We start from the raw sequence: 115,343 nt of genomic DNA on the forward strand, positions 1-115,343 counted from the left end.
CTAAGCCACGGCCATGGCTGTGGAATGCCTCTATTGAAGTAAACAACAATCCTTGTGGGAGCGAGCTTGCTCGCGAAGGCGTTCTGTCAGCCAACATTAGGGTTGAATGACACACCGCATTCGCGAGCAAGCTCGCTCCCACAGGGGTTCTTTGTGGTAACCCGGATTTAAGGATTCACCATGATTCCCAACCAAGACCAACAGCAGATCCGTGACATGGCCCGGCAGTTTGCCGAGGAGCGTCTCAAGCCGTTCGCCGCCGAGTGGGATCGCGAGCACCGGTTCCCCAGAGAAGCCATCTCTGAGATGGCTGAACTCGGCTTCTTCGGCATGCTCGTGCCGGAGCAGTGGGGTGGCTGCGACACCGGCTATCTGGCCTATGCTATGGCCCTGGAAGAAATCGCCGCCGGCGATGGCGCCTGCTCGACGATCATGAGCGTGCACAACTCGGTCGGTTGCGTGCCGATTCTCAAGTTCGGCAACGACGATCAGCGCGAGCGGTTCCTAAAGCCGCTGGCCAGCGGCGCGATGCTCGGCGCCTTTGCCCTGACCGAGCCGCAGGCCGGTTCCGATGCCAGCAGCCTGAAAACCCGCGCACGTCTGGACGGCGACCACTACGTGCTCAACGGCTGCAAACAGTTCATCACTTCCGGACAGAATGCCGGGGTGGTGATTGTGTTTGCCGTGACCGATCCGAGCGCCGGCAAGCGCGGCATCAGCGCGTTTATCGTGCCGACCGACTCGCCGGGCTATAAGGTCGCAAGGGTCGAAGACAAACTCGGCCAGCACGCGTCAGACACCTGCCAGATTCTCTTTGAGGACGTCAAAGTCCCGGTAGCCAATCGGCTGGGCGAGGAGGGCGAGGGCTATAAAATCGCCCTGGCGAACCTTGAGGGCGGCCGCGTCGGTATTGCTTCCCAGGCCGTCGGCATGGCGCGCGCCGCGTTCGAAGCGGCGCGCGATTACGCCCGCGAGCGCGACACCTTCGGCAAGCCGATCATCGAACATCAGGCCGTTGCGTTCCGCCTCGCCGACATGGCCACGCAAATCGCCGTGGCCCGGCAGATGGTGCATTACGCTGCGGCCCTGCGCGACAGCGGTCAGCCAGCGCTGGTGGAGGCGTCGATGGCCAAACTGTTTGCTTCGGAAATGGCCGAAAAGGTCTGCTCCATGGCCTTGCAAACCCTCGGCGGTTACGGTTACCTCAACGACTTCCCGCTGGAACGCATTTACCGCGATGTGCGTGTCTGCCAGATCTACGAAGGCACCAGCGACATTCAACGCATGGTCATTTCGCGCAATCTCTGACAAGGAATTTTATTCATGACTTACGAAACGATCCTCCTGGACATCCGCGACCGCGTTGGCCTGATTACCCTCAACCGGCCCCAGGCGCTGAATGCCTTGAACGCGCAACTGGTCAGCGAAGTGAACCACGCCCTCGACGCGCTGGAAGCCGACGCGAACATTGGCTGCATCGTCCTCACGGGTTCTAAAAAAGCTTTCGCTGCCGGCGCTGACATCAAGGAAATGGCCGAGCTGACCTATCCGCAGATCTACATGGACGATCTGTTCAGCGACAGCGATCGCGTCGCCAACCGACGCAAGCCGATCATCGCCGCGGTCAACGGCTTTGCCCTTGGCGGGGGGTGTGAACTGGCGCTGATGTGCGACTTCATTCTGGCCGGCGACAACGCCAGATTCGGCCAACCGGAAATCAACCTGGGCGTCCTTCCGGGCATGGGCGGCACCCAGCGCCTGACCCGCGCCGTGGGCAAGGCCAAAGCCATGGATATGTGCCTGAGCGGGCGCATGATCGATGCCGTGGAAGCCGAGCGTTGCGGCATCGTCGCGCGCATCGTGCCGAGCGATGAATTGCTGGAAGAAGCGCTGAAGGTTGCGGCGGTGATTGCCAGCAAGTCACTGCCGATTGCGATGATGATCAAGGAAAGCGTCAACCGCGCTTTTGAAGTGAACCTGACTGAAGGCGTACGCTTTGAGCGCCGGGTGTTCCATGCGGCGTTTGCCACCCAGGACCAGAAGGAAGGGATGGCCGCGTTTGTCGGTAAGCGCGATCCGGTGTTCCACGGCAAGTGATGCAGCGTCCGGGCTGACGCCTTCGCGAGCAGGCTCGCACCCACAGGGATTTTGCAGTGGGTCGTAATAACTACGGCACACACCGGAACCTGTAGGCGTGAGCCTGCTCGCGATAGCGGTTTGTCAGTCAATATATCTGCTGACCGACCCGCTGCCTTCGGGAGCAAGCACCCTCCCACATTGAATCTGCGCTGCACAGACATTCCTTGTGGGAGCGAGCCTGCTCGCGAAGCTTTTAGAGCTGATAGTTTTTCAGATCCCGCGCAATCACCATCCGCTGTATCTCGCTCGACCCCTCATAAATCTGAGTAATCCGCGCATCACGGTAGTACTTCTCGACTGGGTAATCTTCGAGATAGCCGTAGCCGCCATGAATCTGGATCGCCGAGGAGCACACTTTCTCGGCCATTTCCGAAGCAAACAGCTTGGCCTGCGACGCCTCGGACAGGCAGGGTTTGCCCGCCGTGCGCAACCGCGCCGCATGCAGAATCATCAACCGGGCTGCGTTGATTTGCATGTGCATATCCGCCAGCAGGTTGGCGATGCTCTGGTGCTCGATGATCGGTTTGTCGAACTGCACCCGGTCTTTCGAATACGCCAGCGCCGCTTCGAACGCCGCCCGGGCGATGCCCAGTGCTTGTGCGGCGATACCGATGCGACCGCCTTCAAGGTTGGACAGGGCAATCGCCAGTCCCTTGCCGCGCTCGCCCAGCAGATTTGCTTCAGCAATGGCGCAGTTATTGAGCGTCACCGCGCAGGTATCGGACGCGCGGATACCCATTTTGTGCTCAGTGCGGTCGACGATGAATCCCGGTGTGTCGGTCGGCACCAGAAACGCCGAGAGGCCTTTCTTGCCCAGGTCCGGATCGGTCACGGCGAACACGATCGCGAGTTTCGCCCGCTTGCCGTTGCTGACAAATTGCTTGGCGCCGTTGATCACCCATTGGCCGTCACGCAATTCAGCGCGTGTGCGCAGGTTGTGCGCTTCGGAACCCGCTTGCGGTTCGGTCAGACAGAAGCAACCGATGGTTTCACCGCTGGCCAGCGATGCCAGCCAGGTCTGTTTCTGTGCTTCGCTGCCGTAGTTGAGCACCGGACCGCAGCCGACCGAGTTATGGATGCTCATGAACGCGCCCGTCGCGCCATCGCCGGCAGAAATCTCTTCCACGGCCAGTGCGTAAGCGACGTAATCCACGTAAGTGCCGCCCCATTCTTCAGGCACCACCATGCCGAGCAGGCCCAGCTCGCCCATTTTCGCAACCAGGGCGTCGTCGATCCAGCCGGCCTTTTCCCAGGCTTGCGCGTGGGGGGCGATTTCGCCGCGGGCAAAGTCCCGGGCCATGTCGCGGATCATCACTTGTTCTTCAGTCAGTTCGAGATCGTGCATGGCTCAGTTCCCGCTTTCATCAAAACCGTGGAAGAAACTCGCAACCTTCGCCGCGTCCAGCCCTGCGAGGGTTGGCGGGTTCCAGCGAGGTGACTTGTCCTTGTCGATCAGCAGCGCGCGAACGCCTTCAATCAAGTCGCCACGGGCGAACCACTGGCGATCCAGATGCAGTTCAAGGGCGAAGCAGTGTTCCAGGCTCAAGTGGCGACCGCGACGGAGCATTTCCAGAGTCACCGCCATGGCCAGCGGCGAGCGGGTTTCGAGCAGATCGGCCGTGGCGGTGGCCCATTCATGGCTGTCGGCGACGGTCACGGCACGCAGTTGCTCGACCATGCTTGGCACGTCGGGCAAGGCGAAAAAGTGGTCGATGACCGGGCGCAGCGTTTGCAGCGGCGCATCAGGCAGGGTCTGCACGGCGTGTTTTGCCAGCAGGTTCTGCAGGGCCTTGAGCGGCGTGTCCTGCCATTCCATCTGGTCGAGTTTCTCGTCGAGCAGCGACAGTTTGCTGCTGTCCAGGTACCAGTCGGCCAGCCCGCAGTACAACGCATCGGCTGCACGAATCTGCACGCCGCTGACACCCAGGTAGATCCCCAGTTCGCCGGGAATGCGCGAGAGAAAATAGCTGCCGCCGACATCCGGGAAATAGCCGATGGCAACTTCCGGCATTGCCAGACGACTTTTCTCGGTGACCACCCGCAGGTCGGCGCCTTGCACCAGGCCCATGCCGCCGCCGAGGACGAAACCGTCCATCAAGGCCAGCACCGGTTTGCGGTAGTGATGAAGGGTCAGGTCGAGGGCGTATTCCTCGACGAAGAAATCTTCGTGCAGGGTGTCGCCGCTTTTGTAACTGTCGTACAGCGATCGAATATCGCCACCGGCACAGAACGCTTTCTCGCCGGCACCGCGCAGGACCACCGCGTTGACATCGGCGTCCGTCGCCCAGGCGTCGAGCTGGCGTTGCAGCTGGCGCACCATGTCGAGGGTGATGGCGTTGAGGCCGGCGGGGCGATTGAGGGTCAGGTACCCGATGTGGTTGCGCACCTCGGCCAGCACTTCGTTTTGCGTGGCATCCATGGACGGGGTCCGCGGGGATGAAGCCTGAGCTGTCATCAGTAACTCCCTGCTTTTATTGTCTTTATTCGAGAAGCTCGCGCGCGAGCGTTAACGGATCCTAACAGTGCAAATTTGCCTTGTACAACGTGGATATGTGCAGGGGGAGTCTGCGTTTTTGCCCTACCGCAAAATGATCAGCGGGTGAAGACTTCGCCGATGCTGCGGCGCTTGGCGTGCAGTTCGGTGGCGTGGATCAGCCGTTCGAGGTCTTCGGGGGTGACGTCGATGAAGGCTTCCATGTCTGCCAGTGCGCGCTTGAGGTCTTCGGCGGTAATGGCCTGGCTGTCGACCGGAACCACCGGCGGGGCCGGATCGGCCGGGCGTTTCGGGTAGCGAATGCGCGTCAGGTTGTTGTAGGCCAGGGCGCTGGCAAGCATGCACGCCGCGCCGAGCATCACCGGTTCCATTGCTTTCCAGTCCAGAGCGATGGTCGCCGGGTCGGCCAGCACCAGAGTCAGCGCGAGGGCGCCGGCCGGTGGGTGCAGGCAACGCAGCCAGCACATCAGGATGAGCGCCATGCCCGCCGCCAGACAGGCGCTGCCGAGGGTGCGCCCGAGTACGTGAGCGACCAGCAACGCAACGACGCCGGCACACAGATAGCCACCGAGAATCGACCAAGGCTGGGCGAGGGCGCCGGAGGAGACGGCGAACAGCAGCACGGCCGACGCGCCCAATGGGCCGATCAGGTGATAAGCGACTTCATGACCGAACACCTGGGCACACAGCCACACGCTGAACAGCGTGCCCAGCGCCATGCCAATAGCGGCGCGGCTCCATTCGGAGGGGCGAGTGTTGATGGCGGCGGGCAACCAGCGAGCAAGCATGTAGAACCAATCCTTAACAAAATCCGGGCAAAAAAAAGGACTTGTCCGGCAAATCCGGAAAGCCCTCGAAGCGTTCCAACATTGGGGGAGGAACGCGCACAGTGTGCCGTTCCGTGACGATGCTGACAAATTCATATAAATGCAGCTTTAGTGCATTATTTTTGAGTTATGGCGATGCGTCGACCGCTCATGAAACACAAGTAGCCGCCTACTGCGGCCAATGCGCTCAAAGCGTAAAACATGCTCGGCGCCGGCGTGTGCATCAGTAGAAAGCCGCATATGACCGGGCTGGCCGCACCGCCCAGTGCCGCCAGGTTCTGCGCGCCGTAGTAGCTGCCGCGCAAGTGCTCCGGGGCCAACGTGTCCACAAATAGAAAGTCTGCGGGATAGATGATCATCTCGCCCAGGGTAAAGATGAACATCGCCACGCACCAACCGACGAGACTGTCGGCCAGACTGAAGCCGATCAGCCCGGCGATGAACAGGGCGGTGCCGCCGGCAATCCAGTGGCGCAGGCGTTCGCGGGTCAGTAAACGGCCGACCTGATATTGCAGCAGGATTACGGTGATCGCGTTGCAGGCGAGCAGGGCGGCCATGGTGTCGAGCGTCTGTTGCTGGGTGTGGGTGACCAACAGGTATTGCGACAAATACAAGGTGAAGCGCCCGTGCACCAAGGTGCTGAGCAGGCAACCGAGGGTGAACAGGACCATCGTGCGGTCGCTTTTCAGGATGACCAGCGTGTTCACAAAGCTCGGAGGTGGGTTGATCGATGATTCCGGCTTGGCGTCCCTGCCGACGCCGAGCAACAGAAAAATGCTGCCAATGGCAATTGCCCCTGCGACCAGAAACGGCGCCGCAGGCTCTACAGCGGCAATCACCACGCCGATCATCGGACCGACCGCATAGCCGATATTGGTCAAGGTGTAATTGAGGGAAAACGCCTTGACCCGTTGGCCCACCGGCAGGTTTTCACTGAGGATGGCCTTGGAGCAGATCAGGAACAGGGCAGACGCCGTTTCGCTGATGATCAGCACCAGGGTGGTCAGATACAGGTTCTGCGCGAAGGTCAGCAGGATCAGGCCGATCCCGCTTGAGAGCATGGTCAGGATCAGCAGGCGGCGCTTGTCCAGGCGGTCGATGATGTAACCGCCGTAAAGCGAAAGTAACGTGGCGCTGAATACCGCGATCCCCAGCAACAGCCCGACATCCTGGGGGTTAAGCCCGAGAGTGTTGCTGAGGAACAAGGTCAACAACGGGCTGATCAGGGCGCGGCTGATGACGACGCTCAACGAACTGATCATCAAGCGGCGGATGAGGCGCGAGTAGGTGGCCACGGAGGTCAATGTCCTTATTTCAAAGCCGGGCGGGCGAACGCTATCCTCTCTGTGCAGGCTCTGCCGGTCAAGCTGAGAGACAGCTGTGGGAGGGGCTTTCTCCCACAGGTCTGATGAACACCGGGGCTATTTACAGCCCACCACAAAACCAATGTGAGAGAGGCCTTGCTTCCACAGGCTTGGTGTGGGCTTTGTTCACGCGACGTCCGAGGCGTGCGTCCACTGTTGCAACGAAATCGGCAATTTGCGCGATTCACCGCGGCCCATCGGGAAGTATTGGAAGCCGTTGCGCGCCAGGCGGTCGGCGTCGTACAGGTTGCGCCCGTCGAAGATCACCGGGCTGTTGAGGCGTTGCTTGATCAGGTCGAAATCCGGCGCCTTGAACTGCTGCCATTCGGTGCAGATGATCAGCGCATCGGCGCCGGGCAGGACCGATTCCGGGGTGCCCATCAACAGCAGTTTTGATTGGTCTGGATACAGCTTCTGGGTCTCCTGCATGGCCTCCGGGTCAAACGCGCGCACGCTGGCGCCGGCGGCCCACAACGCTTCCAGCAGCACCCGGCTCGGCGCATCGCGCATGTCATCGGTATTGGGTTTGAACGCCAAGCCCCACAGGGCGAAAGTCTTGCCGCGCAGTTCGCCTTTGTAGAAGGCATTGATGCGTTCGAACAGCTTGTGCTTCTGGCGCTGGTTGATCGCTTCGACCGCTTGCAGCAAATCGCTGGAGCACTGCGCCTGTTCAGCGCTGTGGATCAGCGCGCGCATGTCTTTGGGGAAACATGAGCCGCCGTATCCGCAGCCGGGATAGATGAAGTGATAACCGATGCGCGTGTCAGCACCGATGCCCTGGCGCACCGATTCAATGTCAGCGCCCAGGTGTTCGGCCAGTTCGGCGATCTGGTTGATAAAGCTGATCTTGGTCGCGAGCATGCAATTGGCCGCGTACTTGGTCAGCTCGGCGCTGCGCAGGTCCATGAACAGGATGCGATCGTGGTTGCGGTTGAACGGCGCGTACAGATCACGCATCACATCGCGTACCGCATCGCCTTCGCAGCCAATAACGATGCGGTCCGGACGGCGGCAGTCGGCAACCGCCGAACCTTCCTTGAGAAACTCCGGATTGGACACCACATCGAAATGCAGCAGACGGCCAACCTTGATCAGCGCTTTTTCAATGTGCGTGCGCAGGGCATCGCCGGTGCCGACCGGCACCGTGGATTTTTCCACGACGATCAAGGGCTGCTGGCGATGACGGGCAATCGCGTCACCAACCGCCAGCACATGGCGCAGGTCCGCCGAGCCGTCTTCGCGCGAGGGCGTGCCGACCGCGATGAACGCCACCCGGCCATGCTGCACCGCGAGTTGTTCATCAGTGGTGAATTGCAGCCGCTTTGAATCCAGCCCCTCGCGCACCAGACTCGCCAGCCCCGGTTCGAAGATGCTCACGTGGCCCTGACGCAACAGGTCGACTTTATTCTGGTCGATGTCCATACACACGACATCATGACCAACCTCTGCCAGCACTGCCGCTTGCACCAGACCGACATAACCACTGCCAAACACTGTGATTTTCATCGAACACTCCTGAGCGCTGTTCCTTGCGTCAGGATAAGAAGGTCATGTTTCAGTTCGCCTACCGTGTTGTCGGTAGTAACACTGTGCAGTCAGCGAGGAAGCAGACCGTTCGGGGAATGCCCGATTGACTTTTGCCCCCACGAACGGCAGGTTGTCGGCCTTTTGCGGCAACCCCTGTTATTGAGTCATGCCGTTTTTTGTCAAAGATGCCCGTACAGAGCGGTCGGCTACTTATCTTTCCGTCTCCAAAGCCGCCGTAATGATGTTCTGCGTGCAGTGTTTTTGTTGAATCGTTTTCTATTTCAAGGCCGTTTCGTTTGATTGACTTGTCGAGTACTGAATTCACCCCGTCCAACTCCAATCCGCTGACGCTGTATCTGGCACGCCTGGCGCCGTCCAGCCAACTGACCATGCGTTATATCCTGCAGGACGCTGCCGATCGTCTGGGTTTCGAAGACATTGATATCGAGGAAATCCCCTGGCACGGGTTGCAGCCTGAGGATGTCGTCGCCCTGGTCGCCGCGTTGCGCGCCGACGGTTACGCGCCCAATACTTCATCGCTGTATGTGAACGCCGTGCGCGGCGTGATGAACGAAGCCTGGCGCATGAGCCTGATCACTCAGGATCACCTGTTGAAGATCCGCTCGGTCAAAGGCATTGCCGGCACGCGGCTGGCGCAGGGGCGTAATCTCAAGCGCACCTTGATTCGTGAACTGATGGACGTCTGCGCGGCCGACCCGCGGCCGCAAGGGCTGCGCGATGCGGCGGTGATTGCGCTGCTGTACGGCACCGGCATGCGCAAGTCGGAATCAGTGGACCTGGACCTCAATCAGGTCGATTTCAGCGAACGCAGCCTGACCGTCACGGGCAAGGGCAACAAGCAACTGATCAAGTACGCGCCGGCGTGGGCGTTCGCCAAGCTCGATGCGTGGCTGGAGCTGCGGCGTTCGCAGCTCAAGGAAGGGGAGAGCGACGATGCGTTTCTGTTCAACCGTATTCGCCGTGGCAACCACATCACTCGTGAGCGCATCACCAAGCACGCGATCTACTACATCGCCCGCCAGCGTGGCACCCAGGTTGGGGTGAAGATCATGCCCCACGACTTTCGCCGGTCGTTCATTACCCGGGTCATCGAAGAGCACGACTTGTCGATTGCGCAAAAACTGGCACATCACAGCAATATCCAGACGACCGCCAACTACGATGTGCGCGATGACAACGAGCGGCGGCGGGCGGTGGATCGCTTTGACTTGTAGGTGGATTCAGGACGCGGTCGGGCAACTGAACGCCTCACTCGCCGCTGCCTGATTTATCGCGGCGGCGAGGCGTTTGACGTTGCTTTGCTGGGCACCGACCAGGTCCTCGATGCTTGTGCCGGACGGTGTTTGAATCAGGGTGCGACAGGTCAGCGTCGATGGGTTGGCCTCGGCACGCTGGCGCAGGCGCCACTTCACATCGATCAGCGCGTACTGGCCGGGAATCGAGTCGAACCGCTGCACGTCGATGCGCACCGACACCGGCTGCTGACGGACGCCGGCACTGAGCTGCTCGTTCAGCGCACCGCGCAACTCATCGGCGAGGGTGGCGGCCCACCAGTCTGTTTCCAGAATCGCCACGCCACTGTTGCCCTGGCGGATGACAATTTGCGCGCGATCGACCTGGGGCGGCACGGTGATGCCTTCAATGGCAATCTCCGCACCGCTTCTGCCGGCGCCGGGCTGGACCGGGGTCAGGGTGTGAAAGCTGATCGGGTCGCTGCGGCAGGCACCCAGCAACAGACACGCAGCGAGCACGGTGATCTTCAGCGGTACAGCCATGGTTCAGCTCCTGTGCTCAATTGCGCGGCGGCCCTTGCATATCCAGTGGCGCAGCGTTGTCGGGACGGCCGCGGATCAGCGATTCGGGATGCCGGCCCAGATAATCCGAGAGTTCGCGCAGCGAGCGCGACATGCGTCCGAGTTCGTCGAGGGTCTCGGTGAGTTTCTCGCGCTGCGGCGAATCTTCAGCCAGCGTCGAGCTGGCCGATTGCAGGGTCTTGCTGAGGTCGCCCAAGGTGGTTTGTACGCCCGGCAAGGTTCTGCCGTTAAACTGAGCCAGGCCTTTGCGCAGCTCGACCAGATTGCTGTCGAGGTTGTTGGCGATGCGGTCTATCGGCAGTTTGTTGACCTTGTCGACCATGGCTTCGAGTTTTTCCTGCATCTGTTCGAGGCTGCCCGGCACAGTAGGAATCACCACCGGGCGCAAGGTCGGGTCGAACGCGACTTTTTCCGCTTTCGGGAAGAAGTCCAGGGCGATATACAACTGCCCGGTCAGCAGGTTGCCACTGCGCGCCTGGGCACGCAGGCCGTTGTCGATGAACGTGCCCATCAGCCGTATGCCCGCGGCTTCGTCGTTGGGGTCATGCTTGAACGCCGTGAGCATTTTCGAGTACGCCTGGCCGAGGCGCTGCGGGTAGATGACGATGCCGACGTTTAGCGGGAAGCTGCGTTTTTTCGCGTCGAAATCCAGATTGATCGCCACCACGCGACCGATCTCCATGCCGAGGAACTCCACCGGTGCATCGACCTTGAGCCCGCGCAGGGCCTGGTCGAAACGCAGGCTCAGGTATTGCGCCTTGCCATTGGGTGGGGCGAGGGCAGTCTGTTGGTCGGCGAACAACTCGAAGTTTTTATCGTCGGGGGCAGCGCTGTCGTTAGGGTTGTAGTTGGGCGCGCGGAAGGCGATGCCGCCCACCAGCAGCGTCGAGAGCGACTCGGTTTTTACCGCAAAGCCGTTGGCGCCGACATTGATGTCGATGCCGCTGGCGTTCCAGAAACGGGTGTTTTCGGTGACAAAGGCATCGTTCGGAGCATGGATGAACACTTCGATATTTACGCCTTTGCCGTCAGGGTCCAGCGTATAGGTGACAACCTGGCCGACCGGGATCTTGCGGTAATACACCGGCGATCCGATGTCCAGCGAGCCGAGGTCAGGGGCATGCAACATGAAGCGCTTGCCGGGTTCGCCATAGGTGATCGGCGGTGGATTCTCCAGGCCCTTGAAGTATTTGGCGCGGTTGTTGGACTGGCCGATGTCGGCGCCGATGTAGTCGCCGGAGAGCAGCGTGTCGATGCCTGAAACCCCGCCAGCGCCGATCCGTGGGCGCACGACCCAGAATTGTGAATCTTCGCGGGTGAAGGTTTCGGCCTGCTTGGCCAGTTTGACCGTGGCGTTGACGTTTTTCTGGTCGTCGCTCAGTTCGACCTCGGTGACATGGCCGATCACCACGTTGCGGTATTTCACTTCAGTCTTGTTGGCCGTCAGACCGCTGCCGGTCTTGAAGGTCAGGACGATGGTCGGGCCTTCCTGCATGACGTTGTGCACGACCAGCGAGATGCCGACCAGCACCGCCACGATCGGCACGATCCACACCAGCGAAATGCCGAAACGGCGGGTTTTGATTGGCGCCTGGCCGGGTGCTCGCGGCTCGTCGGTGGCTGACGACTTCATCCATGTCCTCCTCGATTGATTGGGCACTGAGCGTCAGGAACGCCAAAGCACCTCATGAATATAGAAGTGCTTGGCGATAGAGCAAATGTGAATAGGTAACCTGCCAGGCGAATTTTGCGGCAGGTGTTGCCGAAGGCTTCGATGTGGGGACGCAGAGCGTCCCTGGCTGCATTCCCACGCAGAGCGTGGGAACGATCACAGGTCAGCCGAAGATTTCCCGCAGGCGATACCAGAACATGCCCAACGCCAACAGCGGCGAGCGCAAGGCCGGGCCGCCGGGGAAGGTCATGTGCGGCACAGCGCTGAACACGTCCAGACCCTGGCTATGACCGACGTGAATCGCCTCGCCAAGCAGTTTTGCGCACCAGTGGGTGACATTGAGGCCATGACCGGAATAGCCCTGGGCGTAGAACACGTTCGGGTGTTGTTTGAGGCGGCCGACCTGGGGAAAGCGGTTGGCGGTGATGCCGATTTTGCCGCCCCACTGGTAGTCGATACGCACGTCCGCCAGTTGCGGAAAGACTTTGAGCATTTTCGGACGCATATAAGCCGCAATGTCCGCCGGGTCGCGACCCGAGTAATGGCAGGCACCGCCGAACAACAAGCGCCGGTCTGCCGAGAGCCGGTAATAATCCAGGCCGACTTTCTGGTCACACAGGGCCAGGTTGTGCGGGATCAATTGCGCGGCGCGCGCTTCGGACAGCGGCTCGGTGGCGATGATGTAGCTGCCGGCCGGCAGGACTTTGCCGCTGAGCTGCGGTTCGAGTTCATCCAGGTGCGCATTGCAGCCGAGCACCAGACTGCCGGCGCGCACGCTGCCGCTGGCGCAACGAACCTGCACGGTCGCACCGTGAATGATTTCCAGCACCGGGCTCTGCTCGAAAATCCGCACGCCCAGTTGCGCGGCCACGCGGGCTTCGCCCTGGACCAGATCGAGCGGATGCAAATGACCTGACCCCATGTCCACCAGCCCGCCGGCATACACACTGGCATCAACCACTTGCTCGCGGATTCGCTCAGGGCCGACCAGCCGTGTTTCGTGGGCGTACCCGAGGTCGGCAAGGCTCGCTTGCTCGTCCTGGAACGCGGCAAATTGCGCCGCCGTGTTAGCCAACTCGCAAAAGCCCCAGCGCAAATCGCACTCAATGCCGTGGGCACTGACACGCTGGCGCACCAGTTCCACCGAATCGATGCCGGCGCGCTGTAAATAGCTCACGCCTTGTTGGCCGACGTATTTGCCGAAGCCGCCGACGTCATGGCCAATCCCGCGGATCAACTGACCGCCGTTGCGCCCACTGGCGCCCCAACCGATGCGCCGGGCTTCGATGAGGATCACCGAGAGCCCGCGCTGCGCCAGTTCGATGGCGGTGTTGACGCCGGTGAACCCGCCGCCGATGACGCAGACGTCCGCGCTCAGATCGCCCTCCAGCAGCGGGTAGGGTGTCGTCGCCCGGGCCGAAGCGGCGTAATAGGAACGGGCGTGTTGCTGGGTGTACTGATTCATTTGTTCGACTTCACTTTGCTCCAGGAACGGGTCATCAGACGCATGATGGCCTGGGGCGGGGTCGTGGAGATGTACAGTTTGTCGAGTACGGCCTGAGGCGGGTACACCTCTGGGTTGTTGACCAGTTCCGGATCCATGTATTGCTTGGCAGCGGGGTTCGGGTTGGCGTAACCGACCGAGGCGCTGACCTTGGCAATCACCTGCGGATCGAGCAGGTAATTAATGAAGGCGTGGGCTTCTTTGGCATTGCTGGCGTCGGCGGGAATTGCCAACAGGTCGAACCAAAGGTTGGCGCCTTCCTTGGGAATGGCATAGGCGATGTTCACACCGTTGTTGGCTTCTTTGGCGCGATTGGCGGCCTGAAACACGTCGCCGGAGTAACCGAAGGCCACGCAGATGTCGCCGTTGGCCAGGTCTGAGACGTATTTTGAGGAATGGAAATAGGTAATGTACGGGCGGATGCTCAGCAGCTTTGCCTCGGCCTTTTTGTAGTCTTCGGGACTTTCGCTGCGCGGGTCCATGCCCATGTAGTTGAGCACGGCCGGGAAGACTTCGTCGGCGGAGTCCATCATCGACACACCGCACTGGGAAAGCTTTTTCAGATTCTCGGGTTCGAACAGCACAGCCCAAGAGTCGATGCGATCAATGCCGAGCACTTGCTTGACCTTGTCGACGTTATAGCCGATGCCATTGGTGCCCCACAGGTACGGCACCGAGTGCTGATTTCCAGGATCATTTTTGTCTAGTAATTCAAGCAGTTTGGGGTCGAGGTTAATCCAGTTTGGTAGCTGCGCACGGTCCAGTTTCATGAACGCGCCGGCCTTCACCTGACGGGCGAGAAAATGGTTGGACGGCATGACCACGTCATAACCGGTGCGCCCGGCCAGGAGTTTGCCTTCGAGGGTTTCGTTGGAATCGAAGACGTCGTAGATCACTTTGATCCCGGTCTTGCTCTGGAAGTCGGCGAGGGTGGTTTCGCCGATGTAGTCGGTCCAGTTGTAGACGCTGACCGTGGGCTGGGCGTGGGCTGCGGCGCTGAACAGCACACTCAGCGCGACCGGGAGTACGGATTTCAACAGACGCATTTCAACACCTCTTCTTGTAATGATCGTTCCCTCGCTCTGCGTGGGAATGCCTCAACGGACGCTCCGCGTTCGGCTGTGGATGGGACGCGGAGCGTCCCGGGAGGCATTCCCACGCAGGAGCGTGGGAACGATCGATTTCTCAGGCGCCCCCTCCCACAAGGACGGTGCAGATTTGGATCAGACGCTGAGCAGCAGGAACTCGCGCTCCCAGGAGCTGATCACGCGTTTGAAGTTTTCGTGTTCGGCGCGTTTCACCGCGACATAACCGCGGACGAATTTGCTGCCCAGGTATTCGGCCACTGTCGGGCACTCTTCCATCTGCGTCAGCGCTTCTTCGATGGTGATCGGCAGGCGCAGATTGCGGCGCTCGTAAGCACGGCCCTCGACTGCCGCGCTCGGTTCGACCTTCTCGACCATGCCGAGGTAGCCGCAGAGCAGGCTCGCCGCGATTGCCAGGTACGGGTTGGCGTCGGCGCCGGGCAAGCGGTTTTCCACGCGCATCGACTCAGGCCCCGAGGTCGGCACGCGCAATCCCACGGTGCGGTTTTCCTTACCCCATTCAACGTTGACCGGTGCCGAGGTGTCCGGCAAAAAGCGGCGGAACGAGTTCACGTTGGGCGCAAACATCGGCAGGACTTTGGGAATGTATTTCTGCAGGCCGCCGATGTGCTGCCGGAACAGTTCGCTCATGCTGCCGTCGGTGTTGGCGAAGATCGGCTGGCCGGTGGCGATGTCGACGACGCTCTGGTGCAAGTGCATAGCGCTGCCCGGCTCGTCGCCGATGGGCTTGGCCATGAACGTTGCCGTCACGTTGTGCTTGAGTGCCGCTTCGCGCAGGGTGCGTTTGAACACGGTGATCTGGTCGGCCAGATCCAGCGCGTCGCCATGGCGAAAATTGATTTCCATCTGCGCCGGGCCGTCTTCATGGATCAGTGTGTCGAGGTCCAGGCCCTGCAATTCGCACCAGTCGTAGACGTCTTCGAACAGCGGATCGAATTCGTTGGCGGCATCGATGGAAAACGACTGCCGACCGCTTTCCGCGCGACCCGAACGTCCCAGCGGTGCCTTGAGCGGCAGGTCCGGGTCTTCGCAGCGCTGCGTCAGGTAGAACTCCATCTCCGGCGCAACGATCGGCTTCCAGCCTTTGTCGGTGTACAGCTGCAAGACTTTCTTCAGCACGTTGCGCGGCGACAGTTCGATCGGGTTGCCAAACTTGTCGAAGGTGTCGTGGATGACGATGGCGGTCGGTTCGATCGCCCACGGGATGACATACACGGCGTCGGAAACCGGCTTGCAGACCATGTCGATGTCGGCCGGGTCGAGCAAATCGTAGTAGATGTCGTCGTCGACAAAATCCCCGGTTACCGTTTGCAGCAGCACACTTTCCGGCAGGCGCATGCCGCGCTCATGCAGGAACTTGTTGGTCGGTGCAATCTTGCCGCGGGCGATGCCGGTCAGGTCGCTGACCACGCATTCGACTTCGGTAATCTTGTGATCTTTCAGCCACGTGAACAGCTGATCGAAAGGGGCATTCATAAGGACCTCGTTATTGGTTTCATAGACGCCGGGGAGGGCGGGTTTCATCTTCCGCCCCTTCCCCTGTGGCGCGTTGGCGTCTATCTTGGGCGCGGCTGGTGAATCCATCTATCCACTTTAAGCAGCACCAAAGCGCACCAAAAGAGTGCGCAAGGTCACTCCATGACGACGTGCAATCCGCTCCAGGTTCAAGCCTTCAATACCGCCGATGTCGCTGAACAAGTCCGCGCCACTCCGGGCTGGGTCCAGCATTACCAACAAATGTCGCCGGGGCATTTCGCCGGGCAGATCCGCTATCTGGATCTGCAGGGCGTCGAAGTTTACGAAGAGCAAATGAATACTCGGGTCGAGCAGAACTTCAGCGCGCCAACGGGTGCCCTGGCCTTTTGTTTCGATCGCAGCGACAACGCGCTGTACCTGCTCAACGAAGAGAGCCGCAACATCTGGATCACCCCGGAGAACTACCAGGAAATCGCCGTGGTGTTCGGCCCGGCCTTCGTCCGTGAGCACGCGCTGGATGTGGCGAAATTCGACGGGTTGTTCATGGCGCCGCTGACTTGCGGACAGAACGCCTTGTTCAGTCGCTGGTTAAGCTCGACTCTCACGAAGTTGTCGCAAACCATTGATATCGATAGAAAAGAGGTATTGACCGAGCAGTTGCTGGAAGATTGTCTTTTCATCCTCGACAACGCACAGGCGCGCCTCGATCGCAGCGGCCTGCAACGGCGTGGCGAAGAACGGATGATCATGAAACGCGTGGGGGAGTGGGCGGCGGATTCGCCGGAAGATGCGCTCAATCTGCTTGAACTGGCGCAGGTGGCGGGGGTGTCGCTACGGCAATTGCAACAGGCCTTCAAGGCCTACACGGGGATGACGCCAAGTCACTGGTTGCGCTTGCGTCGACTCAACAGCGCGCACCGCGAACTGCTTAGGCGCAAGCCTTCGGAAACCACCGTGGCCGAGGTGGCGATGCACTGGTCGTTCTGGCATCTGGGGCGGTTTTCCAGCAGCTATCGGGCGCTGTTCAAAGAGCTGCCGAGCGAGACGCTCAAGCGCAGTTGAGGCCGGGCGGCCTAGTCGGCCCTGACCAGTTTGAAGGAAATTGAAAGTGACCGTTTGATCGACCGTGCCATGGGCTTCTCTATCTGTTCATGAATCAGCCAGGAAACACTGACCATGAACGCCACAGTACCCCACAGCAGCACGTGCGGATCAACCGCCGGATAGGCGATGTTGAAGATCATGAAGCCGATCATTTGATGCAGCAGGTAAAGCGGGTACGTCAGCGCGCCCAATGCGGTCCAGTTCCAGCGCTGCAAGGCTGCCATTCGGTTCGTCGCGATCAACAGAAAAATCAGGAAAAACAGCACGACCATGGCGCAGATGATCAGCGGGTTGTAGTCGGTCGAGTATTTGCTTTCGATCGATGCCGCCCAAACCACTGCGGTGAAACTCGCCAGTGCCAAGGCCCCCACCAGCAGCAGAATGCGCAAAGGGGTGAAGCCTTTGGCCCATGCCAGATAAAACGTCGCACCGGCGATGAACCAGGCCGCGTAATCGGTAATCAGCAGCGAGCGCAGCTTCTCGAATCCGAGTACCTCGGCGATGGCGGAAATCAACAGCCAGACCACCATGCACGGCTCGATCCGGTCGATTTTCTTCAAGGCCAACAGCACGGAAATCATCAGGTAGAACTTGATTTCCACGAACAGCGACCAGTACACGCCATCGATCGGCTCGACATTCAACAACTCGCTCAGAAACGCCATGTTGACCACGTATTGATAAAAATCAGCGCTGAACCGTGGCTGCCCAACGGCGAGGGTGACCAGGAACGTAATCGTGCAGCACACCCAGAAGGCCGGGCAGAGACGAACCACCCGGGAAATGAAAAAGACCTTCAGGTTATTGCTGGAGGCGGTCATCAGAATCACGAACCCGCTGATCATGAAAAACAGTTCGACGCCCAGATAGCCATATTTGGCCGGCTCAGCCAGCAGCGGGTAGGGCATCGCCGACATATCGCCCTTGGCATAGCCGCGAAACGCGTAATGAAAAAATACCACGGCCATGGCCGCCAGAAAACGCAGTAAATCCAGTTCCTTGAGCCGTCGGTTGTTCATGTAAATGCGCTCCGGACTGATCAGCGCTGATCAAAAACTGACGACTCTGCCGAGTTAAGTCGACCCAAGGCGCAAGCTGAAACAGCAGTGGCGGCTCACGGCGTGCTCCCGGCCTGGGACAGCGATGAGCGGCGTTGCCACATCTTGATGTAGTCGACTTCGAACGTTGAGGGGAGGTCAGCGTCATCGACCACGCCAAACCATGACCACATGGCCTCGCTGTCGAAGACGATTTCCATAGGGAAGAAGAAGTGCTTGTTCCTTGACTCCCGGACCAGTACGCCATCGACATACCAGCGCAGGGTATCGGGCTGCCAATCGAAGCCGTACACATGGAAGTCATCCGCCAGCCGCCATGGACTGATCCAGATGCTGCCATCGGCGATGTGTTCGGTACTTTGCGGGGTAGCCCACAGGTGAGCATTCATGTGGTACGAACGGTCCAGCTTGCCGTCCCTGGTCTTGCCGGCGATTTCGAAAATATCGATTTCGGTGGCGTTGTCGACCATGCCCGTCCACGCCAGCCAGAAGGCGCTGGAGCCGGCGGAATTCATCGGTTTCGCCCGCGCTTCGTAATAGCCGAACAAGCCTTTCTCAAGGGTGCGGACCATCGCGGAGGTGTAGTCCTTGAAACCGAGTTTCACGTACTTTTCCGGCAAGGTTTCCTTGCGAAAGACAATGTTCAGGTTGCCATTGCCGACGCTGGCGTTTTTTTCGGTATACAGCGCCGGTTTGCGGCCGAGCGATTCGTTGCCGACGCCGTGGTTGACGTGCCAGCGCGTGCGGTCGAGGCTGCTGCCATTGAACTCATCGGACAGCTTGTCGTTGAGTACCCATTGACCGGTATTGGCCTGGTCGGACAGCGGCAGATTCGGGTTGTTTCGGGGCGGTATAGGGCCGAGCGGCCCGACCCGGGTCCAGGTATCCGCGACCGGGGGGATGGCGATCGTCCACCTGTCCGCCAGGTACTGAAAAGCCTGCTGGCGTTCGGCGAGGGAGGCGAACGCACGGTCGTACACCAGCACCTCGGCAATGTCGCCGCGAAAGTTATCGGCCGTGCCGACGGCGTTACGCCCAATGCCATACGGACCTATCGGCACATCGTAAAGCTCCAGCACGGAAACGCTCGGCGCGTAGGCGGCGGTGTCTCTAAGGCTGATGGCGAAATTCGGCAGAACGTTATCGTTGTCGGCGGTTTGCGGGCGTGAGCTGAACAAGCGTTGCCAGGGATCGACCTGGGCTTGTTCGGCTGTGCGCCGGGACACGACCAACACCGTCACCGGACCTTTGGCGCTGCGGATGGCTTTGCCGAGCAAACCCGACACGCCGTTGAAGCGCACGATTGCACGACCGTTCACCGCGTCTGGCAGCCACTGTGGCGCCGCGCCGGGATTGTCGACGCTCGCATCATGGCCGCTGGCGGATTTGTCCTTCCAGCGCAGGACACGGTTCTGTTCATCGAGCTGCAGGCTTTGCGCATCGGCCGCGTCCAGCCACAGCACCAGCCCGGCGCCAGGCACACCGGGTGGCGCTTGCGCAGCGTTGCCGGCCAGGGCAAAGCACAGCAGCCAGAGGACCAGCGCGGCTTTGAGTTTCATCTGACCGCACTCAATGCCGCAATCTTGAATGAAGACTGATACCCCTGCGGATTGCACGACTGCCACCGCCAGGCATCGATGATCATTTGGCGCAGATCGCGCTGCGCGGTCCAGCCCAATTCTCGTTTGGCCTTGCCCGGGTCTGCGAAACATTTGGCGATGTCACCCGGGCGGCGAGGTGCAAAGCGATAGGGAATGGCGATGCCGGTGATGTCTTCGAAGCTGTGAATGATCTGCAACACGCTATAGCCAACGCCGGTGCCGAGGTTCCAGACATCGATGCCACTGGTTTGCTGCAATTTCAGCAAGGCCTTGAGGTGGCCGATGGCGAGGTCCACGACATGGATGTAATCGCGCACGCAGGTGCCGTCGACCGTGGGGTAGTCGCTGCCGAACACCGTCAGTTCAGGAATCCGGCCAATGGCGACCTGGGTCAGGCAGGGCAACAGATTGTTGGGGCGGCCCGTGGGGTCTTCGCCGATCATGCCGCTCTCATGGGCACCGATCGGATTGAAGTAGCGCAACAGGGCGATGCTCCAGCGCGGATCGGAGTGGCACAGATCGCTGAGCAATTCTTCGATCATCAACTTGGTCCGGCCGTACGGGTTGACCGGTTTGCCGGTGCCGAAATCTTCGGCAATCGGCGTGCGTGTCGGCTCGCCGTAGACCGTGGCCGATGAGCTGAACACCAGCTTGAACACGTTGTTGCGGGCCATGGCCCGGCACAGGTCGAGCGTGCCGGCGACATTGTTGGTGTAGTAGTCCAACGGGTTGCTCACGCTTTCTGCTACCGATTTAAGGCTGGCGAAATGCACCACGGCCTCGACGTCATAACGGCTGAAGATGTCGTCGAGCAAGCGCGAATCACGGATGTCGCCCTTGATGAAATCGACCCGCGTCAGGGTCAATTGCTCAAGACGCTTGATGCACTCCCGACAGCTGTTGCACAGGTTATCGAGGACCAGCACGTGACGTCCGGCATTGATCAGCGCCAATGCAGTATGGGAGCCGATGTAACCGGCCCCGCCAGTAATCAACGTAGTTTTGCGCATGGATTGGCCTTCCTGTTTTTCGGGGACTGAATTCAGCGAGCGGTGAACACCGATTTGAATTCCTGCGGCCAGCGCGGGTGCAGGACGCTATACGCCACGGCATAGCTCAGCGCGCCAAGCAAAATACTGCCTGCCAAGTGCAGATAGCCTTGAACACCCAGCTGCGGTGACACGGACAAAACGGTCGCGACCATCACCAGCGAGGCCAGCACGCTGCGGTAATTGGAATCGAGGAACCGATGCCAGTCATAGCCGACGGCGGCGTTGAGCCCACGGATCTGCAACGGCGTGATCATCAGCATGCGCGCCAGCAGCGCAACGGCTGCGGCCATGCCGCCATAGACACTGCCGAAGACGTACACCAGCAGCAGCGCCAGCACTGTTGTGACCACTTCAGCCTTGATCGTCAGGTGGCTGCGGTTGACCGCTACCAGGGCCGTGGTCGCGTACATCGCCGTGTTGCCAATGGCCGCCGTGCACGCCAGCACTTGCAGCAGCGGGATGGCTTCGGCCCACTTGGCGCCGAAGATCAACAGAATCAGGTCGCTGGCGGTGAGGGCGATGCCGAGGAACAGCGGCGTCAGCAGAAAGCTGCTGACGACGGTCGAGTCGCCGATGATCCCGAGCAGGCGCACCGGCTCGCTGCTGCGCCGGGAAAACGCCGGCAGCGCATAGCTCAGCAGGCCGTTGTAGATCGCCGTACGCGGCAGATCGATGATGCGCATGGCCATGTTGAACATGCCGACCGCATTGGCCCCGGCCGTCATCCCCAGCACCACGTTGACGCCGCGCTGGAGGGTCTGTGAACTCAACGCGTTGATCGCCACCGGTGTGCCGGCCCTTAACAGCTCGCGCAAGAACGGACCGTCAATGTAGAAGGCGATGCGCCGCGGATCTGCGCGCATCAAGACGATGATCGAGACGAACTCCATGATCAGCGCCTGGGCAATCACCGCCCAGGCGCCCAATCCCCACAGCGCGACAGCGATGCCGGCGACACCGCCGACGACCTTGCCCAGTAAGGTGCGCGACGCGAGCATTTTGAAGTTGCCGCTACGGCGCATTTGCGCCACGTAGACACGCGCCATCATGGTGAACAGGATTTTCACCGAGGCCAGCGCCGTCATCCAGCGCAGCATCGGGTCAGTCGTGTAAAAAAACACCGCCACCGAGATCAGCACAATCGACAGCAGGCTGACCAATACCGCCGCCCAGAACGCCGTCGAAATGTGCTTGTCCTCCAGCCGTTGCAGACGGACCAGCGGATCTTCCAGTACCGATGAGTAAATCAGCCCGACCAGCTCGACGATGGCAATGATGATCGTGCCCACACCCAGTTCGGCCGGCGACAGCAGCCGCGCATACGCGACAAAAGTGATCATCGACAGCAGGATCAGGCCGAATTTCTCGGTGAAGATCCAGCCGAGGGTGACGAGACGGTGGTTGGCCATGGCGGATACCGATTCATTGAGCGATGGGTGACGCCGGTGCCTTGCGCCATGACTTGGCGAGGGCGTAGAGGTAGCGCAAGGTCGGTTTGCCGTGATCGAAGATCAGCGTTTGCCAGGAGTAGTCGAACATCCGCCGGTACACATCGAGCACCTCGACATGCTCGCCGCGCCGGGAAAAGGTGTTGAGAAAATCGGTGTGATTGCCCAGCACAAAATCGATGTGTTGCTGTTTGCTCAACTGCGCGCCATAGCGTTCGAGATACACCTCGATGAACTTGATCTTGTTCTGGTAGTGCTTTTTCGGTTGCGCGGTCATGTTGCCGTCATTGACCGTACGCTCGAGCAGTACCTGCGGCACGGTGTGGATCTCCCAATGCTCGGCGATGCGCGTCCACATGAACCGGTCTTCGCAGTAACGCAGGCCGGCATCGAAGCCGCCGAGTTGCAGCATGACGTCGCGTTTGACCAGTGCGGCAGATACGCCATTGAGGACGTTGGCGTGGACGAAATCGTAGAAATGCATGCCGCTCTTGCGCACGTTGTCCAGTTGCCGCTTGCCGTTGCTGTAGTTGACCTGCGCGTAACAGTCGATCAGCCCGACCGGGCGGCCCTGACGCTCGAGTTCGTCATACAGCGCCAGTTGCAGCTCGAGTTTTTGCGGGCGCCACTGGTCGTCGGCATCGAGCATCGCCACGAACGTTTCCTGGCTGTGGTGCAAACCGGTATTGCGCGCACTGGCCTGGCCGGCGTTGGCCTGCTGCAACAGGGTCAGACGAAACGGCGCGGCGAAGTCCCGGACCCGTTGTGGCCCGTCATCGGTGGAGCCATCGTCGATGACAATGACGTGATCGGGCAGCCGGGTTTGCTCGGCCAGCGACGTCAGCGTTTGCTCAATGCTGTCGGCGCCGTTGTACATGGGGATCAAAACGCACACGGTATGCGCTGAAAGCGGGGCTTGGTTTCGCACGGGTGCTTCTCCTTGTGTCACGCCTTGGCTGAATCAGGCGCAAATGCCTGACCAGCCGGACGCTGACGCTGGGTTGCAGGTGATGACGCGGGGTACATGACCAGCCGATGCCGGAACGACAGGGCGAGGGTGCAGAACACCAGAAACTCGGCGGAGCGGTAGTTGGGGATCACATAGGCGACATAGTTGGTGACGACGAACAGGCCGATGATCACCAGCGCGCTGGCGCGATACTGGGCCGTGTGGTTGGCGGTGACGGCGCGGTATTGCTTGAACAGCGCTTCGCCCAACAACAACACCAGCGCGCTCAATTGAATAACACCGCCGTTGAGCAGGGTTTCCATGTAGCCACTGTGGGCGTTGCCGATGTAGCCCCAGCGCGTGATGAAGGCATCGGCATCGGGACTGGCCCAGAAGGCGCCGAAGCCGTAGCCCTTGAGCCATTGTTGCTCGACGAACGGAGCGAGCAACTCCCAGATCAGCGTGCGGTCGGTCAGTGACGGATCACGACCGGCGATTTCCAGCAGCCAGGCCAGGTGGTTGTAAAGCAGCAGGCACACCAGCAGAAACAGCACCGTGCAACCGAAGAACAGCCACTGCGAGCGGTTGATGCGCAGACGGATCAACGTGAGGAAGTAGGCGTAGCTCACCGTCCCGGAAATGACCAGCGCCACGCCGGTTGCCGACTGCGCGAGCAGGATAGCGATCAGCGAACACAACGCGCAGAACAGCGCCCGGCGATTGCCCTGACGGATCATCGGTAACAGCAGCAGGATGGCGACCGCGTTGAGCCGTGCGCCGGCATTCTTTTCGGCAAAGATGCCCTTGAAGGCGCCGTCGCGGATGCCTCCGGACAGGAACGCGACCTCGGGCATGACCAGCGCGAGAATCAGCCCGATGAACGCAGCCACGCCGATCGCACAACCAAGCATGAAAACGATTTTTTCCAGCGGGTAGTTCCAGGCAATGAAGCCGGCAAAAAACACCACGCCGAGCAGTGCGATCACCCGTTTGAGCGTCAGCATCGGGTCGTGCGACCAGCCGATCGAGGCGATGACACAAAGCAGGAACAGCAGCAGAAAGAAGTTGCTGCGGTAGAAGGTTTTGCTCAGGAATACCTTGTGGCGGATAAAGAAAAACAACGGCACCAACAGCGTGATGAGCCCGCAGATTTGATTGGCGACACTGCCTTCGAGGTCTTTGTCGACATCGCCGAAGCTGAATCCGCCGCCCAGTCCGAGGACAAACGTGATCACCTGAATGTAAAACAGCACGCCGAACAGGGCGAAGCCGTCGCGTAATGTCGAATATCTGATCGCCAGTGTGCTCATGATGCAGCGCTCCCGAGCATCGCGGTGAGGTAAGTCTGCACCGCACGGGTATTGGCAAACCGGGCGGCCGCCTCAAGCCGGGTATGGCGCTTGAAATTGCGCGGTGTTCCGAGCTGCAGGACGATCGCCTGTGCCAGGGCGACCGGATCGTCGACATCGACCAGCGGCGCCACCAGGCCGTTGATGAGGATTTCCGCCGGGCCATGGGGGCAGCGGGTCGCCACCACCGGCGTGCCTGTGGCCAAGGCTTCCACTAGTGCATTGGGGCTGCCTTCGAAGCGCGACGACAAGACAAAACAATCGGCCGCAGCGACTTCGGCCAAAGGATCGGCGGTGTACCCCGGCAGGTCGACACGATCGGCCAGACCCAATGCCCGAGCCTGATCCAGCAATTGAGCCCTGAGCGCACCTTCACCGAAAATGATCAAGCGCACGCTGGTGGTCGGGAGCGCGGCGATTGCCGTGATCAGCGTATCGAAGCCTTTTTGCTGGGCCAGACGGCCCACGGCAACCACCACTGCGCCAGACTTTTCCAGCAGCCAGCGGTGACTGGGCCGCCCCGGCCGTTTTTTGTAGAAGTCATCGTCGAGCACCGGATTGTCAGCCGTGGTCACGTCCTGGCGACGCGCGATGGTGGTATCGACCAGATCCTGGGCAACGCCTTTCGAGACGCAGATCACCGGATTGGGAATCAGCCGATACAGCAGCGGGGCCGCCCAGTAGGCGAGCCTTACCGTCAAGGCTGGATTGACGTGCTTATCGTGGGAAAAGGCATTGCGCTCACTGACGTGCAGGCGCGCCAGCGTGCCCGACAGCGCGGCCGCGGCGATTGCCACGACGTTGACGTGAGTGAGAACCGCCAGTTGCGCATCGAAGCGATTGGTACGCAGAAACTGCGCCAGCGCCGGCACCGCGCGGGCGCTGCGGGGGCAGTGCAGCTCAACAGTCTTGACCCGCGGGTCGAGGTAGGCCGCATTAACGCCGCCACCGGTGAGCAGCAGCAAGGTCACCTCGTTACCGGCGTCGACCAACGCGCCGGCCAGGCGCGTCATCATCTTTTCCGCCCCGCCTGCGCTGAGGTCGTGCAGGATGATCAGGAATTTTTTCATTGATTCCATACCTGGTAATACGCTTGCGCCGCGTGCTGGCTGGTGTACGGGCGAAGGGCGTCGGTCAGGGTCGTTTCGTTGGTCACCACGTCATCCCGAGAGGTCAGGCTGCGCAGCATGCCCTCGGCCAGTGCCGGTACGTCGTTGACCTTGACCAGCAGGCCAAGTTGACCGTTATTCAACAGCTCTCTGGGGCCGGTTTCGCAGTCGCAGGCCAGCACCGGCGTACCCAGCGCCAGTGCTTCAATCAGCACGGTCGGCATGCCTTCATGGGTCGAACTCAAAATGAACAGGCGCGCGTGCCTGAGCAGTGGATAGGGGTTGCTCAGAAAACCGGTGAAGTGCACCCGTTGCGCGATGCCGAGGCGCTGCGCCTGTGCGATCAGTGTGTCGCGCATCGGCCCGTCGCCCGCAATAACCAGATTTGGCAGCGCACGGTGTTGCAATGCCAGGGCGTAGGCGTCGAGTAACAAATGAAAGCCTTTCTGCTGCGTCAGTCGCCCCAAGCCCAACCAGTAGGCATCGGGCAACCCGGCAACGAGAGGCTCCCGTGAGGCCTGGAACAGTTGTTCGGTGATGACGGCGTTGGGGCAATAGCTGATTCGCTGCCGTCCCCAGGGTAACAAGCCGACCAGCGACTGACGCAACGCCGTCGAGACCGTGACCACTTTGCCGCTGCCGCACAGATACAAGGCATAGAGCAGGCGCAAGCTCGAAGGGCCGGTTTTCTGCTCCTTGCAGTCGAGGGCGATGTGCCGGCTGTAGATGACTTTGCAGGCACTGCCCAGCGTCGCGAACCAGGTGCAGACGTTGGCCTGTTCCTTGGCGGAAACCAGGTGAGTGACGTGTTCGTCCCGAATGAGCCGGCGCAACAGCACGATCGAGCGCAGCAGGCCGACGACGCCGTTGCCACCGCCACTGTGGTGGCGTTGATCGCCTTCGGTGTCCGGGGTTTCGCCGTTCATGACGAAGAAGCTCACGCGCCGGCCATCCTTGAGAAATTGCTCGGACAACCGTTGCTGCACGCGCTCGACGCCGCCGCCCGATTTGAAATCCTTGAGAGTGAACAGAATGTGCATGATCACTCCCCGACACTGATGGCGACTTTGCGTCGCGCGAGCAGGGCCAGCAGGTGCAAGAAGTTGCTGGGGTAATCGATGAGGTAGCGTTTGATCGTGTGGGGCTCGCGATACATCCGGTAGAACGCGCGCAAATGCAGGCGATTGATCAGCGCCGGGTAGTATTGCCGCGACGCCAGTGCTTCCTGGCGAATGAACCCGCCGCAGGTGAAAGCCACGCCTTCAAAACCTGCACGCAGCACGTCCTGTTCGAATTGTTCTTGCAGCCCGGCGCCGAGGCCAACGATGAGGATGTTCGCTTCACTGCGGCAAATATCGGCCCGAATGGCCTCGGCCTCGGCGGCATCGAAATAGCCGTTGTGGAAACCGGCAATGATCAGCCGTGGATAAAGCGTCTTGATTTTCAGGATGAACAGCTCAAGTTCGGCTTGGCGGGCGCCGACAAAATACACGCGTTTGCCTCGCTGCTCGGCACCGCCCAGTACTTGGTCGGCGATGGACGTGAAGTCAAAGCTGACCCGGCCGATCGTCCTGCCGGTTACCCGAGACATGAAGGTCGACATCAACATGCCGTCGCAAAAATAAGTGATGGTGTTCGGGCGCTGCTCGAAGAAGCTGCTGATCGAGGCAAAATTAATGAAGGAATAGGCGTGGTTGGCCTCAAGTAATTTCGGCGAATACTGTCCGACCAGTTCAAGTTTCAACATGGCGCGGCTCCCGTCAGATCACTGCGGGGGTCTGGCGACCCACGGAGACGTAGGTGAAGCCGCGTTTGCTCAAGCGTTGCGGATCGAACAGATTGCGTCCGTCGAAAATCAGCGGTTGCTTGAGTCGCGCGCTGAGCACATCAAAGTCCGGCGCACGAAACGCTTGCCACTCGGTGACGATGATCAGCGCGTCGGCATTTTTCAGCGCCGCTTCCTTGGTGCCTGTGAGGGTCAAGTCATCGCGCGCGCCATAAATGCGCTGCGCCTCGTCCATGGCTTTGGGGTCGAACGCCTGGACGTTGGCCCCGGCGCGCCACAAGGCTTCCATCAACACGCGGCTGGGTGCTTCGCGCATGTCGTCGGTGTTGGGCTTGAAGCTCAAGCCCCAGAGGGCGAAAGTCTTGCCGCTCAGGTGGCCGTCGAAGTGATTGAAAATCTTGCTGTAGAGGCTGGTTTTCTGTTCCTGATTGCGCGCCTCCACGGCCTTGAGCACCCGGGCATCAAAGTCGACGCTGGTCGCGGCGTGGATCAGCGCCTTGACGTCCTTGGGAAAACACGAGCCGCCGTAGCCCGGGCCGGGATAGATGAACTGATAACCGATACGCGGATCGGAGCCGATGCCGTGGCGTACCTTCTCGATGTCGGCGCCAAGACTTTCGGCGAGGCAGGCCATTTCGTTCATGAAGCTGATCTTGGTTGCGAGCATGCAGTTGGCGGCGTACTTGGTCAGCTCGGCGCTGCGCACGTCCATGACGATGATTTTTTCGCGGTTGCGATTGAACGGCTCGTACAGTTCGCGCATGACGTCTTCGGCCAGCGCGCTGTCGGTGCCGATGATGATCCGGTCCGGGCGCATGCAATCTTCGACGGCGCAGCCTTCTTTGAGAAATTCAGGATTGGAGACCACGTCGAAGGTCAGGTCGCTGCGGTCGTTGGCGGCCAGCACTTGTTCGATATGGGCGCGCACCCGATCGCCCGTGCCGACTGGCACAGTGGACTTGTCGACAATGATCTGATGACGGTCCATGTGCAGCGCGATGGTGTGCGCCACGTTCAGCACGTATTGAAGATCCGCCGAACCGTCTTCGTCAGGCGGCGTGCCGACGGCAATCAACAACACATCGCCGTGGTGCACGGCCTCGACCAGGTCGGTGTCAAAGCGCAGTCGGCCGCTCTGGTAATTGTCACGCACCAGGCTTTTCAAGCCCGGCTCGTAGAGGGGCAGGGTGCCTTCCTTCAATGCCTCGACCCTGGCAGCGTCGACATCGACGCAGAGCACACTGTGCCCGACCTCCGCCAACGCGGCGCCTTGGACAAGGCCAACATAACCAATACCGAATACGCTCACATTCATGGTCAAACCTCAGGTCGTCATGACGGTTATCAACGGTTGGGCGGGGCAGGTAGCAGTGGGGCAGGGGGTCAATAGATGTTTTTCGAGAACAGCGTGAAGGGGGTCTTGAGCAGGATTTTTATGTCGAGCCACAGCGACCACTGGTTGATGTAGTTGAGGTCCTGGGCGACCCGCAGCTGCATTTTTTCCAGCGTCTCGGTTTCGCCGCGATGTCCGGTGATCTGGGCCAGTCCGGTGATGCCCGGCTTGAGGCGATGGCGGGCCATGTAGGCGCGCACCTTGCCGGTGTAATAAAGGTTGTGGGTGACGGCATGCGGGCGCGGGCCGACCAGAGCCATCTGGCCGGACAGGACATTGAACAGCTGTGGCAATTCGTCGATGGAACTGCGCCGCAGAAAGTGACCGATCGGCGTGAGGCGGTTGTCGTTGCGGGTCGCCTGGCGCACCTCACGGTCGTCGTGGACATGCATCGAGCGGAACTTCCACACCTTGATCACTTCGCCGTTGCAGCCGTGACGGTTTTGCTTGAACAGCACCGGCCCGGAGGAGGTGAGTTTGACGGCCGTCGCCACCAGCAACAGCAACGGGCTGAGCAGAATAATCGCCAGCGCGGCCAGGCTGCGTTCGAACAGATCCTTGCAAAACAGGCTGGCCGGATGCGAGCTGATCAGACTTTCATTGAGGTAGATGGCCGGCATTCGCTCGATTTCCGAGATCGAATGGTTGAGCAACACCATGCTGCCAAAATCCGGAATCCACACCACGTCGACATTGACGTCGAGCAGGTCGATGTAGAGCGCCTCGATGGTGGCGGCATGTGCCATGGTCAGCACGATGTAGACGCGGCGCACTTCAAGGCGCGCGATGATCTCGCGGATCGCATCCACATGGCCGAGCAGCGGCAAGATACTCGGGGCAGGGCCACTGTCGTCGGCCGCGGCGACGAAGCCCAGCACCAGCGCTCGGTTGGGACTGGACAGCTTTTTGGCGAGCTCATGAGCGGTCGGACAGGTGCCGATGATGACCGAGCGACGCTCGTTGCAGATTCGCCGCGAGTGCAGTCGGGCGAGGTAATGCAGGGGCAGAAAACTCGCCGCCTGGACCACGAATCCCAAGACTGCCCAGACGATGATGACCTGGCGCGAATAGACCGCGCTGGTCTGGGTGACGAAGGCAATCGTCGCCAGCACCGCCAGCAGGATCAACCAGCCGGCCAGTAGTCTGCCGAGCCCGGCCAACAGGCCATAGCGTTTGTGGTAAACGCGCATGACGCTGTAGATCGGTACTGAGCCAAGCACGGTCAGGATGATCAGGATGCGATATTCGCTGGTCAGATGGCCGACTCGCCAATAAACCAGTAGCACCAGCAGCGACGTGGCCAACGTTAGTGCGCACGACCACTGGCCCCAGAAAGTCAGGCCTCGGCGGTGCGTCATATGAGCGGTATAGAGCGGTGTCATGGGCTTGACCTCAAGGCAGCAGTAATGCGTCAGCGCTGAGCGACAGACACGAGGGTGTCTCCCGCTGGCTTTTCCGTGGCTCGGCAGAGGTGAAGCGAGTTGTGTAGTGGCAGAACGGGGTGCAGCGACAGGCGTAGTCGCCCGGTGTTACCTGGGCGCGAAATCGTAGTTATAGAACGCCCGGGAATGGTGATGGCCGTACTTGCGCGCCTTGCGCAGGTCGACCTGGTTGAGCACGGAGCCAAAGACCGGCACATGGCTCTGTTGCAACATGGCGAGGCCACGCTGCACTTGGCTGATAGGTGTGCTGTCAGCCTTGACGACGTAAATGACCGCATCCGCATGTTTGGCCAGCAACAGGGCGTCGCTGATCATTTCTGCAGGTGGTGAGTCAATGATGATATGGCGGTAACGCGACCTCAGCGCTTCAAGCATGCGCGCCATGCGCGGTGAACTGAGCAAATCCTGCGGCGGCGGTTGCAGAGCGTTGCGCGGCTCGGCAGGTGAGGGCAGGCGTGGCGCGGCGAAGGTATCTCGCGCAGTTGGCATGACCTTGCCGGCCAGCAGCATGTCCAGATTGCCCACCGAAACAATGCAGTCTTCAAGCCGCGCGGTACCGGCAATGACATTCGCCAGACCAGGGCTGTCAGGCGGGAAATCGAAGTTCAGCGACAGGGTTGGCTGGCGCATGTCGGCATCGATCAGCAGCACCCGTTCCAGCGGCGTCAGGGAGCTGGCGAGGTTGTTGGCAATGGTGCTTTTTCCCTCACCGGCCACCGTCGATGTGATCAGCACCACCTGCGAGGGCATGTCGTTGCTCTGCAACATCAGCCAGGTGCGCAGGTTACGGATCGTCTCGGAAAAGCGCGGATGATCGTTGTCTTCGAACAGGCGCGCCAGTTGCCGACGATTTTTCTTCATGACCAGCGGCACGACGCTCAGCAGCGGAATGTTCAGCGCGCTTTCGATCGACTCGTCGGTCTTGAAGGTATTGCTCAGGCTGTCGAACAGCAGCGCCAACGCTACACCGACCACCGCAGCAATCAGCGCGACGATCGCAACAATCAACGTTTTACGCGGTTTGCTGGGGTCAGCGGGAACGATGGCCGGGTCGACGATCCGCACTTTGGTCGAGTCCATGTCAGCGGTGGCCGTGGTTTCTTTCAAGCGGGTGACGAAGGTTTCGTACAGCGCGCGGGAGCTGTCGACCTCACGCTGGAACTCGCGCAACTGGAATTCCTTGCGGGCAATGTCCTGAATTTGTGCCTTGTTGCTGTTGAACGATTGACGCAGTGAGGCCTCACTGGCGGTAGCGAGCTGGTATTGCCGTTCGATGCCGGCAACCACCTGCTGCACCTGTAGCTGCAGGTTGCTGGTGGCCGTGCGCAATTCCGACTGCGCGGAAAGCAGGCTAGGGTGCTTAGGCCCGTAACGCCCCGACAGCTCATCGACCTTGGCCTGGGCCATGGCGCGATCGGCCTGGAATTTCTGCACCAAGAGGTTACTCAAGACCGCGGGTACGCTGGACAGTCGACTCAGATCGCCGTTGCTCAAAGCCTTCGCCTGCCGGTATTCGCTTTCGGCTTCGGCACGGTTGCGCCGGGCGTCGACCATGCGATTGCCGGTCATTTCCAGTTCGTTGGCGCTGATCGTGGCCACGCCGCCGACGTCGACCAGGCCTTGTTCTTCGCGGTAGCCCTGAAGCTTTTTCTCGGCCGCGCGCAGGTTGTCACGCAGCTTGACCAGCCGTGTGTTCATCCACGCCGTGGTGGTTTGCGACGACTTTTCGCTGGTGTCGAGCTGGCTGTCGGTGAAGCCACGGGCCAGGGCATTGGCTGCTGCGGCTGCCAGCACCGGGTCCGGCAGCTCGACTTCGATTTCCAGCAACTGGCTCTTGCCGACGAACTTGACGCTGGTGTGCAACATGAGGTTCTGCGTGACCTGGTTGAATACATCTTCTTCGGTGATGGCTTCTTTTTCCGGTAGCCAGCGCTCCAGGCCGAGGCCCGGCAACCATTTGTCCAGATCAAGATCGGCCAGCCATTCACGCGGTGCAAACCATGGCTTCGGTTGCTGGCGCGGGTCGGTGAGCGGGTGAGTGGTCAGGCCGAGTTTTTTCACCGCGCGCTCGGCAAGATCACGCGATTGCAGGAGCGCTTGTTGTGTCTGTAGGTAATCAGTGGTGTTGCTGTTCGAATCCTTGACCTGCTGAAAGGACATCAGCGGGGGTGTTTTATCGTTGAACAGCAGGGTCGTGCTGCCGATGTATTGCGGGGTGATGTTCGAGACCACAATGGCCGCGAGCAAACCGCTCACCAGAATCAGCCATCCGATGCTCCATTTGGCGCGCCAGATCACCCTCCAGAGTTTCAATAGATCAAGGGTGTCCTTGTCTTCGCTGTACGGCTGATGCTGATGCACATGCGTTTGCAAAGGACGTTCGACGTAGGTGCCAAGGCTGTTGTCCATGATCAGAAGAACCCTTGTGCGATGGAAATGGTGTCGCCGGGGGCGATCGTGGTGCTGCGAGTCACGTCATCGGTGAGGGTCGCACCACCATCGCCACGCAAAATGGTCACGCGTTTGATCGAGGCTCGTTCGGTCAAACCGCCGCCCAAGGCAATGGCCTTCTCCAGTGTCAGGCCGGGCACAAACGGATAGCTGCCGGGTTTTTTCACTTCGCCATTGATGTAGAAGGAGCGGTATTCGATCTGGCTGAGGCTGACTTTCGGATCGACCAGATAGCCCTGTTTAAGTCCATCGACGATGATCTTTTCAACCTGCCCAGGGGTCAGCCCTTTGGCGGAGATTTCTCCGAGAAAGGGGTAGGAAAACGTGCCGGCATCGCTGAGACGGATCTTTTTCAGGCTCAACTCCGGCTCACCGAAGACGATGATGCGCAACACATCGCCGGCGGCCAGTTTGTATTGAGTGCCGGGATCGGCCGCATGGGCAGTCGATGCCACAGCCAGCGTGAACGACAAGACAAGTGCGTGTGTGTTCATGTCGAGACCCTCTTAAAGGCTGACGTTAAAGCTGATCTGAAACACGTTGCGGGTGAAACTTTCATTGTCGGCATCGGAATCGTTGTCGCGGTAGCGATAACCGAGTTCGATATCCAGCCAGCGGCGCATGGCGTAGATGAGCGCCAGGTTGTAATCCTGAAAGTCATCGGTGCGACTTTGTCCTTCGTAGACATACCGACCGAGTCCGGCTTGCGCCACGGTAGTGATTCGTTCGGTCCAACCGTGTCGCCATCCGACTTGAGTGAACGTCGACTTTACGGCCTCCGCACCATCGTCGCCTTCGGCAAGTGCCTGGCGAGCGACAAAGGTAAACGTCGAATACGTGCGCGGTTTCCATTGCAAATCGACTTGCCAGGTGGGGTTGTCGAGGTCGTTGGATTCGCTGCTGTCGAAGTTCTTTTTTTCATAACCGACGCGCACTTTGCCCGTCGTGCGAGCCGTGAAATCCCATACGGCACCGGCCAATACGGCGTCGGATTTACTGCTGCGCGGACTGTTCGCCTGCTGATAGTCGAAGTCGGTGTGGTCATATTCCAGCAAACCTCGGGTATTGCTGCCGATGCGGTGGTACCAGGTACCCGTGACGGCGGTGGTATCGCGTTCTTTATCGTCATTGATGCCATCGGCATTGTCGTAGCGCAGTTGTGCGTAATTCGCCCCGAGCTCGATTTGATTGTCGGCACTCTTGGCGCCAAAGGTGTAAAGGCCGCCGACGCGTTTATTGTTGATTTTGTCATTGACGCCTTCGACCGCCGTCGACTCCGTGCGCTCGTACTTGCGATATTCGGCTTCGAGTTTCAAACGATGACGGTCGGTGAACTCCATGATGCTATCGGCGCGTACGCGTTGCGCTGTGTTCGAGGCATCAGACTCGTCGTGATAGATGTAGCGAGTCGGCTGCCAGATCAATCGCGTGGCGCTGTTGCGATCTTCGGCCTTGAGTTCGAAGGAGGGCGCCAGCTTGGTAATCATGGAGGACTGTTTGCGGTCCTCCAGTTCGCGAAAGTTGTCGTCATAACTTTCCGAAAATATAAAGCTCGGCGTGAAATCGAATCCGTAAACATCAATGGCTTGCGGCTCGATACTCCAGGCCATTCCCGGGTAGAAAGAGGCCATGATCAGTGCAACAGGGCAGCGTGAATTCAAGGCCATGTCATGGCTCCTGAGAAAGGCACATGAGACAAGCGGTTATTTGTAGGATTGAAAGCTTGGTTTTTGTCGTTCAATGACGCTAAGCGGCAAACAGACTGGCTGCTCGCGGTTGAGAAACTGCAGCAGGAGCAACACGCGATCGTTACCGTGCAGCGCCTGGAATACCCCCTCCAGTGGCGAAAGCGGGCCGCTTATGATTCGCAACGGCTCTCCAGGTTCGAGGCGACCGTGGACATCCGAATCCGACTCCAGGCACCGTTCGCGCAGATGCTCGATGACGTGTTCTGCCACTGCCACGGGGCCATGATTGAATTCGACGACCCGGCTGACACCTCGCGTCGAGCGCAAGGGGGCCCAATTGTCCGTACGGCTAAGTTGGATGAACAGATAACCGGGGAACAACGATTCCATGACCCGCTGCCGTTTCCCGCGAATGACGCGCTCGGTAAACAGTTGAGGATGGAAGACCACGTAGTTTTGCTGCAGCAGGTTGAGGTGGGCGCGCTCATCCTGGCGAGGCTTGCATTGCAACAGGTACCAATTGGGTTGATCCGAGCTGATTGCTGGCATGCTGGTAAACTCTTTTAGGTTCGAAAGTTTATGCAGGCAGAAGCTCTATTCAGGGCTGTGAGAAGACAATTGGCAGGGTGTGTTTTTATTATGATGTAACGCTGGAGTGTTTCAATAATGAATCACTTGTTCAGGTCGACGTGCGGCTGAACTTTTTCGAAGACAAAGCTACCGCACTGTCTGCATGTTGCAGCATTTACGTTAGGTTGCTAAGTGGTTAGCTCGGAAACTTCAGGAAGCGAGAAAAGAGCACTCGCGCCGTGTTCAGCTAGACGTTGGTAGTTATCGGCCAGTCTTCACGGTCTGTCAAACGATCCGAGTCAAAAAACACGCCATTTGTCGAGTAGGAGCCTGACCAGCGTCTATCCGATTGTTTTTTCGTGTTTTTTATTGGCGGCCGCGTTTCTGAATTTTTCTGATCCGACTGACAAAGACCTGAACTTTACGTTTGACCTACTTCAAATTCGTTATAAGGCATGAACCGCGGCCGCCCATCAAGGCTATAACTAACCGCCAATTCGCTTGAAGGAAGCAGAGATTCTGACCAGTCATTAGCGCTGGCGCCGCAGGACTTGTCGGGTGTGCACGGTTAAACACTTATCTCTTTGCAAGGCGATAAATCCATGCATCGATGACTGTTACTTTGGTGCTACTTGTGCAGCTTAAGTAACTAATGAGCTATAGGATCTTCATTGTTCAATTCTCGCGGATGGCGGCTCTGAATGGGATTTCTGACAATAATTAACAATCTGCCTGATCTGGCGATAGTGCATCTATAGTTTATCCGCGACCTGCAAAAATGAACTAAGTCGTCAGACAAGGAAAGGAGTTTCACAATGCATCGAGTTTCAAACGTTCTTGAGACCTTGGGAGGAAGTTATGCCTAAATCCGATACTTGGTCCGGGGCGGTAGACGGGAAGCTGGAGAATGGCCAGAAAACGGGCTTCATGGTCCAGAAGGGAGACACCCTTACGATCATCGCGTCAGGGTGGGTGGAACGCGGCCCCGGCAGGGCTTTTGGCCCTCAAGGCGACGAAAGCCTGGTGGGTTCATACAAGCCCGAGGGCCTGATTTGCCCAGAAGGTCTTGTCGGTGCGCTTTTGATGAAAATAGGGGCCGACTTTCTCACTCCGATCAATACAGGAGTATTCCGTTGGACGGTGCCGGTCGACGGGGAGCTCACCTTCCTGATCAATGACGTAGCCGGCGACTATGACAATAACGCCGGCTCATTCAACGTAAGTGTTGAGAAGAAAGCAGCCGTTAACCCGTCGACCGCAGATGTACTTAAATACGGCGACAAGGTTCGCCTGCTCAACGGTTATGCCGATTGGAATGGTGGTTACCTGGTTGTCCATGACCGTTCCAGAGAAGTTGGAGCCAAGCATGGCGTGGTGACCGCTGACACTCCGGAGCTGGCCGGGCCCATCGATACATGGTTGATCCGCTCAGCCACTGGCAAGGCAGATGGCTCGAGAGTCCGCAGTGGCGACGTCATCAGGCTCTTCAACCTGTATGGAGACAATCCTGCCTACAACGATACAAACGGAGCCGGCTATCTCGATACGAATGGTCACGCCTCGACACCAGAGCTCTACAACGTTTCGAGTGCGGATTTGGCAAGCCGCGGTTTTGACAAAACCGGCCACAAGACGCTGGATTGGGTAGTGCTCTTCGGCGCTGTCGGTACGCAGATCAATATCGGAGATCCGATTAACCTGCGAAACGAATACAACAATTCTCAGGGCGGATACCTGGACACTTGTGGTCATTTCGATGGACGGAAGTTCAAAGGCTACAGTGTTTATACAAACCCATCTCCGAACAGGGCAGGTGTCGGCGCGGGTAGCTGGAAATTCCTCAGAGCCAGAACATCTGGGCCAACCGCTCGCTAGACAATGGACTGGCACGACCGAACTGAAGTAGGTCTTACTTTAAGGAGTGAATAAGTGGGTATTGAAAACAAAAAGGTTGACCTGGTTTTTTTAATCGACTCCAGTGACTCAATGAAAGATGAAGCGGCCGCGCTCAGTGAAAAACTCAGTGCTGCGATCGAGGAAGCGAATAAAGCTTGTCCTTCGGATCTCCGTGTTGAGTTTCTCGGCATTGAAGGTACGTTTGCCAATTCGAAGTTTGATAAAACCGTGCGCAACTACCTTACCGAAACACTCGGGGTAGATGACGGTCTGATCAAAAGTCGAAAATACGCGGCGATTGGAAATCCCGCGCAGGAAGACGTGGCACCCGCGGCCGAAGACGTCATAAAATCATATGATTGGCGCGCTGGAGCGGAAAAGAATCTGTTCGTATTGGGCGATGAAAGTCTGTACGGCGGAGAGATGGTCCTCAATGAAGAGCGCATCAAAGCCTGTGATGACGCCATCAGTGTTGCGTTGGATCACGCGGTTAAGGTTCACACTTACTTAGGAACCCCGCATCAAACTCTGCCTTATCCTACACCCGCCGATGAAAGAGCCATGATCAAGGAATACAAGCGATTGGCCTTGCGTACTGGCGGCGAACACTACATTTACACTAAGGGTATCGCTGATTTTATCCAAGTATTGAAAGATACTATTTGCGCCAGCAAAGTACCGCATGAAGATAGCGTGGACGAGAAGAAAGAAGAAGCCGATAAGCTGGAGGGTAAGGAAACCCCGGATAAGCCAGACAATACTGGACCTGGGAGCAGCGGTCTCTGTGAGCAGGCTGCCGATATTGTTCGGGCGGTCAATACACTTGCGGATGTACTCAAAGGCTTGGTCGAGTCTTGCGGACCACAACGCGCAGGCGATTGCACTTGCCATGAGAAGCCGCTAGCTAAATCTCAACAAACGGGTTGCAAGTGTGAGGGAGAACCAGCCGCAAAAAAGCCTGAACCGGCGCCCCAGTCAGACTCGTTGACTCAAAAGCCGCCGGTTAGCCCTCCACCAGCACCTGCTTCCCAAGATGAGTCCACGCAAAAACAACCCGACCAACCCATTTCCCCTCCGGTAATACCAGCGTCCCCTCAATACACTGAAATCGACGAACTCTTCGCGATTGCTATCAATGAAAATAGTCAAGATGGCTCGGATATATACAGTCACGACCCACAAACCGGCAAAATCCTTAAGAAAGTCGTTGATAACAATCGCAATATCGGACAAAGCAACGCGCTTACGACTGATGGGTACTCCTATTATTTTTGGTCAAATCAGCGAAAAGCCTATCGGGAAAAAGATGGCAAGAGGGAGGAAATTCCCGGTCTGTCAGGTAAAAAAATTGATGGCATGGCATTCCGTAAAGACAACACTGGCTTTATGTTTACCGACTCTGCCAATCAGGTTTATTACTATCAGCATGACCCTGCAACATTGAATATGAAAAGGAGCGATAGTCACCGCCTGCAGGTCACACCTGGACCGGGAGAGAGCGTCGTGGCATTTGGGCGTGCCGACAGCCAGAAAGTCACCGACATGGCTTTCGACTCAGCCAATCGCGCCTATTTTATCGGCCTTCAGGGGCGTCTATGGGTTGTGGAGGACACGTCGTCAACCACTTCATGGCTAACGCGCTACTTGTTCCAGTTTGAACAATTAGAGACTGGCGCAGAAACCCAGTTCACCGGCATTACGTTTGACTCGCAAGGGTATGTTTATTTGTGTGGTCGGCAAATCAATAAGGGGGGGTCGCGAAGATTTATTGCTAAAGGTCGCCTAGAGGACAAAGGTAAGCTCACCCTGCTGTATAAAGGCGATCCGGGTGGTTATGCCAATATTACCACTCGCGCATTTCCTGATATTGCGGAGGAGGTGCTGAAATAAAGCAGTTATAGAAAAAAATAACTAGCCACTAAGCACCTGTTTGGTGACGATACTTTCCATATCGCCAAACAGGTGCGGCTTTTCTGGAGTACAATTGGCAAATACGGCTTACACTAACTGGTCGATGTTATTGGTAGTTATATAACTCAATCAAAGAGCCATTTAGTTTAGTTATAATCTTAACGCATAAAGAAGAAGGGTAGATCAGATTACCGGCTGGTTCGTCCAACCACCAAAAGAGCCTGAAAAGCAGCTTCAGCAGCTGTCTCAGCCGTTTTGATTTGGTTAAGAACCGTCATTAAGTGGAGGTCAATCAAGTCTTGCCGCTCGTTATCTGCCAAGTCACCGAATAAGCCGACAAACTGTTTTAAGCGATTTACTTCAGAAAATGCGTTTGCCAGGCTGCTGCTGACAGCCTCACTGAAGAAGTCAGCTTTGTCCAAAAACTGGGATGGAAGCTCAATCGTAATTGCTGATGCCTTTTCGACCAGCTGCTTTCGCGCATTTTTGTCCTGCAGCAAACTGCCGATCAAGGGATCACTGCCAGTTGGAAAGAGATCGCTTTTGAATTTAGAAATCTGGACATGTGCAGCTCCGACAGGTGTCGTCATGATCTGCGCTAGAAGTCTAGCGCTGGCATTGCGCTCGAGATTTCTTTGGTGTTTGTCATATAGCCAAACGAACAGTGCGATAATTGCGGCTATGGCAGTAGCCACGGCGCTGATTGCATTCCAGTCAATTTTCCAGTCTGTACAGAGCCACATTCCGTTTCTCCGGAGATGAGTGAGGCAACAGTGTTGCTAAAGGCCGGCATTCAAGCATGCAAGGGAAGCAACGCCAAGCAATGCTTGGCAGGATTGTTGCGCAGTGGTCGCAGCTACGGGCTGGCTTCAAAACTGGCCTCCAGTGACACGATCAACGAATCACCGGAAAAAAATAAACCGTTGATTTCAGTGGTGAAATACAAAAAAACTGGTAATTCACCGGAAAAAAAATAGGGAATTCGTTTTTTTTCCGGCGATTAATTGGTTTTTTTGCCGGGCGTGATGGGCATAAATTGAGGTGCCGAAGCTTATTATGAAAGTCCCAGTTGAGGATCGACAGAATCGCTCAATCTGTTAATCGCTACGTATACGTTCCCCTTCCTCTCAGTCGGCTTGCTAGAACTGGCGCTCACGGCAAAGGTGGTCAGTCCACTTGAATCGGTAGCATGGCGAGTCACCCTGGATAGGCGGGAGTAGTCCTGTTCATTTCCAACTTTAGCTTATGAACAGACTGGAAAATGCCTTCCTCTATGGGAGGCCCGATCACGAGCGATGAAAGTGTACTATTTTCCGCTAAAGCAGTAGAGGAATTTACCATTTAAAGAACATTTCGAAGTAGCTTTCCAAGAGGTTATTATTAAATAAAATAAGGGTGATCAATGGTATTGACATTTTTGTGTAAGCATTTGATTTCTAATATAATTTTTATTATTTTATTTAATATTATATTAAAATCGCCAGTCCTTGATTTTGCCTGGCATATTAACTAAGTATAAAGCACTGGGGATAAATCAAGGTTTTAGTAATGCGCCACACAGAACTCAAGCCAAATCTTCTCGTTGTTGCAATGGGTGAGCCCGCGATCGTCATATTGCCGTTAGCTATGGGGAAAGTAAAAGTGCAGCTAGTGGACTCAAGAGAAAATTTAACTGTCGATATTGACGATCTGAAATTTCTTCCCCCTAGCATCGGATCCACTGACGATGCATTAGATCAGTGCGCGCCATTACCTAATGATGAAGAAATTACTGTTGAGATTCATAACGTCGCGATCGAACGCGCTTCTGCGATAGAGCGATACCTTGATGGGGCAATTGATTTTAAAAAAGCTTTGTCAATTGTGGGCACCAAAAAAAGTGCCTTCTATAAATTAATTGAAAGATACGATAAAACACTCGGTGCCAGCTCACTTTATCCAAAACGACCAGGAATGGAAAAAAACACTAAAAGAATTCCTGATAATGTGGAAGACATTATAACGGCTGCCATTGAAAAGATGTATAAGGGCAAAGCCGCATCGTATGCGAAGGTGTGGGAGGAGGTGCAAGCGCAATGTACTAAATTGAAACAAGTCATGCCTTGCAAAACCACAGTGACTTCACGAATTAAAGAGATAGGTGAAAAGCTACTTAGCCGTAAGAAAGACGGTGCAGAGGTAGCTAATCAAAAATTTGGCGCGAAGCCTGGACAACTAAAAACGTCTTATCCCCTACAGAAAGTGCAAATTGACCACACAGTTGTCGACTGTATATTAGTCGATGATGAAAGCCGCGAACCTTTGTTTAAGCCTTGGCTTACGTTGGTTATTGACGTCTACACGCGAATAATATTGGGCTACTATATAGCTTTTCATGCGCCGTCTATTTTATCAGTCGCTTGTGCAATTACTCATGCAGTGCTACCAAAGAAGCGATATCTGGGAAATATCGGTTGTGGTGACGTAAATCACCCTTTCTTTGGAGTGCCTGAAGTACTCCATATGGACAACGCATCAGAGTTTCGAACGATTAAACTTCAAAGGGCATGTGCGCTTCATGGCATCAAAACAGAATGGCGGCCCCTAGGAAAGAAACATTGGGGCGGCCATATTGAGCGTTTGATTGGTACTATGATGAATAGCCACGTCCATTTTTTACCTGGTACGACGATGTCGAATGTTGTTAAAAGGGGCGACTATGATAGTGAAAAAAATGCAGCATTAACGATAGAAGAGTTTAATCGCTGGTTTGCAAGGGAAGTTGAGATTTACAATTATAGCGTGCATTCGGCTTTGAATTGTCGACCTTCTGAGAAATGGAATAAGGCTTTTGCGGTAAACGCTACCATGGGTGTTCACCAAAAATTAATTACAGATTCATTTAAGTTCCGGCTTGACTTTATGCCCGAGGAAAATCGAAAAATCAGACCTATAGGTGTTAGTTTGTTCAATCGTACCTATTGGGCGCCAGAGTTGAGTCATCATATCGGCTTAAGAAATGTGACTATCAAGTATGACCCATTCGCTTTGTATACGATATGGGCAAAAATTGAAGGTTCGTACATCGAACTGCGTTTCGCTGACCTTACTCAAGACAATCTAAGTTATGAGCAGCATCTCATTGCAAACAAACATTCATATCGAACAAGTTCCAAAGGGATGCTTGAGAATGTTGTTGTTGCCCGCGATGGTAATGAACAAGAAGTACGCGAAAGCATTAAAAAAACGAGACAATCCAAGAAAAAACTCAAGGCGGCAGAAGCTTACTCTAAACACGTTCTTGATCAACATTTCGACCCATCTGAGCGTGTACCCAAGCCGGTCGCAAGGGCAGAGATAGATTTTACAAAGGGCCCGGTCATTTACGATAGCGAGGTTGTTTGATGTGAGTAACCCTATCGAGAATGGAAGTACCGATAAGCAGAGGAGGATAAGCTACCTCCTACAAGAATTTTGGATAGACTGCCCTCATGCTCGCAAAACTCTTAACGCAATTCTTACAATGCTGGAAATTCCTCCTCGTACGACCGCGCCATGTATGCTTGTTTGTGGGGAGGGTGGCAGTGGAAAAACTTCCATCGTAACTCAATTACAGAAAATGAATCGTGGCTTGGGTTCACCTTTGGTATTTATGACGTTAACGGAAAATTCCGGAAAGCTAAAATTCAAACAGTTGCTAATTGATGCGATAGGGCTACCAATGAAGTTGGGAGCGGGCAGGGAAGCTCTTTCAAAAGAAATAGCAAGTTATATACACTCTCATGGAATACGGGGCATTGTTATAGATGAGTTTCATGAGTCCCTCATCGTACCAAAAAATGAGCAGCTGCGGAATTTGTCATTGCTGAAGGGGTTGTCTGGTTCACCTTACAATTTGTCTATTATTGGGTTTGGAGTGGGTAGGGCTAAAAACGCACTATTTTATGATGATCAGTTAGCTCGTCGGTATTATATGCGTCAATTGCCAATGTGGTCGTTGAACGAAGACTTCAGGAATTTTGTAGCAACCCTCGAAAAGCACTTTAACCTGAAAAACCCCTCCCAACTACATCAAGAAGATATGCTTCGCCTCATTTATGAGCTTTCAAAAGGTGTGATGGATAGATTAGTTACAATGCTGACAACCGCGGCATGTTACGCAATTGCCACCGGGGTGGAGGTAATTAACAGGGAAATGATAAAATTGGCTATGGAAGATGATTTGGGTTATAAGGAGTTCTTGAGTCCATGAAATTTTCAAATTTGCTGCACCCCATCTACGATGAAACCTTTCCTTCGTGGCTAACAAGGTGTGCGCTAAATCCGAAAATATCAGGTATTTCGGAAAGGGATATAGCTGATTGGTACTCCTTAGATTTCCAGAAAAGAATTTTTTTATCTAATGCGCTAGGGATGGAATTTGATTTTAATGAGTCGAGAGGGTTGGAGTTGGCGAGCGAATTACAGTTGGATATTTATGTAACTCAGAAGTTGTTCAAACCATTACCGACGCCTCTGTTGACGCCACAACATCGTGTTGCTTATTGCCATTTGTGTATCCGGTCAGACGTTTCGCAAAAGCGCTATCCATCATGGAGAAAGTCTTGGTGCTACGTAACGCACCCATATTGTTCCGTTCATAGATGTTTACTAAGTTACATAGATCGATGTGAAATTATCGACAAACAATGGGGCGCCTATGTAAGTAATGCAATAGGCGATTATGTGCCAGGCAGACTCAAAAGTTGCTACAAGCGTAAGCCTGGAATTTTTCCCCGCGACTCTCGTGCGTGGTTGACACTTCGGGTTCAAAAGTGGATTGAAATGCTCCATAAGAGGGATAGCTGCGCCCTGCCTGGAACAAATATAGTTGTTGAAACAAGCAAAATAATAACTGCTGTCGATTTAATTATACGTATATTTTTAATTCCTCGGACGAGGCGCTATTCATCGGGCGTGGCGAGTTTGCTTTCCGATGCTTATACTACCATCGTTCACCACAAAAACCATTTGAGCGAGAGGATAGAATATGGTGCTCCTAATAGTGTTCCATATGAAAGAATGTGCGCCCTGCTGCTACTTGGAGTGATTTTCAAGATATTTTCTCAGAAGGAGCTTTCGCTGCTCCACCGCCTTGTATCACTTTCAGAATTTAACATTCCAGATTTTAGAGTTTTAGGGAAGCTTATTACAGGGTGTGTTGACATTCACGAAAATGAGATGCTCGTAAGCTTGCTCAATAATCTCGGTGAGATTTCATTGTTTTTGCGGGAGTTCATTGAAGGAGCATCTTGGAAGTTGGCATAAAATATGGCTTCACCGTTAAGCTATCTCTGACTAAACTTAAATCAGTCAATGGCAGAAGGCGAATTAGGTGATCGATTCATCGGTTCGTATGTTTGCTAATTGCTAATTGCTAATTGCTAATTGCTAATTAGCAATCCAAAACCACCTCAGCTAATTCATTCGCTATCTCTTCAATTGTCATTGTTGACGAATTGAGCGCTACCTTATCGGCCAGGGTAGGGCTGAATTTTATCACCTCGCTTTTCGACGTCTTGTGCCAAATCGGGAGGATCATCTTTCTGCCGTTCATTTCTAACGCCGTCATCCCATCGAGTTCGTATTGAGGCCATTGCTTGGCGAAGAACGCAGAGGAAAGGACCACTGTTCCGAAGCGCGAGTTCGACAGGCCCTGATCGATTTTTTTCCGCAGGCTGTCACCGACCCGCAGTGCTTGATTGTCGTACCAAACCTTGACCCCTAGAGCTTGCAGCGCTTCAACCAACGGTTCCACCAAATCCTTTTTGTCATTAGAAGCGTGAGAGATGAACAGATCGTATTCAACCTCTGGCTCAGCATCTAATGTGGGGAGGGAGGACTGAGCCTCGCTGAGGCTGGTAGGGGCAGCACGTTCAGCATTGATCTCGCGCTCAAGCATCAGCCTCGATACCTGACCCTGCCGGAGGAGGTCGTTTTCCTTCCGGATCTCTCGTTCGCGGGCAGTGGAGATACGTTTACGTTCGCGCTCCTCCTCTTTTGAAAGGTCCTGTCTTGCTTTCAGCAGTTGATTGTTTTTATCGGCCTCTTTTTTTGCCAAAGCCGCCTTTTTGCCAGCAACCGTTGCGATCTCCTTTTGCTTACGTTCGATCTCGCTACGTTTGGTGTTCAAGGCGCTTAATGTGGTGCTCTTCGTAATTGTACGCTGGATCTGACCGATCCGACTCAGGAGGTCTGACTCCTTTTTCGTTTCCTGGCTAACGCTTTTGGAGATATCTGCAAGTTCTCTTTGCAGCCGATTGATTGTGTTCGTAAGCGTAGAAATTGACATCCCTGACCTCAATTTGACGCCCGTGAGAATTCGGCTATTCACCGTCGATCACGAAGCACGTAGGTTTTTCTATATTAATGCGATTTGCGTTTCAGATCGTCCGGCAGGCCCAAAAAAAGAGGCCTAGGCGCGTAGATCTTACCAGCTAAAATCAACAAAATTCGCGCGTATGATAACGCTGCGAAAACCGTTCTGGCTCAACTGAAAAGGATGCAGGCCGCTGATGCCAACACAACAAAATAATCGCCATCGTATTCAGCGTACCTTCCGCAATTTATCTCAGGAAGAGGTTGCTGACATAGACTCGGCATCAATGCTTTCACGATTGGGGTGGGCAAAGGATGTGGGATGGGAAACGCTGCTGGAATCGCAGCGTATTCTGATCGTTTCGGAAGCCGGCGCGGGGAAGACATATGAGTGTCGAGCACAGCAGCAGGCATTGTGGGAGAAAGGAGAGCCGGCCTTCTATCTCGAGCTAACCCAGCTTGCAGCACACAACTTGTCGGACTTGCTGTCCCGAGAAGAAGAGGAGCGGCTCGACGCTTGGCTAGCTGCCCAGTCCGTAATAGCCACTTTTTTTCTAGATTCGATCGATGAGTTGAAGCTGACGCTGGGTTCGTTTGAGGTCGCTCTCAATCGATTGGGCAAGGCTATTGGTAGTCAGCTTGGAAGAGTGCGGATTGTCATAACAACCCGACCGGTCGCTGTGGATCAGAAGATTATCGAGCGGCATTTACCCGTACCTGACCGGGTAGAACTGGCGCCGAGCCGAGATGATTTTGCAGACATTGCGTCGGGCCGCGTTCGTCGTCCTTCCAAAAAGGAGGAGGTGCCGCCGGCATGGCGTAACGTCGCGTTGATGCCCCTCTCCGACCAGCAAATTCGTGAGATGGCGATCATTGAGGGTGTCGATGATGCTGATGCGTTACTTTCGGATATACGTAAGCGCAACGCGGAGGATTTTGCACGACGACCGCAAGATCTTGTTGAGCTTTGCTCTGACTGGCGAGAGTACCGCCGTATTCGCACCCATCGAGAGCAAGTGGTGCAAAATATTCACGTAAAACTCAAGCCGCGTACTGATCGAAGAGAGCCTGCGCAACTCTCACCCGATAGGGCACTGGATGGAGCAACCCGGCTTGCGCTTGCTGCGCTGCTTACCCGGAAGTTGACCATACGCCTTAGTGTGGAGGCGGATCGTGGTGGTGAGCCAGGCGGAGCACTGGATCCCGGAGTGGTGCTACATGACTGGACTCCACAAGAGCGGGATACATTGCTAGAGCGAGCGCTATTTGGGTTTGCGAGTTACGGGCGAGTGCGATTCCATCACCGCTCGGTCCTCGAGTTTCTTGCAGCTCAATATCTCAACCTGCGTATGAGCCAGGGAGTGCCAATCAAAGCAGTAAAGTGTTTGCTCTTCGCTGAGACTCAACAGAACGACAAAGTCATCCGCCCAACAATGCGTCCGGTCGCGGCATGGCTAGCTGCATCACAGTCGACTATTTTTTCCGAAGTCCGTGACCGCGATCCGAGCGTTCTGCTGAATCACGCTGACCCGGAATCGCTAACGCAGTCTCAGTGCGAGGACGCATTGAGGGCATACGTTGCGCATTACGGCTCTGGAGGATGGCGGGGACTACAAGCTCCGCAGGTGCAGATTCATCGTTTTGCCAGACCAGAGTTAGAACCATTGGTTTTAGAACTATGGGGGAGGGGCATTGAGAATCCCGAAGTTCGTGAGCTGTTGATTGATCTCATCGGCGCAGGGCCTATGCCCGTGTGTGCAGATATCGTCCATGCAGTCGCAATCGATGTATCTGCTAGGGCAAGCGAGCGTCTTGATGCAATTACGACACTGGCTCGTCTTGGTGACGCCCGGGTAGAACTCATAGCACAGTCGATGGAAGAGACGCAGGCGCTATGGCCTGATGAAATTGTGTATGGAGCCATCGTCAGATTACTCCCTCTATTTTTCGCGCCTGCTCGACTCTGTGGGATTTTGAGGGGCTTTTCAGAGTCATCCAGCAAGGAGTTCGAGCAGGATTGGTCGTTACCGTACAGCTTTGCAGAGCTTCAATTTCCTTCAGGCTATCTGGAGGCGCTGCGCGAAGGTCTGACCGACTTGGTCACGGAGGATTTGGCTTGGGGTGATGAGTGGCCGCATATTGTCAGTAAGCGCCCATATTTGCTTTCAACGCTTGCAGCGGTGTGCTTAATACTTATTCAAGAGGGCGAGTATCGAGTAGCGGTGTTGCGCTCTTCCACGATTGCCCTGCGTCTTACGCCTGATGATCACGTTCATGAGGAGCCATTGAATAAGCTGCGAAGGGCACTTGCGGATCTGGAGTCAGAACATCGTGAGGCCGTCTTCTGGGCTGATGACGCGTTCAACCAGAGTCTTCATTCACGCGCTGACCCTTGGGCGCGATTTTGCCAAGTTTCATTCCGCGGACCTCTCCAATTAAATTACGTCCAGGATGCAGGTTGGGTACGACGCACTTTGGCTGACTCCAGTCGCACGTTCCCGGTGCGCGCGATGATGCTGCATGCCTGTATGCGAGGGCTATGGGACGGTGTGGGCGATTCCCGTGACCACATCGAAAGCCTGAAGCAGTACATTCTCGATGCGCCAGAGTTGATCGCTCTTATCGACCAACAGCTTGTTACCCCGGAAGTCGATCCGGAAATGCTCAAGCTAGAAGCAGAACTGAACCAGCACCGCGTAGCCAATGAGGAGAGTCAGGCACAGCGACATGCGAGCTGGGTGACATTCTGGGGTGAGATAGCTGAGCAACCTGATGTTGCCTTTAAGCCTGACCGCGAAGGGAATACCGCTTGGAATCTCTGGCAGGCGATGCAGCGCTCTGGGAGCGAGAGTCGTGCATCTGGTTGGGATCGACGTTTTGTTGAGAGCCACTTTGGTAAAGCAATCGCCGATAGATTACGTGTCAGCATGCGCTCAATGTGGCGTGGCGATAATCCCACGCTTCGTTACGAAAGGCCGGAGGGGCAGAAGGGGACGTTTCTTATTAGGTGGCAGCTCGGGCTGGCCGCGATAGCCGCAGAAGCCGAAGACCCTAACTGGGCGCAAAAAATTTCGATCGATGAGGCAAAATTGGCCACGCGTTACGCTCGAATCGAGTGCAGCGGATTTCCCGCATGGTTCGAATCCCTAGCTCGGGCGTTTCCAGATGCGGTCGAAGAGACCCTTGGTCCCGATTTGTCTGCTGAACTCGATGAAGCCGCTACTACAAATTCATTTGCAATGCTTCTCCAGGACGTGAGCTATGCCCCAGCTGTCGTCGCGCAATTGTTTGTGCCGCGGTTGCTCACGTGGCTCGACACTTTTGTCAGCAATCCTTGTGATGGAGAAGATGAGACTGGTGCGTTAGGTCGACTTGAGCGCGTACTGAAAATTCTACTCCAGCACGGCGGCGACGTTACGCGGGACAAAATTCGTATTTTGGCTGTGCAGCAGCTCACCATTCCCACAAACGGCTCCGTCAACCAGGTTTGGCTAACTACATTAACGCGGCTCGATCCGGCGGCAGGAACGGAAGGACTGGAGCTTTTCCTAGCGCCGCTTCAGCCTATGCAAACTGGCCCCGCTATCAATACTTTCAGTACTTTGTTTGGCAGCCGCTTCGCTAGTCTGCGTGTCGATCTGAAGACACATGGCTTCACCCCTCAACTGCTCCTGCGGTTGCTGCGGCTTGCATATCGTTATGTCCGTCCCACCGACGACATTTCCCATCGAGGTACTTTTTCACCCGGCCCTAGAGACGATGCGCAAGACGCACGAAATTCGCTCCTTAACGCAATTCTCGACACTCAAGGTGCGGAAGCTTGGGCGGTGAAACTCGAGATGATCGCAGACCCGCTTTTCTCTCATTTCCGTGATCGCCTCGCGCTACTTGCGCGCGAGAAATCGGCTGAGGAAGTTGATGGCTCAGCGCTCACAGAATCAGATGTGGTAATCCTGAATCGCTACGGCGAGGCACCACCTACCACCGGCGACGAGATGTTCGCCGTGCTTGTCGACCGGTTCGAGGACATTGATGATTTGTTACTCCAGGATATTTCGCCCCGCGATGCTTGGGTCTTGATCCGAGAGGAGAAGGTGATGCGGCGGGAGATTGCTCGGGCCTTAAGAGACGCATCCAATCATGTCTACACAGTCGATCAAGAAGGTGCCACAGCTGACGAAAAGGAAACAGATATTCGCATGCGGTCGCTGTCCGGTCAGGAAGCCACAGTTGAACTCAAGCTAGGTGAAAACTGGTCGGGTCGGATCCTGCGTGACACGATAAAAACTCAGCTCGTCACGCGGTACATGGCGGCGGAGAGGTGTCGATCTGGCTGTCTTCTGGTGACAATAGCAAGCGACCGGAAATGGGAGAACCCGGAAACTGGCGAATTAATCGACATTGAGGGGTTGAGAGTGTTGCTTGAGTCCGAAGCGTCTAAAGTCATGACCGAGATGGGAAACAGTGTCAGATTGTTGATCAAAGTGCTTGATCTGCGCCCGCGCCTTTCTACCGGCGCCGGAGGATTGGTTAAGTGAGCCAGTAAAGACGTGCGCCGGGAGATATCTACAGTCCGGCTGTATTTGGTAAACCTAAGTGATGTGGAAGGAGCCTACTCATGAGTGACGAGTATTCGCTGCATAGCGTATTGGAAAGGATGTATCAGAACCAGCTAGCTCTGGAAGCAGCGTTGATGGAGCTTACGCTTCACGCTGAGGAGCAAGGGTTGGAGGAGGTCGGCGATAACATTCGAGGTGCGCTCTCAACAATCGGAGAGAACGCAGGCTTTATCAATCAGGGGCTGGCTAGGCTCCGAGGGAGTCAAATCTGAGGATTGGCCCGTTTGGCGTGCGTATTCGGCGGTGCATGCTCGTTGAGGAATCAGATTCGTTTCTTGTAATAAATTTAGCGGGTACAGCTCGCCGAGAACAACCTCAATAACTTCCTTTGAGGTGCTCAGTCACGGTAAAGGGAGGAAATATTGGACCTGAGCGAACCCGGTTCATGAGGTTCCAGTAACAAGTCTTGGCATAAGGGTGCTCAAGCGCCTCGGGGTACAGGAACTTGTACGCGAGCGATTCGTCGCCCGCTGGGGTAAAGCTACGAGCGTATTCCGGTTTAAGGTAGAGCTGTACTCCCCATGACAGACCGTTCAAAAACTCAGCGATTGTACTGGCGTGGTAAGCGCAGATGTCGTCGTGGAATTTTTCATAAATATCTTCTTGGATCAGCATGGCCTGGTATAGCTCTACTTTCTTACCGACTTTTTGTAGGAGGCGTTGTAACTCTTCAGCCACACCGACGGAGCGCAGCGTGTTGTGCTTGGACAAATTACCCACGATTTTCAGCAAGAGATATCTGGTGATACGGATATCGACCTGAAGATCTATGGAGGGAAGCCAGGTGTCCACAGCTATCTCTTCGTGGAGCCACCCAGCAAAAGCCTTTACGGCGTTTTTCAGATGAATTACTGAATCATCGACCTCGAAGCTGGGCGCGCAACTGATAGCTCTCAATGCACCCAAATAGGGCGTAGATGGTACGGGGGCTTTCGCGTCGGTCTGAGATAAAAAATCCACCAAGGCAATGAAAAAGAACTGACGGTGGGTCATCGTTTTGAACTGGACGCTTTTGTGGTCACCATCACCAAGAACTGCCATCAACTCATAGTTGAGCATTGACCTCAGCAGCTCAATCACTGCGCAAAGGTAAACGACCTCTTCGTCCATCTTATTCATCTGGCTCATTGATATCTCACTTTTTATACGTTGCCCCACCGCAAGTGGGCGCGAATGACCCCTTATAACTCTATTAGAGAGTGCGGGTATGCCGGAATTTCCCCCGGGGGAAGGCTGCAAAATAAAGTACCAGTATGGGAAGGTATACCCGTTGGCTGTGGTGCTAAAAATTTGAGGGTGTGGTGCAGACTCCGATTTGTTGGAACTGAAATTGGCGATGGCTTGATGTGAGCCGAACGAGAGAATATTGTCAGGCTGCCCTATCAGGCTTGCTGTAAACCATTCCAAGCAATCGAACCAGGAACCTTTCTCTGTGAACCACCCCCAGACAGCCCTTTTGAAATTAGCGCGTGACCGCAAACTCCCTCATCCAGCCATGCTGGAAACATTTAAGATATCCAGTTGGGTTGATGCCTATGAATGGACTAAAGGGCCGGGGAACGAGGAGCGCGGTTTCTTGAATGGTGTTAACTGGCTCAATGATAATTTCCAACGCGTGCAAAATACTCGTGCGCAGTTCACTTTCAGCCGCGAAACTCCACTGAGTGGGGATGAATTAATCCAAGCGCATCTGGGGGCCGCCAATCACGCGTTCTACCGGATTTCTGAGGAACAAATGGCGCTCATGGAGGGGCAGCCCGACGCAACTATGGAGCAACATCTGAACCTCAAGTCCTCTCTAACTCATGGCCGCGTCGAAATTGATCCGAATACCTTGAATATGTACCGGCTTGATAGCTTATGCGGGCCATTCTGGGAACTACTAATAAAGCATAGGCATGACACTAACGGGCTCTTTCCTGAAGCTCGTCCGCATCAACTGGACAAGTTCACGTTCTTACAAAATGAAACCTCAATGGCGCAACTGTTTCACAGCTTCTCGCGCATTTGGCAGGATCTGCTTTACGGCGACGCCAGATTTTTTCCGCATCCGAATGGGGTGGTTCTAGCCTCCACTACACCTGACACGCATCTGATCAAGGCCGTCTCCAAATATCGACGGGATCACCATAACGCCACCAACGCGCTTCAAATCGTCCGCGATTGGAAAAAGCGGCGTTCCATTGCTGAATTCCTGTTGAACGAAGGTCAATACCTCCATTATCAGGGCTCTGGAAGAGTCTTATCCTGCATTCCTTGGCAGGAGTTGTCAGAGGAGGCGCAAATGTCGGCTTTTTACCATCGCGCCGCGCCGCATTACATGATTGACGAACACTTGCATCCCATCCTGGAACGCGCATCAAGCGACGCCAAGGACCAGGCAATCCGCAATGTTTTAAATGTCTGGTTTCACTTGGCCGTTCTTTCCGCTCAGATAAGGGAGGCTTCCTTGTCCAAGTCGTCGCCGGGGCAATGGGATGAGTTACTGGAGTTTGCGCCAAAGTTTCAACTGAATGAGCTGATCGATCGCCTAGCGCGCTGTACAAATATGACTATCGAGGACGTGAGGGTTGTCATCGAAATCCTCTCCTACGACGCCAAAGAGAAGCAGAGCGATCTTTGGTCCCAACCATTGCTAGTCCTTGGCGAATATGTCTGTTTCCCCGTGAGTGCATTGCTGACTGCGAGTATCGGGCGTAACTTTGATATTTGGCTGAATCGTATCGACCCCCGCTCCAAGCGCCGTGGCATATTGTTAGAACGAGACGTTCTTAATATCATGCAAGAATGCCGTTCAAACAATCCCATCTTGGCAGAGCACCTCTGCTGGACAGCGGCGATGAAATTTAGATATGAGCCCAAAAAGTATGAGGAAATTGACCTGTCGTTTTCGTTTGGCAATCTTTTGGTCATCGCTGAAGTCAGGAGCCGGCGCACGCCGATTACTCCGCAGGATTATCACAACGACAAATCTGACGACAATGGAATAGAGCACAAAGCTGAACAAGCCGCCCGTAAAGCAACTCGGATTAGAGAAAATTTACAAATGTTTTGCGCGGCGCATTACCCGTCGCTCGTCGGGCGTGATGACCTTACGGTGGTTCCTTTAGTTATCATCAATGGCCAGTACCACGCGGGTTATCCCTGCAATGGTGTGCCTGTGATTGACACGCACCTGCTCAAACACTTCCTTAAAGATGCGCAAGCGCGATTCCACGGTGACGTTGACGAAAACTACAGGCCACATGTACAGCATTCCTTTATATAGCTCTCTGGATGAGGCGGTTCGGCTGTTTCCGGAATATGCTAGCTGCCCTACATTGATCAGCCTCTACAACGCTCTGATCACGCAGGTTTCCGCAAAGTACGAGGTTCCCGGCGAAAGTTTCCCTCCTGTTTTCACGACTGTTCTTGAGATTTCTGATGTAACGCCTGAACGTTACATGAAGGTCTTAGAGCAAATCGCCAAGGGCAATCTCCGGAAAAACTTCTGATTTCGGTTTTGCTCACTCTTAGCATCGCCATAAAACACAAGCTCAGAAATAATATCCCTCTGGCAACCTTTTACTAGTCGCGTCAGAGGGGTTAGCTACTGCGGAAAGCGACATGAGCGCGCAACTGCGTTCAGAATAATCGTAATTTTACAGTTTGGATAACAGTGTCGATGCCTATTCTATCAACCGGTACTCGCCAATCCATAACCCAGAATGCACGCGACAATGCGCTCCTCCCAACGTCTTCGTAGCTCGACTCCATTCAGTTTTTTCAGCAGCACGTCTACTTCGATGGGATGACTTTTAAGGCCTGGCTCAAGGTCGCGTAGTCGCATCATCGAGGCTCGACGGCCCTTTTTTTCTAGAATTTCGGCGCTCCGGGGACGCATCAGTTCAAGCCAAAGCTCAGCCAAATGCGCCCAATCAGGTGTTAGCTCTCCTGCGACCCCCTCAAATAATTCCAGCAGTTTTTTAATTTGATTGGCCTGATCCGTTGAGGTTACCCAGTTTCGATCGCGCGCCCACATTTTCACTGCCCAATGAAATTGCTTTAGCGCTCGCTGCTTGCGTTTCGGCAAAAGTAGCTTCTCCATCTCGCATAGACAGTTCAAAAACTTTTGCAGCTCGCCCATTGCTGCTCGGGTTGGGTCGAGGGTCTGCACTTCATTCGGCAGACGATCACGCAGTTGTCTGGCGATTTCTCGCAACTCTATAACTGGTGGATCAGCCAGGTTCGGTAGCAAAATCCATCGGGGTGCACGCGCACGCTCTCCTGCTAGACAAAGAAACACCCAAGGTTTGGTCGCGCGGACGACGCTCACCCTAGACAACACCTTGCTCGTTTCATAACGATATTGCTCGTATAGAGCAGGTAAAACGAGTGCATTGGGGCCAGATACAAGCCCTCGGACTGGGGCAAATGCATCTTCGATTCCATCCCAGTACCTGGATTCCCTGGCACGCCTTTGTTCTTCTAGTTCCTCCGGCGTAATGATGCGGTCTTCTTTCTGGGTGCGCATGTCTTCCGGGAGCAACAAATTCCCCCCGATTAAACTGTCTACTTCATCTATTCGGCGGAAAAACGTCTCATCTGATCTCAAAGCAAACTCGGCGCCGTCTCTAGGCCACCGCGATTCAATTTCCGTATGGCGACTGTCCATCCGATCAATGCGTCCTACGCGTTGCTCGGCGACTCGTACAACGCTGGGCATGTCCAAGTGGACAAGCGTCGATGCACGCTGGAGGTTGACTCCTTCAGACATTGCGTCACTGCACAGGACTATCAACCGTCCCACAGATTGCCCTTCTGGATTCAGGAGAATTTGTATGTGCTCATGGCTTCGCGGGTCACCGCCAATGCCCAAAACCACCTCGAAGGTCTTTTGCTCAGGGCGAGCTTTCGTCAAAAGGTGTTCGAAGTATTTCAGCGTCAGTGGATAATGGTCGAATGCCAGAATCTGGTCATGCCTAGCGAGAAGCTGTACCAAGAGGTTGACCTTATGGGCTTCGCGATGGCCGCTCATCCTCTCAAGCTTGTCGCGAATGGCCGCATATATTGAGCATTCTTCCTGGCAGGCGCGCTCATGTTCCGAACTGTCCGAAAGCCAATAGGGCAGAGTGATCCCAAGATGATTTTCCGGGATTCTGCCGGCGAGCTTAGCAATGCGTTGCAGCATATTTCCCGTATCGTCATCCCCACCTTTAATAGAATCGCCCAATCCCATTCTGAGACACGCCGCGTGGACTCCTTCAATGTGCCGGTAAAGCGCCAGGCGTGACGATCGTAAGCTGGACATCACATGAAAAAGAGCCGAAGAGCGGGCCGCCTTTAGGCGAATGATCATGTAAACATCCGGGGTGACACCGTTCTGTCTAAAGCTTTCCGAGAGCACTAACGGCTTTTGAAAATGTGAAATCCCTTTGAGTTGAAGCGCTAGCTCGCGAATTTCTTGCGCCAACTCCCGGTCCAGTGCTGGTTCATCCAACGAGTAGCTCATAGAGATCTGGTTCGGATAACGACACACGTGGCCTCCTGGCAGCCGGTAGGCTTCAGGGTCGAGATCAACCATCGCATTGAGCTGCGATTTGGTGCGGCGCAGGGTGAAGCTGGCGATTGCTAACTGGAGTGCTTCAAGATCTTTGGCGTGAATATCTGTCAAGCCTGCACCGCCTTTGTTCAATCTCTCAAAGACAGTTAGAACTTCATCCTCGAAATTATCGGCGCCCAGAATGTCAATCAAGCGCAGTAGATCCGCGCGCGTACGATTGATAGGGGTTGCGGTAAACAGCACCACCTGGTCCGCCAGATGGTTCTTGAGGCTCCGTGTCCGCTTGGACATCTGGTTGTGAAAATTGTGAGCTTCGTCAACGGCGAGTGTTTGTGCCGACGACAATCGAGTGGCGAGGTTGGAGGTATCTTGCTTGCTCATCCTGCTTAGCAAGCCATGGGAAACGATGGTGACGTTGACCCCGCACTTGGCCGTTTCCCGATCCCAATTTTTCCTGACTAAGGGCGGGCATATCAAAAGCATTGCGCCTTTGCGGGCTTTGGCTGAAGACCAATTTCGATCATGCATCGCCCGTAGAAGGTGAGCCCCGAGGCGTGTCTTCCCAGACCCAGTTGCATCCGCAACTAGAACAGCACCAAGGGTGTCGAGGAGGTACAAGGCTTGCCCTATCCCTTGGCGCTGCGATGGCCAGAGGTTAGCAGGCTCAATTTCAATCATGGATTCCAGGTAGTGATTGGCCCATTCACTTTCAAGCAGTTCAGCACTAGCTCTGGCCAAGGCTTCTTGCCAAGTGACGAATTTCAGAAGCTGCTCCAGCAACGCCACGAATGCATTATCCGCATCCATGCCCTGACTCCAGAAGAACTCAGCGACTCGCCACCCGTCATTGAATCGGGCTCGATCACCCGATGTGAAGCGCATATTTCCTTCAAGCTGGGTATACAAACCCGGTGAAGTGAAATTGCTCGACCCCAGAGTCACGGCCCCCGCGGAACAGTAAATCTTGGCGTGTAGTCGTCTACTACCTGTGGGATAGCGGATACGGACATGCCCGGCCCGTACAAGCTCAATGCAGTGCAAAACCTGCCCACTTAACGCTAAAGAAATTCCACGTTCGAGCCAATAGGCTCGTATTTCCGCCGAAAAATCAGAGCCTTTGAGATTGAGTCGGGGGTTTTTCACCGTTACGGGCTCGGATCCAAGGATAAGGCGCATAGGGCTAAGTGCTTTTCCGCGCGCGGTGATCAATTGGATGAGCTGTTCTAAACCGCTGTATCCAGTAACGACCAACGCATCCCATTGATTGCAGAGGTCACCAAAGACCACGTCGTGAACGGTACGCGCGCCCAGATTCAAGGGCATTCTTGATTGAATGGGCAGGTCTCCATCGAATGGATTCTGCTCCTGATCGAATAATGAGCCTTGCATTGGCGCCTCGATGTCAACGTGTCTGACAACGAAGATTAGGCTGGTCGGTGAGAATCGTTGGGAACTGGCTGCATTTGGTCGAACGTTGCCTGGCGCGAAGGGACGGAGTCGACCCAGTGCTGCCGTTCAACAACGACAGCAACGGTTGACGCCGCGATGCCTCATGGAGTGTCATGTCGAGTCAGACAATCTGCTTAGAAGCGAAGCAGTGAAGTAAGCCTCTCAAGGAATTTTTGCGTGACTTACCGTGATCATCGTATCTGGATCGAGAACGCCATACTTAGATTGTTCGTAATCAAGCAAGGGTCGACCGCTAAGGCTTATATTTCCGGACTCTTTATTAGGCCAGAATACTGCGAAAGGCCTTGCGCTAGAATATTTATATATTTTTACAACCTGGGGTGCGCCTCCGATCAAATCGTAAGTATGCGAAAACGATGTCGTCCCTGAATAATATTGACTACTATTACTACCATGCAAATGGCTCAATTGCTGTAGACGCTCGAAAAGGAATGATTTCGTATTTAAAAGTAATCCCGACAATGGAGATCGTGTCTCCGGTAATATTCAAAACGTCGGATATTATCGAATATTATTTTCACGATCCAGGAATGACCACGACTAAGTATTATGGGAGAGATCTGGCTATCGCCCAAGAGACACTCACGGATAACCTTAAAGCGATCGCCGTGAGAGTTGAAGAAAGGGGGTTGCACATGAAAATCAACGATGTTCAGAATCCCAAAATTGTCATGAGCATGAAGGAAAAAGATTCTGACCACTGGACTCTTATTCTTAGAAAGCTAATTGACGGCTCCCTTGAGCCAACCAACAGTCCAATATTGATCCCCTAACGAAGTTTCAATCGACTTGCTGTGAGCGCACTGCAAGTCGAAGTGTAACCTAGGCAAGGATTACGATTGTCGAAAGGTTAGGAGAAGAGTTTGGAGGCATCGAACTCTAATCCTGCCTCTTTCATCTCAATTACTAGCCTTTTTTGCCATCCCTCGTGCGGGTCTAGCTCCGTGTACACGACGCCGAATAGGTCGGACGGTATCTCGACGTCCCCCTTTCGAAGTAGGCACACCCGGCCACGCCCCAGTTTGCCGGCAAAATATCCAAGCTCGAAGATAACGTTTTGCCGTGCACGGGCCGATGGCGCATCTATTTTTACTGCGCTGCCCATGTCGTCTGGCGTCAGCAAAACAACCGCATAACCCACGTCCGATGATCGTTCAAATTTCTCGATGATCGTCTGACCGCGATCAGGCTGCTCTTGAAGTACGATTGACTCTAGCCCTAATCGGTCGAGAAACCGCGCAAGCATGTGCTTAGCGCCATCGTCGTGACCATGGACGATGAAAACTTTATTGGACGAAATAGGTGATTTGGTCAGTGAAGCTTTGCTGAGTTTGACGTGAGCCTTGTAATCTCTTGCAAACGGAACAACCACTTGTGTCACGAAAGCATGGAGGCCAGAGATTAATTTCTTGCTGCCGTTACTAAAGTAATGATGAGCAAAATTCAACGTGTAATCTGGATCTTCAGCGAGCTTCTCAAATAACAGTATCGTCAATCCTAGCTTGAGTTTGTCATCATCGGGCCAGGCGAGCCGGTAACTCCCAGCGAAGCTTCCGCCAGTGCCTTCGCTTTCCTCCAAGAAGGCGTTCAGGTCGGCACCTCTTTTGAGAGCGGTGTTGATAGGTTCAAGGTCCTCACTGGACAACAGCCGTACGAGTTTTTTCAGTGGTGCTTCGTACGTTTGGAGCTGGGATAGCTGTAGGTCCAATACGCAGTTGTTGATCTGCGTGAAAATATCAGATGAACTCATTCTTCATCTCCTGCCAGACGTTTCTCTGCCGCCTTCTCAATTATCTGAGTGCGATAATTTTCTTTCATTTCTTCGATCATAGAGCCGACGATGGGGTTTGAGGCGTACTGGCCCACGCGCTGGTCAATGGTGTCTCTGACTTTTTGTATCGCTTGTTCGATGCTTGCAGGATCGAATGGATCGTAGTTGACCGTGCACAGATTGCCGTCTAACTCCCGAAATGCTGCCTCTGCCTGCTTCAAGTCGCGTTGCAGCTTATCCAGCCCTTTGATCATGACGCTCTCCATATCCGTAATGATGGCATTTTGGCGAAGGTTGATCGTCCCACATCGTAAGCGTCCGCGGAACAAGCCGCCCTCAGATTTGGCTGGTTGTGGAACCAGAAGCGTGCTCGAAAGCCAAATTCGGTCCGTGTCATCGAAGGCTGCCCACTCGCTAATCGCACCTGGGCTATGCTGAAAATGGCGCAGCGTGAAGCACCCGTTGTGAGCCGTTGGTAATCCACGTGGAGGGTGGTTGGTATGAAGAACCCTAGCGATTATGAAGCCGGCTGGACTACACGAATAATTAATCCGAAAACGGGAAAGCCGTGCTCCGGTGGCGCAGCGCGGAATTTGCACCTAGCCGAGAAGGGCGGCGCCGAAGCAGTTTTCAACGCAGGTGGCATTGCGGTTTTGAACCAGGTGACTCCTCTGCTTGAGCGGATGCAGGCTCAGTTGGATATCGCTCAGCAACTCAACGTGCAGATGTTGAGAGAGCTTCAGAAGGCACAGGACCGGAACAAGGTTTGAGTTGTGGTGATGCTCAGAGAGCCCGCGCATGCGGGCTTTTTAATTACTGGTGCTCTGCCCTAATTACCGTAGCCGGCCTTGCCGGAATCCAGTCAGGGAGAGGCGCCGGTCGGAGGGGTTTGTTTCGAGACTTTTCGGCCATGCTTGTCCGAATACCTTTGAGCAGGGTGCTGGATCGAAGGTGAGCGGTCGCATACGATCCAGCACGTGAGAAGACTTCTGATCTCAAAGAGTCAAGGATGGCGAAGCTCCGCAGTTTAAGTGTCGACGTGAGCAAAGCACGAATCAGCGATTTTCTTTAAATCATCGCGTGTCATTCTTTTCCTAGCCGCGACTTCTGCTTGGAGCCATTCTCTCCTTTGCAGCATTTGCGTGGTCATCATGTATATCTTATCGCCGGCCCACATTTCCTTGAGTTCTTTTTCATACAAGTCTTCATAAGTCCCGCTTATGCTAATTTGAAGCACATCTCCCAAATTTATGCCAGCACCAGCCAACGTATCTCGTAGGGAAAGTCCCTCGCCGTTCAAGCGAAGGCCATAGGAAAAGCTCCATTTCATTCCGAGTGTAGGATTTTCTTGATTCCAAGGCAGTGAAAGCGTCTCAGTGAGATAGTCAATGGTCTGATCTACTGTCCATGTCAGAGAGCAGCTCATCCGAAGAAACTTATCGAACCGAGTGGAATGCACATAAACAAATTCAGCATCCGACATTTCGATGTCTGGCCAAGCTAAGACAGTATCTTTGCCAGCTATTACGCACGCTGCTTTGTCTTTCTCCCAAAGAGACAGCAGCTCATTTAAAGCTTCGTCATACCCGTTTCGGAAGTCAGCGTATTTTCTATGAGCCAAAAGGGGAGGGATTGAGCAGTCTTCCAACAGGATTGGAAGTAGGAAAATTCCGTCGTTCGCGACCTGTTTCATAAGACCAGCGTTCAGTTCTTCGATTACCCACTTGGAATTGATAGCGGCCGGGGACAGAACGATGGCGAAGTACTGAGCGTCAGCGATCCCTTCATTAATTTTTCCTGGGACGCTTTCACCTATTTTCAGGTCGAATTTGTCATACCATACAGGAATTGAGTGCTTTTCAAGATCACTAGCTAAGCGATCAACAAACGGTTTGTCTTTACTGGCATGAGACAAAAATACCTTTCCGACCTTCGTCATATTGTGTGTTCAATCCTGTGATGGTGAATGAAAGCAGGTGAGAGCGGAGAGCTTTAAATTTTGGTTTTCCCGCGGGAATGCGGGTGTCTATTGACCGCTGGGTAATGGATGCGGACTCAGCTTCGGGGATTTCAGCGATTGACGTTTTCCCGCTCAGAGAAAGCCGCGAAATAAACGTTGAAATTTATATCTCTTAGCCGAGTACCGTCATGGGATCGCAATTCCCAAGGCGTTCAGCGTTGGTGTATCCATCTTGCCGCTGCTGATGATTCCAGAGTCCACCTGGAAAGCCATCAATGAACCCCTGGTGCTGTTGCCCAGGACTCCGTCAATTGGCCCGGAATAATACTGTTTGACCATCAAGGCCAATTGAACGCGGCGGACAAGCATCGATAGATCATTGGCTGCTGGTTTTGTAGCTGTAGCGCTGTAGGCGCTGGATTTTGTAGTCGACCCAGTCCCAGATGGAACTGTTGCGGTGCTCGGGGTTGCTGAACGATAACTGCTCCCCGTGCTTGCTGGAGGTGTGTAGTAGTTCGTACTTGGAGCAGTGTAGGCCCGCGGCGCGCTGTAGCCACTGGAGCCGCTGTAGTGGGAGCTGTGCGAGCTATGCGAGCTGTGAGAACGATGGGCTGCGTAGACGTTAATCGCGTCTTTCGCGTTTAGCGTGTTCTTGAATGCAGGCGGAGCACTGTTCGGATTCGGCAGCCAATCAGCTGAGGCCAGCTGCGCCTGATGGGCGTCAGCCATTGGACTGCCGATCATGGGGATTATGGCGATGGATTGGCCGATGAACAGCTTCCAGCGATCAGACAGTTTCATGAGGTGCTCCTTGCATTTCTTTCAGGTCGTCAAGGGAGAGCGGGTGGATAGTACGGCTCTGCCATTTCGTTGAATGAGATTTGAAAAAACCTGCACAAGCGTGCGCAGCCACGCAGGTCTGGCAGGCATCGATGAACAGATTCTTCCAGTCCGAAATGCTCTGCCGATAGAAGCGTCCCAACACCGGATCCAGCACGCAAAGCGGTAGGTTATAAATCGAAACTGCGATACCGCGGATATCGAGGAAAAATGCGGCTTTATTAAGCTCTATCTGGTAGTCAGCTGGGTCGATCCATAGCTGGTCGTAATTCTTCTTAGCGAGCCCCGTATTTTCGATTCCCATCAGCGCAACGTGGTGCACAAATGGCAGGTTTCGAAAAACGAAATGAGCCCATTCTGGAAGTCGGTCAGTGGTTAATTTGCTGAGCACCATGCGAATTTCTATTTTCTGTCCGGCTCGCTGAAGGTTGTAGATGCCCGCTATTGTTTCGCTGAATGCTCCTGCGGCTTGGACAACATTGTCATGGTCCGCAGCGTTATCCGCGTACAGAGGAATGCCCCAAGTGAGATTAGGATGATTCACTCGTTGGAGGTCGCCGATCCAGGTGGGATCACTCAGTAGCCGGCCGTTGCTGAGTATGTGTATGGATTTTTCTGGTAAGACTCTTTTTGCGTGCTCGATGATTGCAAGCAGGCCGTCTCTGTAAAGCGTGGGCTCTCCACCGCTAATACCCAGTTGTTCAGTGCTTTGGTCAACCAGGTCGATTAGCTTCAGATTTTCGTCGATGTGCCAACGGTCATTGACATCCTTGGGTGGCTGAGAGCACATCAAGCACAAGCTATTGCACCGATCCGTCATGAACAGAAGGTTGCTATTGGCACCGCGACGATAAAGGACGCGCACGACATTCGAACCAGGACTTACGATAATGACGTCGCCCGGTTGCACCACTAGCGGATCCTTTGGATTCGTCAGCTGGACTGCGCTGATGTGGTTAAATTCGTGCGAGTTACGCGGTAGTAGAAAACCTCCGACCGGCACTGAGAGCCACTGCCCCAGGTTGCCGGTGGACGATTCGTCCAACCACAACATCAGGTCATCAAAAGATGCTTCTCCAGCGCAACTGGCGGTACCTTTGGAGACAAACTCTTCGGGCGTAATGACCTTGAACAATTTGGGGGTTGCGACGTTTTGGATTTCAAACTGAGTGTCTAGACGTAGCATGGTCAGCCCCTGTAGCCGGCAGAGGGAAGGTCGCTCAATGAGCGGCGTGCTAGCCATGACATCAGAATCTTTTGCGTCTCGTTGTCACCATCACGCAGCAAGCGGAATAGATGAGTGAGCAGTGCGGTATTTTTCTCACAGAAACTGCTGAACGAGCGGTGACCGATTGGATCGCCTTGGCGAGCGAAATGCTCGATCGGATCAGCTCCGCAATAGGGGACCAGTGCGCAATCGGAGCATCCAGGTAATGCTTCCGCCACGCCCGCGGATAGCAACATCTCGATCACTGGAGATTGGAGCAGCTCCTTCAGAGGCTGCCTTACGCTGCCGAGCTTGAATCCGTCTTCCCCCATTTCGAGAAACATGCGGGATTCGTCCGAAGGGTAAACATCACCGTCGTAGTTGTAGAGGAGAGTCCCTAGCCCAGCGCCAAGGGGCGAACGCAGGTCAACATAGCCAGATGCAAACGGGGTAAGAATGTTGTTCAGGAGGAGCGATGAATAGCCCTCTGAAATGAACGTCCCTTGACCATTCAGCGTCATCAGATAAGACAAAGCTTCCATGTAGAAATCGATGAACTCGGACATCGAATAGTCCAGACGTTTCGCGGATGTCTTGGCGAATCCGTACGGGCTTAGGGGGCGCAGAGAGATGCTATTGAACCCGAGAGCAACATATTCATCGATGATTGCCTTCGCGTGATCCAAGCTTTTCGAGGTGATTGTCGTTAACGCCGATACTGCATCGTGACCGAGCCTTGTTCGCACACGCTCTATTCCTTCGACCGTTCGTTCATATGAGTCTTTCGTAGGAGTCGGTCGATTGGCGTTGTGTAGAAAAGCGGGGCCGTCGAGGGATGTCGAAAACTGGATTTTGTGTCGTTGCGCGAAATCCAGGACGTCCTCATTCAGGTGGTGAAGCGTCGTTGTGATCACATACTGGATGCTTCGCTGTTCAGCGACATTCCGGGCTTCCACCAGATCGACAATTTGACGGACGCGATCAAACGCCAATAGGGGCTCACCACCTTGAAATTCTACTGTGATTACGGGGGAGGGTGATTCGAATAATCGCTCGACCGCCAGCTCTGCATGCTCTGCTGACATGTCATGCCCGGAGCCTCCCAGCGGGGCTCGTGAAACTTGGCAATACTGGCACGTGTGGTTACAGCGCAGCGTGACAACAAATATGTGTAGCGCCGGCCCATCAAGCACGAAGCTTTTACGACTGCGGTATTGAGCCGCCATCTCAGCAATAGGGTTGTGTCCGTCCGGCTCGAAGATAATGTGGCGGGCAAGGAGGTCTTTGTAGTGAGCGGAGCCTGAGTTCACGTTCTTGTGAACAAGGTCCTTTAGCTGCTTTTCAGAGACGAAAAGGTATTCGCCAGTTTCGGCGGTCAGCAGAATACTTTCGGTGTCATTGTCGTCGAAGCGAGCAAATCGAAACGGCAGCAATCGATAGCTTGAGTCTTTGGCGATCAACATTGCGCTTACACTCCAGTACCGCGCAGCGCCGCAGCCGCGAGTAGCTCTCGCAATCCTGATGTTTCGTGTTCGATTTGGGCACGCAATGCAAAGTCGTTGAGGTTGCGTAAAATCAGTTCGCGAGCCTGCTGCTCGGATGCAATCGTTCCAACACCGCCGACGAGAAGGGTAGGAGTGGCGTCAAGGTGGATCAGATTTTCTGTCCGCCTGATTTGTATCAGTAACAAGTGAGCGAGTGCGTAAGCGGTTCTTTGCACAACGCTTAGCGGATAAATCACGCTGTCGACGGAAACCGTGACTTCCCAGCTCATGTCTTGAATCCATTCATAAGAGATGGCTGGATGATGACCATTTGAGCGGCGTAATGCCACTACTTGTAACGAAATATATGTAGGGCGTCAGATTTGCGTAATCCCTGCCAAGCGAGGGCTAGCGCCGAAGGTGAATGCGACACATGAGATTGCGGAATAGTAATTCATGCTTGTCATAGCGCCGGGGCTTTGGACTCAGCAATTCGCCAACAGTAATAGATAGCTTACGCGTACCCATCGTCGCTCATGCGAAACGGCAATCATGCGAACCTAAATAAATTTCACCCCTCAGGTAATTTGACAGATTTCATATGAGGTCATATAAATAATATGACCTCATTGGAGATTTGCGATCATGACCGATTCCGCGATGCTTTCCGCCAAACAAGTACGAGCTGGCCGCGCGCTTCTTGCATGGTCTCAACAGGATTTGGCGAAGAAAGCCGGAATCGCAGCGTCGACGTTGGCAGATTTCGAAAGGGGGCAGCGCACACCTGTGCCAAACAATGCTCAAGCGATCAAGGCAGCATTGGAAAACGCAGGCATTACATTCCCTGCGGGCGGGGCGGTAGCTGGAGTGCTCTTGCCAGTGCTCGGCGCGACGACCAAGTCGGGAAGTCCAATCCGTTGGACTACTCAGCTTGACATCTCTCACTGGGCCGAGCGCCGAGATGGCCAAAGTGGACTTCCGGTTCTTTTGTCCAAGCTGATCAGAGCATCCGGATGCTCAAGCGTGCATTTTCCATCTGATGAGGCAGTGCAGCACCCCGGTTGGGATGGGGAGTCGAATGCAAATGAGCAAACACAGTATGTTCCTTTAGGAGTGAGCGGCTGGGAAATTGGCACCCAGCGAGACAAAATTGCTGGCAAGGCGAACGAAGATTACGTAAAGCGCACCGACGATCCAGGGCACCTAATACAAAGCAAATCCACATTCGTTTTTGTGACGCCGAGGCCGTGGGCAAATAAAGAAAAATGGGCTGCGGAAAAACGTGCCGAGGGCGTATGGGCTGACGTACGTGCATATGACGGGAGTGACTTGGTTCACTGGATCGAGACGTACCCAGCGGTGGGTCAATGGCTAGCGAGCTACATTAACAAACGTCCAGCCGGAACACTCCAGCTAGAAGAAGTATGGCAAGAATGGTCGCTTGCCACGCAGTGGCCGCTTAGCACAGATCTCATTTTGAGTGATCGTGACGAAAGCTCTGTGGCGATTCTAAACTGGCTTCGATCTTCGTCCTCTCATATAGACTTCCAAGGTGATACAGCGGAGGAAGTATGCGCTCTATTATTCGCGACCATCAGTCAGCTACCCGAGCATGTGTCTGAGCACTATCTTGCTCGCTGCTTGGTAGCAACGGCAGCTGAACAGGCGCGAATGCTCGCGGACAGCATCAGTCCCATGATCATAGTGCTCATAGATCCGCAGCCTGGCCTTGCTCAAGCAATCACCCGTAAGGGACATCACGTCTTGTGCGCCTATGGATCAAGTTCACCGATACAAAATGCAAAAAAACTCCAGCGACCTTCGCGAGAGGGCATCCGAGCAGCTCTATTGAATATGGGTATCCCAGAGAAGGATGCTGAGCGATATGCACGCGATTCCTCAAGAAGCTTAGCGATTTTGCGCAGACTTATGGCTGGCGAGACTGGCAGCGTTCCGTCCTGGGCACGAACTCCCCCCCCTCGGGCACTCATAGCTGCATTGCTGGCTGGAGGATGGGATGAAGGGTCGGAAACCGATAAAAACGTGTTTGCTCGACTTGGTGGAGCGCCCTACGACGAACTCATTGCAGACATACCTCGATACGCTGGCGAACTTGATAGTCCGCTGCGTAGAGTTGGCACTGCATGGAAAATCGCTTCGCCTCAAGATACTTGGCTATTGCTTGCCAATCACGTTTCCGGTAGCGATTTAGCAAACTTTGAAGCGGTGGCGGTAGACGTTCTGAGTTCCGCTGATCCCAGATATGCCATGAAACCGGAGGAGCGCTGGCTAGCACCCGTTAAGCAAATCAAGGCGGAATATTCTGACGTTCTACGCCGGGGGCTAGGTGAAACATTAATCATGCTGGCGTTGTTTGGAGATCGTGCCCATGCGGATCCAATCGCGGGTAATCGCGCTGCGCGCATCGTTCAGGAAGTGTTGCACGGAGCTGACGGTCAACGCTGGTGGTCACTGAACACGGAATTTCAACTCCTCGCCGAGGCAGCGCCGCATCAATTTCTCCAAGAGGTTGAACAAAGTCTGGAAGACGATGCGCCAGCAATTTATGCGCTCTTCGGTGGTGATGGAGGAGGCATTCTCGATACTGAGCATTTATCAGACCTTTTATGGGCATTGGAGGCGTTAGCTTGGTCGCCAGACTACATAGCTCGAGTTGCCAACATCCTCGCAAAACTAGACTCGGCCGATCCGGGAGGTCGATACAGCAATCGCCCAGGAAACAGTCTTCGCGACATCTTTTTGCTCTGGCAACCTCAAACGTACACACCAATAGCGCTACGCTTAAAAGTTCTAGACCGTTTGCGAAAAAAACTTCCTGATGAAGCTTGGAATCTCATGAAATCGATTCTTCCAAGCGGACACGATTCGGTCAGCCCTTCAGGTAGCACGAGATGGCGGGACTTCAATACGACTGCCGAAGAGATTGTTACGTACCCCCTCATTCGTCAGGGCGCTCGTGAAATCACGCGCAGGCTACTTGAGGATGTCGGTTCAAGCGTGATGCGCTGGGAACAGTTGCTAGACCGCCTAACAGACATTCCCCTTGAGGATATGGATAGCTTGCTCGCTCAGCTGCGCGAGAGTGAGAAAGTGATCACAGAAGACATTGACCGAACAGCACTGTGGAACCATCTTCGGAAGGTAATGAATCACCATAGAGAGTTTCCCGAAGCTGAGTGGTCTTTAGATGAGGACAAAATTTTAGAATTGGAGAAGGTATACACCCTGCTAACTCCCCATGATCCGATCCAACGAATCAGCTGGTTGTTCAACTACGGGGTAACTCTTGCTCGGCCGATGTCCGACTGGGAGAAGAATGAGCAGTTAGTCACCGAAACTCGAACCAAGGAATCTGTACAGCTGTTAATGGAGCACGGTGTCGATGCGGTGTTTGAATTGGCGCACCGCGTGACTGATGCTAGGGCTGTCGGATGGGCAATCATCTACGGAAACGTAGCGCAGGATGTTCTCGCCGTGATCGTTGAAAGAGGTTTGCGCAGCGAGGACGTCAAGCATCAGCAAATGGCGCAAGGCGCTATTGGCGCTAGGACGAATCTCCAAGACGCTTGGTTTGAATCTTTAGTCAAAAGTGCCGTTCAGAACGGCTGGGGTCATGAGTCAGTGATGCTGATTTTCCAATCGCTGCGTCCCGCCAGATGGATTTGGGCACTTGCCGCCGATACCGGTGAAGATGTTGACCGCGATTACTGGCGAACGGTGCAGGTCAACGGAATAGAGTCATCGGCAGATGAGGTTGAGTTCGTTGTTTCCAAGCTAATAAGCACAGGACGTGTGCATGACGCCATTCACTTCATAGGGGCAAAAAATCGTCTTTTTGAGTTGTCCACCGCGGACCTGATCCACGTGCTGCGGGAAGCAGCTATCCAGCCATATCCTGTAAATGCTGATCGCAACGCTGGGGTAATGTTTCAATACTACCTGGAGCAAATACTTAGACATTTAGATGCTGCGACAGATGTCGCCGAAAGTGATCTGCTTGCTCTTGAAGTGGCTTATTTACCTATTCTTGAGCATTCGAAGAGGCCTCCAAAAATAATTCCAAAAGCAATGGCTGAGAATCCAGAACTCTTTGTGCACATAATCTGCGCCATATTTAGGCCCTCTCCGGAGAGCGGCATTATCGAAGAAGTGGCGGGTGATCCGGATCGAGTACGCCATGCTGCTACGCAGGCCTTTAATATCCTGAGGATCTGGGATGTGATCCCGGGCACGGGGCCTGATGGGAAAATCTCCCAAAATGCGCTCGACAAATGGGTAAAGACTGCTCGCAAATTGGCCAAAGACAAAGGACGCGGACTGATCGCCGATCAAAAAATTGGTGAAGTGCTGGCGCATTCACCTATCGGTGAAGACGGAATATGGCCTGTCCTAGAGGTGCGGGAGCTAATCGAAGCATTACGTAGCGAGCACATTGAAATAGGGTTCGCTATAGGGCATAGAAATCACCGGGGCGTCACAACCCGATTAGTCAGGGAGGGGGGCAGCCAAGAGCGTGAGCACGCTGCTAGGTTCAAAGCATACGCCGCGGCAACCGCTTTCGAATGGCACAGGACCTCTGCCATTTTAAATGTCATCGCTGCTGACTATGAGACAGAAGCCAAGATGCATGACGACAGTGTTGATAAGCTGGATTGGTGAAAACTTTCAGCTAAGGCAGACTACTATGGAGTGGTTTATATCGAGCTAGATAATGGCGGTGCTTGGCGCTACTCGCTCGCGAAGGAGCTGAAGGGGGCCGGACTTGAGGTCGATCTCAATAGACTCTGAGCCAACCGCCCACTCCGTTCGAGACTGGTTAGCTCTATCAAAGAAGGAGTGTCACGGAAGAAAACGTTGCGGCCCTACGTAATTGCTGCTGGTTTTGTAGACACCTCCAACGACCGCTCTTGGCCCAGAGTGTGTAAAAACGTTTCGCCAAAATTGCAGTGTGCGCGTCTACGTTAAATCTGAAATTTACCGGCACGTCAGCAGATGTGGATTTTACGTAGAAGCGCGATTTCCAGTCCGGTTTTGAGTACCTGTCACGCTGGAAAACGTTTTTACACAGCCTCGGCTGATAGCCGCCTGCCGCATCGGCGCTGCCTGATTATGACAAGGCTTGATATTGTGAGCCTTAAGTCCGACGTGACCAACACTGAAGTCCGAGAAAGCTCACCAACCAAAATCTGCCTCTAATCACGGGCAGCTAAGGGGCACCTGAAACCATGATCGCGGGCCAGGTCGTTTGAACCGAGCTGCGCTAAGCCTTCGCATTCAGGCCCAAAACCTCTCGTAAGGATTCGTTATCTGGCCAGTGCCGATGCATCAACCACCAAACGCACGCTTGGCCGAAGGCCCGACTAATGCCCCCTATGCCTTGAAGGTGGATGGCGCACAGCTTGTCACTTTCGGATTTCTCTGACGCGGTCTCATTGTGGCCGTGCGTTTCAAGCGATAACAGTCGGTAAAACACCGTATACAAGTCCAGGATGCCAGCTTCCTTTGCTTGCTCCTCGACGCTTCTGCGTTTGCGGCTCTGCTTTGCCTGCTCATTGGCCAAGTAGTCAGCTGTCACGTCTTCTCCCGTATGGAGGTCACGGATCTTGGCGGTGCCTGCTTTCAAATTGATCCTGAAGGCTTTCGCCATTTCCGCTGGACCTGCACCGATCTGAGATTCCGCATTTTCGACCGATCTGATGCTCCAGGAAACCATGATCAATTGTTCAAGCAAGCTACGGCTCAAGATTCCCAAGCAGGCGGCATTTCGAGCAGCGCCTAACGCCGCGGCTCCACTCACCAGATCTGCCGCACGCTTCAACTGCTGACGAACAAAGGTGTCACGCGGATCAGTCGATCCAGAGACCTCCATCTGGGATGAGGCGATTAAAACGGTCGATTGGGTATTCAACGACTCAACCAGTCCATCCATATCTGCTGAGGGGATGCTCATTCGGTTCCAAAGCCTTCTGATCTGTGGGATGCAGGACAATATTCAATGGAAACGTTTTTATCCACCTGGTAGCGGCGATAATGCATCAGGCGTGTCCCTCCCATGCGCAGGTCTACGACTAATGGCTATGAGCTAGTAATTTAGCTTTTAGAGAGCCAGTGAAGTGATTAGGATGATGCCTATTTGACATCAAGGAAGATCATATGGCCTGGCTACCAAGCAAAGCATCTCTCGCGTCTATGAAGGACGCCTTATCCGAAGCGACGAACCGGGTCAGCGAGTCTGTAGCGTCCTTTGATATCAAGGATGCTGCGCAGAGCGTGAAAAACAGTGCCATTAGCGCTGCCGGAAAGACCAAAGAGACTTCAATCACCGCCTACGGTTTCACTAAGGAAAAAACGGTCGAAGCTTACGTCGCTGTGTCGGATAGTGTTCGTAACATCAATTATGAAGAGCTGCGTCGAGCTGAGTTCTACAAAGATACATTCACCCAATACAAGGACCTAGGCACGGCTAAAGTGGCAGCTTCCTTTCGCGCTACTTTCGAGATAGAGAAAACAACACTGGAGATGGTAGAGGGAATCCGCAAAGGCCTACCCGTGCCCGCCAAATCCATTGACGATATCTTTGACCAATGCAAGCGTGAAGCTATTCGCCGCACTGTCGCGTCGTTCGCTTTGGGCGATGTCATGCGCGACGTCGACAATCATAGCGCTGCAAAATACGAAAATCTGTCGGACTCCTATAAAGCATTCTCAGGACGCACCGGTGCATCGATGTTCGATGATCCGAACTTTGCAGCAATGAAGGATGCGCGTTACGCAGCCCGTGAGACATGGACGCCTGAAGGATTCGACAAGCTTGATAACGGGTATCACAAGGACCAGCAACTAGATCCCTGGGGCGCAGATATTGAGCATGTGATCGCCCGCAAGGATTACTACGAAGACCTTCTGCTGCGCGCAGGCACTACGGATGATCAGTTCTTCAGCATCATCAACTCTAAGGAAAACTTAGTATTTGCTGATGACTCGCTAAATCGCTCGCTCCAAGACAAGAATATCTATAGGTACCTCGAACAAAACGGTACCCCGCGAGCCGACGATGCTGACCTGATTGATGTAACCATACAGAAAACCGGCGAGATCGTTACGGTACGTAAATCCGATATTGATGAAGCCTTTAACAGGGCGGAGGCGAACCGGAACGATCACCGTTGGGATGCAGCAGTAGAAGTTGGATCGACGATAGCGTTGACTGGGGCAACCATGGCCGCTCAGCAAATCGTGGGCCTGATCGTGCTGGAAACCGTGGATATCTTTATTGATGAGATCCGCAACTTAACCGTCAACGGACGAATTATTAATGAAGACGGCTGGCTACAGAACTCAAAGGATGCCACTGCACGTATCCAACAACGTCTAAGCGAACGTTTTGAACAAAAGCAAATATGGGCGCGCGCACGAGCTGTTGGCCTGGAGGCTGGCGTCGCAGGGGCTCTGAGTGTCATCCCACAGATACTCATTTCGTTGATCGTCAAGATGCCCGCCTTCGTACTAGCGCTAGTGCGTGAATGCACACTGAGCTTGGTGCGTTGCGTTCGTATCATGCTGAGCAAGGATGAGGCTAAGCTCGACGCAATTACGGTAGTGCTCGCGGGGACGGCCTCGGCAATCGTCGGCGTTTATGTTGGGCGGGTGATCAGTAACGCAATGGCCGGTGTGCCCCTGCTGAACAAATTCAACTCCCAGGTCACCAGCGTGCTAACCGGGGTTTTGGTAACCGCCGTCCCGTTGACTGCCATCTACACATTTGATCAGAACAAAAACAAATTCACTTTCGTGACCTCTCGCCTGGGTCGGTCTGATGATGGGCAGCCAAGTGAAGCTCATGAGACTGTTGCATCATAACCGGATGGCAGACGTCGCCAATCATTTGTGAATTTGCGCGTGGTGCTGGCGCAGCGGGTATTATCGCTATGGATTCGCTGGCCAACAAACTTCACGCCGTCGCAACCATGTACCTTCCGGCTCCGCCGAAATTGACCAGCCGGTTGGGCTTCACTTCGAAACCTTTGGTTTTTGGCGCGAGTTCCATCGATAGATTGAGGAAAGGAGTTCCGGATGTTTGTGCTGCCTGCTGACTATAAAAACCAGTTGAAAAGCTTGATCGCCGAAGAACAAAACTTGGATTTTGCCGTCGCTTTCTGGGGGGGCGGAGCGGAAAATTTGATTCCACTGAATTCTGCTCGCTCTGTTCGCATCATCTGCAACCTCAGAACCGGCGGAACCAATCCCGCTGTCGTTCGATACTTTTTATCAAAGATAAAGGACGGTAACTCTTCGCTTCAGATCAAACATTCGAGCCACCTGCATGCCAAAGTTATCGTTGGTCAAAAGCAGGCCCTGATTGGCTCGGCGAATATGTCTACGAATGGCTTAGGGCTTGAGGACGGAGGGTTAGCGCATTGGATGGAGGCAGGTATCCATACTTGTGATTCTCAAGAGGTGGCGTCGGCACGCGAGTGGTTTAATTCCCTATGGGAGTCTGACGCCGTCTCGACAATCGAAAATGAAGATCTCCTGGCTGCTCAGATAGCTTGGGATCGTAAGCAGAATGCTCGACCACCATTGGATGGCGATCCCATGGCTCCATTTACGATGGGGCGGTTCAGCGTTGATGAACTCAAAGGTAGGGCTGCTTACGTCACAATTTATCGCAAATGGCTATCAAAGGAGGCGAAGGCGGCGCAGGAAGCAGAAGAACAGTCGGCGAAGTCAGCGATGAAGGACGCAGGAAAAATCCGGTGGTGGGCTTATGAGTGTTGGGATGGCCTCCCCCAAGCACCGGCTGAGATGATCGGAATCTACTGGGGAACAAGAGGGAAGCTTTTAGTTGAAGGAGTATGCAAGCTCCTAGAAAGCGATAGCGTTCCCTTTACCTACGACAATGGAGATGAGGGCTGGATCGAATTGGCAGCTCCGAAAAAGCAGCTGTTGGGTCGGCCATTCGACATCAAGGATGCCAAAGCGCTACAGGGCGAGCTTAGCGATTTCATTGATGTGCTATGGCATAAGGCTGTGAAAACTGAAAACGGGGAGTATGCATGCGTGATCCATCTGGCTGAGATGGTTAGAGTTTGGGAAGAGTGGAGGGTAGGAAATGAGGCTCCCTGATAGAGCTTCTTTCTGACAAAGCCAAAATGAATCCGGTTGGCTTGGTAAAAATGACTCTGTTTGGGTACGCGTCTTCATACTGTGCTTCTTCCGAAATTTTCGAGGAAGCTGGTCACCAAAGCAGGCGTTGCCGATCGGCAACGTAGGCGAGCTGCTACAGCGGCGCCCGGATATCCTGGCTGCGGATCGTCGGTTAGCTGCGGCCACCACTAACATTGGCGAGAACACGGCGGACCTGTTTCCTCGAGTCACGTTGAGCAGCTTCCAAGTCTTCACGGTGGCGCTGCACAAGCGTGGGGACTTGGTCCGAGCATTACCTGGGCGGCGTTCAACTTAGGCAGCGTGAAAGCTCGAATCCGTGGAGCCAACGCCGAGGCCGAGGCCGAGGCCGAGGGTGCGATGTCCTCTTATGAGCAGCAAGTGTTACTTGCTCTTTGAAGAATCATCGAATGCGTTCAGCGACTACAGCAAACGCCAAGAGCGCTTGGTGTCTCTGATCCGGCAGAGTAATTCCAGCCGTGCTGCTGCGGATATTGCGGGGCTTCAGTACAAAGAGGGCATCGACGACTACTTAGTGTTGCATGATGCCGAGCGCGGACGTTTGAATGCAGAGGATGCACAGGCACTTGGGGAGACGGAGCAATACCGATCCATCGTTGCGATCTACAAAGCGCTCGGAGGAGGGTGAGATGCGGGCTCCGGTTCGGGTGTAAGCGTCAATTCACCGAAAGGGTGACCATCCACGTGTAAATGAAAAATCCCCAGCGCTATTTGGCCTGGGGATTTTTTGTGTTGGATCGACCCTAATATCTCATCACAGCAATATTGTTGTGGCCTTCACTGGAGGCTTTACGGTGACTTCCGCGCTCGTGCTTTCTGAATCATGTCGTCTAACTGAGCGATCATTTCGTCGACACCGATCTCGTGCCATTTATCACCGCAATCTGTCGCAATAATCATCTCTGCAAACTCCGAGCTGCACTCTTGGTTGTCATCCATGTGTACCTCTGCAACAGAAGTAAACACCCAGACACCGGTTATCTCCTGGCCGGTTAATCGTCCGCGATTTTGGAGCGACAGCAGCGCGGAAAAATACTTGCTGTCTCGTAGGCCTGGATGGGCCGACATCACCTCTCGGCGAAGCGCCGGTGAGGCGATGCCACCCTTGGCAAGCCGCAGGATCAAATTTTCCAACTCCGTTGTATCGTCCATGGGAATCTCACTGCCTGTTAGTCAAGCGGACGCGGATATCGGGCATTGAGTCAGAGGTTTTCTGCACCCAGGTCGTAGCCTCGCATGAACAAGCTATTCTCGATGGCCATCCGAATGTTTTCAGGCTGCTCGACGTTGCGGAACTGGTTATCGAGTAAACGAGCACGCTCTGCGACTTGGTTCAGTACATAGCTGGCGCGCAGGTTCCAGCGCGCATGGTGGGATCCGGATCGCAGGCGTTTGAAGTACAAGGTGCGAGTGCTTGGGTTGCGGCGCTTAGGGGCTATTGCATTCGTACCTTCCTTCGCGGCGGCCCATGGAAAGCACAAAGCATCAGGTACTTTAGCCAAGACATTCGCCTTGCAGTATTCAACGACCAACGCCCCAAGGCCCGCTGCGACTCGGCTGTCATAGATGCAGATGCCAGGGCACAACAAGGAATACACTTTGGTCATCCCCGAGTTGAATCGCAATGCTTTGGATCGCAGTACGGGCGAGTGTTCATCGCCCGTCATCAATGCCGATTGCACGGCCTGGACCGTGCGGCCAAGACCATTTTTGTTGGCCTTGAGCCAGTCTACGTTGCGAGCGGTGACGCCGCCCCAGGCCATGACATCGATGGCCGCTTGAAGCATCGGAGCGTCATCGCTGCCGGCGGCGATGATATCCTCGCGCAGTGCTTCGAGGGCTCCAGCATTGGCTGCGGCAGAAATGCCGGATTTGTATCCCAGGCGATCGTTGCCAGGGAAATTCCAACGGTAGGACTCATAGGCGCCAAACAGGCTTTCGCAGGACCACTTGGCGCCGTTACGGCGGTCAATGTATTCGTGCTTAAACAGGCTCTTGGAATCAAGCTCGGCAGCCAGCCAAGTGATGAAGTCAGCGACATGCGGAAGGGTAGCGTAGGCCTGTTGAGTCTTCATTTGATGCTCCAGTGGGTTGGCGATTTCAGTGCAAGATTGCGTGCCAACGAGGAGATGTTATTCACTGGTAGGACCATATTTTGTCCTCATTTTGATACAAGGAATTTTTCTTTGGCCGGGTCGAAGTATTCTGCTCCAGACCGGGAGCGACGTCGAAAGGCGCTGCGGAAACTGCTTCAGAACGCAACCACTGCACAGAAGACTGAACAGCTACACAGCGTCCTGGAGGAGCAGTTCGGCCCTTATTCGATTAGAACGACGCGTCGGGATCTTGTCGCCATGGCGGGTCGGCCGGGTTTGGTAAAACCGCTTCCCAAGGATCCAGCCGCGAAGTCGCTGTTGTGGGCCGAGGGGCGAGGAAGCGTTGATTTGACTTTGTCTCCCATGGAGTGCATGACACTCACCGCCATCTTCCAGCACGCTGATCGTTTCGGCTTTCGGTCGGACACCGAGGACCTCGCGAAGCTCAGAGAATATGCATCGACGGAATTGTGGAAGAAGACCCATCGCGACCTGGTTGCAGAAGGCCGCATCACTACCGGAACCCGGTTCACGGTTCTCAAGCCAGGCGCATACAAGGAAGAGCACCTGAGAGTTATTCAGGAGGCGCTGCTCGATGGCGTCATCAGCCTCGACATTGTGTATCGCCCGAGAGATGCCGGTAACGCTGAGACGTGCTGGTATCGGCTGAAGCCGCTTGCCCTTTCATATCAGGATTCGAACATTTACCTCACCGCGCTAGTTCACCAGGAGCAGTGGCCTGAGGGGCTCGAGCCACCTGCTGATGCGCCTCGTGGCAAGTACAGCAGCAATGGTCCTGGGAAGACGTGTGCGCTTATGCTTCACCGGATGGTGGAAGTTAAGACCCATTGGATGGAAATACCTGAGCGAACCGCCTACGATTTGCGCTCCGTGGAGGTTCAGAAGGACCTCATGACGATCCACAGTGACGGACCAATCGATATCGAACTCAGGCTTAGCGATAACCTACACAATCGCTTGAGCGAAAACCCGCTAGCAGAGGGGCAGGTGATGACTCCGAGTGCAGAAAGTTGGATGCTCAAGTGTCAGATAGCCGATACGCAGGGGCTACGCTTGTTCCTTCTGGGCAACGCTGGAGACATCCAGGTTGTCGCCCCACGCCATTTAAGGGATCACGTTCGAGGTGTCTTGAAACAGGCTCTTGAGATCTACGACAGTGAGTTGTCATCCCGATGAGGGACCGTATAGTCCTCGGCTTTGATCATGAATACAGCAAAGGAACAGGTGATGCCGCTCGACTCGCTTCAAGTGAAAAAACTAAGTGACGCAGTCAATGGCTACTCGTTTCCGACGGCCCATTTTGACTTCTTAGCCCAAACCCCAATCATCGGCCTTTCTATGGCCCAGTTGGAGACTCGCATTCGGCAGCAGCTGCTCAGCTCATCACTGGTAGATGTGAAAGATGGCCTGTCGAATATTTTGTATTGGGGATTTACGCAAATGGGAGGGCTGGCTGTAGTTCGTGTGGAGCGCTTCCGGTCGGCTGTCACAGATGCACAGCTTGAACAGGCATCGGCATTGTTTGCAAAGCACCGGCGCCCAGCGCTTTACGACATCGCACGTCTGAAGCTGCCGCAGTTTTCGAAGGTCTCATTTGCAAGCAAGATTCGCATGTATCTTGATCCTATCCGCTCGGCGACACTGGACAGGCAGATCATGCAAATGCATCGGGTTCACAAAGATACCGTGTTAGGTGAAATTAAAGAGAACTTGACCAGCATTCCCACGACCATTGTGAATTCGAATGCTTATGAGGTTTGGTGCGAGCGTCTCGGTCAAATCGCTCAAGCGTATTTACCTTCCGCTCGAGTCGTTGACATCGAGCGTGGGCTCTTTCAGATGATTCAATCGGGGGATGTGGCAGGGGCCGCTGCTATTCTGAAAAACGCCTAGAGGGCGAAGCTAGAATTCGGGTTAGTCAGCCTTGGCTGCCCCAAATAGGTAAAAGCTGTTAATCGGAATTGGGGTTGCCTGCTAAGAAGGTATATCAACTTTAATGACATTGCCCCTCTCACGAGGGACGCGGCCAGAGGATAGCGGGGTACCCGAGAGCACTAGCGTGGGTCTGATTCCAGAAGCTTTGCTGAAAGCTTCCGAGATATTCGCCTTCTGATAAATGGAGTGATAATAGCTCCCGTAATTTTTACTGGTTGAAATATGATGTCATTTCTCTGCGAAACGAAAGCGTCGATGCAAAGGCCTGAGTGGAAAAATATTATGTGTCCGTCTCACTCTGCCAACTCGGACGTTGACTGTCTTCGTCACCGTTGGGGATTTCACAACTTGACGATAGGGTAAACATAAATGGCAGTAGAGTTGAGTGAGCAGGAGATGCGCCAGGCGCTATTTGGCCCGTCGAAACAAGCCCAGTCAGAGCCTTCAGTGACAACATCTCCTCCCGCGTCGCAGCCTGAGGTGGAGCTTAAATCTCGGCCGCCTAGTCGACCCGCATCGAAGCCTCTGTCGACTAAACTGCGAGTAACGCTGCACGTAACAAGAGAATTCGAAGGAAAAGTAGAGGTCTTAGTCGTTGATGCAAACACGCTCAGTACTCTAACTGCTGAGCAGGAAGCCAAAGCTGAGGCGAAGAAGCGGAAGTTTAGATATTTCGATGTGATCTCAGTTCTTCCCATTTAGTCCTGATGATTCATGCAGGCGGGCATGTTTGAGTTCGCACAGTTTTATCCAAACCAAAACGGTTTGACGGAACGCGAGAATTCGATTCCGCGCGCCACATTTTGTTTACTCAAATATTCACTGGGGGCGCAAGGATGGCCACGAAGTACCTACAGTTTTTCCCGAAACCGGTTTTGGATGATCTTGTCTCCGGCCGTTGGTTGCCCATCGTAGGCGCGGGGATGTCGTTGAACGCGCACGTTCCCTCTGGAGCGCGGCCCCCGCTTTGGGGTGAGCTTGGAAAGATTCTAGAATCCGATCTCGCGGACTTCAGTTCTACGGGGCCGCTTGATGCAATTTCTGCCTATGAGCACGAATTTGGCCGGGCCCGACTGATGGATCGGTTATCGCAGATATTACTTCTTCACGAAGCGCAGCCGGGTGAGGCACATCGCAGCTTTTGCTCTATACCGTTCGATATTGTTTGCACCACCAATTTTGATTTCCTTTTAGAGCATCAGTATCGATTGGAGCCTAGGGTCGTATATCCCATTTTGGAGGAAGAGCAGCTGTCGCTTAACGCATCCAAGGCTGGGACCGCTCTTCTGAAGCTGCACGGCGACCTACATCACCCCAATCGGATGGTGGTCACGGAAACTGACTACGACGGATTCTTGGCAAACTACCCACTTTTCGCTACATACCTCTCGAATCTGCTGATCACAAAAACAGCTGTTTTGATCGGCTACAGTCTGGATGACCCGGACTTTCGCCAGATGTGGCACGTTGTGTCTCAGCGCTTGGGACGCATGCGCAGAATGGCTTACACGATCGTCGTAGGAGCCAAACCGTCCGATGTTGCAAGGTTCGAGCGGCGTGGCGTTAAGGTGATCAATCTTCCGGGGACTAGGGAGCGTTACGGTGCAGTGTTAGCCGACGCATTTGCCGAGCTGCGAGAGCTTGTCATGGAGAAGGTGATCAGCGTCAGCAAAGTCACAGAAGAAAAGCCGCTTAGAGAGCTTTCGCTGCCCAGAAGCGCAGCAACACGGCTCTGCTTTTTTTCTGTCCAGTTGGACTTGTTACCTTTTTACCGTGAGCGTGTCTTTCCTGCGGTGGAAGCCATCGGACTTGTGCCTGTTACTGCGGATGACGTAGTGGCTCCTGGTGACAACATCAGCGCAAAAATCGAAGCGCTGATCGATCGCTCAGCAGTTATGGTTATAGAGTTGTCATCGTCATGGACCTTTGCCGAACTGCGGATGGCGCTGGCGCGCAAGAGCAAGCACTCCAAACCATTCGAACTCATCTTGGTTGTCAAAGATTACCAACAGATTCCAGCAGACGCTGCGGAATTGCAGGTACTGCATCGACAAGAGTCATGGCTAGGCGATTCGGATGAATTTGTAGATCAGTTGGTCCAGAGTTTGCGACGCATCGTTCCAGAAGGAGAGCATTCTAGAGGGTCAGAGGCGCGAAGATTATTGGAGGCTAAGGAGTATCGAGCGGCGGTAATTGCGGCGATGACGCACCTGGAAGCGATGCTCAGGGAGCGAATGCAAAAAAGTGCATGGTCCGATGTTCGAAGGCCCATGAGCTTGAGGCATTTGGTCGATCAGGCTGCGGAGCAAGGGCTCATTCCTATCAGTTCAACACCTGAAATCATGAATTGGGCCCATTTAAGAAACGATGTCGTCCATACCCAGGCGGCGGTCACGCCGAAGATGGCCAAAGCCATCGTGACAGGGGTGGAGAGGATAATTCAGGAGCGCGAATAGCTAATCGCCAAGCGAAGTGTCCACCCCACCAAGTGACAGTCTGTAAGCGGGCCGACGCACCAACTCACGGAAAAACTCGGGCACGTTTGGAGTGCCCGAGGGCCGTGGGGCGGCGAAATATCATTTCTGAATTCTAGAGTGCCGATCAAACTGGTTTCCAACCAAGCCAGTTGCTGACTAGGTTTAAAATCCCTCTCACATGCCTAACGGCAGCTCGACGTGCGCTCCTCCTTCGAGCAGGCTGGAATCCAGATGAAGATGGCCTGTTCGGAGCCCCCGAGATTCGAGTTGTGGTGTCTGAGAAAACGCACATCACCATTCTAAAAGCGCTCGTCGCCGCATTTGGTTGCCCCATTCGACGAGAATGGCCGTATAGATCCATCGAGAATGCCTGCTCTGGATGAAAGGACGATCGTTTGCCTTCAGGCTCACATGGAACAAAAAGCTCCGCATCTCAATCGCGTGTAATTTCCTCATACCTTCGGAGGGAAAACTGACCTAATGCTCACGCCGCGACTCCGTTTTCGATCTTCCAAATGAAAGTTTCTACTAGTTTCATACCAGCGAAGGTGGATAGCAGCTCCGCTGGCGGCTTCTGGCCTAGGGCCAGGGCTGGGCGCTTCAGCCACTCCTGCGTGGCTAATTTATCTCCCTCAAACAAGCCGAGAGCGGCGTAGAGGACGATTGTGCTTTGAAAAAAGTAGTCGCTTTCTTTCAAATTCAGGACACCTTTCTTCAACCATCGTCTGCGGGCGGACGGTTTTACACCAATGAGTCGAGCCAATTTGCTGGGTGCTAGGCCCATCAGCGTACTCAGGTCATTGAAGAGGGAGGAGGGCAGTCCATCACGTATGAGTTTTGAAGTCGTCGACCAATCTGATTTGGCCTCAAGCATTCCCATGAGCAATTTCGGAAGCGGCTCGGTCTCTTCAAGGTCGTTGATGTAATCGATCATTTGAGTGTCCCGTCAGATCCGCACAGATTTGAGTACCCCCCCAGCCTAATCGTCCGGGTTCGTCTCGTCATCCTCAAGTCCGCGCCAAGAAAGGTCTGCCTGGATCTGCTGGATGAGCGAATTAAGGTCTTCGTACGGCGAAGCTTCTAAGTAGCTTGCAATCACAAGGCTTGCTGGATGGACGCTCATAACCGCCGCGAGGTCTCCAACCTTATCCAGCGTTGGCGATCGCATTCCTCGCTCAAGCTGGCTCATGTAGCCGCGACTCGTTACCGATACAAAATCCTCCTGAGTGAGCTTCCGTCGCTTTCGTAGTTTTTTCAGCGCGTTAGCGAATGCAGCATTCAGTTCCATTTTCTCATCTCATAAAAGAGATGATGAAGCATGAAATGAGCACTATAATGCCACGCACTATACTGCTCATTTTTACTTTCCGAGAAATTATATGTTTGAAACCTATGAGGTGGCGAGGCTGCCGGTGCTGCCGTCTTTCGGGCTCAGCACGACTCGTTGGGCCTTCATCGCTCAATCCGAAAATCGCGAGTGGTTTTATGTTACGCATCAGTATTTTCAGGATGGCGATTCCGAATGCGTATGCACTCAGCAGTTTTTGATCCCAGACGTCATGGGCCTGATGGGCCTGGTGCACTCCGACTCCGACACTGCCTTCGTCAGTGGTGTACAGCTTGTATCGCCCGGATGGTTGAACGGTACGGACGAGTGGCGGATGGAAACGCTTTCGAAGCTGATCGTCATTCCGGGTGAAGAGCGCAGCAAATACTCCTACCAAGTTGCGAGTGGGAGTACTTATCCAATTCCTTCCGCTGATACACAGCCGGTGGGAAAAATCATATGGCCAGTCAGGTAGAAGTCCCCAATGAGCCCAGACCGCGAGCATTTGCTCTGCAAACCAAACCTGTCGCTGTTCCCGAATGCCACGATCATCAACGATTACTTCTTCTGGGGGTTCGAATGTGGTGATGGTTGGTTCGATATCCTCAACCATGCATTCGCCCTCGTTTCCGCACGAACAGATATCAGCCCAGGCTGTGGCGAGGTGACCGTCATGGAGGTGAAGGAAAAATTTGGAGGGTTGAGAATCTATTATCAAGGTGGTGATGATTTTGTCGAAGGGGTTTTCAACCTTGCGGAATCAGCCTCGGTTCACATTTGTGCCATCTGCGGTGATCGCGCCCCAAATCGACGAATGCATTATCACCACCCGCGATGCGAGATCCATTATGGGGACTGACCGATGAGATACAGCATGGCGAACCGCGAAAGGTTGATTGAAGTCCTGCACAAGCAGCTTAAATGCGGCGATTCGCTGATCGACTTGGATGAGGTTCGAAGCTACGTCTCTTCACCGAGATTGTTTGACGTCACCGTGCGAAATCTGAAGCCTTCGCTGGAGTGTGTAGGTGACACATTCTTGGACAGACGCTCGATGCTTGCGGATTGGCCGCAGCGGACATACGGCACTTCTCTGGAGAAGTGGAAGGCAATGTCGTCCAGCGCTGAGCTTATTGACGATTTTCATCACAACGATAGTAGCGTTGCGAAGATCCAGGTGTGGTCATTCGAACCCTCTAGTATCGGAGAGGAGCAGCTTCGCCTCGCAGTGGCTTTGTCATACACCGCAGCCGAGTTCCGTGCAGAATCCAGAATCGTAGGCTCGCTAAACAATGTGCTCAACAACCTTGGATTTTACGTCGATGGAGATCGCTACTGACCGTATTTTAACGGGTAGGGCGAGACAGAGCGCAAACAAACAGGTTTGTGTCCCGATTTTCCGCGCCGTTGCACCCAAAATGTTTGATGTAAAACGAGGCTGCAAATACACCACTAACGAAGGAGTAACGCGATACGGCGGCTCGCATGGCCTCAAGGCTCTGCTTCGGGATTAGACTAAGACTGCCAAGTATTTATTAAGCTTGTCTTCGCCTTCTTTGGTAAGTCTAAAGTAACGCTGCGAAAGATCAGCCTCGGCATCATCGACCGCGTTAAAATAAGCGGCGGGCAGGTTTAATTCTGCCGCTAGGCGTTCGACTAATTCGGGGTCTGACATCCGCTTGCCCAACTCGTACCGATTCATCCTGGTGCTCGCGGATGCGGGCTCTTTGTTGTGTTTACTTTCCCCGCATTCTGAAAAACCTCCGCTCGACGAGGACGTCGACGGGCGCCGTGCGTTGGGAAATGACAATCCTGCCACTGGCGTAAGCCCACGCCTCAAGATTAATGTGTACGATCCGCTGTAATCACCCGTCGAGATTCACGATGACCGCAGAACAATCATTCAAGTACGAAGTTGCTCTCTCGTTTGCTGGTGAGCAACGCAGCTATGTCGAGCGCGTTGCCCGGTCATTGATAGGGTTCGGGGTGAGCTGCTTTTTTGATACTGATGAAGCCGTTCTTCTGTGGGGAACGGATGGTATCGTGTCACTTGACGGTATTTACGGTACCGATGCGCGGTACGTGGTTATGTTCGTATCTAATGAATATGTCGCCAAACCTTGGTGCAAGGTCGAACGGTGTGCGGCCTTGGCCTCGCGCCTTGAGCGCAACGATGACACCGTGCTCCAAGTGGTTTTCGATCGCGTCAAAGTCCCAGGTATGCCGCCCAGCGAAATTTACGTTGAAGCCAAGAATTTCGAACCTGAGCAGCTTGCCTTGCTGATATGCAAGAAACTGGGTGTAGACCTGTCGACTCAGAAGGCAAGCGTGGTGGCGCCCCCATTCAGCCCTGAAGACGCGAAAACTGTGCGGTTCGGCTACGGCAGCTATGGAGGTCGACACACCATAGGTTCAGGGGATTGGAGTTTCGAGCTTCACCTCAGCAGAGCAAGCAGCGAGTCGATTCATATTTACAACGACACCCCAACAGTTCGGGGCTTGGCCTTTGCTCCTGGTGCCTGGGAGTGTTCAGATGTAACGGGCGCGGCCTCATTAGATTTCTCATCGCCCAACCTCAGTCCCCACGTCGGTTCGCTGTTTGTCGTACAAAACCATCTGGGTTTTTATGCTCTCGTAAGAATCGAATACATCGCAGACCAATCCCGAGGCTCAGAAATCGACGAGCTGATTTTCAGCTATCGGATTTTGCGGGACCGCAGTGATGATTTCAGCAAGGTTTCGCCGTTCCAGCCCCTTGCGCCCAGCATTGCGCTCGATTTTGACGTGGCCAACGGGACATTGAGCATACATAACACCACCAGGGAGCCCATTAAATGGTATCTGACGGCGACTGATACCTCCGGTTTTCCTCCTCCCCCGAATGCTACTTATCGGGAGCTGGATGCCGTCACGGTCGCTGGTGGTAAATGGATGCCGGCCTTGAACTGTAAATTCGAAATGAAGCCCATGCCTCCGCGGTCGGTCCGGGTCAACGACCTTCACATGGACATCTACATCTCAAACAGTATCGATGAGTTCTACAGAATTCGATTTGTCTTGAAGATGACCTGTCGGGGTAAACCGGACGGTGAAGCAGCCTTGATCAGTGTCGTAAGCCGTTTAGAGGCGGCTGATTTACTGGATACTGGTGAGTAACAAGCGCCCAGACACTCGACTTCTTGTGACGCCGGAGCAGAAGTTTCGGGTGCTCCGAACTGGTGAAAGCAAAGCAAACTTATCTCCAAGGTCAGGATAATCTCAGTAACGACAGCTTTTCTCAAAAAAACGACTATCAATGCCTGATGGGTGTTAATTTCGCGCCGGTTTCTGTCATTGTGGCATTATGGGTGTCATGCTTGGCCTCGAAATACCTCTGCATGACTACCTAAATTGGTTGGTTTCATCTGCATCCAATAATTACATACGCTCCCTGCTGCGGATTATTCGTGTCTGTTTGATTAAAACAGCTGCGTGAGAATCTGTGAATGGTTGTTAGGTGTGGCTGTCAGGCATTTTGTTCGGTTAACGTTCCTATTCAATAAATTTACAATCAAAGGGAAGTGTATTAATGGCTAAGCATAAGGTTTTTATCAGTTACGACCACTCGGAAGACGTTCTCTACAAGCGTTTGCTGCAAGCTTGGGATGCCAACAAAGATTTCGATTTCGAGTTTGACAGTCGCGGGCCGGACGTAGCTATTAACAGCACCAATGCGGGTGTGGTAAAAACCGCGCTGACGAAGATGATGATGGAGGCGACCCACATCCTGGTACTTGTCGGTGAAAAAAGTCATGAAAGCGACTGGATGAAGTGGGAAATCGAAAGAGCCAAAAAAACTGACGTTAAGCTCAAAATTGCAGCCATCAAGCTTGCTCAAGATAACAAATCTCCAGCAGGTTTATTGAACGTCGGAACCGCATGGGCAACCAGTTTTACGAGGGATCGAATCGTCGAAGCATTGAACAAAGCGTCGAACGGTTACTGACCTTTTAGTACTTCAATTCAAGCCTAAGCTAACCCCACTGGATTATTTCGAAGTGCCTTAGGCGCTTCGGAATTCTCTCTGCTCCCGATTTAAGAGTGCCGTCATGCCTGGTACAGATTTACATGCTGATTCTGAAAATATGAAAGTATGTTTCGTTATTATGGGATTCGGGAAGAAAACTGATTTCGAATCAGGCCGCACCTTAGATCTGGATGCTACGTACGAATCGATTATTCAGCCTGCTGTAGCTGCACAAAACATGCGGTGTATTCGTGCAGATGAAATCGTGCACTCGGGGATAATTGACACGCCAATGTACGAGATGCTGCTTCGTGCAGACCTGGTCATCGCCGATATCTCCACTGGTAATGTCAACGCCGTGTACGAGCTTGGCGTCCGGCACGCTTTGAGGCCGAATTCGACCATCATAATGGTCGAGGATGAAGGAAGGCTGTATTTTGACCTTAACCACGTCAGCACCTTTCGCTACAACCACATCGGCTTTGATATCGCGGCAAGAGAGGCGAGGAGGGCCAGTGCTGCCCTGGGAGACCTAATTGCCAGCGTAATGGTCTCGAAACAACCCGACAGTCCCGTGTACACATTCTTGCCACGACTCCAACGTCCTCGTCTAACCGACGAGCAGTTCGCTGACTTATTGGATGATGCAGAAGCTGCGCAAACTCGCCTCGCGGGCCTGATGCATAGGGCTCAGATGTTTTCCGATACGAGCCGACATGCTGATGCCAAGGAGACTCTGAAGCTCGCGGCTGTTATTAAACCGGGAGAGCCCTTCATTCTTCAACAACTGGCGGTTGCTACCTACAAAGCGAAGGTTCCGACCTTATCAGTCGCATTGTTTGAAGCGATGGATGTGTTGTCCGCTCTGACACCTGACAGTTCTAATGATCCAGAGACGCTGGGGATTGCTGGTGCTATCTGCAAGCGGCTTTGGCTCGAGCTAGATGAAAGGCAATATCTCGATTCGGCCATTAAGTACTACGGCAGAGGTTATGAGGTCCGCCGCGATTACTACAACGGAGAGAACCTGGCACTCTGCTACGAGTACCGCGGTGAGAAACAGTCGGATGCGGACGAAATGAAGTTCGATTTCATGTCGGCGCGAAAAGTTCGTACCTCAGTCGTTGAAGGATTGGAGCGTATTCTCGCAGAAAGCGATTCTGTCGATCGATCAGACATAAAGTGGGTATACGCCACCCTCTCAAATTGCTATCTGGCACTAGGTCACGCGAAGGAGGCCGTCGCTTACGAAGCCGAATTCATGATTAACATGTCAATCCAATGGATGATTGAGACCTTCCAGTCAGGAAAGAGTGAAATCATCAACCTCGATACTCGCAGACAACAAAACGCTTAGTCTGCTGTGCGATATCGATTGTTTTATATGCGCTCGAAATTTTCTCAAAAATGTCTACCAAAAACTACTACTATGGCGATGATTTTTACAAAAACTGGGTTATTAGGGAGTAGCGTCGTGCAGGAAAAAGACTTTCCAGCGTTGTATCAATCTACAGATCAGCTATCGAAGGATCGCCAAGGGGATTTTTACCGTGCCTTGGGCGTGAATCTGTTTCTTCTGGTTTGTGCAGCCCTGCTTTCCGTGATCAATATCCCCCATTGGTCCATGGCCGTGTTGCAAGCACTCACGCTGCTCGGAGCGCTGGGATGCTCGGTTTTCCTCGCAACTCAACGTCCTGAAAGATTCTGGTATGCGGGTCGGGCTGTCGCAGAATCGATCAAGACTTTGACCTGGAGGTACATTTCCAAAGCCGAACCGTTTGACGATGGAGATGATGCTGCGAAAGAAGTTTTCAGACGGAAAATTAAGGCCGTTTTTGACCAGAATCGCGATATCGCTAGCGTCCTGACCTCCCACCTGGACAGCCCTCAGATCAGTGAGGAAATGTCGCGGCTTCGCTCGCAGAGCTTGGAAGCGAGGAGGGCGGCGTACCTGGAGCATCGCATCGAAAATCAGCTGGCTTGGTACAACGCAAAGGCGACTTCCAATGCCCGCGCAGCCAAGTGGTTCTTCAGATTGTTGATCGGCGTCAACGTTGTCGCAATCATATTAGCCCTCGTCAGAATTGCCTTTCTGACCGCGCCTTATTGGCCAACCGACGTGATGGTGGCTGCCGCAGCAAGTCTACTCAGCTGGATGCAGGCGAAAAGGTACACCGAACTGTCAGCGTCCTACGCCTTGACCGCCTTTGAGATTCAGTTTGTCCGAGAACAATCTCAGGTAGAGATGACCGAACAAAGGTTTTCATCATTCGTGGGGGACGCCGAAAACGCCTTCTCTAGAGAGCATACGCAATGGGTTGCGCGCAAAGATAATTGACGAGTTGGCTGTGGCCTGTAGGTCAGCGTCACAGCCCGACTTTACCCGCGCAGAGGTTTGTTCAGCTACATCGGGTCTCTTGGTCAGCCTCCGCGCAAAGTCCGTATCCTGGCGAGCAGCTGAGCCTCTAACGTAGCCAGGCCTTCATTGTTCGGGTGGTAATGCAGATACCGAAGGTGAGCGAGGTCGAAAGGGATATCAGCCTGGTTTTGCGTGATCAGGATTACCTCTTTGCCCCAGGCGTGCGCCAAGCCAATCTCGTAAAACACGTTAGCGTTTCGGCCGGTGCAGTCGCATACCACGATTGCAGACCGATCAATCAGTGCAACAACGTCCTCCATAACCGTCTGGTGGTCCCAGATATCATCGGCCCGGTCACATCTCATACCTGCCGACCCCGCGGCCCGCTGTATGGCTGCAAGTACTAAGGCAGAGTTCGCAAATGGCATCATTACAGATAGCTGGTCGTTTACGAGTGTCGCTGTCTCCGGTAACTGGAAGATCCTCGGATGACGACGAGAACCTCTCAACTCGGTCAGCATGAATCTGAAAAGATCGACATCCTTCACCGCCCAATGTGTGCGCGAAAATTCGTAGTCATTGATGCCGAGCCTGGAGCGCAAGCGATAGATTTCTGCGATAGGGATCGGGGGGACATTCGCGTCGTAGATGTAATCTAAAAGCACCTGACCTCGAGCCCCGTCTCGAATACTCATAATGGTGCCAATCCTTGCAAACTCTTCCCCGTCCACCCGCATTTCATCCATAAAAAGGGTCGGCATGGCGGTCAGAGCGGCGATGTTAAGTACCCCGTCAACTCTCATTTGGGTTACCAGCGCAGGGGCCGTGTACTCCAGAATTCTTCCGTGACTGAAAGTGTCGTGATTGTCCGCCCAGCCACCGGCGTTAACCAATAAATTGAACATGAAACCGCACTCCTTAGCATGCTCGATATCCCGTGACTGTGCATTTCACAACGCTACACATCCCGCCGGAATGCACATCATATCGTGTCGGCACACCTCGGTCTCACCAACTTTGCCCTAGATTTTTCCATCTTACTGGGTTGGCTTTTCGCCAAAAGAATTACCCCCCAGTGAAGTAGGATGCGCACCCATAAAAAAACCCGGCTATATAGCCGGGCAAGTGGGGAGCAGAGCAACGATTGAAACAGGAATTTCGGGTCGTACCTAAGAAGTACTTTAGGCCGCTCGATTCTGGATCAGGCGATCGGAACCACCTTCAGCCAAGCGGCGCTCAGCCAGACAATCTGCACCACCTTCGGCTACACGATTTTGAATCAGGCGATCCGAACCACCTTCAGCAACACGACTTTCAATCAAACGATCCGAGCCGCCTTCAGCGAGGACTTGTTTAGCGGAAGAAGCTGCAAAGGCGTTTGCCGCGAGTACCGAGAAAGCGATGCTAAGAATGATTTGGCGTTTCATGGCTGCGTGCTCCGGATCTAATTGGTCGGTATGGAGTGGATGTTACGCGCCGTATTATTTAAGAGAACTTCATTGGGTCGATGGTGACTATCGATGACAGGAATGTTTGCCTCTTTGGCCAGAATCTCACCATCTGGTTCAAGGTTTGTATCGCGCTACGAGGTGCTCGAGATAATCGTTGAACATTTCATGCTGCACGTCTCCGACGGTTCCGTGGTGAACCGTTGACAACTCATCATTGTGAACAAGGCCTCCCGCGGTGATATTGGCTGAGCCAACGATCGCCGCGTAGCGCGTGTCAGACTCGAAGTAGTAGAGCTTCGTATGCAGCCGAAATTTCTTGGGGACCACCACGTGCCTTAGGGCACTCAATGTCGTGAGGGAGGGTATACACGACCGGGCGGTATTCTCCGCATTCGTGAAAATTGTGATCTCTGTTCCACGTCCAAGTGCTGCGGCTAAATGTTCAACGAGGAGATCCACACCGCACTGTTTGATCCATCCGGAACAGATGACAATTTTGTCCGCATTGTTGATTAGATCGGTGACGACAGAAAGATGGTTCCGTCCCCAATGGTTTGAAATGACTTCCACGTGTTGGCCCTGCAACAGAAATAGGGGCGAGTCTAAACAGTGGTATGGGTTGCTGCTGCGCGGGTGATAAGGCTTCTGTCGGTCCACCGGGTTGATGAACGCCTCGATCATCCCGGCGCTCAGGTCGTGATTGCCCCTGGCTGTCACGGATTTTTGGCGAGTGCTGAGGCGAGATAGAATGTAAATCGATATCCAGAGCATTCAGGAATTGGTTTTCTTTGCCCGTTCCTGCGTTGGAGTCGGTCCGGTTTAAATTTCTGGGGGATTCCAAGCTTCGAAATGCTTGAGCGCATCCAAGTCGCCGATCAGCTCCATCGCTTTAGCCAGGCGATCCAGCACAGCTTGCCGTTCTTGTGTTTCGAGGCGCTGCGCGCTTTGCGCAATGTCTTCGAAGAAAGCCTGAATACTGTTCACTTTCGCCCAGGTTTGAATCACCGTTTCAAGCCGATCTCTGCTGTCTTGAATCGCCTTGAGCCGACGCTTCTCATCCTCCTTTCGTCGCCACTCTTCCATCTGTAATTGGTGTCGCTGTCGCTCCTGCTCGCTCCGTATTCGCTCGATCTCCACCTTGCTCGCAAGAATCGGAGCCTCGGCTAGCAAAGACTTCACTATGCCTGGAATTTTGCTGACCAAGTCGCCAGGCTTGTTCTCAGTCCATCGCTGAATCCACTCCACACTGTGGTACGGGGAATACACCTGCAAGCACAATCTGCTGCTTGGCATATCGGCGCTCATCATCCATCCATCAGGGTAATCGGAGCGTCTTTTACTTACTGGAAGCGCTGTCAGGCGGACGTATTTCTTCTCGGGGCGCTTCACGTGGACGTATTCACTGATCTCATAAATGGACAGACCGAACACAACAGTGCCGACGTAGACGACCGTGGGACGTTGAGGTCGCCACAGGGCAGGGTGCACGTACCTGTTTGATGCGACCTCTCGATGATCCACTGACTCACAGCCCACGTGAGTAGTCGGATTAGAAAGCGCGACCGCCAGACCCTTTTTCATTAGGGCCAGAAACAACTGATTGGCGAAGTCCACGGCGTGATTTACGCCTGAGCGGCTAACAATTAGATCTGCCATCGAACGTTTTGAAGGCCGCAGATAACCTTCATCAGTCTCTTGGGCTTTCTTAAAATGCTCTTCAACGTCCACCAGTAACGGATGCCGGCGAGGGAGCACCGCCATGCGATCGGACGATCTCGTGCGAATTTTTGCCGGGCTTTTAGGAAGTGTGCGGGAAATTTGCTCGGGCGCGCCGTTCCGGCTCCAGGCGAGGAGGGCGCCTGGCTGGACCTCCGGCAGCGGAGGAGTGGCTTTACGCTTTCCCGCGGCTACCTTCGCCCAATACCCAACGGCTGGACGGGGAATGTTCAGATGGGTGAATACGCGCGCCAGGTAGCTTGAGGACACCCCATAACGTTCCGCGATCTTGGTCATCGGCGTTGACCAAGCCTGCTCGTAGAGTGACTCCCTGGAGACGGTGTCCTCGGGCGACTCATCGATGACGGCTGGAATGTTCGGAGTGTCTTCCATGCATGAGTGCTTATGAGAGTAGGTGGCAGGCAGATTCTTCGTTCAGACAGCCTAGCTCATGAATTGTGACGCTTATGGAGGGAAACACGAGCACAGCGTTGTCATACCTTGGCGTAATCACTGCAAAGACGGCCAAGGGTAACTGCCAGCGCCCTGATCTAAGCGGTGAGCAACTGCACATCGCTCACATGGACGCAGCTTCATGCGCTAACTGCCTGGCGCATGAGTGCAGCGTGCGAGCGTGAAACGCTCGCGCTTGTCGTTGCTCAGCTTGCTTTGCGTGTCTCGTCGAACCGGTCATCGATTTTTGCCACGCGACGCGCCATGCGGGCTCGGCTAACCACGGAGGGGGAAGGCGTGAAGCCATCCTCATTATCAACAGTCGAACGTGCGGTCGACGTGGAGGTGAACACTGAAAAAATTACGTTCAAGCCAAAGACATTTTTCAAAAGAGGCTCCAGACAATCGAATAGTTGGAGCTACGGTAGTCCTGCGTTATGACCCTTGAGAAGCAAAGAACAGACATATCAGTTATCAACCGAGGCGATTCCAGCTAGGGCGTTGGAAAAGTGAACGGTTGTGGGACGTCGGTGCGGAGCATCGCTGAGTGAAGTATTCAGCCACCGCGGCGCAAAACGGCTGGAAGAATGTTAAAGCAGTTTGCGGGGATTAAGCGCCAGTCAATCCTAATTCAACTTAATAGCACACCACATGTACCATTAACTTGGCGTGGTCGGTGCCGATCCATAACTACGGTTCCATTGGGACCCAGAACAAGAAAACAACGTTGCCGGTGCCGAGTCATCAACCCATTATTTCAACTTAAGGTGTTTGACCGAGTGCGCGCGCTGCTCGTCGAGCGAATTGTAATAGGTGTTTTGCGTGGTGCTCAGACTGTTATGGCGCAGGTCCGCCTGCAAATCCTTCATGTCGCGAAAGGGTGCATCAAAAGTTGCCGACGTGTGTCGCAACCAATGCAACGACGCAGAGCGCAGATTATCGATCTCATCGTCGCTGCGACCTTCTGCGGTCATTTTCAGCAAGGCGCGATCAAACACCTGCTGAAGTAACAAGCGTAGGTGTCGACCTGAAAGGCCACCTCGGCCGCTTAACGTGGTCAGCAGGGGATAGGTCTCATGCGGTGAGGGCAGGGCACTTAGCCCCAAGTGTCTTCGATAGCGACTCAAATAAGTGTGCACGTAGTCATCGCGCACGCTGATTTTGGCCGACTTGTTTCCTTTGCCCACCACATGAAACCACCAGTTGCCCATGGTATCCCGCCGAAAATCACCCATGGTCGGTTCCCAATTGTCGCGACCGACCAGATCAGAAACGCGTAAGTACATGGCAAACAAAGTCGTGAGTACAAACAGCGTGCGTTCATGGTCGGGGTCTTCTTCCGCCATTTCCTCCGCGGTTTCGATTACATAATCCCACTGGAGGTGGGAGAGGGCGCGGCCGGACACCTCTTGGGTATGGCGTTGCTTGTAGACCGCCTTTTGTTTGACCGCGCGAAATGGATTGGCTTCGGTGAGGCCTTCGTCCATGGCGTATTGATAGAAGCTGCCACAGACGGCAAAGACTTGGGCCACGGACCCTTGGGCCATCTTGTAACGATTCTCTGACGGCGCGGGCTCCGGAAGGTGTTTGTCACGTTTGGGCGCCGTCTGGCTGAAAGGACGCCACACCGCGTTGAGTTGGTAAGTGTCGGCACTGCTTTTGCGCTGACCACCGACCCGGAGGAAGCGCGACTTGACCACCGGTCCAATCCAAGCCGCCGTCGGCCGCAAGCAGAATTCCATAAACGCCTCGGCGTCACTGCGGCGTAATTCCAGCAAAGGTTTCCGGGCCACCAGCAGTGACCAAAGCAGCAAACGTTCCACGTGCGTGCGGTAGGAATTGAAGGTCGCTTCATTGCCGGCATACGATTTGAGGAAACCGCGCGCAGCGATATAGCCCTGATGAGCCTCCAGTTCCTCGGGAAAGCTTGCCAAATAATCCCGAACCAGAGGTAATTCTTCACTCATCTGGTGAAAGTTCAGCTCCAAAAAGCGTCGGTAGCTTTCAAACAGTGGTTGCGGTGACGAAGGCATGGGACATCCTGCATGAAATGGGAATTTGCGGGAATGAAATATCCGGGTCTGGGAGTTATCGGATATTGGACGTGAGTTGGATGCCTCGAGCTGGAACATAAACTCGACTGGGATAAAAAGTTAACTACACTAAATAGCTGTTTAGTGTAATTAACCTTGGTTCCGATTTCGCGATCATCAGACGGATGGTATCGAGGAGGAGATAGCACATCAATGTCGTACTATTTTTCATTACTTAGGCATCACAACGCTCGGATAGGAAAGTTCTGACCACGCCGGGCGAACTGAACTTCATCATTACATCCTACATATATTATCGATTTATCTATTAAATTTTACGCGGCATTGCAACAACTTGAGTGCTGAACAGACGACTAACGGCTCTCGAACCATTTACGCCCGCTGATGATTGCCAATTCCGGCGATTCATCATTTTTCTAACTTTTTTCCGGCGAATTAAAAATCTTGCGCAACCCAAGTATTACGGGCGTATCCGAATTTTTATTGGTAAAAAATGAGGCTTATTTCCGATAATTTAGAGGGGCTTTTTCTTTTTTCCGGTGATTAAAAAATGCGTTTTGGCTTTAAAAATAGGGTCGACGAGCACCTTACCTTGCCTAAATACTGCATCTGCGCCTCCGACAATCCCCACGTGATCCCTTTTTCATGCTTCAAGGGCAAATATTCCGGCTATTTAACATTCTTTTTCCACCACGTTTTTTTTCCGGTGAATTAGCATTTTTTCTGTATCGCTCTGGGCTCAACCGCTCTAGCATCGCGATGAGAGCCACAGGAGCACCTGGAACCGCCCCATATTTTATGCGTAGGGGGTCATTTGCAATTTCTAGATGTAGGTTGAGGCTAGATCCACAGGTATATGATTTCTAGGGGATTCCGGTGAATCAATAATTATTGTCCGGTGAATCGCTGATCGCGACATCCAGAGCCCCCCAGTCCTCTATAGGACGGTTCACATAATGTATATTATGTTAAATCATGTATTGCGCTACGTGCCCTGGCAGCAACACCTGTCTCGTTTGGTTTGGCATGCGCATCTGGATCATCCAGAGAAACGACCTACCTCATTACCCACCAGCGTGGTTCTTCCTCAGTGGTTGAACCGTAGTCTTTATACGCGCCCTTTTCTTTTATTCTCACAATTTCAAAGGCTTTCAAACTCAAATCGAAACCGACCAAAGACTGACACTTCTCTATAACAAACAACCTCCGATTTCAAAAACATTCAATAATTAGCACTCGAAGGATTTCAGCTCCAACCTCAATAGCCAATAAGTCTAAAGATCACACTTTATTTTTGCGGATGAAGACTAGGCTCACCATTCGCGCAGGGACATATGGATGTAATGCGCGATAGCCAATCACGAAGGAATCAACGAAAGGACTACTCCATGGAAAGCTTTGGTCTCAACGATTCGCAAACCAATTGGAACGGCGGCCAGCGTATTACGCTAAACGCAGGAGATACAGCGACGTGCACTACTTTGCGTCCTGGTCAAATTTACGGAATATTCTTATACAACTCAGCGGGCAACGATAATAATGTCGACGTCAATGTTGTATGGAGCAACAGCAAAGCGCCGGTGAAAATACTCGTCCCAGGCACGACAGCCAACGCTGGCCTGGCGTCTATGGGCTTCGTCTCTGGCAGCGACACCCAGACCATTTCCATATCTATTTCGAGCGGGAGTGGCAACGGTCAAGTCGAAGCCTGGTTGGGCAGTGTGAGCATGCCAATCAATACAAGCGGCCTTACCAATAATGTTTTGCAAGCCAATGGAGAACAATATCAGTTCAACAAATACTCCCGGTACTTCGCCGTACCACCTTCAAAATGGATGAATTTGACTATTGTAAGCAAAATCACACAGTTCATCTCCTGCCAGTTTCGCGAAGCAAATGCAACTGTGTTCGTGGTCAATGAAACGTCCAACGGCTTGCTAACTGGCCAGGTGACCAGCATCGGCCCAACTGCCTCAGAGCCTGGTGCGGTTACTATCATCCCGACACAGATACAAAGCGTCTCCAACAATCTTCAGGGTGACGGTAGCCAGTGGGTATGGATGGATGCGGATAGCGTGCAGGATTCTTCAAGTGCAAGCATTTCGCTGCAATCGCTTTAATTAGCAAAAAAAGAAAAAAAGAGTCGCACAAAGTGCGGCTCTTTTGGTGAGAACTTATAGATTACCTGTCAGCAGATGCTGCCGGCCGCCGTCCCTGCTCATGGCGAGCTCACGCTGGGGACGCGCAGGCGAATCATCACCCGATTAATCTCCCCAACCACCCGCCTTGTCGCCTCCACGATCGCTCCCTCATTTCGGCATAAAAACCAACCCTGATCAGCAACGGCTTGCTCAAACGCCTGAGTACAAGCGACATGCTCCTCCAGACCGCGAAGCACAGTACTGCTCAAGCCGCGCCGTCGTGCCCCTGCCCTCGCCCACGAAATCTCCGCCGCTGTGACCACCCCAACATGCAGGTCTGGCACCTGCACGTTGCGATCAAGGTTCAATTGGAGGATTTCTGCGAACGGGACTATGCGGCGAAACGCGGCCTCGGACGGATACCAGCGGTCGATCAGGATAATGCTGTCGGTGGGGTGTTTGGTCAGCACGTGCCGGGAAATCCAGCTGCGGCTATCAGCCAGGCGTTGGCAAACTTCCAGCTCCAGATCCCGGTCAGGATGTCGGACGAGCCGGTTCACCAAGTGCATTGTTTCGCCCCTGAACGGGTCGCTTTTTTTCTCGCAAAGCCGGATGACTTTCTTATTGTCAGCCCTCAGGACTTCGGTGATGGCCTCCAATAGCGAGGTTTTGCCTACGCCTTTCGGGCCATCCAGAGCGACAAACAGCGGACGATTCATTATTCACAGGCTTCAACGGAGAGTAGCGAACACTCTAACGGATTTTCAGGTTGAACCTCTGACGCTCAGGCGTACTCCGAAATTTAAATCCAGGAGAAACGTATGACCCAGACAGCTTTGGTCGTGGGCGCCAGCGGCATCGTCGGTAGCGCCATCACTCAATTACTGATCGACAACCAGTGGCAAGTCGCCGCGCTGTCGAGACATCCTTCACAAGCGCAAGGCGTGATCCCTGTCGCGGCCGACCTTCAGGATCTTGCTTCGCTGCAACAGGCGCTGGCAGATTTAAAACCCGCTCATGTGTTCATTACCACATGGTCGCGGCAAGCCACGGAGGCCGAAAACATTCGCGTGAATGCCGCCATGGTACGCAACGTGCTCACCGCTATTCGCCCAGCCAAGAGCGTTCAGCACGTAGCACTGGTTACCGGGTTGAAACACTACCTCGGCCCGTTCGAAGCGTATGGTAAAGGCAGCCTGCCGCAGACACCGTTCCGCGAGGAGCAGGGTCGTCTGGATGTTGAAAACTTCTATTACGCCCAGGAAGACGAACTCTTCGCCGCGGCTGAAAAGGACGGCTTCACCTGGAGCGTTCATCGCCCGCATACCGTCACCGGGATAGCCGTTGGCAACGCGATGAACATGGCAACTACCCTCGCCGTCTATGCCTCGATTTGCAAACAAACCCATCGGCCTTTTGTGTTTCCGGGGTCACGGGTGCAATGGGACAGCCTCACCGATATGACGGACGCGCGGCAGTTGGCGAAACAACAACTATGGGCAGCCACCACGCCGGCTGCGGCCAATCAGGCATTCAACGTCACTAATGGCGATGTTTTCCGTTGGAAATGGATGTGGGGGCGCATTGCCGAATACTTCGATTTGCCTGCTGCGGACTATCCCGCTTCACTCTCACCCCTTGAGAAACAGATGGCTAACGACCAAGCCATATGGACGCAGATAGTCACGGAGCACGGCCTGAAAGAACCCGATATTGGTCGCCTGATATCGCCATGGCATACCGATGCTGACCTTGGGCGACCCATCGAAGTTGTCACGGATATGTCGAAGAGCCGCACCCTGGGATTCACGGCATACCAAGCGAGCGATCAGGCATTTTTCGACGTGTTCGACAAACTACGAGAGATGCGTTTGATTCCTTAGACCGTTCCAGAACGCTGGGCTGACTTGTTCGCGCCAGGCTGCTCCCACAGAAAATCAAGGTGGGCACTTGGCGCTGTCCCTGATTGAACAGAACTTTTCCGCTCTCTCTCTCTCTCTCTCCGAACGAACTGATGGTCCATCCGGAAACCTCGACTTGGTTTTCCATAGCGCCGCATTAAACGTTAAACCTAAGCGCCCTCGCCCTCCCCTCATCTGTGGCGTGTAGTCGTTTCTCCAGTGCTTCATAGCCTTCGTCGCTGCGCACAGGAATGACTAAGCCCTGTTAGAAATCCTCCTGCATGTCGCCGGCAGAACCAAGCCGATCAAATATCCAAACTCCAAGCAGAATCCAAATGCCACAGGCCAAGTGCCTGGATAGTGCGTTCTACAAGAGTGCTCTGTATCCAAGTGTGTACGGAGGCGGACGCGTTACACAACATTGAGCTTGCAGCAGCGCAAGACACAAGCGAGATACACCAACCGGATGAACTACGGCCATGGCCAGCGCAGTGGGTCCCGTGCCTGCCACCTCTCATTGGAAGTACCTGAAGTGCTTCCACTTTCTTGACGACAAGTCGGAGAATTAAATCAATGCAAGCAAACATGTCATCAGTCTTGAATCGGCTACACCTTAACCTCGATCGCGTTGGAGACTGGATCGCCCCTTTAAGCTTGCGCGTGTTTCTCGCCTGGGAGTTTTTTGAAGCCGGGTGGGAAAAGTGGAACGGTGAGAACTGGTTCCCAAGCATTCAAAGTGCCTTTCCTTTCCCCTTTAATCAGATGCCGGCTACGTTTAACTGGCAGTTATCAATGTGGGCAGAACTGCTCTGTTCCATTGCTTTGCTTGTCGGTCTGGGAACCCGCCTCTCGGCACTAATCCTCATAGTGGTAACCGTCGTGGCGACTGCCGCAGTTCACTGGCCAGCAGACTGGTCGACGTTGAGCGAACTGGCTAAGGGTTACTCCATCAGCAATAAAGGCTACGGCAACTTCAAGCTGCCCTTGATCTATCTCGTAGCACTGCTGCCGCTGCTGTTCACAGGAGCCGGAAAGCTGAGCCTGGATGCATTCATCGATCGGTGTAGCAAGCGTTTGAATGCACGCTGAGGACCGTGGATTCCGGAGAACGAAACTCATGCAAACGAACATTTCATCATCAGTGCATTTAGATCCACAGCCCCCACTTGAGGCAACCGTTGGCCTCGGACTTCGCCGTGCGCTTCTCAAAACGCTTCGTGACGCTCCCGTTGGCGATTTCGACTTTCTAGAGGTTGCTCCAGAGAATTGGATCGGCATTGGCGGCGCTCATGGAGATGCCCTGAAGTTGCTAGCTGAACGCTATCCGCTGTCATGCCATGGCCTGTCGCTTTCGCTAGGTGGCAGTGCGCCTCTGGACGAGTCTTTTCTTGAGCAAGTACGCGGGTTTCTCGATCGCTTCAACGTGCCGTTTTATAGCGAACACCTGAGTTACTGCAGTGACGATGGCCAGCTATACGACCTGTTGCCATTGCCTTTTACTGAGGAGGCAGTACATCACGTTGCTGGGCGCATCCGTCGTGCACAGGACATTCTCGGCCGTCGTCTTGCTGTAGAGAACGTCTCTTACTACGCCGCAGCTCATCAGGATATGGACGAACTTACGTTCACCAATGCAGTACTTCGCGAGGCCGATTGCGACCTATTGCTCGACGTTAACAATGTGTACGTCAACTCAGTGAACCATCGGTTTGATCCAACGGTTTTCCTGGCCGGCCTGGAACCAAAACGTGTAGTCGCTATGCACGTGGCTGGCCATTATGACCAAGCCGATGACCTGATAATTGATACCCACGGCGCCTCGGTCAAACCGGTCGTCTGGTCATTACTGGGGCAGGCTTATGGCCTCTTTGGTGTGAAACCAACGCTGCTGGAGCGCGATTTCAACTTTCCGCACTACGACGAACTTGTGGCTGAGCTGAATATCATCAGGCGGTTGCAGCGCGACGCGGATGCGCGGGTGCGGGTGACCGCCGATGGCTGACTTCACTTCAAGTTTGCACAGTCAGCAACTCGCGCTGACCCGTTACCTGCGTGATCCGGACGGCTATTCGCCGCCTGCGGGGATGAACCCCGTAAGAGCCCGGGTTTATCTCGATTTGGTGTTGAATAATCTGTTGGGGTTGCTGGGTGGAACGTTTCCGGTACTGGTTGCCGTGCTCGGTGATGCCGGTTGGCGTGCACTGGTGCGACGTTTTTTGCGTGACTACCGCGCGCAAACGCCGCGTTTCGGAGAAGTCGCACGTGAGTTTGTTGACTTCGTAGCGAGCCTGGAGGACTCGCCGGGTCACGAACATCCCTGGTACCCGTTCCTGCCTGAACTGGCCCATTACGAGTGGGTGGAGATGGCGCTGCAACAGTTGGACGCTGCCCCGTTAATGGCCAGTGATGCGGCGCAGTTACTCGACCGCCCTCTTCGGCTTTCCCCGCTCGTCTGGCCGCTGGCTTACAGCTGGGCCGTGCATCGTCTCGGGCCAGGAAACCTGCCTTCTGAAGCGCCAGAACAACCAACGTTACTGCTGATCAGCCGTGTGCCGAGTGGCCAAGTGCAGTTCTCGCAGGTCAGCCCGCTGGCATGGCGTTTGTTGCAGCGGATCGAGCAGTTCCCGGATATGGACGGCCGAGCGCAGTTGCATGCTTTGGCTGCAGAGGCTGGTGCTTCAGACGTGGCCAGCTTCGTCGCTGACGCACTGGTTCTGCTGCGCCAGCTTCATGAGCAAGCTGCAGTCGGCGTAGCTGGTTGTCCTGACTGACCATTAACGGCTCAGTGGGCGGCTGTGTGCGTCCAGCAGGAAATGCAATCGCACTTTTTGTATCGCTGTGTACCCGTACGCGGACTCTTGGGATTGGCTTACAAATCGCTCCCTTGCTTGATACAGCGTGGATACATAGCGCCGGCTTAATAGGCCTTACCCGATAAGGTCGCCCTGTCGAGGTGGAAAACGCTTACGCGTATAAGCCATGGAATTGCAGGCTTTTCCCACTTCGCCTGGAGCTTCCTTAAGGGTTTATTCGCCCTGTGGCATGAACGGCGGCTTGGCCGCACAAAGCATCTGGAGAATCATCATGTACCGTAAACCATTATCGAACAAAACCACTTTTGGCCTGGCCGCTATTGCTTTAGCCGGCAGCATGAGCCTGGCATCGTCTGCGGCTTTTGCTGTTGAGGCATTGCCCCAAGGCTATCAACTGGCATCGGCAGACAAAGCCGGCGAAGGCAAGTGTGGCGAGGGCAAATGCGGTTCTAGCCAAGCCAGCGACAAGTCCGCTACTGCCGAAGGCAAGTGCGGTGAAGGCAAGTGTGGTGACGACTCTTTCGCTCGCACAGATACCGACCATGATGGCCTCGTCTCTCTTAAAGAACTCCTGGCTGTCGCACCTCAGGGCGGTGAAGAATTTCAATCGATGGACATCAATCACGATGGTTTTCTTACGGAAGGTGAGGTCTACAAGTTCAGGACCAACCAATACACCTCCAACGGCAAGCAAGTACCTACCGAGCTTTTCACCCGCATGAGCAAAGCGCAGAACTGATTCCTGCTCCCGCAATATTCGCCCTCCCTTCGGCTGCAGCCAGGAAGGGCGATTTACCTTCTGAAAAGTGCCCATGGCCTGCATCTGACTTTGTCCGGAAGATAATAATGCCAAACATTGATTAGTTACACGGCGCCATAGGTGATGTTCTGCAACCCTCATTTATTCATTGAACGCAACATTCTAAAGTCCACCCCACTGCTCGCCTCATCCTATCGATGGGTCGCCAAAAGGAGACTTTCCCATGCCGTTCATCAGCAAGTACCGTAAACAAATGACGGAGTCCAAAAAATGACTGTTCCCGTCAGTATCGATTTTGTGTCGGATGTGGTGTGTCCCTGGTGCGCACTCGGCGCCACTGCGCTGGAACAAGCCATCGCCAATCTTGCCGGCGAGGTTGCTGTGGAGCTGACCTTCAAGCCTTTCGAACTGAATCCGAACCTGCCGGCCGAGGGCGAACACGCCATCAAGCACATGATGCGCAAATACGCTCGCAGCGCCGAAGAGGTCGCCTCCCGCAATGAAATGATCGTCGCGCGTGGCAAAGCCATCGGTTTTCAGTTCGACCTGGAAAAGCGCAGCCATTTCTACAACACCTTCGATGCTCATCGCCTTCTGCTCTGGGCCGTGCAAGAAGGCCACCAGGTCACACTCAACAAAATTCTGCTCAAGGCTTATTTCACCAACGGCGACAACCCCAGCGACCACGAAACACTGGTACGCCTGGCCGGTGAAGCAGGACTTTCAACCACCCGCGCCCGCGAAATTCTGGCCAGCGAGGCGTTCGCTGTCGAGGTACGTGAACTTGAAAGTTTTTACCTCCAGCGCGGGATTAACTCGGTCCCGGCCATGGTGCTGAACGGACGTCAGTTGATGTCCGGATCGCTATCAGTCAAGGAGTACGAACAAGTCCTCAGGCAAGTGGCACGAGAGTCCGCCACAGCCTGACAAAGCGACTTGTTTGCAAGTGAATGAGTGCCAAGCGTTTTGGCTTTGCCATCCAGGTCGACGTTAACCTCACTTTCAGGGCGTATCAAAGCAAGCCTCATACGGTGCAGGGCAACCTTTTTCGAACCCCTGCGCAACCCACAGGTCTGCTGCGGAACGATCTCTGGAAATAACCGCCATGTCCACCCGACACACTCTGGTCTTACTTGCTCGAGGCGGATATGCCGCGCGAGGTGTTCTGTATCTGATCATCGGCATCTTCGCGCTGCTCGCAGCGCACGACTCCACCAAACCGAAAGACAGCCACAAAAGTCTTGAGGCGTTGCTGAGTCAGCCGTTCGGCTATGCGCTCGTGGGTCTGGTGGTCGCCGGGCTTCTTGCCTTCGCCGCCTGGCGTGCATTACAGGCTATTCGCGACATTGATCATCACGGCAACGAACTAAAGGGCCTGGTCATTCGTGCTGGTTTGCTGGCCGGTGGTCTGGTCAATGCGGCACTGGCCTTTTTTGCCTTGAGCCTGCTGGTGAGTGGCGTTAAAAGTCCCGGCGGTTCCGGGGATGGCAAGACCAAGGATCTACTGGCGCAGTTGTTGTCGTTCGAGCACTCGAACATGCTGATTTACCTGATCGCGCTGATCCCGCTGGGCGTCGGAATCGCGCACATCATTAAAGGCTGGAAGGCTTCGTTCGAGAAGTATTTCGAGGCGGATGATGAAGTGATGCGCTATGTGCGCCCAGTGTCGCGGTTTGGGCTGATCGCCCGCGGCGTGGTGTTTATCGAGATTGCCCTGCTGATGGCTGTCAGTGGCTCGATATACCAAGCGACCAATCCTCCCGGCATGAAGGAAGCGTTTGATGCACTGCAGAATCTGCCGGCAGGCGGTGTGCTGCTGATGCTAATGGCGTTGGGCTTGATCGCGTTCTCGGTTTACAGTTTTTCCGAAGCCGCCTGGCGCAGGATCAACATGGATGTGCCGTTGTAAGCGGCGCCATTCGAGGGGGCGTACCCCCTCGACATCCAGTTATCAGGTAAACAGATCAACACCCAGTTGGAAGGCGACCCAAAGCGCCAGTCCGGTGGCAAACAGCAGCGCGATGTTTTCAAACAGGTTGTTGCGATATTGCTTGTCCAGCAGCGACTTCTGGTTGGACATGATCAGCAAGCCCAGGGAAATCACCGGCAAGCCAATGATGTTCAACGCGCTGACACCAATGGTAAGCGTCACGAAGTCCGGCATGCCCGGCAACGACCAGATCAGCGGTGTGACCAGGATGAACAGCATGAACCACTTGTGCATCGGGTCGTGATGGAACTCTTTGCCGTACTTCTCGCGACGCTCGGGGCGCACATGCTGGAAGGCATCGGTGATCAGCATCGGGAACGCCGTGGTCTTGCCTGAAATGCTCGCAAACAACGTCGCGAACACACCGATGAAAAACACGTACCAGCCGATCGGGCCGAAGAAGATCTCCAGTGCCTTGCCCAGGTCGCCCAGGGTTTTCACCTCGATACCGTTGGGCCGCAGGATTTCCGCACCAACGATCCAGATGGCCAGGTTGATGATGATCCCGACGAATACGGCAAACAGCAGATCGTTGCGCTGAATGCGCTTGTGCTGCGGTCCGACCCAGCCTTTCTGGCGCATGACATAAGGGTGAACGAAGTTTGCGATAGAGCCTGCAACCGCACCGATCACCGAGACGGCCACCAGCAATGCGCCATGCACGCCTTCGTCAGGCGGAATGCTGAAACCGATGGTGCCTTTGATGATGCCGGTGACATCCGGGCCTGACATCACCGCCAGGGCGATGAACGCCAGGGTCATGATCGCCAGCAGCAGTTTCATCACGCCTTCGATCATTGTGTAAATGTTGCGACCCACCAACATCCAGACCGCCAGCACCACGGCCACCGAGCACAACAATGGCTGATCGATCTTGAACAGCATCGCCAGCGACTCCCCTGCTCCCTTGATCATGTAGGCATTCATTAAATGCCCCATCAACAAGGCATAAACGAGCATGAACCAGGCAAACACCGGGTTGAGCTGGGCGTAGCCCTGGAGAATGGTCATGCCCTGGTTATTGCACAGCTGGAAGCGGGCAATGATGTTGACGATCAGGTACCTCAACAACAACGAGACCGCCAGCACCCACATCATGGCGTAGCCGTAATTCGCACCGGCCACGGAGGACGTGATCAGATCCCCGGCACCGAGCCACGACAGCACGGCGATAATGCCGGGGCCCAACAGTTTAAGCATGCGCATGAAACGGTTTTGCGGTTTCGCAGCGGCCTGATGATCGAGTGAAGGCATGCTCGTCATAGGGGTATCTCCGTTATTGTTTTTGTGAGAACGATTGCAGCTCGGCACATTAGGTACGATGTCGTACAACAACGCTAATGGGAGAGTATGTAAAAATGTTTCAAGCGTCTCTGGTCGTCGCCTTCCCCGATCATTTATTCCAGACCAGCCCAGTCACCCTTCTCGTTATCGCTCGAACGCAACGGCGCGGACAGCCGACAAAATAAGCGTTGAGACATCCGTTAATCACTCATAGGATGACTGATCACAAAAACAACAAGGCTAAAATTCATGAGAAAAATCGCCGTTATCGCCGCTGCTGTCGCCTCAGGTCTGTGCCTGTCTGCCAATGCGGCTACCTATGCTTACGTCTCAAGTCCTGGCGATGGTCTGATCTCGCAATACCGCCTCGATCAGGACAACGGCGCACTTACTCTCGTGGAACAGATTCAGGCTGGTGACCAGGTCAATCCCATGGCCATCACCCCTGACGGCAAGGTGCTGTTTGCAGCCTTGCGCGTCAAACCCTTCCAGGTTCTGGGCTACCGGATCGATTCGAAGACCGGTCACCTGACGCCATTTACCCAGGCGCCTCTGGTAGAGAGCATGGCCTATCTGTCTACCGACCGAAAGGGACGCTATCTGCTCGCTGCGTCCTACGGTGCCGATCTCGTCAGCGTTCAGAAGATCGCTAAGGATTATCAACCTTCCGCCAATATCCTCCGCTACAAGACCGGCCTGCATGCGCATTCGATCCGTACCGAGCCGAGCAATCGCTTCGCCTACGCCGGTAATCTGGGGACAGACAAGGTTCTGCAATATCGCCTGGATGCGCGGACTGGTGAACTCAGCCCGATTGGCAGCGGCTATGTCAGTGTTGCGGACAAAACCGGGCCTCGGCACTTGGCGTTCTCGCCGAACGGAAAATTCCTCTATGTGGTCGGCGAAATGAGCGGCACCGTGACCGCGTTTTCAATCGACGACACTACCGGCGCGTTGACGCGAATTGCTGATGCCAATGGCATTCCCGCGCGCTTGAAACTGGCCCACGGCGAAGTTCGTGATGCGCGCAACAACGATTTGAAAGACGACCCCACTCCGCGCATATGGGCCGCTGACCTGCGCATGTCGCCGGATGGAAAACTGCTGTTGATGAGCGAGCGCACCAGTAGCAGCGTCTCTGCATTTGCCGTTGACCCGTCTACGGGAGGAATTCAGTTTCTCGACAACTTCCCGGTGCAGGAACAGCAACCGCGCAATATCGCCTTTTCCCCCGACGGCCGCTGGTTGCTGGTGACCGGGGAAAAAAGCGCCAAAGTCGGCACTTACGCCGTGAGTAAAGACGGCGCCCTCAAGCGTGTCGGTGAAGCGGCATCCGGCAAAGGCGCGTTATGGATAGAGATACTGCAAACGCCTGATGCCTGACTATTTGCGCAGCAGTCACTGCTCTGTGCGCCGCATTTGTATCACTGTGTAGCGTTGGCCGGCGCAGATACACTCGCATGCGAAGTTCAGCCGTGCGAACATAGATCTGACACATTTAGCGCGCTAAATACCACTGTCGCTTCCATTCTTCCTCTACCCACCGACAGGACATCACCATGAACAAAGCATTTGCAACCCTCGCCCTCACCGCCGCCATGTTCAGTGCCAGCGCCGCGTTCGCCGCGCAGGACAAACCCACTGTGGTGCTGGTACACGGTGCCTTCGCCGATTCGAGCAGTTGGAACGGCGTGGTCAAGATTCTGGAGAAGGATGGCTATCCGGTGATTGCCGCCGCCAACCCGCTGCGCTCGGTCAAAAGTGACGCGCAGTCGGTGGCGGATGTGCTGGCCAGCGTGAAAACCCCGGTGGTGCTGGTCGGTCATTCCTACGGTGGCCCGGTGATCAGCGCAGCCGCTTATGGCAATGCCAACGTGAAAGCACTGGTGTACGTCGCCGCTTTCGCGCCAGAAGCCGGTGAAACGGCGGCTGAACTGTCCGGGCGTTTCCCGGGCGGCACCCTCGGCCCGACCCTCGCGGCCCCGGTGGCTTTGGCCGACGGCGGTAAGGACTTGTACATCCAGCAGGACAAATTCCACGCTCAATTCGCTGCCGACGTTTCCCCGGCTGATGCGAAGTTGATGGCCGCGACTCAACGCCCGGTGACCGTCGCCGCGCTCAATGAAGCCGCGACCGAACCCGCGTGGAAAACCGTGCCGTCGTACTTCGTCTACGGCGATCAGGACAAGAACATCCCGGCACAAGCCCTGGCGTTCATGGCCGAGCGGGCTCACGCGAAGAAGACCGTGGTGGTCAAAGGCGCGTCGCACGTGGTGATGGTGTCCAACCCGAACGTCGTCGCCAACCTGATCGAAACCGCTGCGACGGCGCAATGACCGATGGATGGGAGCGAGCCTGCTCCCTTCCTTGAATTCACCAGAAAGATCATTTCACCGACTGAAACAATGGATTGCGATTTCTGGCCATTCCCTCCAAACCGGCTGAAGGTCAACATGAGTTCCACTTTGGGTTTCCAGCCCTTGGCAGCTCACCGGCCCGTTGCACACGAGGAGAATCGAAATGGACACAGTGTCGAAATCAGCGTTCTCGCCCTGGCACGAAGGTGAGCTGACTCTGCAGCGTGCTGTCGGCGCCGTGGACATGATGGCGGGCGTTGGCCAGCGGCAACTGGCCCGCGACTGGATGCCGGATCAGCACCGTGAGTTCTACGCGCAACTGCCCTTCGTGGTGCTCGGCGCGGTCGACAGCCAGGGCGATCCATGGGCAACGATCCGCACCGGCCAGCCCGGTTTCATGGAGTCGCCGTCTCCGCAAACCCTCACGATCAGACTCGACGATCAGCCCAACGATCCGGCTCAGCCAGGTTTGCAGCCCGGCGACGCGATCGGCATGCTCGGCATCGAGTTGCACACGCGTCGGCGCAATCGCATGAACGGCACGATCAGCCGTCGCGATGGCAACAGCCTTGAGATCGGCGTAACCCAGGCTTACGGCAACTGCCCGCGCTACATCAATCTGCGCCAGTACGCGTTCGTCGACGAGACCACCGACACCGCGCTCGACTTGACCGTCAGCGAACCCCTCGTGCGCGACATGATCACCGCTGCCGACTCGTTCTACGTCGCCACCTACGTTGTGCGCGACGGCCAGCGACAAGTCGATGCCTCGCATCGCGGCGGCAAATCCGGATTCGTCCATATGGATGACGACGGCACGCTGACCATTCCGGATTTCTCCGGCAATCTGTTCTTCAATACCTTGGGTAACATTCTGCTCAATCCTCGTGCCGGGCTGACCTTCATCAACTTCGAAAGCGGCGATCTGTTGCAGATGACCGGCACCGCAGAGGTGTTGCTGGACGACCCGCAAATAGCCGCCTTCCAAGGGGCCGAGCGTCTGTGGCGGTTCAAGCCGCAGCGCATCGTTTATCGTCAGGCCGCGCTGCCGTTGCGTTGGATCGATCAGCCCGAGGGTGATTCGCCCAACTCGCAAATGACCGGCAGTTGGGAGCAGACCCGCGAGCGCTTGCAGGCGCAAGCCCTGCGTAATCAATGGCGGTCGTTGCAGGTGATGCGGGTTGTCGATGAGAGCCCGCAGATCCGTTCTTTTTACCTGCAAGCCAACGATGGCTTCGGTCTGCCCCGCTTCGAACCGGGGCAGCATGTGCCGATCAAGGTTTTGCTGGACGGACACGCCGCCGCGTCGATCCGCACCTACAGTGTTTCCAGCGCGCCGTCGGATAAGTTTGTGCGCATCAGCGTCAAACGCGACGGCGCGGTGTCTGCGCACTTGCACGGCCGCGTTCAGGCGCTGGATCTCATCGAAGCCCGCGCGCCACAAGGCGATTTTACTGTCGATGCGACGGAGCGGCGCCCTTTGGTGTTGTTGGCGGCCGGGGTCGGGGTGACGCCGTTGCTGTCGATGCTGCGCGAAGTGGTCTATCAGGGCAAACGCATCAGCCGCATGCGCCCGACCTGGCTGATACAAAGCAGTCGCACCTTCGAAGATCTGGCCTTTCGCGAGGAAATCGATGATTTGGCAGCGCGTGCAGGCGACAAAGTGCATGTGTTGCGGGTGGTCAGCCAGCCACCCGTCGGTGCTCCTCCTCAGGGCTACGACCACGCCGGGCGCATCGACATCGCTTTACTGAAAAGCCTGCTGCCGCTGGATGACTACGACTTCTACTTGTGCGGCCCGGGCAGTTTCACCCAGGCGCTGTACGACGGTCTGCGCAAAATGCGCATCCCCGACGATCGCATCCACGCCGAGACCTTCGGCCCGTCGACATTGGTGCGCGATGTCGAAATCAGCACCCCGGCACCGCCGCAAGTCCCCATCGCTGCGGAACCGGTCAAGGTGCTATTCGCCACCTCCGGCAAGGAAGCACGTTGGGCACCGGGTTCCGGCACTTTGCTGGAACTGGCCGAGGCACGCGGCCTGACCCCTGAGTTCAGCTGTCGCGGCGGTTCGTGCGGCACTTGCAAAACCCGCTTGAGCAGCGGCCAGGTGCATTACCTCAGCCCGCCGGCCATGCGCCTGGCGGACGACGAAGTGCTGATCTGCTGCGCCGCGCCGGCGCAGGGCAGCGAAACGTTGGTGCTGGATGTCTGAGTCAGCGCCAGGCTGACTAGGGTTTCGCTACCGCCACTACCCTGCCCGCCGGCCCATGCTGGCGGGTACTGACCAGACCGACGAAGGAAATCACCAGCGCCAGGCCAATGGTCGACGACACTTCAAGCCGATGCGCCGGGGTGAACATCATCACAGCGAGGGCCGTGCAAATAAACGCGATCACCAGCCAGGTCAACCAGGGAAACAGCCACATGCGCAAGGTCAGTTCGACCTTCTCCCTTTCCAGCCGACGGCGCATACGCAACTGCGAAATCGCGATCACCAGGTACACCAGCAAGGCAATCGCCCCGGAGCTGGCGAGCAGGAACTGGAACAGCCCGGCCGGCATGAAATAGCTGAGCAACGTCACCCCCGCGCCAATTACCGTACTGGCAATGACCGCCGCGCGTGGCACGCCAGCCGTCGAGGTCACTTTCAATGCCGGCGGCGCATCGCCGCGTCGGCCCAGCGAATAAAGCATGCGCGAAGAAATGTAGATCGAGGAGTTCATGCAACTGGCCACGGCGATCAACACCACCACGTCGACGAGGAACTTGGCGTGGGGAATGTTCATCAATTCGAGGGCGCGCTGGTAGGAGCCCACCGAGGCCAGCAGAGGGTCATTCCACGGCACCACGGAAATCACCACGAAGATCGACAGCAAATAGAAAATGCCGATGCGCCAGATCACCGAGCGTGTGGCCTTGGCGATGTTCTGCGCGGGATTGTTCGATTCTGCTGCGGCGATGGTCACCGCCTCAGTGCCTATGAAACTGAACATGATGGTGATGAACGCGCCGACCACGGCTGACAAGCCGTTGGGGGCAAAACCACCGTGCTGCGCCATCAGCGAACTCAAGCCACTGGCTTCACGTTCGGGAATCCAGCCCATCAACACCGCAAAACCCAGGCCGATGAAACCGATGATCGCAATGACCTTGGCCATCGCAAACCAGAACTCGAACTCACCGTATTTCGACACGCTGAACAGGTTGGTAATCACCAACAAGACGATCGACAGCAAGGCAAACAGCCACGCGTCGACCTGGGGAAACCACTGGTTGAGTACGTGCCCGGCGGCCAGCGCCTCGATCGGTATCACCAGTACCCAGAACCACCAGTAAAGCCATCCGATGGTGAACCCGGCCCAGCGACCGATCGCCTGATCGGCATAGGTCGAAAACGAACCGGTGTCAGGATGCGCCACGGCCATTTCGCCGAGCATGCGCATGACCAGGACCACCAACAGCCCGGAAAACAGATAAGCCAGCAAAACGGCTGGCCCGGCGGCGGCGATGGCGTGTCCTGATCCGACGAAAAGTCCCGCGCCGATGATGCCTGCGATGGAGAGCATGGTGACGTGACGCGGTTTGAAACCTTGCGCCAACTGACCGGTAGAGTCCTTGGGGTTCAGGCTATTCATGGGTTCTTATTGTTCTCATGATCGACGTTTCGGGCCACTGACTGAGCGTCAGGCGATCATCATTGCTCGCCGTCGAGACCGGCGAAAGCAGCGGCGCAGACGCTTCGGCGAGCAAATGATGCGTCACCTTACGTGGCCAGGCCGCACGCTCACTAGCCTGTATGCGGCATGTCGATGCCTGATCTCGACATGCCACAGTCAGGCCATCATGGCGCAGAAGCGACAGCTGAGCCGGGTTTACAGCGTGTAGGAAATCCCCACCTGTACGGTTCTCGGTGCACCCGGATAGGCGTAGACGTTGCCGAACGCGCCCTCTTCGTAATCACTGTCGAACAGGTTTTTCACGTCGAGATTAAGCCGCACGTTGTCGTTGACCTTGTAGAAACTCAGCAGATCGACCACGGTGTAGCTGCCCATCGAAAATGCTGTGTTGGCAGTCTGCCCGGCGCGCTCGTCGACGTATTTCACCCCAGTGCCCAGGCCAAGGCCTTTGAGGGTGCCGTCCTGGAATTCATAAACGTTGAGCAGGCTGAAGCTGTTCTGCGGAATGTTCAGCAGACGCGTGCCGGAACGCAACGTGTTGTCCTTGGTCACCTCGGCATCGACGTAGGCGTAACCGCCGATGACTCGCCACTCGGGGGTGAGATTGCCGGTGACATTGAGGTCCAGGCCACGGCTGCGCACCTCGCCGGCCGCCACGTTAAACGTCGAATCCACCGGATCGGTGGTCAGCACGTTGCGTTTTTCGATCTGATAGATCGCCGCCTCGACACTCAACTGCTGGTCCAGCGCCTCCCACTTCAGACCCATCTCGTAGGACTTGCCTTTCTCCGGGGCGAAGCCACCGCCAGTGCGGCTGGCGCCGGTGTTGGGCTTGAACGAGCGTGCGGTGTTGGCGTAGACCGCCAGCGTCTCGGTCAAATCGTAGGTCACGCCGAGGCGCGGGGTTACCGCGTTGTCGCTGGCTTGCCAGTTCTTGCCGCCCGGCACGTAGGTTTCGTAGTCATGTTCGAAGCGCTCGAAACGCGCCCCGGCCAGCACTTTCAGTTTGTCGGTCAACGCAACCTGATCCTGGACGAACGCAGCGTAAGTCTTCAGGTTTTCCTTGTCGTGAGTCGGCGTACGGGTCAGTGCCGGACGAGGCTGACCGTAGACCGGATTGAAGATGTCGATCGGATAGGCCCCGACCGCGCCGCTGGAACGCTGGATGATCGATTTGTAGTCGTAGTCTTCGTATTCGATGCCGGTGAGCAAGGTGTGCTGCAAGGCCCCGGTACTGAAATGCCCGGTGAGGTTGAGCTGGGTGTCCTTGTCGGTCCATTCCAGTTTGCGATAGTTGAAGTTGCGCCCCAGCGTGCGGCCGTCAGCGGCAATGCCGTTGGCCTCGATCGCGTCGCCCTTGAGCGAGCCGTCGAGCCACTGGAAACCGCCGCCCAGGGTCCAGTCATCATTGAGCATATGCTCAAAACGCAACTGCGCCATGTTGTTGTCGTTGTGCAGCTTGCCGACGTCTTTCTCACCGAAGAACGTGTCACGCGAGGCCGTGCCAATCTGCTTCGGATAGCGCGTCAGGCCGCGGTCCAGCGGCGCGTTGTTGCGCATGAAATCGCCTTCGAATATCAGCTTGGTCGCGTCCGATGCCTGCCAGGTCAGCACCGGCGTAATGCCGTAGCGTTCGGTCTCGACGTGATCGCGAAAGGTGTCGCCGCCCTCGCCCACCACGTTCAGTCGGTACGCCAGTCGGCCTTCTTCATCAAGCGGGCCGGAGGCGTCCAGCGTGCCACGCTTCATGCCCTGGTCGGTCAACTGACTGCCCAGGGTCACGCTACGCTCGGGCAATGGCTGCTTCGACACCACGTTGAAGGTACCGCCCGGATCGCCACGACCATAGAGCATGGTGGCCGGGCCGCGCAGGACTTCCAGACGTTCGATGGTGTTGGCATCCGGCATGTTCGGGTAGCCACGATTGATCGGGAAACCGTTGCGGTAGAACTCGCCAGTGGTAAAACCGCGCACGGTGAACGTGGTCAGCCCCTGCCCGCCGAAATTGTTCGCCCGCCCGACGCCGCCGGCGTAATCCAGTGCGTCCTGCAAGCGGGTGGCGCCGATGTCTTCAACGGCGTCCTTGGTCACGACGCTGATCGATTGTGCGGTTTCGTGGATCGCCGTATCGGTGCGCGTCGCACTGGCCGAACGTGTCGCCCGATAACCCTGCACCGGGCCGTCTGCCCGCTCGTAATCCGCCGTGCCGACGACGTCGGTGGCCTCCAGCTCCAGCGTTGTTGAGGACTTGGCTTGCTCGGCCCATGAAGTAGAAGACAACGCCTGCAGCACACAAATGGAAAGCAGAGTACGACGCATGAGGTGAAAACCTTTACGAATAGGCCAAAACGAAGGGCAAAGCCGCCAGTGAAAACGCGGCGCATGGTATACCGGCCTATTCGTAATTGAAACGTATTCTTATTTGTCCTGTTGGTCAGGGTGGGCGATCACGAAGTGCCGTGTCAGGCCACTGACGCGTTGAATGACAGATCGCTTTCGCGAGCCGGCTCGCTCCCACACCGTTTTGTGTGCTGATCGCTAATCCGGCAACCAGCACCAATCCCTGTGGGAGCGAGCCTGCTCGCGAATGCGCTGGGTCAGGCGATGGAAATATTGAACGTGCCGCCGTCTTCGCGAGCGGGCTCACTCCTACAGGGATCGCAGTGACAGGTTCAAACCCGCAACAATTGCCGGGTCATCGCCATCGAGGTCTCCAGCGACTGTCCGGTGCGCTGCAATTTGTTCAACAGGCTGGCGCCGAGCCACAGCTGATACAAAGTCTCGGCCAGATGCCGCGCATCGCCCTCGGGCAGGCTTTTATCGGCCTGGCCTTGTTCGATGCACACCGTGATGCGCGCGATGATGCGTTCGGCGCCATCGCGTAGGGTCAGGCGCATCGACTCGGACAAATCGGCGACTTCGGCGCTGAGTTTCACCACCAGGCATTCGTCGCCGTGGCCTTCCAGGGTGCAACGGTTCTGCCAGCCCTGCCAATAATCCATCAGCCGCTCGAACGCGCTCAGCCCAGGCAGCGTCAGACGGCGCTCCATGTCGGCAAGGTAGTCGACAAAGTAATCTTCGAGCAGCGCCTGACCGTACAACTCCTTGGATTTGAAGTAGTGGTAGAACGAGCCTTTGGGCACACCGGCGGTTTGCAGGATCTCGTTGAGGCCGACACTGGTGAAGCCCTTCTCGGCCATCATCCGGTGGCCGGTGTCGAGCAAGTGTTGGCGCGTGTCGTCAAAGGTCGGCTTCATGGTGCGGATAATTCCAGGCAATAGACCAGTCGTATAATTTTTACGAACGGGAGTTTGCCATATCCATCGACCAAAAACATTTCCTGAAAAAATTACTAGACGACTGGTCTAATTGGAAACTATGCTGCGCTCCGACACACCAAATTCATGCGGTGTCGACGCCGAGCGAATCCTTCGCCTCGTGCCGATGCCTGACCAACCCAGGGTGCACTATGAAAATCTTGATGGTTTTGACTTCTCACGATCAACTCGGCAACACCGGCAAAAAAACCGGCTTCTGGCTGGAAGAGTTTGCCGCTCCCTACTACGCCTTCAAGGACGCCGGCGCTGACGTCACGCTGGTTTCGCCCGCTGGCGGCCAGCCACCGCTCGATCCGAAAAGCGATGAGCCCGGTGCCCAGACTGCGGAGACGGATCGCTTCCGCGCTGATCCCGCCGCACAACAGGCACTGGCCAACACTGGCCGTCTGGCGGATGTCCGCGCTGACGATTTCGATGCGGTGTTTTACCCGGGTGGCCACGGCCCGCTGTGGGATCTGGCCGAAGACAAAGCTTCGATTGCGCTGATCGAAGCCTTCGACCGCGCCAACAAGCCCCACGGTTTTGTCTGCCATGCACCGGGTGTGTTGCGCCATGTTGTGCGAGCTGACGGCCAGCCAATTGTCAAAGACCGCGACGTCACCGGTTTCACCAATGCCGAAGAAGCCGCTGTCGGCCTGACTGATGTCGTGCCGTTCCTGATCGAAGACGAGTTCCAGCGTCTCGGCGGGCGCTATTCGAAAGTCGCTGACTGGCAGGTGCATGTAGTGGCCGATGGTCAATTGGTCACGGGCCAGAACCCAGCCAGCTCCGCCGCCGTGGCTGAGAAACTGCTGAAGTTGCTGGGCTGAATGCCCCCGCTGAACCGCAGCCAACGCCGAGTGCGCAGCGCCCGGCGTTGTTTTTTTGTCTCTTTACTAGTCGACCGGTCTAATCAGGCCCGAAACAAGGTACTCCATGAATAACAGCGCTTTCTTCACGCCCGCCAGACTGGGCAGTCTTACCTTGAAAAACCGCATCGTCCTGCCGCCCCTCACCCGCCAGCGCAGCACGCAGCCAGGCAACGTCGCCAACGAACTCATGGCCGCGTATTACCAACAGCGCGCCGGTGCCGGTTTGCTGATTACCGAAGGCACACAGATCGAACCGCGCGGCCAGGGTTATGCGTGGACGCCGGGCATTCATACCCCTGAGCAAATCGCCGGATGGCGCAAAGTCACCGAGGCCGTGCACGCGGTGGGTGGCGTGATCTTCGCTCAGCTCTGGCACGTCGGGCGTGTCTCCCACACGGCGCTGCAGCCCAATGGCGCGGCGCCGGTGTCGGCCTCTGCCGTGGCGACCGATCGGGTCAGCGTGTTTATCGAAACTGCGCCTGGTGCCGGTGAACTGGTGCCGCCGTCCGCACCGCGCGCGCTAAGCACCGATGAAGTGCAGGCATTGGTTCAGCTGTATATCCAGGCCGCACGCAACGCGATGGAGGCCGGTTTCGATGGCATCGAGCTGCACTGCGCCAATGGTTATCTGGTCAACCAGTTCATCTCCGCCCACAGCAACCGGCGCACCGATCAATACGGTGGCTCGCTGGACAATCGTCTGCGCTTTCTGCGTGAGGTGGTGGCCGGCGTCGCTGAGTGCATCGGCAAGGACAAGGTCGGCGTGCGTTTCGCGCCGCTGTTCACCACAACCGATGAAGCGCGGACTTACCTGGGCATGGTCGAAGATGATCCGCACACCACCTACATCGAAGCGATCAAGGTGTTGGAAAATGCGGGCATTGCCTACCTGTCCATCGCCGAGGCTGACTGGGACAACGCACCACAGATGCCGACGACGTTTCGCCAGGCCGTGCGCGAGACGTTCACTGGCGCGATCATTTACGCCGGCCGCTACACCGCTGAAACAGGCGCGCAATTGCTGGAATCGGGCCTGGCCGATCTCGTCGCGTTCGGCCGGCCGTTCATGGCCAATCCGGACCTGCCGGCGCGGATCGCCAATGGCTGGCCGCTGAATCCGCTGAACCCGGCGACGGTGTATGGCGG

At 54.9% G+C, this 115,343-nt stretch carries 93 protein-coding genes and 3 pseudogenes (1 of these 96 running past the window's edge); 44 read left to right on the forward strand and 52 right to left on the reverse strand.

Going from position 1 to position 115,343, the window contains the following annotated elements; translation table 11 throughout:
• Positions 1 to 48: 48 nt before the first annotated feature.
• The 3 genes and pseudogenes from HU743_RS27450 to HU743_RS09235 form a co-directional block, all read left to right on the forward strand.
• Positions 49 to 144 (forward strand): annotated as a pseudogene (locus HU743_RS27450) (metal ABC transporter ATP-binding protein); the annotation flags it as partial.
• Positions 145 to 180: 36 nt separating this feature from the next.
• On the forward strand, positions 181 to 1,308 hold the full coding sequence (locus HU743_RS09230) for an acyl-CoA dehydrogenase (protein ID WP_186648216.1): 1,128 nt from the start codon (positions 181 to 183) through the stop codon (positions 1,306 to 1,308).
• 15 nt (positions 1,309 to 1,323) lie between these two features.
• A complete protein-coding gene (locus HU743_RS09235; RefSeq protein ID WP_186648218.1) occupies positions 1,324 to 2,097 on the forward strand; it encodes an enoyl-CoA hydratase in 774 nt (257 codons plus the stop codon).
• A 235-nt stretch (positions 2,098 to 2,332) separates the two neighbouring features.
• Here HU743_RS09235 and HU743_RS09240 read toward each other — a convergent pair whose 3' ends face one another.
• The 5 genes from HU743_RS09240 to HU743_RS09260 all read right to left on the reverse strand — a co-directional run bounded on the left by HU743_RS09240 (position 2,333) and on the right by HU743_RS09260 (position 8,330).
• Entirely contained in the window at positions 2,333 to 3,484 is a 1,152-nt protein-coding gene (locus HU743_RS09240) for an acyl-CoA dehydrogenase family protein (RefSeq protein ID WP_186630370.1), read from the reverse strand.
• Between the two features lie 3 nt (positions 3,485 to 3,487).
• Positions 3,488 to 4,594 (reverse strand): enoyl-CoA hydratase/isomerase family protein, encoded by a 1,107-nt coding sequence (locus HU743_RS09245; protein WP_186648219.1) that lies wholly within the window; start codon positions 4,592 to 4,594, stop codon positions 3,488 to 3,490.
• A gap of 137 nt (positions 4,595 to 4,731) precedes the next feature.
• A complete protein-coding gene (locus HU743_RS09250) occupies positions 4,732 to 5,421 on the reverse strand; it encodes an HPP family protein (protein WP_186548156.1) in 690 nt (229 codons plus the stop codon).
• Between the two features lie 155 nt (positions 5,422 to 5,576).
• Positions 5,577 to 6,755, reverse strand: coding sequence for an MFS transporter (locus tag HU743_RS09255; RefSeq protein WP_186648220.1), 1,179 nt, complete (start codon positions 6,753 to 6,755; stop codon positions 5,577 to 5,579).
• Positions 6,756 to 6,950: 195 nt separating this feature from the next.
• The gene (locus HU743_RS09260; RefSeq protein WP_186648221.1) at positions 6,951 to 8,330 is read right to left on the reverse strand and encodes a UDP-glucose/GDP-mannose dehydrogenase family protein; all 1,380 of its coding nucleotides are present in this window, start codon (positions 8,328 to 8,330) and stop codon (positions 6,951 to 6,953) included.
• A 410-nt stretch (positions 8,331 to 8,740) separates the two neighbouring features.
• Between HU743_RS09260 and HU743_RS09265 the strand changes: the two genes are divergently transcribed.
• A complete protein-coding gene (locus tag HU743_RS09265) occupies positions 8,741 to 9,586 on the forward strand; it encodes a tyrosine-type recombinase/integrase (protein ID WP_238351719.1) in 846 nt (281 codons plus the stop codon).
• Positions 9,587 to 9,592: 6 nt separating this feature from the next.
• Here HU743_RS09265 and HU743_RS09270 read toward each other — a convergent pair whose 3' ends face one another.
• From HU743_RS09270 to HU743_RS09290, 5 genes are all read right to left on the reverse strand, one after another.
• Positions 9,593 to 10,147, reverse strand: a complete 555-nt coding sequence (locus HU743_RS09270) for a PqiC family protein (RefSeq protein WP_186548163.1) — start codon at positions 10,145 to 10,147, stop codon at positions 9,593 to 9,595.
• A 16-nt stretch (positions 10,148 to 10,163) separates the two neighbouring features.
• Positions 10,164 to 11,819 carry an MlaD family protein gene (locus HU743_RS09275; RefSeq protein WP_186648222.1) on the reverse strand — a complete coding sequence of 552 codons (1,656 nt, stop codon included), beginning with the start codon at positions 11,817 to 11,819 and terminating at the stop codon, positions 10,164 to 10,166.
• A 202-nt stretch (positions 11,820 to 12,021) separates the two neighbouring features.
• Complete coding sequence (locus HU743_RS09280; RefSeq protein WP_186648223.1) at positions 12,022 to 13,323, reverse strand: FAD-binding oxidoreductase; 1,302 nt, start codon at positions 13,321 to 13,323, stop codon at positions 12,022 to 12,024.
• On the reverse strand, positions 13,320 to 14,408 hold the full coding sequence (locus tag HU743_RS09285) for a polyamine ABC transporter substrate-binding protein (RefSeq protein WP_186648224.1): 1,089 nt from the start codon (positions 14,406 to 14,408) through the stop codon (positions 13,320 to 13,322). Before HU743_RS09285 ends, HU743_RS09280 begins: the two co-directional genes overlap by 4 nt.
• Positions 14,409 to 14,585: 177 nt before the next feature.
• A complete protein-coding gene (locus HU743_RS09290; protein WP_186648226.1) occupies positions 14,586 to 15,944 on the reverse strand; it encodes a glutamine synthetase family protein in 1,359 nt (452 codons plus the stop codon).
• 162 nt (positions 15,945 to 16,106) lie between these two features.
• On the opposite strand from HU743_RS09290, the gene HU743_RS09295 reads away from it, so the two are divergent.
• On the forward strand, positions 16,107 to 17,006 hold the full coding sequence (locus tag HU743_RS09295) for a helix-turn-helix domain-containing protein (protein ID WP_186648227.1): 900 nt from the start codon (positions 16,107 to 16,109) through the stop codon (positions 17,004 to 17,006).
• 11 nt (positions 17,007 to 17,017) lie between these two features.
• Here HU743_RS09295 and HU743_RS09300 read toward each other — a convergent pair whose 3' ends face one another.
• The 15 genes from HU743_RS09300 to rfaH form a co-directional block, all read right to left on the reverse strand.
• The gene (locus HU743_RS09300; protein WP_186648228.1) at positions 17,018 to 18,067 is read right to left on the reverse strand and encodes an acyltransferase; all 1,050 of its coding nucleotides are present in this window, start codon (positions 18,065 to 18,067) and stop codon (positions 17,018 to 17,020) included.
• A 95-nt stretch (positions 18,068 to 18,162) separates the two neighbouring features.
• A complete protein-coding gene (locus tag HU743_RS09305) occupies positions 18,163 to 19,665 on the reverse strand; it encodes a family 16 glycosylhydrolase (protein WP_186648229.1) in 1,503 nt (500 codons plus the stop codon).
• The gene (gene galE / locus HU743_RS09310; protein WP_186548177.1) at positions 19,662 to 20,717 is read right to left on the reverse strand and encodes a UDP-glucose 4-epimerase GalE; all 1,056 of its coding nucleotides are present in this window, start codon (positions 20,715 to 20,717) and stop codon (positions 19,662 to 19,664) included. Before galE ends, HU743_RS09305 begins: the two co-directional genes overlap by 4 nt.
• A gap of 32 nt (positions 20,718 to 20,749) precedes the next feature.
• Complete coding sequence (locus HU743_RS09315; RefSeq protein WP_186648230.1) at positions 20,750 to 22,168, reverse strand: oligosaccharide flippase family protein; 1,419 nt, start codon at positions 22,166 to 22,168, stop codon at positions 20,750 to 20,752.
• A 13-nt stretch (positions 22,169 to 22,181) separates the two neighbouring features.
• A complete protein-coding gene (locus HU743_RS09320; protein ID WP_186648231.1) occupies positions 22,182 to 23,135 on the reverse strand; it encodes a glycosyltransferase in 954 nt (317 codons plus the stop codon).
• Positions 23,136 to 23,152: 17 nt separating this feature from the next.
• Complete coding sequence (locus HU743_RS09325; protein WP_186630360.1) at positions 23,153 to 24,466, reverse strand: O-antigen ligase family protein; 1,314 nt, start codon at positions 24,464 to 24,466, stop codon at positions 23,153 to 23,155.
• Entirely contained in the window at positions 24,463 to 25,575 is a 1,113-nt protein-coding gene (locus tag HU743_RS09330; protein WP_186630359.1) for a glycosyltransferase, read from the reverse strand. The genes HU743_RS09325 and HU743_RS09330 overlap by 4 nt, the downstream gene beginning before the upstream one ends.
• Positions 25,572 to 26,654, reverse strand: a complete 1,083-nt coding sequence (locus HU743_RS09335; RefSeq protein WP_186648232.1) for a glycosyltransferase — start codon at positions 26,652 to 26,654, stop codon at positions 25,572 to 25,574. The genes HU743_RS09330 and HU743_RS09335 overlap by 4 nt, the downstream gene beginning before the upstream one ends.
• Before the next feature lie 2 nt (positions 26,655 to 26,656).
• Entirely contained in the window at positions 26,657 to 27,361 is a 705-nt protein-coding gene (locus HU743_RS09340; protein WP_186648234.1) for a WecB/TagA/CpsF family glycosyltransferase, read from the reverse strand.
• 13 nt (positions 27,362 to 27,374) lie between these two features.
• Positions 27,375 to 28,715, reverse strand: coding sequence for a UDP-glucose/GDP-mannose dehydrogenase family protein (locus HU743_RS09345; protein WP_186648236.1), 1,341 nt, complete (start codon positions 28,713 to 28,715; stop codon positions 27,375 to 27,377).
• Between the two features lie 68 nt (positions 28,716 to 28,783).
• Complete coding sequence (locus HU743_RS09350; RefSeq protein WP_238351712.1) at positions 28,784 to 30,175, reverse strand: undecaprenyl-phosphate glucose phosphotransferase; 1,392 nt, start codon at positions 30,173 to 30,175, stop codon at positions 28,784 to 28,786.
• 147 nt (positions 30,176 to 30,322) lie between these two features.
• Positions 30,323 to 32,644 (reverse strand): GNVR domain-containing protein, encoded by a 2,322-nt coding sequence (locus tag HU743_RS09355; protein WP_186648238.1) that lies wholly within the window; start codon positions 32,642 to 32,644, stop codon positions 30,323 to 30,325.
• A 2-nt stretch (positions 32,645 to 32,646) separates the two neighbouring features.
• On the reverse strand, positions 32,647 to 33,180 hold the full coding sequence (locus HU743_RS09360) for a polysaccharide biosynthesis/export family protein (RefSeq protein WP_186619755.1): 534 nt from the start codon (positions 33,178 to 33,180) through the stop codon (positions 32,647 to 32,649).
• 12 nt (positions 33,181 to 33,192) lie between these two features.
• Positions 33,193 to 34,353, reverse strand: a complete 1,161-nt coding sequence (locus HU743_RS09365) for an outer membrane beta-barrel protein (RefSeq protein WP_186648240.1) — start codon at positions 34,351 to 34,353, stop codon at positions 33,193 to 33,195.
• A 36-nt stretch (positions 34,354 to 34,389) separates the two neighbouring features.
• The gene (gene rfaH / locus HU743_RS09370; RefSeq protein WP_186648242.1) at positions 34,390 to 34,923 is read right to left on the reverse strand and encodes a transcription/translation regulatory transformer protein RfaH; all 534 of its coding nucleotides are present in this window, start codon (positions 34,921 to 34,923) and stop codon (positions 34,390 to 34,392) included.
• Positions 34,924 to 35,802: 879 nt separating this feature from the next.
• Here rfaH and HU743_RS09375 point away from each other — a divergent pair.
• Positions 35,803 to 36,819 (forward strand): LecA/PA-IL family lectin, encoded by a 1,017-nt coding sequence (locus tag HU743_RS09375; RefSeq protein WP_186648244.1) that lies wholly within the window; start codon positions 35,803 to 35,805, stop codon positions 36,817 to 36,819.
• A gap of 54 nt (positions 36,820 to 36,873) precedes the next feature.
• Positions 36,874 to 38,730 carry a hypothetical protein gene (locus HU743_RS09380; protein WP_186648246.1) on the forward strand — a complete coding sequence of 619 codons (1,857 nt, stop codon included), beginning with the start codon at positions 36,874 to 36,876 and terminating at the stop codon, positions 38,728 to 38,730.
• Positions 38,731 to 38,939: 209 nt separating this feature from the next.
• Here HU743_RS09380 and HU743_RS09385 read toward each other — a convergent pair whose 3' ends face one another.
• Positions 38,940 to 39,494 carry a hypothetical protein gene (locus HU743_RS09385; protein WP_186648248.1) on the reverse strand — a complete coding sequence of 185 codons (555 nt, stop codon included), beginning with the start codon at positions 39,492 to 39,494 and terminating at the stop codon, positions 38,940 to 38,942.
• Positions 39,495 to 39,509: 15 nt separating this feature from the next.
• Here HU743_RS09385 and HU743_RS09390 point away from each other — a divergent pair, with 15 nt between their 5' ends.
• The 4 genes from HU743_RS09390 to HU743_RS09405 all read left to right on the forward strand — a co-directional run bounded on the left by HU743_RS09390 (position 39,510) and on the right by HU743_RS09405 (position 44,037).
• Complete coding sequence (locus HU743_RS09390; RefSeq protein WP_186648250.1) at positions 39,510 to 39,728, forward strand: hypothetical protein; 219 nt, start codon at positions 39,510 to 39,512, stop codon at positions 39,726 to 39,728.
• Between the two features lie 571 nt (positions 39,729 to 40,299).
• Positions 40,300 to 42,135, forward strand: a complete 1,836-nt coding sequence (locus HU743_RS09395) for a Mu transposase C-terminal domain-containing protein (protein WP_186648252.1) — start codon at positions 40,300 to 40,302, stop codon at positions 42,133 to 42,135.
• 1 nt (position 42,136) lies between these two features.
• Entirely contained in the window at positions 42,137 to 42,982 is an 846-nt protein-coding gene (locus HU743_RS09400; RefSeq protein WP_346656515.1) for a TniB family NTP-binding protein, read from the forward strand.
• Positions 42,979 to 44,037, forward strand: coding sequence for a hypothetical protein (locus HU743_RS09405; protein ID WP_186648254.1), 1,059 nt, complete (start codon positions 42,979 to 42,981; stop codon positions 44,035 to 44,037). Before HU743_RS09400 ends, HU743_RS09405 begins: the two co-directional genes overlap by 4 nt.
• A gap of 127 nt (positions 44,038 to 44,164) precedes the next feature.
• Here HU743_RS09405 and HU743_RS09410 read toward each other — a convergent pair whose 3' ends face one another.
• Positions 44,165 to 45,061, reverse strand: a complete 897-nt coding sequence (locus tag HU743_RS09410) for a toll/interleukin-1 receptor domain-containing protein (RefSeq protein ID WP_186648256.1) — start codon at positions 45,059 to 45,061, stop codon at positions 44,165 to 44,167.
• A gap of 223 nt (positions 45,062 to 45,284) precedes the next feature.
• On the opposite strand from HU743_RS09410, the gene HU743_RS09415 reads away from it, so the two are divergent.
• Positions 45,285 to 49,625 carry an ATP-binding protein gene (locus HU743_RS09415; protein WP_186648257.1) on the forward strand — a complete coding sequence of 1,447 codons (4,341 nt, stop codon included), beginning with the start codon at positions 45,285 to 45,287 and terminating at the stop codon, positions 49,623 to 49,625.
• Positions 49,626 to 49,705: 80 nt separating this feature from the next.
• Positions 49,706 to 49,918 carry a hypothetical protein gene (locus tag HU743_RS09420; RefSeq protein WP_186648258.1) on the forward strand — a complete coding sequence of 71 codons (213 nt, stop codon included), beginning with the start codon at positions 49,706 to 49,708 and terminating at the stop codon, positions 49,916 to 49,918.
• A 103-nt stretch (positions 49,919 to 50,021) separates the two neighbouring features.
• Here the strand turns inward: HU743_RS09420 and HU743_RS09425 are convergent, their stop codons facing one another.
• Positions 50,022 to 50,834, reverse strand: coding sequence for a hypothetical protein (locus HU743_RS09425; protein WP_186648259.1), 813 nt, complete (start codon positions 50,832 to 50,834; stop codon positions 50,022 to 50,024).
• A gap of 304 nt (positions 50,835 to 51,138) precedes the next feature.
• Between HU743_RS09425 and HU743_RS09430 the strand changes: the two genes are divergently transcribed.
• Entirely contained in the window at positions 51,139 to 52,974 is a 1,836-nt protein-coding gene (locus tag HU743_RS09430; RefSeq protein ID WP_186648260.1) for a hypothetical protein, read from the forward strand.
• A gap of 408 nt (positions 52,975 to 53,382) precedes the next feature.
• On the opposite strand, the gene HU743_RS09435 is transcribed toward HU743_RS09430, so the two are convergent.
• Complete coding sequence (locus tag HU743_RS09435) at positions 53,383 to 56,637, reverse strand: SNF2-related protein (protein WP_238351713.1); 3,255 nt, start codon at positions 56,635 to 56,637, stop codon at positions 53,383 to 53,385.
• A gap of 437 nt (positions 56,638 to 57,074) precedes the next feature.
• On the opposite strand from HU743_RS09435, the gene HU743_RS09440 reads away from it, so the two are divergent.
• Positions 57,075 to 57,491: a hypothetical protein gene (locus HU743_RS09440; protein WP_186648261.1), complete on the forward strand. Its 417-nt coding sequence runs from the start codon at positions 57,075 to 57,077 to the stop codon at positions 57,489 to 57,491.
• A 77-nt stretch (positions 57,492 to 57,568) separates the two neighbouring features.
• On the opposite strand, the gene HU743_RS09445 is transcribed toward HU743_RS09440, so the two are convergent.
• Both HU743_RS09445 and HU743_RS09450 read right to left on the reverse strand, forming a co-directional pair.
• Complete coding sequence (locus tag HU743_RS09445; RefSeq protein ID WP_186648262.1) at positions 57,569 to 58,468, reverse strand: nucleotide-binding protein; 900 nt, start codon at positions 58,466 to 58,468, stop codon at positions 57,569 to 57,571.
• A complete protein-coding gene (locus tag HU743_RS09450) occupies positions 58,465 to 58,743 on the reverse strand; it encodes a hypothetical protein (protein ID WP_186648263.1) in 279 nt (92 codons plus the stop codon). Before HU743_RS09450 ends, HU743_RS09445 begins: the two co-directional genes overlap by 4 nt.
• A 246-nt stretch (positions 58,744 to 58,989) precedes the next feature.
• On the opposite strand from HU743_RS09450, the gene HU743_RS09455 reads away from it, so the two are divergent.
• Positions 58,990 to 59,259, forward strand: a complete 270-nt coding sequence (locus HU743_RS09455) for a hypothetical protein (RefSeq protein ID WP_186648265.1) — start codon at positions 58,990 to 58,992, stop codon at positions 59,257 to 59,259.
• Positions 59,260 to 59,516: 257 nt separating this feature from the next.
• On the opposite strand, the gene HU743_RS09460 is transcribed toward HU743_RS09455, so the two are convergent.
• The 5 genes from HU743_RS09460 to HU743_RS09480 form a co-directional block, all read right to left on the reverse strand.
• Positions 59,517 to 60,428 carry a toll/interleukin-1 receptor domain-containing protein gene (locus tag HU743_RS09460; RefSeq protein WP_186648266.1) on the reverse strand — a complete coding sequence of 304 codons (912 nt, stop codon included), beginning with the start codon at positions 60,426 to 60,428 and terminating at the stop codon, positions 59,517 to 59,519.
• A 207-nt stretch (positions 60,429 to 60,635) separates the two neighbouring features.
• Entirely contained in the window at positions 60,636 to 61,250 is a 615-nt protein-coding gene (gene hxsA, locus HU743_RS09465) for a His-Xaa-Ser repeat protein HxsA (RefSeq protein ID WP_186648267.1), read from the reverse strand.
• Positions 61,237 to 62,475: a His-Xaa-Ser system radical SAM maturase HxsC gene (hxsC, locus tag HU743_RS09470; RefSeq protein WP_186648268.1), complete on the reverse strand. Its 1,239-nt coding sequence runs from the start codon at positions 62,473 to 62,475 to the stop codon at positions 61,237 to 61,239. The genes hxsA and hxsC overlap by 14 nt, the downstream gene beginning before the upstream one ends.
• Positions 62,476 to 62,477: 2 nt before the next feature.
• Positions 62,478 to 63,959, reverse strand: a complete 1,482-nt coding sequence (gene hxsB / locus HU743_RS09475; protein WP_186648269.1) for a His-Xaa-Ser system radical SAM maturase HxsB — start codon at positions 63,957 to 63,959, stop codon at positions 62,478 to 62,480.
• 5 nt (positions 63,960 to 63,964) lie between these two features.
• The gene (locus HU743_RS09480; RefSeq protein ID WP_186648270.1) at positions 63,965 to 64,270 is read right to left on the reverse strand and encodes a His-Xaa-Ser system protein HxsD; all 306 of its coding nucleotides are present in this window, start codon (positions 64,268 to 64,270) and stop codon (positions 63,965 to 63,967) included.
• A gap of 355 nt (positions 64,271 to 64,625) precedes the next feature.
• Between HU743_RS09480 and HU743_RS09485 the strand changes: the two genes are divergently transcribed.
• Positions 64,626 to 68,660, forward strand: a complete 4,035-nt coding sequence (locus HU743_RS09485) for a helix-turn-helix transcriptional regulator (RefSeq protein ID WP_186648271.1) — start codon at positions 64,626 to 64,628, stop codon at positions 68,658 to 68,660.
• 601 nt (positions 68,661 to 69,261) lie between these two features.
• Here HU743_RS09485 and HU743_RS09490 read toward each other — a convergent pair.
• On the reverse strand, positions 69,262 to 69,951 hold the full coding sequence (locus tag HU743_RS09490) for a DUF5677 domain-containing protein (protein WP_238351714.1): 690 nt from the start codon (positions 69,949 to 69,951) through the stop codon (positions 69,262 to 69,264).
• 203 nt (positions 69,952 to 70,154) lie between these two features.
• Here HU743_RS09490 and HU743_RS09495 point away from each other — a divergent pair, with 203 nt between their 5' ends.
• The 3 genes and pseudogenes from HU743_RS09495 to HU743_RS09505 form a co-directional block, all read left to right on the forward strand.
• The gene (locus tag HU743_RS09495) at positions 70,155 to 71,861 is read left to right on the forward strand and encodes a hypothetical protein (RefSeq protein ID WP_186648273.1); all 1,707 of its coding nucleotides are present in this window, start codon (positions 70,155 to 70,157) and stop codon (positions 71,859 to 71,861) included.
• Between the two features lie 213 nt (positions 71,862 to 72,074).
• Entirely contained in the window at positions 72,075 to 73,127 is a 1,053-nt protein-coding gene (locus HU743_RS09500) for a phospholipase D family protein (RefSeq protein WP_186648275.1), read from the forward strand.
• Positions 73,128 to 73,248: 121 nt separating this feature from the next.
• Positions 73,249 to 73,815 (forward strand): annotated as a pseudogene (locus HU743_RS09505) (TolC family protein); the annotation flags it as partial.
• A gap of 161 nt (positions 73,816 to 73,976) precedes the next feature.
• Here the strand turns inward: HU743_RS09505 and HU743_RS09510 are convergent.
• Together HU743_RS09510 and HU743_RS09515 are read right to left on the reverse strand one after the other, a co-directional pair.
• A complete protein-coding gene (locus HU743_RS09510) occupies positions 73,977 to 74,339 on the reverse strand; it encodes a hypothetical protein (RefSeq protein WP_186648277.1) in 363 nt (120 codons plus the stop codon).
• Positions 74,340 to 74,389: 50 nt separating this feature from the next.
• On the reverse strand, positions 74,390 to 75,262 hold the full coding sequence (locus HU743_RS09515; protein ID WP_186648279.1) for a hypothetical protein: 873 nt from the start codon (positions 75,260 to 75,262) through the stop codon (positions 74,390 to 74,392).
• A gap of 3 nt (positions 75,263 to 75,265) precedes the next feature.
• On the opposite strand from HU743_RS09515, the gene HU743_RS09520 reads away from it, so the two are divergent.
• The 4 genes from HU743_RS09520 to HU743_RS09530 all read left to right on the forward strand — a co-directional run bounded on the left by HU743_RS09520 (position 75,266) and on the right by HU743_RS09530 (position 79,695).
• On the forward strand, positions 75,266 to 76,480 hold the full coding sequence (locus HU743_RS09520; RefSeq protein WP_238351715.1) for a WYL domain-containing protein: 1,215 nt from the start codon (positions 75,266 to 75,268) through the stop codon (positions 76,478 to 76,480).
• A 27-nt stretch (positions 76,481 to 76,507) separates the two neighbouring features.
• Positions 76,508 to 77,197 (forward strand): hypothetical protein, encoded by a 690-nt coding sequence (locus HU743_RS09525; protein ID WP_238351716.1) that lies wholly within the window; start codon positions 76,508 to 76,510, stop codon positions 77,195 to 77,197.
• A 411-nt stretch (positions 77,198 to 77,608) separates the two neighbouring features.
• The gene (locus HU743_RS27155; RefSeq protein WP_238351717.1) at positions 77,609 to 77,941 is read left to right on the forward strand and encodes a hypothetical protein; all 333 of its coding nucleotides are present in this window, start codon (positions 77,609 to 77,611) and stop codon (positions 77,939 to 77,941) included.
• A gap of 134 nt (positions 77,942 to 78,075) precedes the next feature.
• The gene (locus HU743_RS09530; protein ID WP_186648280.1) at positions 78,076 to 79,695 is read left to right on the forward strand and encodes an SIR2 family protein; all 1,620 of its coding nucleotides are present in this window, start codon (positions 78,076 to 78,078) and stop codon (positions 79,693 to 79,695) included.
• Between the two features lie 505 nt (positions 79,696 to 80,200).
• On the opposite strand, the gene HU743_RS09535 is transcribed toward HU743_RS09530, so the two are convergent.
• Positions 80,201 to 80,650, reverse strand: a complete 450-nt coding sequence (locus HU743_RS09535) for an antitoxin Xre/MbcA/ParS toxin-binding domain-containing protein (RefSeq protein ID WP_186648282.1) — start codon at positions 80,648 to 80,650, stop codon at positions 80,201 to 80,203.
• 45 nt (positions 80,651 to 80,695) lie between these two features.
• Positions 80,696 to 81,004 carry a helix-turn-helix transcriptional regulator gene (locus HU743_RS09540; RefSeq protein WP_186648284.1) on the reverse strand — a complete coding sequence of 103 codons (309 nt, stop codon included), beginning with the start codon at positions 81,002 to 81,004 and terminating at the stop codon, positions 80,696 to 80,698.
• A gap of 91 nt (positions 81,005 to 81,095) precedes the next feature.
• On the opposite strand from HU743_RS09540, the gene HU743_RS09545 reads away from it, so the two are divergent.
• From HU743_RS09545 to HU743_RS09555, 3 genes are read left to right on the forward strand one after another with little or no spacing between them, the layout of a single operon-like run.
• Complete coding sequence (locus tag HU743_RS09545; RefSeq protein WP_186648286.1) at positions 81,096 to 81,518, forward strand: hypothetical protein; 423 nt, start codon at positions 81,096 to 81,098, stop codon at positions 81,516 to 81,518.
• Positions 81,519 to 81,527: 9 nt separating this feature from the next.
• Entirely contained in the window at positions 81,528 to 81,902 is a 375-nt protein-coding gene (locus HU743_RS09550) for a hypothetical protein (protein ID WP_186648288.1), read from the forward strand.
• Between the two features lie 15 nt (positions 81,903 to 81,917).
• Complete coding sequence (locus HU743_RS09555; protein WP_186648290.1) at positions 81,918 to 82,382, forward strand: hypothetical protein; 465 nt, start codon at positions 81,918 to 81,920, stop codon at positions 82,380 to 82,382.
• Between the two features lie 171 nt (positions 82,383 to 82,553).
• Here the strand turns inward: HU743_RS09555 and HU743_RS09560 are convergent, their stop codons facing one another.
• Entirely contained in the window at positions 82,554 to 82,745 is a 192-nt protein-coding gene (locus HU743_RS09560) for an XRE family transcriptional regulator (RefSeq protein ID WP_186648292.1), read from the reverse strand.
• A gap of 182 nt (positions 82,746 to 82,927) precedes the next feature.
• Between HU743_RS09560 and HU743_RS09565 the strand changes: the two genes are divergently transcribed.
• From HU743_RS09565 to HU743_RS09580, 4 genes are all read left to right on the forward strand, one after another.
• Positions 82,928 to 84,199 (forward strand): TIR domain-containing protein, encoded by a 1,272-nt coding sequence (locus tag HU743_RS09565; RefSeq protein WP_186648294.1) that lies wholly within the window; start codon positions 82,928 to 82,930, stop codon positions 84,197 to 84,199.
• A gap of 412 nt (positions 84,200 to 84,611) precedes the next feature.
• Positions 84,612 to 85,028 (forward strand): TIR domain-containing protein, encoded by a 417-nt coding sequence (locus tag HU743_RS09570; protein WP_186648296.1) that lies wholly within the window; start codon positions 84,612 to 84,614, stop codon positions 85,026 to 85,028.
• Between the two features lie 103 nt (positions 85,029 to 85,131).
• A complete protein-coding gene (locus tag HU743_RS09575; protein ID WP_186648297.1) occupies positions 85,132 to 86,406 on the forward strand; it encodes a tetratricopeptide repeat-containing protein in 1,275 nt (424 codons plus the stop codon).
• A gap of 117 nt (positions 86,407 to 86,523) precedes the next feature.
• On the forward strand, positions 86,524 to 87,387 hold the full coding sequence (locus HU743_RS09580) for a DUF4231 domain-containing protein (RefSeq protein WP_186648299.1): 864 nt from the start codon (positions 86,524 to 86,526) through the stop codon (positions 87,385 to 87,387).
• Between the two features lie 83 nt (positions 87,388 to 87,470).
• On the opposite strand, the gene HU743_RS27160 is transcribed toward HU743_RS09580, so the two are convergent.
• The 5 genes and pseudogenes from HU743_RS27160 to HU743_RS09605 form a co-directional block, all read right to left on the reverse strand.
• Positions 87,471 to 88,313, reverse strand: coding sequence for a hypothetical protein (locus tag HU743_RS27160; RefSeq protein WP_186648301.1), 843 nt, complete (start codon positions 88,311 to 88,313; stop codon positions 87,471 to 87,473).
• Between the two features lie 285 nt (positions 88,314 to 88,598).
• A pseudogene (locus tag HU743_RS09590) lies at positions 88,599 to 88,835 on the reverse strand (phage infection protein); the annotation flags it as partial.
• 138 nt (positions 88,836 to 88,973) lie between these two features.
• Entirely contained in the window at positions 88,974 to 89,540 is a 567-nt protein-coding gene (locus tag HU743_RS27165) for a phospholipase D family protein (RefSeq protein ID WP_186648304.1), read from the reverse strand.
• A 138-nt stretch (positions 89,541 to 89,678) separates the two neighbouring features.
• Entirely contained in the window at positions 89,679 to 90,968 is a 1,290-nt protein-coding gene (locus HU743_RS09600) for a hypothetical protein (protein WP_186648305.1), read from the reverse strand.
• Between the two features lie 812 nt (positions 90,969 to 91,780).
• Positions 91,781 to 93,061, reverse strand: a complete 1,281-nt coding sequence (locus tag HU743_RS09605) for a site-specific integrase (RefSeq protein WP_186648306.1) — start codon at positions 93,059 to 93,061, stop codon at positions 91,781 to 91,783.
• A 1,409-nt stretch (positions 93,062 to 94,470) separates the two neighbouring features.
• Between HU743_RS09605 and HU743_RS09610 the strand changes: the two genes are divergently transcribed.
• The gene (locus HU743_RS09610) at positions 94,471 to 95,202 is read left to right on the forward strand and encodes a hypothetical protein (RefSeq protein ID WP_186548205.1); all 732 of its coding nucleotides are present in this window, start codon (positions 94,471 to 94,473) and stop codon (positions 95,200 to 95,202) included.
• 98 nt (positions 95,203 to 95,300) lie between these two features.
• Here HU743_RS09610 and HU743_RS09615 read toward each other — a convergent pair whose 3' ends face one another.
• Positions 95,301 to 95,942: a dTMP kinase gene (locus tag HU743_RS09615; RefSeq protein WP_186648307.1), complete on the reverse strand. Its 642-nt coding sequence runs from the start codon at positions 95,940 to 95,942 to the stop codon at positions 95,301 to 95,303.
• 102 nt (positions 95,943 to 96,044) lie between these two features.
• Between HU743_RS09615 and HU743_RS09620 the strand changes: the two genes are divergently transcribed.
• The 7 genes from HU743_RS09620 (at position 96,045) to HU743_RS09650 (ending at position 102,606) form a co-directional block, all read left to right on the forward strand.
• The gene (locus tag HU743_RS09620; protein ID WP_186648308.1) at positions 96,045 to 97,106 is read left to right on the forward strand and encodes an SDR family oxidoreductase; all 1,062 of its coding nucleotides are present in this window, start codon (positions 96,045 to 96,047) and stop codon (positions 97,104 to 97,106) included.
• Positions 97,107 to 97,697: 591 nt separating this feature from the next.
• Positions 97,698 to 98,213, forward strand: coding sequence for a DoxX family protein (locus tag HU743_RS09625; protein ID WP_186648309.1), 516 nt, complete (start codon positions 97,698 to 97,700; stop codon positions 98,211 to 98,213).
• 28 nt (positions 98,214 to 98,241) lie between these two features.
• A complete protein-coding gene (locus HU743_RS09630) occupies positions 98,242 to 99,126 on the forward strand; it encodes a DUF692 domain-containing protein (protein WP_186648311.1) in 885 nt (294 codons plus the stop codon).
• Positions 99,119 to 99,895: a putative DNA-binding domain-containing protein gene (locus HU743_RS09635; protein ID WP_186648313.1), complete on the forward strand. Its 777-nt coding sequence runs from the start codon at positions 99,119 to 99,121 to the stop codon at positions 99,893 to 99,895. Before HU743_RS09630 ends, HU743_RS09635 begins: the two co-directional genes overlap by 8 nt.
• Before the next feature lie 313 nt (positions 99,896 to 100,208).
• Positions 100,209 to 100,676 (forward strand): hypothetical protein, encoded by a 468-nt coding sequence (locus HU743_RS09640; protein WP_186648315.1) that lies wholly within the window; start codon positions 100,209 to 100,211, stop codon positions 100,674 to 100,676.
• 291 nt (positions 100,677 to 100,967) lie between these two features.
• Positions 100,968 to 101,624, forward strand: coding sequence for a DsbA family oxidoreductase (locus HU743_RS09645; protein ID WP_186648317.1), 657 nt, complete (start codon positions 100,968 to 100,970; stop codon positions 101,622 to 101,624).
• Between the two features lie 178 nt (positions 101,625 to 101,802).
• Positions 101,803 to 102,606, forward strand: coding sequence for a DUF1206 domain-containing protein (locus HU743_RS09650; RefSeq protein ID WP_186648318.1), 804 nt, complete (start codon positions 101,803 to 101,805; stop codon positions 102,604 to 102,606).
• A 42-nt stretch (positions 102,607 to 102,648) separates the two neighbouring features.
• Here the strand turns inward: HU743_RS09650 and HU743_RS09655 are convergent, their stop codons facing one another.
• Positions 102,649 to 103,950, reverse strand: coding sequence for an Nramp family divalent metal transporter (locus HU743_RS09655; protein ID WP_186648320.1), 1,302 nt, complete (start codon positions 103,948 to 103,950; stop codon positions 102,649 to 102,651).
• A 270-nt stretch (positions 103,951 to 104,220) separates the two neighbouring features.
• Between HU743_RS09655 and HU743_RS09660 the strand changes: the two genes are divergently transcribed.
• The 3 genes from HU743_RS09660 to HU743_RS09670 all read left to right on the forward strand — a co-directional run bounded on the left by HU743_RS09660 (position 104,221) and on the right by HU743_RS09670 (position 108,543).
• On the forward strand, positions 104,221 to 105,354 hold the full coding sequence (locus HU743_RS09660) for a lactonase family protein (protein ID WP_186648321.1): 1,134 nt from the start codon (positions 104,221 to 104,223) through the stop codon (positions 105,352 to 105,354).
• 176 nt (positions 105,355 to 105,530) lie between these two features.
• Positions 105,531 to 106,307 (forward strand): alpha/beta hydrolase, encoded by a 777-nt coding sequence (locus HU743_RS09665; RefSeq protein ID WP_186648322.1) that lies wholly within the window; start codon positions 105,531 to 105,533, stop codon positions 106,305 to 106,307.
• A gap of 184 nt (positions 106,308 to 106,491) precedes the next feature.
• Entirely contained in the window at positions 106,492 to 108,543 is a 2,052-nt protein-coding gene (locus tag HU743_RS09670) for a pyridoxamine 5'-phosphate oxidase family protein (RefSeq protein ID WP_186648323.1), read from the forward strand.
• A gap of 16 nt (positions 108,544 to 108,559) precedes the next feature.
• Here the strand turns inward: HU743_RS09670 and gabP are convergent, their stop codons facing one another.
• The 3 genes from gabP to HU743_RS09685 form a co-directional block, all read right to left on the reverse strand.
• Complete coding sequence (gene gabP / locus HU743_RS09675) at positions 108,560 to 109,966, reverse strand: GABA permease (RefSeq protein WP_186648324.1); 1,407 nt, start codon at positions 109,964 to 109,966, stop codon at positions 108,560 to 108,562.
• 237 nt (positions 109,967 to 110,203) lie between these two features.
• Positions 110,204 to 112,327, reverse strand: coding sequence for a TonB-dependent siderophore receptor (locus HU743_RS09680; RefSeq protein WP_186648325.1), 2,124 nt, complete (start codon positions 112,325 to 112,327; stop codon positions 110,204 to 110,206).
• A gap of 353 nt (positions 112,328 to 112,680) precedes the next feature.
• Complete coding sequence (locus HU743_RS09685) at positions 112,681 to 113,265, reverse strand: TetR/AcrR family transcriptional regulator (protein WP_186619738.1); 585 nt, start codon at positions 113,263 to 113,265, stop codon at positions 112,681 to 112,683.
• 212 nt (positions 113,266 to 113,477) lie between these two features.
• Here HU743_RS09685 and HU743_RS09690 point away from each other — a divergent pair, with 212 nt between their 5' ends.
• Together HU743_RS09690 and HU743_RS09695 are read left to right on the forward strand one after the other, a co-directional pair.
• The gene (locus tag HU743_RS09690; protein ID WP_186648327.1) at positions 113,478 to 114,155 is read left to right on the forward strand and encodes a type 1 glutamine amidotransferase domain-containing protein; all 678 of its coding nucleotides are present in this window, start codon (positions 113,478 to 113,480) and stop codon (positions 114,153 to 114,155) included.
• Positions 114,156 to 114,261: 106 nt separating this feature from the next.
• A protein-coding gene (locus HU743_RS09695) for an alkene reductase (RefSeq protein ID WP_186648329.1) crosses the window boundary here: on the forward strand, positions 114,262 to 115,343 show its 5' portion. 43 nt of this gene lie beyond the right edge of the window; 1,082 of the gene's 1,125 nt are visible here — the first part of the coding sequence; the start codon lies at positions 114,262 to 114,264; its stop codon lies beyond the right edge, outside the window.

Origin of the sequence: Pseudomonas sp. SWRI99 (assembly GCF_014270125.1) — a bacterium.
Classification (GTDB): domain Bacteria; phylum Pseudomonadota; class Gammaproteobacteria; order Pseudomonadales; family Pseudomonadaceae; genus Aquipseudomonas; species Aquipseudomonas hamedanensis.

Coding starts and splice junctions, on each gene's coding strand:
- HU743_RS09295 (WP_186648227.1), top strand. CDS start 16,107: ATGACGACGTGCAATCCGCTCCAGGTTCAAGCCTTCAATACCGCCGAT.
- HU743_RS09525 (WP_238351716.1), top strand. CDS start 76,508: ATGAATACAGCAAAGGAACAGGTGATGCCGCTCGACTCGCTTCAAGTG.
- rfaH (WP_186648242.1), bottom strand. CDS start 34,923: ATGCCAGCAATCAGCTCGGATCAACCCAATTGGTACCTGTTGCAATGC.
- HU743_RS09365 (WP_186648240.1), bottom strand. CDS start 34,353: ATGGCCTTGAATTCACGCTGCCCTGTTGCACTGATCATGGCCTCTTTC.
- HU743_RS09245 (WP_186648219.1), bottom strand. CDS start 4,594: ATGACAGCTCAGGCTTCATCCCCGCGGACCCCGTCCATGGATGCCACG.
- HU743_RS09685 (WP_186619738.1), bottom strand. CDS start 113,265: ATGAAGCCGACCTTTGACGACACGCGCCAACACTTGCTCGACACCGGC.
- HU743_RS09415 (WP_186648257.1), top strand. CDS start 45,285: ATGCCAACACAACAAAATAATCGCCATCGTATTCAGCGTACCTTCCGC.
- HU743_RS09600 (WP_186648305.1), bottom strand. CDS start 90,968: ATGGAAGACACTCCGAACATTCCAGCCGTCATCGATGAGTCGCCCGAG.
- hxsB (WP_186648269.1), bottom strand. CDS start 63,959: ATGTTGATCGCCAAAGACTCAAGCTATCGATTGCTGCCGTTTCGATTT.
- HU743_RS09420 (WP_186648258.1), top strand. CDS start 49,706: ATGAGTGACGAGTATTCGCTGCATAGCGTATTGGAAAGGATGTATCAG.
- galE (WP_186548177.1), bottom strand. CDS start 20,717: ATGCGCAAAACTACGTTGATTACTGGCGGGGCCGGTTACATCGGCTCC.
- HU743_RS09395 (WP_186648252.1), top strand. CDS start 40,300: ATGCGCCACACAGAACTCAAGCCAAATCTTCTCGTTGTTGCAATGGGT.
- HU743_RS09625 (WP_186648309.1), top strand. CDS start 97,698: ATGCAAGCAAACATGTCATCAGTCTTGAATCGGCTACACCTTAACCTC.
- HU743_RS09240 (WP_186630370.1), bottom strand. CDS start 3,484: ATGCACGATCTCGAACTGACTGAAGAACAAGTGATGATCCGCGACATG.
- HU743_RS09480 (WP_186648270.1), bottom strand. CDS start 64,270: ATGAGCTGGGAAGTCACGGTTTCCGTCGACAGCGTGATTTATCCGCTA.
- HU743_RS09655 (WP_186648320.1), bottom strand. CDS start 103,950: ATGACGAGCATGCCTTCACTCGATCATCAGGCCGCTGCGAAACCGCAA.
- HU743_RS09375 (WP_186648244.1), top strand. CDS start 35,803: ATGCCTAAATCCGATACTTGGTCCGGGGCGGTAGACGGGAAGCTGGAG.
- HU743_RS09405 (WP_186648254.1), top strand. CDS start 42,979: ATGAAATTTTCAAATTTGCTGCACCCCATCTACGATGAAACCTTTCCT.
- HU743_RS09495 (WP_186648273.1), top strand. CDS start 70,155: ATGGCCTGGCTACCAAGCAAAGCATCTCTCGCGTCTATGAAGGACGCC.
- HU743_RS27160 (WP_186648301.1), bottom strand. CDS start 88,313: ATGTTCAATTTATTGGTTAACGCCGGTGGCTGGGCGGACAATCACGAC.
- HU743_RS09440 (WP_186648261.1), top strand. CDS start 57,075: ATGTCGTCCCTGAATAATATTGACTACTATTACTACCATGCAAATGGC.
- HU743_RS09390 (WP_186648250.1), top strand. CDS start 39,510: ATGAGTGAGGCAACAGTGTTGCTAAAGGCCGGCATTCAAGCATGCAAG.
- HU743_RS09570 (WP_186648296.1), top strand. CDS start 84,612: ATGGCTAAGCATAAGGTTTTTATCAGTTACGACCACTCGGAAGACGTT.
- HU743_RS09450 (WP_186648263.1), bottom strand. CDS start 58,743: ATGATCAAAGGGCTGGATAAGCTGCAACGCGACTTGAAGCAGGCAGAG.
- HU743_RS09490 (WP_238351714.1), bottom strand. CDS start 69,951: ATGAGCATCCCCTCAGCAGATATGGATGGACTGGTTGAGTCGTTGAAT.
- HU743_RS09515 (WP_186648279.1), bottom strand. CDS start 75,262: ATGAAGACTCAACAGGCCTACGCTACCCTTCCGCATGTCGCTGACTTC.
- HU743_RS09670 (WP_186648323.1), top strand. CDS start 106,492: ATGGACACAGTGTCGAAATCAGCGTTCTCGCCCTGGCACGAAGGTGAG.
- HU743_RS09650 (WP_186648318.1), top strand. CDS start 101,803: ATGTCCACCCGACACACTCTGGTCTTACTTGCTCGAGGCGGATATGCC.
- HU743_RS09445 (WP_186648262.1), bottom strand. CDS start 58,468: ATGAGTTCATCTGATATTTTCACGCAGATCAACAACTGCGTATTGGAC.
- HU743_RS27165 (WP_186648304.1), bottom strand. CDS start 89,540: ATGATCGAGGCGTTCATCAACCCGGTGGACCGACAGAAGCCTTATCAC.
- HU743_RS09535 (WP_186648282.1), bottom strand. CDS start 80,650: ATGATCGATTACATCAACGACCTTGAAGAGACCGAGCCGCTTCCGAAA.
- HU743_RS09485 (WP_186648271.1), top strand. CDS start 64,626: ATGACCGATTCCGCGATGCTTTCCGCCAAACAAGTACGAGCTGGCCGC.
- HU743_RS09270 (WP_186548163.1), bottom strand. CDS start 10,147: ATGGCTGTACCGCTGAAGATCACCGTGCTCGCTGCGTGTCTGTTGCTG.
- HU743_RS09280 (WP_186648223.1), bottom strand. CDS start 13,323: ATGAATCAGTACACCCAGCAACACGCCCGTTCCTATTACGCCGCTTCG.
- HU743_RS09285 (WP_186648224.1), bottom strand. CDS start 14,408: ATGCGTCTGTTGAAATCCGTACTCCCGGTCGCGCTGAGTGTGCTGTTC.
- HU743_RS09540 (WP_186648284.1), bottom strand. CDS start 81,004: ATGGAACTGAATGCTGCATTCGCTAACGCGCTGAAAAAACTACGAAAG.
- HU743_RS09520 (WP_238351715.1), top strand. CDS start 75,266: ATGCTCCAGTGGGTTGGCGATTTCAGTGCAAGATTGCGTGCCAACGAG.
- HU743_RS09630 (WP_186648311.1), top strand. CDS start 98,242: ATGCAAACGAACATTTCATCATCAGTGCATTTAGATCCACAGCCCCCA.
- HU743_RS09550 (WP_186648288.1), top strand. CDS start 81,528: ATGAGCCCAGACCGCGAGCATTTGCTCTGCAAACCAAACCTGTCGCTG.
- HU743_RS09385 (WP_186648248.1), bottom strand. CDS start 39,494: ATGTGGCTCTGTACAGACTGGAAAATTGACTGGAATGCAATCAGCGCC.
- HU743_RS09290 (WP_186648226.1), bottom strand. CDS start 15,944: ATGAATGCCCCTTTCGATCAGCTGTTCACGTGGCTGAAAGATCACAAG.
- HU743_RS09300 (WP_186648228.1), bottom strand. CDS start 18,067: ATGAACAACCGACGGCTCAAGGAACTGGATTTACTGCGTTTTCTGGCG.
- HU743_RS09340 (WP_186648234.1), bottom strand. CDS start 27,361: ATGTTGAAACTTGAACTGGTCGGACAGTATTCGCCGAAATTACTTGAG.
- HU743_RS09690 (WP_186648327.1), top strand. CDS start 113,478: ATGAAAATCTTGATGGTTTTGACTTCTCACGATCAACTCGGCAACACC.
- HU743_RS09680 (WP_186648325.1), bottom strand. CDS start 112,327: ATGCGTCGTACTCTGCTTTCCATTTGTGTGCTGCAGGCGTTGTCTTCT.
- HU743_RS09345 (WP_186648236.1), bottom strand. CDS start 28,715: ATGAATGTGAGCGTATTCGGTATTGGTTATGTTGGCCTTGTCCAAGGC.
- hxsA (WP_186648267.1), bottom strand. CDS start 61,250: ATGAAACTGTCTGATCGCTGGAAGCTGTTCATCGGCCAATCCATCGCC.
- HU743_RS27155 (WP_238351717.1), top strand. CDS start 77,609: ATGGCAGTAGAGTTGAGTGAGCAGGAGATGCGCCAGGCGCTATTTGGC.
- HU743_RS09605 (WP_186648306.1), bottom strand. CDS start 93,061: ATGCCTTCGTCACCGCAACCACTGTTTGAAAGCTACCGACGCTTTTTG.
- HU743_RS09265 (WP_238351719.1), top strand. CDS start 8,741: ATGCGTTATATCCTGCAGGACGCTGCCGATCGTCTGGGTTTCGAAGAC.
- HU743_RS09665 (WP_186648322.1), top strand. CDS start 105,531: ATGAACAAAGCATTTGCAACCCTCGCCCTCACCGCCGCCATGTTCAGT.
- hxsC (WP_186648268.1), bottom strand. CDS start 62,475: ATGCTACGTCTAGACACTCAGTTTGAAATCCAAAACGTCGCAACCCCC.
- HU743_RS09425 (WP_186648259.1), bottom strand. CDS start 50,834: ATGAGCCAGATGAATAAGATGGACGAAGAGGTCGTTTACCTTTGCGCA.
- HU743_RS09230 (WP_186648216.1), top strand. CDS start 181: ATGATTCCCAACCAAGACCAACAGCAGATCCGTGACATGGCCCGGCAG.
- HU743_RS09660 (WP_186648321.1), top strand. CDS start 104,221: ATGAGAAAAATCGCCGTTATCGCCGCTGCTGTCGCCTCAGGTCTGTGC.
- HU743_RS09620 (WP_186648308.1), top strand. CDS start 96,045: ATGACCCAGACAGCTTTGGTCGTGGGCGCCAGCGGCATCGTCGGTAGC.
- HU743_RS09640 (WP_186648315.1), top strand. CDS start 100,209: ATGTACCGTAAACCATTATCGAACAAAACCACTTTTGGCCTGGCCGCT.
- HU743_RS09500 (WP_186648275.1), top strand. CDS start 72,075: ATGTTTGTGCTGCCTGCTGACTATAAAAACCAGTTGAAAAGCTTGATC.
- HU743_RS09360 (WP_186619755.1), bottom strand. CDS start 33,180: ATGAACACACACGCACTTGTCTTGTCGTTCACGCTGGCTGTGGCATCG.
- HU743_RS09575 (WP_186648297.1), top strand. CDS start 85,132: ATGCCTGGTACAGATTTACATGCTGATTCTGAAAATATGAAAGTATGT.
- HU743_RS09530 (WP_186648280.1), top strand. CDS start 78,076: ATGGCCACGAAGTACCTACAGTTTTTCCCGAAACCGGTTTTGGATGAT.
- HU743_RS09615 (WP_186648307.1), bottom strand. CDS start 95,942: ATGAATCGTCCGCTGTTTGTCGCTCTGGATGGCCCGAAAGGCGTAGGC.
- HU743_RS09510 (WP_186648277.1), bottom strand. CDS start 74,339: ATGGACGATACAACGGAGTTGGAAAATTTGATCCTGCGGCTTGCCAAG.
- HU743_RS09555 (WP_186648290.1), top strand. CDS start 81,918: ATGGCGAACCGCGAAAGGTTGATTGAAGTCCTGCACAAGCAGCTTAAA.
- HU743_RS09315 (WP_186648230.1), bottom strand. CDS start 22,168: ATGGCCAACCACCGTCTCGTCACCCTCGGCTGGATCTTCACCGAGAAA.
- HU743_RS09410 (WP_186648256.1), bottom strand. CDS start 45,061: ATGTCAATTTCTACGCTTACGAACACAATCAATCGGCTGCAAAGAGAA.
- HU743_RS09610 (WP_186548205.1), top strand. CDS start 94,471: ATGGAAAGCTTTGGTCTCAACGATTCGCAAACCAATTGGAACGGCGGC.
- HU743_RS09455 (WP_186648265.1), top strand. CDS start 58,990: ATGAAGAACCCTAGCGATTATGAAGCCGGCTGGACTACACGAATAATT.
- HU743_RS09460 (WP_186648266.1), bottom strand. CDS start 60,428: ATGACGAAGGTCGGAAAGGTATTTTTGTCTCATGCCAGTAAAGACAAA.
- HU743_RS09545 (WP_186648286.1), top strand. CDS start 81,096: ATGTTTGAAACCTATGAGGTGGCGAGGCTGCCGGTGCTGCCGTCTTTC.
- HU743_RS09355 (WP_186648238.1), bottom strand. CDS start 32,644: ATGGACAACAGCCTTGGCACCTACGTCGAACGTCCTTTGCAAACGCAT.
- HU743_RS09565 (WP_186648294.1), top strand. CDS start 82,928: ATGACCGCAGAACAATCATTCAAGTACGAAGTTGCTCTCTCGTTTGCT.
- HU743_RS09435 (WP_238351713.1), bottom strand. CDS start 56,637: ATGCAAGGCTCATTATTCGATCAGGAGCAGAATCCATTCGATGGAGAC.
- HU743_RS09305 (WP_186648229.1), bottom strand. CDS start 19,665: ATGAAACTCAAAGCCGCGCTGGTCCTCTGGCTGCTGTGCTTTGCCCTG.
- HU743_RS09330 (WP_186630359.1), bottom strand. CDS start 25,575: ATGAAAAAATTCCTGATCATCCTGCACGACCTCAGCGCAGGCGGGGCG.
- HU743_RS09350 (WP_238351712.1), bottom strand. CDS start 30,175: ATGACACCGCTCTATACCGCTCATATGACGCACCGCCGAGGCCTGACT.
- HU743_RS09645 (WP_186648317.1), top strand. CDS start 100,968: ATGACTGTTCCCGTCAGTATCGATTTTGTGTCGGATGTGGTGTGTCCC.
- HU743_RS09235 (WP_186648218.1), top strand. CDS start 1,324: ATGACTTACGAAACGATCCTCCTGGACATCCGCGACCGCGTTGGCCTG.
- HU743_RS09275 (WP_186648222.1), bottom strand. CDS start 11,819: ATGAAGTCGTCAGCCACCGACGAGCCGCGAGCACCCGGCCAGGCGCCA.
- HU743_RS09560 (WP_186648292.1), bottom strand. CDS start 82,745: ATGAATCGGTACGAGTTGGGCAAGCGGATGTCAGACCCCGAATTAGTC.
- gabP (WP_186648324.1), bottom strand. CDS start 109,966: ATGAATAGCCTGAACCCCAAGGACTCTACCGGTCAGTTGGCGCAAGGT.
- HU743_RS09250 (WP_186548156.1), bottom strand. CDS start 5,421: ATGCTTGCTCGCTGGTTGCCCGCCGCCATCAACACTCGCCCCTCCGAA.
- HU743_RS09335 (WP_186648232.1), bottom strand. CDS start 26,654: ATGCACATTCTGTTCACTCTCAAGGATTTCAAATCGGGCGGCGGCGTC.
- HU743_RS09325 (WP_186630360.1), bottom strand. CDS start 24,466: ATGAGCACACTGGCGATCAGATATTCGACATTACGCGACGGCTTCGCC.
- HU743_RS09635 (WP_186648313.1), top strand. CDS start 99,119: ATGGCTGACTTCACTTCAAGTTTGCACAGTCAGCAACTCGCGCTGACC.
- HU743_RS09260 (WP_186648221.1), bottom strand. CDS start 8,330: ATGAAAATCACAGTGTTTGGCAGTGGTTATGTCGGTCTGGTGCAAGCG.